Raw genomic sequence first — 112,884 nt, 5'->3', positions numbered from 1 at the left:
CTACGATTATGACCCGGCCAAAGCGCGTGCTCTTCTGGAAGAGGCGGGCGCCACGGGTCTCAATGTGACACTGGACATCCTGAACCAGACCGAACGTCTGACTGCGGCGCAAGTCATCCAGGCGAACCTGGCTGAAGTGGGTATCAATTGTGAGATCAAGCAGAACGACTCAGGTACGTTCTGGACGCTTGGCTCGAAGGACGGTGACTACTTCATGGACCTGCAACTGGTTCTGAGCCGCTTCTCGATGCAGCCTGACCCGAGTTGGGCGACAGTCTGGTTCACGCCCGAACAGGTTGGTGTCTGGAACTGGGAGCGTTTCGATAACGCCGAGTACAAGGCGCTGCATGACGAAGGCCTGGCCGAAAGCGATGAAGCCAAGCGCGACGAGATCTACAAGAAGATGCAGGGTCTCATGGATGAAAGCGGTTGCTACGTGTTCCTCACTCACGAAGTGGTGGGTGCCATCCACCGCGACACGATCCAGCCGGGTTTGAAGCCGAATGGAGAGTCTCTCTACTCTGAATTCAAGCCTGCGTAAATGAGAGGAGTGGTCCCGGGGTTTTCCCGGGACCGCCTGATATCTGATGTTGAATTACACCCTGAAACGTCTGGGATTGGCTGTGGTCATCGTGTCGGTGGCCATGTTGATGCTGTTCTCGATGATCTACCTCATTCCCGGAGATCCGGCTGCTGTTGCCCTCGGTCCCCGCGCTACGGAAGCCATGCGCGAGGCCTTGCGGGTCAAGATGGGATTGGACCAACCCGTGTGGGTGCAGTTCTGGAATTTCTTCAGCGGAGCCTGGACCGGCGACCTGGGCCGCGAGGTTCTGTCTGACCGGCCCGTCGCGCAGGTTGTGATGGAGCAGCTGCCCTATACGCTCGTCCTGATTGCTGGCGGTATCAGCTGGTCGGTGGCACTGGGTATCCCGCTTGGGGCCTGGGCGGCCGTCAAACGTGGCAGTATGGCCGACCGCATCGTCGGCATCCTGTCTGTTGCCGTGATCGCCGTGCCGTCCTTCGTGATCGCGATCTACGCGCTTTTGATCTTTGCTGTAAGCCTGCGCTGGCTGCCTGCTATCGGGGCAGGGGAGCCGGGTGATTTCAGCGATCAACTGGCGCACCTGATCCTGCCGTCATTGGCCGTTGGATTGGGGTGGGTTGGCTATATCGCACGCATGGTCCGTGCCTCGATGCTCGAGGTACTTGAGGCACAACACATCCGCACAGCGCGCGCCTTTGGGCTGCCCGAACGCATGATCACCTATCGCTATGCCCTGACCATCGCGATTCTGCCTACGGTGACCCTCCTCGGGGTTGGTATCGGACAGATGCTGTCCTCTGCCGTATTCGCCGAGATTGTCTTTGCCCGTCCCGGAGTGGGCAAGCTGGTCTATGACGCCATCCTGACCCGCAACTATCCGCTTGTTACCGGCGCGGTTCTTGTGACGACGGTTCTGTTTGTCCTTTTGAACCTGATCGCCGATCTGATTGTAGGAGCTTTGGATCCCCGTGTTCGCAGTCGCTTCTGATAAACCCAAGCCCGAGTGGCTTTTGGCAGTGCGCCGCATCCTGCGCGAGCCGCTGGGGGTGCTTGGTATCGTGCTTGTCATACTCATGGTGGGCGGTGCGATCTTTGCCGATCTCCTTGCCGCACATGAACCTAACAAGATCTCACCGCGTGATCGCTTTCTTGGGCCTTCGTGGGACCACCTTCTTGGCACAGACCAATTGGGCCGCGACCTGTTTGCGAGGGTGCTTCATGGCGGGCGCATTGCGCTTTCTGTCGCCCTGTTTTCGACAGCGGCGTCGCTGGTCATCGGTATCGTGCTGGGTCTGATTGCGGGGTATGGTCCGCGTTGGCTCGATAACTTGATGCTGTTGCTTTTCGACTCGATCAAGAGCTTTCCGACGGTCATGCTGGCCCTGGCGCTTGTGACACTGTTCGGCCCTTCTCTGACGGCTGTGGTCGTTGTGGTTGTTCTCGTCAACGTGCCGGGGTATGCGCGGATCATTCGTACGCAGACACTGGCACTGAAAGAGTCTGAATTCGTGACCGCCGCCCAAAGTATGGGGGCCAGCACGGCGCGGATTCTGCGGGTGCATGTCATGCCGAATGTCATCGGTCCGCTCTTGATCCTGGCATCAATGGACATTCCTGTGGTGATCGCCATCGAAGCGGGGATGAGTTTCCTAGGGCTGGGTGTACGCCCTCCGACACCAAGCTGGGGCGCTATCCTCAACGATGGCTTTACCGCGATCCGAGATACGCCGTGGATCGCCATTGCAGGTGGCTTGCCCATTATTGTCACCACGCTCGGCTTCACCTTCCTCGGCGAAACCCTGCGCGACGTGTTTGACCCAAGATTGAAGGGGCGGGGATGACTGTATTGTCGATCAATGACCTGAACGTCATGTTTTCAACTGAAAGCGGAGACCTGCACGCCCTGCGCGACGTCAGCTTTGACGTACCCGAGCGGCGTATCGTTGGCATTGTGGGCGAGTCTGGCTGTGGGAAATCCACTCTGATCAACTCGATCCTTGGCCTCTTGGCCGACAACGGACGGATTGAAAAGGGGCGCATCGACTTTGAAGGCCACGACCTGACCAACCTTGATGCCAAAACCATGCGCGATTTGCGCGGCCCGCGTATCTCAACCGTGTTTCAGGACCCGATGGGGGCATTGAACCCGGTGATTTCTGTTGGCCAGCAGATGCGCAACATCCAGTACCGGCTTGGGATCAGTGCCAAGGACAAGGACCAACGCTCTGTCGAGATGCTGAAAATGGTGCGTATCCCCGATGCGGAGCACGCCTTGGATCGTTTCCCGCATGAGTTCTCAGGCGGGATGAAACAGCGGATCGCCATCGCCATGGCACTGATGATGGAGCCTGCACTGTTGATAGCGGACGAGCCGACAACAGCACTGGACGCCACGCTCGAAGTCACCACCATCGAACTTTTGAAAGACCTGCAAGAGGAGATCGGCTGTTCTGTCCTGTTCATCTCGCACCACCTCGGCGTGATCGCCGAACTCTGCGACGACGTGGTGGTGATGTATGCGGGCGAAGTGGTGGAACGCGGCAGTGTCCGTCAGGTGTTCAACAACCCGAGCCACCCCTACACTGCGCGGCTTTTGGAGTGCGATCCTGCGCGCCAGTCGGAACGCACGCGGCTTCTGCCCACGATCCCGGGCGAAATTCCCGACCTGCGACGACGCCCGGCGGGATGCATCTTTGCGAACCGCTGCGACCGCGGTGTTGAGGCTTGCGGTAGCACGCCTCCCGAACGCGAGGTTGCAGAAGGTCATATCGCACGTTGCGTATTGGCGGAGGCAAGCTGATGTCCATTCTCGAAGTCAAAGACCTGGAGGTTTCATTCGCCGTTGGCTCAATGTTGAACCGTGGCGCGCTCCTGGGGGTGGCCGGTGTCAGTTTTGATGTCAAAGCTGGTGAGACCTTTGCCTTGGTTGGCGAAAGTGGCAGCGGTAAGACCACACTGGCCCGCGCGGTCAATGGCCTGCAGCAGATTTCGGCCGGGTCCGTCACCTTCGATGGTCAACGTATCGACGGGCTGGGCGTGCGGGAAATGAAACCTCTGCGCCGCACCATGTCGATGATGTTCCAAGACCCGATCGGCTCATTATCGCCACGCATGAAAGTCGGTGACCTCGTGACCGAGGCGTATCGTATTCATGGCGTCAAGGCAGACATGAAGGCCGAGACCGAGCGTCTGTTGTCCCTCGTTGGGCTGAACATGGATTTCGCTGACCGCTTCCCGCACCAACTTTCGGGCGGTCAGGCCCGCCGCGTCGGAGTGGCACGGGCGATCGCGCTGGATCCGAAGTTGGTGATTGCTGATGAACCGACAGCCGGTCTGGACGTGTCAGTGCAGGGTGAAGTGCTGAACCTTCTGAATGACCTGCGCGAACGGCTTGGGCTGGCGATGATCATCATCACTCACAATCTGCATGTGGTGCACCACGTGGCCGATCGGATGGCGGTCATGTATCTAGGCCGCTTTATCGAAAGTGGCCCGACCGAGGAAGTGTTTGCCGCTCCGGCGCACCCCTACTCCGCGGCCCTGCTTTCGGCCAACCCCGAACCCGATCCGGACAAGGCCAAGAACCGGATCGCGCTGCCTGCCGAGGTGCCTTCGCTTCTGTCTCGCCCCTCGGGATGCGAATTCCATACCCGTTGTCCCTGGGCGCAAGAGATGTGCAGCCGCAAAGCCCCCGAGGCCGTCAATGTGGGTGACCGCCGCGTCGCCTGCCACTTTCCACTGGAGCAAGGGGCAAGCCCCCCCGTCAAAGCGGAGGTTTCATGACCGAGGTGATCGAGACCGTCTGGATCCCCATGCCGGACGGAACGCAATTGGCAGCCCGGGTCTGGCTGCCGGACGTTGCGAGAAACACGCCTGTACCGTGCATCCTCGAATACATTCCCTATCGCCGCCGCGACCGCACTCGCATGCGCGACGAGGCCGCGCATCCCTTCTTTGCCAAGGCAGGCTATGCCGCGATCCGGGTTGACCAGCGAGGATCGGGTGACAGCGAAGGGGTCATGCTGGACGAATATACCGACATCGAAACGCAAGATGGGGTCGATGTGATCGCGTGGATCGCGGCTCAGGATTGGTGTGACGGAAATGTCGGCATGTTCGGCAAGTCCTGGGGGGCCTACAACTCGTTTCAAATCGCGGCCAAGCGTCCCCCAGCGCTCAAGGCCATCGCGCCGGTGATGGGCACCGATGACCGTTGGCTGGAAGATATTCATTTCTATGGCGGTGTCCTTGCCAGCGACAATTTCTGGTGGGGCTCGATAATGCAGCTCTATAATGCCATGCCACCCGACCCGGAAATCGTGGGCGAAGAGCGCTGGCGTGAGATGTGGAAAGAGCGGCTTGAAGCCATGTCCTTTTGGCCCGCGCAGTGGCTCGAACACCAGACCCACGATAAGATGTGGTGCCGTGGCTCGATCTCGGAAAACTACGATGATGTGGAGATCCCGGTCTACTTCTTCGGCGGATGGGCCGATCTGTTTCGCGATACGCCCTTCCGCATCGCCGAGAAATTGAAGGGGCCGCTCAAGGTGTTGATGGGGCCTTGGGCGCATCTCTACCCGCATGAAGGCATCCCCGGACCTAGGGTGGATTTCCTTGATGAACTGATCCGCTTTTGGGATCACACGCTTAAGGGTGTGGACACAGGCCTAATGGACGAACCTTCCCTGCGTTTTTACCTACAAGACTCCATCGCGCCTGCCGGTTTTCATGCATCGCGCCCGGGGCGTTGGGTGGAAGAGGTAGAATGGCCAAGCCCTAATGTGAAACCGAAAAAGCTGTGGCTCAACGCCGGTACTCTTTCCGAGAAACCCGCAGATGGTGAAGCGATGTCTATCTGCTCTCCGCAGACCTTTGGCTCGGCTGGTGGCGACATGTGTTCCTTTGCGATCCCCGGGGACATGCCGATGGATTGCCGCATAGATGCGGCAGGCGCACTGCTTTTCCGCACCGAACCGGTGACCGACGCGCTCGACATTCTTGGGCAACCGGCGCTGACTCTGAAAATTAGCGCAGATCAATCACAGGCCTTTGTTGCGACGTTGTTGATCGACGAAGCCCCAGACGGTGCCCAGACGCTGATTTCCCGCGGCTATGCCAACCTGATGCACCGCGAGTCCGATGTGGCGCCAACCCGAGTGACACCCGGAGAGGTGATGGACATCACCGTACCGTTACATGGCATCGGTTACAGCCTCGCCCCCGGACACCGGCTCATGGTGCAAATCGCCTCGGCCTATTGGCCAGTCCTCTGGCCGTCTCCGAAACCGGTCACGCTGACCCTTCGACCAGGCACATCCGCGCTGGAATTGCCCGTGCGCAATTCTGTAGACGATCAGTCCCGTGAAATGCCCGAGCCTGAACGGCGTGTCGGAAAACGCCGGGTGACCAAATTGCGCGAGGGTTCGATGGAGCGCTCGCTGCATACCGACCTGATGACGGGTGAGGTCTCGGCAAGGTTTTTCCTTGATGGCGGTGTGTTCGGGCCTGTTGGCAGAATGAGACTGGACGACATCGGCACGGAGCTTGGCGATATTTCCGATCGCATCTATCGCATCCATCCAGACGACCCTTTGTCCTGTCTTGCGAGCATGGATCAAGAAAGCTTGTTCGAACGTGGTGATTGGAGCGTAACCATCAAGACCACTGCCGAGATGACGGCGACTGAAACGGAATTTCACCTGAAGGCCACTGTGACTTGCTGGGACGGGGACGAGGAATTCCACCACGTAGACTGGGTCCATGCGATCCCTCGAAACGGTATGTGACCTCATGAACGACATAAATATCAAAACCGAGTTTCCCCGCATTGTGCGCGAGATTGAAAACACTTGGATTCCGATGCCGGATGGAACCAAGCTGGCGGCCCGCATTTGGTTACCAGAAGATGCCGAGGATGATCCGGTGCCGGCGATCCTTGAATATCTGCCTTATCGCAAGAGAGATGGAACCGTGGAACGGGATGCGCTTACGCATCCTTACTTTGCCGGACATGGGTACGCAGGGGTGCGGGTCGATATGCGCGGCACTGGCGATAGCGAAGGCGTCTGCCTTGGAGAATACCTGCTGCAAGAGCAGGATGATGCCTTGGCCATTATCGAGTGGCTGGCTAGCCAACCCTGGTGTTCCGGCAAGGTCGGCATGATCGGCATCAGCTGGGGCGGCTTCAATGGTTTGCAAGTTGCAGCCCGCCGTCCCGCCGCCCTTGGTGCGGTGATTTCCCTGTGTTCAACGGATGACCGCTACACGGACGACATCCATTTCATGGGTGGCGCGTTGCTGTGTGACAAGCTGAATTGGGGCGCCACGGCTTTTGCCATCGCCAATACACCTCCCGATCCGGAAATCGTTGGTGCAGATCGCTGGCGAGACATGTGGAAGGAGCGTCTCGAAAACAACGGGTTGTGGATGCTTGATTGGTTTCGCCACCAGCGTCGCGACGACCTCTATAGTCACGGCTCCGTGTGTGAGAACTACGGTGACATCGAAGTGCCGGTCTACATGGTAGGTGGCTGGGCTGACGGTTATACCAACGCGGTTTTCCGCACCCTCGAACACCTGCCAGGAGTCAAGAAAGGGCTGGTCGGCCCGTGGGCCCACAAGTATCCGCATTTTGCCAAACCGGGTCCGCGTATCGGTTTCTTGCAAGAATGTCTGCGCTGGTGGGATCAGCACCTGAAAGGTGCCGACACAGGCATCATGGACGAACCCGAGTTGCGCGCCTGGATACAGGAACCCGCTAATCCTGCGCCCCATTTCGAGGAACGCCCGGGCCGTTGGGTCGCCGAACCGGGCTGGGAGGGCGCAGGTCTCAGGACGCATTCGCTATATCCCGGCGGGCGGCTCCTTTCCGATACGCCAACCGGAACAACACTGACCCTCAACTCGCCTCAGACAGCCGGAGCCACGTCCGGCACTTGGTGCCTTTACGGCGTGGATCCGGATGGCCCGCTTGACCAGAATGGCGAGGCCGGGCTGATGACAAGTTTCGAAACGGCCCCATTCGAAGAGGATATTGACCTTCTCGGGTTCCCGATGTTCCATGCGGATTTCTCCAGCGACGCGCCCCAGGCAAACATCGCTGTTACCTTGTCCGCGGTTAACGAAAACGGTAGCGCCACGCTGATCAGTTTCGGCGTGCTGAACCTGACCCACCGCAATAGTCATGCGCATCCGGAACCGATGCCACGGGGGCAATCCGTTCCGGCCACTGTGCAACTCAATGTATGCGGTCAACGTATTGCCAAGGGGCAGCGCCTGCGGCTTTCGCTTGCAACGGCCTATTGGCCGGTTATCTGGCCTTCGCAGACAGACGGCACACTGACTCTCAACAACGCCCGCATTGATCTACCGATCCGTGATGCCCGAGAGATCGATGCGTCGCTCACCCCTTTCCTGCCGCCGGAAAGTGCGGCTCCCATGCAGACAGAGGTGATTTCCAAAGGCGAGTATCAACGGCTCCGGACGATTGATTGTATCACCGGTGTCGAAACATTCGAGCGTATCGCGAACACTGGCGCCGAGACCCATGTTCATACAGGCATCACGGTGCATTACACCAATCGTGAGACCTACCAAATCCATCCACGTGATCCCAACTCTGCTGCGGGCATCCAGAAATGGACCAAATCCTACGCCCGAGGTGATTGGCAGGCGGAGGTTCAGACACAAGTCGCGGTGCAGGCCCTGGCCGATGTCTGGCGTGTCGAAGCTAGCCTGAAAGCTTTCGACAAGGATGGAATTGTAGCGGAACGCAAATGGCGCGAGGATGTCCCGCGCGATCTCGTGTAACTGGAGAAAATCATGAGTGCATTTCCCGAATTCGGCCCCGGAGCTGAAACCCATACGCTGACCGTTGACGGTGTCACGATGCGTGTTGTGACCGAAGGTGAAGGCCCGGATATCGTCTTTATCCCCGGCGGAGATCAAACTGCCGAAGGGTATTCTCAACAGTTCGCCCGGTTGACCGAACGGTTCCGCTGTATCTCCTATGATCCGCGCGGCGCAGGCGAGACGACCTCGCCTTCGGCACCCTGGACCATGGCGGATTTCGCCCGAGATTGTGCCGCAGTTATTGATGCCTTTTGCGGCGGGAAAGCAGTTGTCTGTGGCCTGTCACTTGGAGGTCTGGTCACCCAGCAGGTCGCGATTGATTTTCCGGACAAAGTTCAACTTGCCATTCCCATGGGCACGGCCGCCTATATCGACGGTTTCACTCGTGACTGGATGCAGGCTGAGATCGATCTGCGCCGCGATGGCATTGTGCTGCCAGACTACTTTCTGGCCTCGCACTATGCGGCTTTTGCCTTTCCCGCTAAGGCGCTGCATGATCCAAAACTCTGGGCAGAGGTTAAGCCTGCCTATACCACGCGTTTTGCCAACCGTGATCCGAAGGACCTGATTGACCAATGGCAGGCCTGCCTGGACTTCGATTGTCGGGAAGGGCTCAGGACCTGTCCGGTTCCGATGCATGTCATCAGCTTTTCCGAAGACGTCCAAACTGCGCCTTCAATGTGCAAGGTTGTCTCAGATATCGCCCCCAATGGTGTGTTCCATGAGATCCCTGGTCTCGGCCACGTTTCCATGGCCCGACATCAACCCGGTGTGGTCGCGGACAAATTGCGAGAAATCCTGGAAGACGTTCTGGGAAAATGACGAGACGCCGGATTGCTTTTGCTGGGTTTCAACATGAAACCAACACCTTTGCACCGTCTCATGCCGGTCTTGCAGAGTTTGAAGTGGCCGACAGCTGGCCCGGCCTTTTGCAGGGGCAAAAAGTGGTGGACGGTTCGCGCGGTATGAACCTGCCTATTGCGGGTGCGGTTCGTGCGGCGGAAGAGGCAGGCAACGTCGAGGTCATTCCAATCCTGTGGTGTGCCGCAGAGCCCAGTGGCCCGGTGACGGATGAAGCCTTCGACCAGATCTCGGGAACGATCCTGGCCGGACTCAAGGCGGCCGGTCCATTGGACGCTGTCTATCTGGATTTGCACGGCGCGATGGTGACGGATAGCTACGACGATGGTGAGGCCGAGTTGTTGTCTCGGATCCGCAAGATGACGGGTCCGGATATGGTCATTGGTGTCAGTCTCGACTTTCATGCAAACCTGTCTCACCAACTTGTCGACCTCGCCACGGTGATTACGATCAACCGCACCAATCCCCATCTGGATATGGGCGAAACCGGTGCCCGATGTCTTGTCGAGGTCTTGCGCACGTTGGATGGTTGCTCGCGCACGGTCGCGTTTCAACAAGCGCCGTTCCTGGTACCCCTTCATGCGTTAAACACTGGGGCCGAACCCTGTAAGTCGCTCTATCAAGCGGTTGCAGACATACCCGCATCCAGCACCGAGTACATTGAACTCGCCATGGGTTTTACCGCCGCGGATGTCCCCGATTGTGGCCCCTCTGTCGTCGCCTATGCAGAGACCCGCAACCGTGCCGAGGAAATGCTTCAAGCGCTTTTTCAGCAGCTCATTGAAAGCGAAGCCGCCTTTGATACCTCGCTATTGTCTGCAGACGAAGCAGTGCGCAGTGCGATGTCGATGACTGGCTCAGGACCGGTGGTTCTTGCAGATGTACAAGACAACCCCGGGGCAGGGGCGAGTTCTGATACAACAGGACTTTTGCGTGCCTTGGCAGGTGCAGGCGCTCACAAGGCCATTCTCGGGATAATGTGTGATGCCGAGATTTGTGCCAAGGCCCATGAGTTTGGTGTCGGAGGGGATTTTCATGGTGGTTTGGGAGGGCGCTCGGGGATTGTAGGGGACCAGCCCTTCAAAGGCCATTTCAAAGTCCGTGCGCTCAGCGATGGGCGTATTCCTTATACCGGCGAAATGTACGCTGGCAGTATTGCGGAAATCGGACCGAGTTGTCTTTTGGCAATTGAAAATGAAGGCCGCGAAATTCTTGTAGTGGTTAGCTCGGAACGCACCCAATGCCTCGATCGCGCCCTTTTCACCCATTTTGGAGTGGACCCCTATGAATGTGAAATTGTCTGTGTAAAGAGCATCATTCATTTCCGAGCTGATTTTGAACCAGGAAGCCTAGCAGTATTGAATGTTTCCGCGCCTGGGCTGTTTCCTTGCGAACTGAAGGGTCAGAACTACCAAAAACTGCGACGGGGTTTGCGGATCTTGCCGATATCGTGAGTCTCAATGACACTGCAAAAGGGACTTTAGATGAGGTGGGCCGTGGATCACGAAGTGGAAGTGCTTGAAGGTTTCGTTACAAAGTCGAGGGATAAGAAAACGGCGCTGAAGTTCCCAAAGAAAGCGATGCGCAGGCATGTCCGGCCCGGAGTGACCGTGACCGATAGGCTTCGTTCCTATGGTGCTGCGATGCAGGAGATTAGCCATGCTGATAAACAGGATACGGGTCGTTGGCAGAACAATCGCGCTGAGAACTCAAATTTGCCCTTTCGATGAAGAAAGTGGGCCATTCGACGCTTTAGGTACATGCGAAACTTGTAGAAATTTGCCCCGCTTTTTCCTTGGTCTAAAACCTCTTTATTTCGGAACTACATTATATCTCGAGACCAAATTTCAAATAGAACCGGGCCGTAGCACTCTCCGAGAGGCGCGGTGGTTGCGCCCACTAAGGATATTGCGCCGCCCTAGCTGAGACGAGTTTGAAGTGGTCTTGCAACACCACCTCGCTAAACGTTCAAGCCTGCTTCGGCGACGACCCAGTCGCGGAAGGCCTTTAGTTGTGCTTGTTTTAGTGCTTCCGGGGGGTAGACGAGGTGATACGATCGCGAGGGGTGGAAGGCTTGATCGAAGGGGCGGACGAGCTGGCCGGATTGCAACTCACTTCGGATAAGGGGGAGCAGGCCAAGCGAAACGCCCTGACCAGACAATACTGCCCTCAGGAGAACACTGGAATCGTCGATCACCACACCCGGCAGGCGGTCGCCTGTATCGACACCCATGGCGGCAAACCATTCCATCCAGTCGAACTGGTCCTTCCAATGCAGGAGCGGCAAAGCCAGCAGATCCTTGGGGTGGAGGGGAGGTGCGTTGGTGTCACCGGGCAGCATGGAAGGGGCGATGACAGGCGAAGTCTCGAATTGCAGAAGGGGCTCGGACACCAATCCCGGCCAGCGCCCGTCGCCCCAGGCCAGCATCATGTCCGTCTGCCCGTCCGAAAACTCAACGCCGCCCGGTGAATATTGCAGGTGAAGGCCGGTTTCGGGAAAACGCTGCCAGAAGCTGAACAGCCTCTTGGAGAGCCATTGCGATCCGATCAGTGCGCCTACGCCGACGGTGATCGAGGTTCGGGTTGCGGTCTGGCGCGTGTCCTGAACCGCCTTGTCGAGGTGGGCAAAGATGTCATCGCAGGCCTTGGCGAACTGGCGTCCGGCCTCGGTCAGGCTGACCGACTGCGCCTTGCGATCAAAGAGGGCACAACCCAGAAACAGTTCCAGCGTTTTGATCTGGGAACTGATGGCGGTCGGGGTCACGCCCAATTCGTTCGCAGCGCGTTTGAAATTCTGGAACCGGGCCGCCGTCACAAAGGTTCGCACGGCCCCCAAAGGTATCTGATCGGTGCGATCCGGCATGATTAGGGTAATTTCAAGTTATCCTAGGATTAGTGACTTTTAATCTATGCAAAGCAGTATCCGCAAGGCAGGTTTTCGATTTAAAGGATCATGCAATGCGCCGAGGCTCGACCGACCCGGCGGAAGCGGAGGTAGGATGTCGCGAAACACCCCATTGGCAGCGCGTTACTATACACAGCCCGACTTCTTCGAAGTCGATAAGACAAAGGTATTTTTTCGCACGTGGCAGTGCGTTTGTCATGTGTCGGAAATCGCAGAACCCGGAGACTTTAAGACATTCACGATTGTGGACGAGGACATCTTTGTCATTCGCACGCCAGAAGACGAAATCAAGGCTTATTACAACATCTGCCGCCACCGTGGTCATCCGTTGGTCGAGGGCGCTGGCAAGGGTAAGCGAGTGTTGGTCTGTCCATATCATGCCTGGACTTACGAAGTGAACGGAAGATTGCGCCGTGCGCCAGGGTCCGTGGAAAGCGACGGCCTGACGTGTGATCAGATCAACTTGCGGACTATCAGGGTCGAGGAATTCTGCGGTTTCGTTTTCGTCAACCTTGACGAGGACGCTGCCCCTATGGGACCGGAATTGGTAGAATACCGTGACAACCTGCTCAGCTTTCACCCGGACCCGACCAAGCTGAAGTTCGTCTGCGAGACCGAGATTGAACATGACAGCAACTGGAAGCTCTCGGTCGAGAACTACAACGAATGCTATCACTGCCCCACCGTACACGCGAGTTCGCTGACACACGGGGTGCTAGCGATGGAAGGGTACACAACCATCCCAAAGGGCAAGACGATCTGGCACGATGGCAAGGCGCAGACGCAGAACGAAAAACAGTATGATTACGACGTGACGGCCAGCGCACGGGCAGGGGATTATGGGGCCTATTGGATTTTCCCGAATGTGTCGATGTGCTGCTATCCCGGCGGATATTTCACCATTCGCCAGTTCCTGCCGGTAGCCTGGAACAAAACGATCTATCGTTACCGTTGGTTCTCGTCTGGCGACATTGCCGATGAGGATGTGGTCGCGCTGGCAAAAAAACACAAGGAAACCACCGGTGCCGAGGACGAGGTGGTGGTGTCGAAAATCCAGAAAGGCATGCAAAGCCGCGCGTTTGAGCCCGGCCCCTATGTGATCGGTGACGGCTGTGGCGCGATGAGCGAGGTTGGCTTGCGCCATTTCCACAATCTCTACCGCGACGCTTTGGGGGAAAGCTGATGTCGGGTGCCATTCGCCGGGAACTGGCTGCGCTCTATCGGTTGGCGCATCACTATGGCTGGACCGATCTGACCTCTACTCACATTTCGGCACGACTACCTGATGATCCTGAGCATTACCTGCTCAATTCGCATGACCTGATGTTTGACGAGATCACAGCATCGAACCTGACTCGCATGTCGTTTGATGGGCATGCGGTGGATGATGAACCGGGCAGCGGGCGGATCGTCAACCTTGCGGGGCATATCATCCACTCGGGTATTTTGAGCGCGCGGCCCGAGGTGAACTTCGTGATCCACAGTCATACCCGGGCCGGGGTGGCGGTCTCGGCGATGCCCGGGGGGCTTTTGCCATTGTCTCAACATGCAGGTTTTGTTCTGGGGACGCTGTCGAGTCACCCTTATCAGGACTCGACCGCCGTTGCCGACGAAGGCGCGCTGCTGGCGCGGGATCTGGGCGACAATTATGCCATGCTGCTACAAAACCACGGATTGCTTGTGGTTGGTCGCACGGCAGCAGAGGCGTTTCAGTATCATTACTATCTTGAAATGGCCTGCAAGATACAGGTGGATATTCTGGCGGGGACCGATCGTCCGATTGAAATCACCCCCGATGCCATGGCGGCGCTGCATGACTGGGGGGCGCCTGCAAACGGCCCTCATGGCGGTGTACAATGGCCGTCGTTGATGCGCATGCTGGAGCGCACTGTGCCGGAGTATCGTGAATGACGAAGACCGATCTGATTCAGACCACTCGAGAGGGTGCGCTGCTGATCGTGACGATCAACCGTCCCGACAAGGCCAACTCGCTCACCACCGAGATGCTGGTTGTCCTGCGTGACGTCTTTCGGGGGGCCGCTGAAGATGCAAACCTTCGCGCAGTCCTTATCACAGGTACAGGGGGACGGGTGTTCTGCGCAGGGGCAGATCTGAACTCGCTTCATGACAAACAGGACGGCCCCGACCCTTGGGACGAGATGGCCCGCGCTTTGCATGCGGTTCCCATGCTGACCATCGCAGCAATCAACGGCCCCTGCATGGGCGGCGGGTTGACGCTTGCGCTCGGGTGCGACATCCGAGTCTGCGTGCCCGAGGCGCGTTTTTCCTATCCAGTGCTGAAGAACAACGTGTTGCCCGGGCGATATGACGTTGACCGCTTGCAGGCGCTGATTGGCGCAGGGCGCAGCGCGACGATCCTGCTGGGAGGCGACAGCGTGATGGCAGACGAGGCCATCGCCTGGGGCCTCGCAGACCGCATGGTTGATCGCGGGGCGCTTGAACAAACTTGCCGTGATCTAAGTGCGACGGCCTGCGCTGCTGACCGTACGCATCTGAAAACTCTGAAATCCATGCTGAGAGGTGCCGCATGAAAGGTATCCGCATAGTCGACATGACGTCGGTTCTGTCCGGCCCGTTTTGCACATGGCTGCTGGCCAGCCTTGGGGCCGATGTGATCAAGGTGGAAAACCCGAACGGTGATCTGGCGCGCACGACGCCGCCTTTCGAAGACAACGTCAGCCTCTATTTTGCTTCGCTGAATCGCAACAAACGTTCGGTGAAACTGGATCTGAAGACTGAGGAAGGCAAGGAGGCGCTGCACAAGCTTTTGGCGACCGCAGACGTCTTTGTTGAAAACATGCGACCCGGAGTGCGTGATCGGCTGGGCTGCGGAGACGCCGATCTGAAGCGCATCAACCCGCGCCTGATCTCTGCGTCGATAAGCGGCTTTGGCCAGACCGGTAGCCTTTCGCACCGTCCGGCCTATGACATCGTTGTGCAGGCGATGAGCGGTATGATGAGCATCAATGGCGAGTTGGGGGGGGACCCAACTCGCGTAGGGTTCTCCGTCGGCGACATTGCCGCCGCGCTGTTTACCACCATCGGTATCCTGCAACGTCTTTATGAACGCGACGCCAAGGGAGTAGGCGAAACAAGCCATCTTGATGTCTCAATGCTGGCCTGCCAATGGGTCTGTCTGGAGAATGCCTTTGCGCGCTATCTGAACGCGGGCATCGTGCCCGGACCGATTGGATCACGCCACCCCTCAATGGCTCCCTTCGAGCCTTATCCGACTGCGGATAGGGACATTGTCATCGGTCTGGGCAGCGATAAGGATTGGCCACGCTTCTGCGAAGCAATCGGGTATCTCGAGCTGCTAAAAGATCCCCGTTTCCAAGGTGATGAAGCGCGTTTGGCCAACAGGGATGATTTGGATGATGTGCTTGGCGCACATCTGAAACAGCATTCCTCGTCGCATTGGACGAAGATATTGATCGACAATGGTATTCCCTGTTCGGTCGTCGAGACGATCCAGACGATCGCCGACAGTCCTCTGTCAGAAGAATATGCGGCCTTTTCGACGGTGACTTCGAACGGACGCGACATGCGCTTTGCGCGAAATCCAGTTGCGGATCGGAACTTTGAGGAAAGTCCGGCACCTGAGTTGGGCCAGCACACGGCCGAAGTTCTTGCCGAACTGGGCTATGACACCGACGCCGTCGCGGCCCTGAGCCGCTGAGCGCCCTCAATCAGGATACCACTATGCCTGAATTTCAATCCGCTGACGGACTGACCCTGTATTACGAAGACACGGGGGCTGGCACGCCGATCCTTTTTGTTCACGAATTTGGCGGCGACTATCGCAGCTGGCATTTGCAGGTTCCGGTGCTGGCGCAAAAGTTTCGTTGCATCACCTTCAGTGCGCGTGGCTTCCACCCTTCAGCCATACCAGAGGATCGGGCCCGTTATGGTCAGACGTTTTCGACTGGCGATGTGCTGGCGTTGATGGATCATCTGGGAGTGGAACGTGCTCATGTCGTCGGCACATCAATGGGCAGTTTTACCAGCCTGGATTTCGCTTTGACCTACCCCGATCGCGTCCTTGGCGTGACCTTGGTCGGCAACAGTTCCGGCCCGCGTGATGAGGCTGAGCGTGTGCATTACCGCGAGACCTGGATCGGCCATGAGGTCGCCTTGCGTGAGACACGGGGCGGACAGGGCGCGGTCGAGGTGCTGGAAGACGATCCTGCCTATCAGAGTTTTCAGAAAAATCAGCCGGAGCATTGGGCCATCTACGCGAACAACCTGCGAGGTCAGTCTGCTTCAGGGGCGGTGCATGTGCTTTCGACCGTACATTGGAGCCGGCGTTCGCTGTTCGAGGATACCGAGCGTTTGAAAGCCTTCGATCGGCCGGTGCTGCTGGTAACCGGAGACGAGGACTATTACCTTGTCGGGGAGACCAATGCCTTCCTGCAAGATATTCTGCCCCATGCCACATGGCACCGCTTTCCCGGGACTGGTCATCTGGTTAACATCGAACGTGCCGAGGTGTTCAATCAGCTGCTCTCGGATTTTGCGGGGCAATGACGTGAGCTGAAGAACCACGCTTTCGCTTCGTTGGCTGCGGTCTTCCTTGTGGTTCCGCGCCTAAGGGGCGGGGCCGAGCGAGTCACGTATCGTGGTCGTGGCGTCCAGTTCCACGCTGGGGCCGGGATTCTCGCCTTTGCGCAGGGCGACCAGCAAGCGGGCCGCGCCCTTGCCCATGTTGCGGTGCGGGACATGGACCGTTGTCAGGGGCGGGGTCACGATTTCGGCAATTTCAATGTCGTCGAAGCCGGTGATGGAAACGTCTTCCGGCACCTTGATGCCCATTTTCCGGGCCTGAATCAGAGCGCCGGCGGCGAGCACGTCGTTGCCACACATAATCGCCGTGGGCCTGGGGGTCAGTTGCATGGCATCTTCGAAAGCCCGCGCGCCGTTGGCGATAGAGTAGGGGGTTTCGATGACGTGGAGGCTGTTTGGATCAACGTCGCGGGACAGCATCGCCTGTTTGACGCCTTCGCACCGCAGTCGCGCCCTGTCATTGCCGTTCAGGTCGGCGGTGACAAAGACCATCGTGCGATGTCCCATGTCCAAAACCTGTTCGGCCAGGTCTTGCATGGCTTTGCGGTTGTCAAACCCGATCGAAAGCTGCGCGTTCTCCTGATCGTAGACCCATGCGACCACGCTGGGGATTTGTTGTTTCTGAAGGAACTCGTAGACCTGTGGGGTTCTGTCAAAGCCGATAAGCAGCAGGGCATCGGCGCCGCGTGCAACAAGGCTGCGGATCTGTTCTTCTTCGAGTTCGGGATTGTAGGAAGAGCTTGCGACGAGCAGGGTTATGCCATGGCGCTGAAGTTCTTCCTGGAAGGCCTGAAGGCCGCGCGCGAAGATGGCGTTTTCCATCGTGGGGATGATGGCGCCGAATGTTCTTGTGCGTTTGGCCGCCAGGGCCTGCGCGCCAAAATTGGGCGTGTAACCAAGGGCTTTGACCGCATCGAGAACCTTTTTGCGGGTCTTTTCCGAGACGACCGACGGGTTGTTCAGGCATCGAGACACGGTTGCTGTTGAAACGCCGGCACTGCGTGCGACATCTTCCAGCGTCGGGGAGATCGCCGTCTGTTGGTCTTCAGAAACTGGAAACGGTGCCTTCTTCATCTACCTTTGCACATATGCAGCCTTGCAATACCCTTTGCGCCCTTCGTCTGGCGGGGTCAACCGGTGTATTGTTCAGGCTAAAATGTAAGCGCTTGCATTGCAATATGTAAGCGCTTACAGTTACCTCGAATCGAAGGGAGAGGGGGGTGAAATGCTTAAATTCGCATCCGGTGCGTTGTTTCTTGCATTCTTGATCAACGTGGTGGCTGGCGCTTTTGGGTACGGCCAATTCCTCGGGGACGTTGGAGAGATGCTGCTGCTGTTTGCGGCATCTCTTTCGTTCGTTGTCATCACCCTGAACAAAGAGGCGAAAGACAAGACAGATAATCAATAAATCAAGAACTTACATGACCCATAGGGAGGAAAAAATGGATCGTGAAAAGCAAGAACTGGCTTCGGCGTCACGTCGAAACTTCTTGAAGCTGGCAGGAAGCGGCAGCTTTACCGCGGCGCTTGTGGCCGGTGCGGCTGGCACGCTGTGGTCGACCGAAGCGGCGGCGCAGACTGCGAAGGAGGAACGTGAACGCGAGAGCGCAGCGGAGTACACGATGACGCTTGCAACTGCCTATGTTCTGGGTGCGACACGCAGCTATCCCATCATGCAGCTGGATCTGAAAGAGAACATCCAGAATGCAACCAACGGCAAAGTCTATGTAAAATTGGCGCCCGGTGGTCAGTTGGGGGCGGGTGGTGCCCTGGTTCAGGCGGTACAGGCCGGCACCATCCAGTGTGCGCAGCATTCGCTTTCGAACTTTGCGCCCTATGCCAGTGCCGCAGACCTGATCAACATGCCTTACTTCTGCGGGTCGAATCAACGTTTCACGAACCTCGTGACCTCGGATGCGTGGAAGTCGGAAGTGCATCCCAAGATCGAGGCGGCCGGGTTCAAGGCGCTTTTCTATATCAACATCGACCCGCGGGTCGTGGCCGTGCGCAAGGGCGGGAATGCGGTGATCACGCCGGGTGATATGTCGGGGATCAAGTTCCGCGTGCCCGGGTCGAAGATGCTGCAACAATACTACCGCATGGTCGGGGCCAACCCGACGCCGGTGGCCTGGGGCGAAACCCCGTCTGCGATCAAGCAGGGCGTGGCGGACGCACTGGACCCGTCGGTGGGCGCCCTGTTCGTGTTCGGCTTCAAGGATATCCTGAGCCACGTGACCTTTACCCAGGCGGTGCCGGACAGCCAGATCTATTCCATGAACCTGGAATGGTTCAATTCGCTGCCGTCGGATGTTCAGGACGGTATCGAGTTCGCGGGCGAACTGACGTCGCATCAGAACCTGTCCAAGGTTCCCTCGGCGCGCACCTATGCCATGGCAGAACTGCGCAAGGCGGGTGTGGAGTTCCATAGCCTCAGCGACGATCAGCTGGCGGAATGGCAGGCGGCTGGCGGATACCAGCGTTCGGAATGGGACGAGTTCAAGGTCGAGCTGGCCGGCTCCATGGATACCTTTGCCAAGCTTGAAGAAGCGGCGGGGACCAAGGGGCGCTACTATGTCCATGACGCCTGATACGGCCTGACGCGTTACTGGGGCGGCGGACTGTTTTGCGCCGCCCCGACCACCTGACGATACCTTGGAAATCCGGCTGCCAGCTGCCCTTCACGCGCTGGTTCACGGGAGGATTGCATGCAACGGATACTGCAAGAACTGAACCGGAATGCAGAGCGGTGGTTGCTGCTTGTGTTCTACACGATGCTGGTGGCGACGATGTTCATCGAAGTTCTCCGGCGCGAGCTGTTGTCCTACTCTTCGATCTGGGGTGAAGAGATTGTCCGGTACTCGTTCATCTATCTTGCCTGGATCGGTGCTGCGGCGGCGGTGCGCGAGCGCGGCCATATCCGTATCGATGTCATCATGCATTACGTCAGCCCGCGTCTGAAGGCGCTGCTTTACCTCTTCGGTGATCTGGTGATGGTCGCGGTGTCGGTGGTTGCGCTCTACTATTCGTTTGAAACGGTTCACGTTTCTGCAAAATTCGGTTCCGTTACGGACGGGCTTCGCATCAGCCGGGTCTGGTTCTTGATGGCGGTTCCGGTCGGTTTTGCCCTCGTTCTGCTTCGCCTCTTTCAATCCATTCTCCGCGATGTCGCGGACCTTCGTGCGGGTCGACCCGTCTACGAAGGCGACAAACTTTTCGATTGAGGAGATAGGTCATGCTTTGGAACCAACTTGAGCAAACCGTTGTCCTTGGTTGGGACTTTTACGGTCCGGTCCTTCTTTTTGTCGTGCTGGTTGCATTGGCCGTGCCTGTGTGGGCCGCCATCGGCTCTGCCGCGATCTTGATGCTGGTCTGGTCCGGGGCTCTGCCGCTCAGCCTTGTTGGCGAGAAACTGTTCTCCGGTATCGATTTCTTCGCTTTGACTGCGGTCCCTCTGTTTATCCTGACGGGTGACGTTCTTGTGCGCACCGGGTTGAGTAGGAAATTCCTTGATGTCGCCGAGGCGCTCACGCAATTCGCCAAAGGTGGCTTTGGTTCGGCCACAGTGTTGGTGTGCGGGATGTTCGCCGCGATTTCGGGCTCGGATGCCGCGGGGGCGGCTGCTGTTGGCCGCATGACCATCGACCGGCTGGTCGAGTCCGGCTATCCGCGGCCCTATGCCTGTGCGCTTGTGGCGGCCGGTGCCTGTACCGGTATCCTGATCCCGCCGTCGATTGCCTATATCATCATTGGTCTCGTGCTGGGTATTTCAGCCTCGACCCTGTTCCTTGCGGCCCTGATCCCGGGCATCGCGATCCTGCTGTCCATTCTTGCCACCAATATCATCATGAACCGGCTCAAGGGCTGGGAAGGTGGCGGCAACATCAGCATGTCCGAGTATTTCTCGCGTCTTGTTAAGGCCCTGAAATCTGGGTGGTATGCCTTTCTTGTGCCGGGCATCATCTTCTATGGCATCTTTTCGGGGCGTCTGACGCCGACCGAAGCGGGGGCCACGGCCGTTGTGGTGACGATCATCATGGGCTTTGTCCTGCGGACCCTGAGCCTGAGCGACTTTCCGGCGATGCTGGTCAGTTCGGCCAAGGTGAACGGGGTTATCCTTCCGATCATCGCCTTTTCGGCCCCCCTGGCGGAGGCGCTGGCCATCATTGGGGTTCCCCAGGGCTTCGTGGCTGCTGCGACTTCGGTAAGTGATGAGCCGCTGGTGTTGATCCTGATGATGGTGGGCATCCTGATCGCGGCGGGTTGCGTGATGGAAACCACGCCGAACATCGTGATCCTTGCGCCGATCCTCAAGCCATTGGCTGATGACATCGGCATGAACGAGATTCAGTTCTGCATCATGATGATCACGGCCCTTGGTGTGGGCTTCATCACACCGCCGTTGGGTCTGAACCTTTTCGTTGTCGCGGGGATTACCGGGGAGTCGATCCTGAAGATCGCCTACCGCGCCATCCCGTTCGTCCTGTTCATGCTGATTGTCACGCTGTTCATCGCCTACGTGCCAACGATCTCAACCGTTCTTCTGCCAGATATTTATAAATAGGAAGCAATCAATGCCGAGAGAATATCTCAAAAAAGCCACGCTGACCTCGAAGAGCGATGCCTCGGAAACCAAGAAGATTGTGCGCGAAATTCTTGATGAGATCGAGGCGGGCGGTGATGCGGCGGCCATGGAATATGCCAGCAAGTTTGACAACTATGATGGTGAAATCCTGTTGTCGCCCGAGGCCGTTGAGGCGGCTTCGGCGCTGGTGCCCGAGAAGCTCAAGCAGGACATCCAGTTCAGCCATGCCAACGTCAAGAAATTTGCCGAGGCGCAGCTGAACACGGTGAAGGACTTTGAAACCGAGGTCGTGCCGGGCTTTATCGCGGGGCAGAAGGCGATCCCGGTGGATGCGGCTGGCTGCTATGTTCCGGGGGGGCGGTACAGCCACATCGCCAGTGCGATCATGACCGTCACGACCGCAAAAGTGGCCGGGTGTAAGCATATCGTGGCCTGTTCCCCGCCGCGTCCGGGCGTGGGTATTGCCCCCGCCATCATCTATGCGGCGCACGTGTGCGGCGCGGATAAGATCATGGCCATGGGCGGTGTTCAGGGTGTTGCGGCCATGACCTTTGGTCTGTTCGGGCTGCCCAAGGCAAATATCCTGGTTGGCCCGGGCAACCAGTTCGTCGCCGAGGCCAAGCGGATGCTGTTTGGGCGGGTCGGTATCGACATGATCGCCGGGCCGACCGACAGTCTGATCCTTGCCGACAAGACAGCCGATCCGATGGTGGTTGCCGCCGATCTCGTTGGTCAGGCAGAGCATGGCTACAACTCGCCGGTATGGCTGGTCACGGATGATCGGGCCTTGGCCGAAGAGGTCATGCGCCTAGTGCCGACGCTGATCGACGATCTTCCCGAGGTGAACCGCGACAATGCCACCGCGGCCTGGCGCGACTATGCGGAGGTCATTCTATGCCCCGACCGGGAAGAAATGGCGGCGACGTCTGATGCCTATGCGCCCGAACACCTGACCGTTCAGGCCGAGGATCTGGATTGGTGGCTGGATCGTCTGAGCTGCTATGGATCGCTGTTCCTTGGTGAGGAAACAACGGTTGCCTTTGGCGACAAGGCGGCAGGTACGAACCACGTTCTGCCGACCTCTGGCGCGGCCAGCTATACCGGGGGCCTGAGTGTGCACAAGTACATGAAGATCGTGACCTGGCAGCGGGCGACACGCGAAGGTTCCAAGCCTGTCGCCGAGGCGACGGCACGGATTGCCCGGCTTGAGGGAATGGAAGGTCATGCGCGCACGGCCGATATTCGCCTGAAGAAGTATTTTCCGGATGAAGAATTCACCCTGACGGCGGAAGGCTGAACCGTTGCCCGCATCCAACCTGTTCAACATAGACGGTCGGGTGGCCGTCGTGACCGGTGCCAGTTCCGGCCTTGGGCAACGCGCCGCCACCATTCTGGCCAGGTCTGGGGCCAAGGTGGTTGGCGTCGCGCGGCGTGGCGATGCGTTGGAAGATTGGGCCAACGGGATCGGAGACAATGCCGCCGTTGTCGCCGGGGATGTCGCCAACCTTGATATGGTCGACGATCTCGCGCGGCAGCTCGCCGCTCCGTTCGGTGCGCCCGATATTATTGTTCATGCGGCCGGGCTCAATCCCCGGCTTCCGGCAGAAGACCTGACGCCCGATGTCTGGAGCGCCACCCTTGCCGTCAATCTGTCGGCGCCCTTTTTCCTGAGCCAGGCCTTCGTTCCGGCGATGAAAAAAAGCGGTTGGGGGCGGATCGTCAACTTTGCGTCCCTTCAATCGTTTCGTGCGTTTCCAAACGGCCTGCCCTATGGCGCGTCCAAAGGGGGCGTGGCCCAGATGACGCGGGCCATGGCCGAAGCGTGGTCGTCTTCCGGCATCATGGTGAATGCCATTGCGCCCGGCTTTTTCGAGACGGAACTGACCGCATCGGTTTTTGCCGATCCGGAGAGAGCCGCCCGCAATGCGGCGCAAACATGTATCGGGCGCAATGGCGAGGCCGAAGATCTGGACGGGCCACTGCTGTTCCTGTGCTCGGATGCCTCGCGATACGTGACCGGTCAGATCCTGATGCTGGATGGGGGGTTCACGGCGAAATGAAGGCTCTTGTCTACACGAATGTGCAATCGCTGTCGTACGAAGACACGCAGGATCCCACGCCGCAGTTCGGAGAGGCCCTTGTCCGGGTGGACAGCGTTGGGATTTGCGGCTCGGACATGCATGCCTTTCTTGGGCACGACAACCGCCGGCCGGCTCCGTTGATCCTTGGGCACGAGGCTGCCGGGACAATTGTTGGTGGGCCGCGTGATGGCGACCGCGTGACGATCAATCCGCTGGTCACCTGCGGTACCTGCGACGCCTGTACGTCCGGGCGGGAAAACCTGTGCGCCTCGCGGCAGATCATTTCGATGCCCCCACGTGAGGGGGCGTTTGCAGACCTTGTGCGCATACCCGAAGTCAACCTCGTGACGGTGCCGGATGATGTTTCCCTGGAAAAGGCGGCGCTTGCCGAACCTATCGCGGTTGGTTGGCACGCGGCGCGGCTTGGGGACGAGGCGCTTCATGGCGCGGAACCCCGTCGCGGGCTGGTCATTGGGGGAGGGGCCATAGGCGTGGCCTCTGCCTTGTCGCTGTCCGCGATGGGCTTTGAAGACGTGGTCATCATCGAAAGAAACGAGAGCCGGCGCGACTACCTCGCGCGGACCTGCGGATTGCAGGTTGCCACGGAGATAGAGGGCGAATTCCCGCTCGTTGTTGATGCTGTCGGCTTTGCCGCGACACGGGCGGCGGCCTCGGCTGCGGTCAAGCCCGGCGGGGTGATGCTGCATATCGGTCTGGGCGAGGATACTGGTGGGCTGGATGTGCGCCGCATGACGCTTCAGGAAATCACCTTTATCGGCACCTACACCTACAGCGCACAAGACTTTCGCGATACGGCCCAAGCCATGTTCGACGGGCGCTTGGGGCCGCTTGACTGGGTGGAGAGCCGCCCCCTGTCAGATGGCGCACATGCCTTTCAGGACATTCTGAACGGCCGGGTCGCCGCACCGAAAATCATTCTAAAACCTGACGCCTGAGGAGACTACAAATGGCTGAAATTCCACACCTTCTCGTCCACGAACATGCCGATAACGTTGGCGTGGTCGTGGTCGAGGGCCTGACGGCCGGCACCGACATGTTGGTTTGCGTGACGCATGACAATTCGACGTTCCGTCTGACGTCAGGTGCCGATGTCCCGATTGGCCACAAGATTGCCCTGAAGGACTTCAAGAATGGCGACACCGCGATCAAGTACGGCGAGGACATCGGCAAGATCATCGCCGACATCCCCAAGGGCGCCCACGTTCATACCCACAACTGCAAAACGAAGCGCTGGTAAGGAGCTCATTTCATGGCACTCGATTTCAAAAACATGTCCGTGCATGCCTACCGTCGTGAAAATGGCCGCGTTGGCGTTCGTAACCACGTGATAATCTTGCCGGTGGACGACATTTCCAACGCCGCCTGCGAGGCCGTGGCAAATAATGTCAAAGGCACGCTTGCCCTTCCGCATGCCTATGGTCGCCTGCAATTCGGTGCCGATCTGGAGCTGCATTTCCGGACCATGATCGGCACAGGCGCGAACCCCAATGTGGCGGCCGTGGTGGTGATCGGTATTGAGCCCGGATGGACCAAGCGTATCGCCGACGGCATTCGCGAAACCGGCAAACCGGTCGCCGAGTTCTCGATCGAGCAGAAGGGGGATTTTGAAACCATCCGCCAGGCCAGTTGGGCAGCGAAGGAGTTCGTGCATCTGACGTCGGAATACCAACGTGAAGAGTGTGGGCTGAACGAGTTGTGGATATCGACGAAATGCGGTGAGTCCGACACGACCACCGGTCTTGGGTCATGTCCGACCGTTGGCAACATGTACGACAAGCTTTTGCCCGAAGGCATCACGGGGTTCTTTGGCGAGACGTCGGAAATCACCGGCGCGGAGCATATTTGCCAGAAGCGTGCGATCAACGAGGAGGTTGGTGAGCGCTGGTACAAGATGTGGAAAGCCTATCAGGATGACGTGATCTTTGCGCATCAGACCGACGACTTGTCGGACTCGCAGCCGACGAAAGGCAATATCGAAGGCGGCCTGACCACGATTGAAGAGAAGGCCCTTGGCAATCTCGAAAAAATCGGCCGGACGTCGCGCTACATCGACATTCTGGACGCGGCCGAGGCTCCGGGATCGGGTGCGGGGCTTTACTTCATGGACAGTTCATCGGCTGCTGCCGAGTGTGTGACCCTGATGGCGGCAGGTGGGGCCGTGATCCACACCTTCCCGACCGGTCAGGGCAACGTGGTGGGCAACCCGATTGTCCCCGTGATCAAGATCACGGCGAACCCGCGGACCGTGCGCACCATGGGGGAGCACGTGGACATTGATGTGTCCGGCATCCTTCGTCGTGAGCAGACCATCGACGAAGCCGGCGATGCGCTGATCGAGATGATCCGCCGCACGGCCAATGGCCGGAACACCGCTGCGGAAGCGCTTGGTCACCGCGAATTCTCGATGACCAAACTGTATCGCAGCGCTTGATCCAAACGGGGCGGCGTAATGGTGCCGCCCCGTTTTCAAAAACGGCAATAGGCGACGATTTGAGTGCAGTTGCAGACTTGTCGTAAAAAATCATGCTCCCGGGACGAGGCCAACAGCTGCCACCTGAAACAAGAGAGGACGTGACCATGCACAAACACATTCTGATCCCGGTAGCGCTTGACCATGAAGGCGTTGTCGTCAACAAAATCGCGGCCGCGCGCCGGCTTTTGGACGAAGGTGGAAAGATCACGCTTCTCACGGTGCTGGAGGATATACCCGGGTTTGTTGCCGAGCTCGTTCCGTCGAAGCCCGAGAACCACCTCACGGCGCGTATCAAGGCGCATCTGGACAAAATTGCAGGCGGGGCAGAGGACATCGGCACCGAGGTCGTAACCGGTAAACCGGGGCTGAAGGTCTCAGAATATGCCCGCCAGCACGAGGTTGATATGATTATTGTCGGCTCGCATAAACCGGGTGTTCAGGATTACTTCCTTGGTTCGACGGCTTCACGGATTTCCCGTCGCGCCCCTTGTTCGGTGATGATCATTCGTTGACGAAGAGGATGGTTCAGAAACCAAAGGGGCCGGGGAGCAAACAGGCGGATCAGCACAAGGCGACACGTCTGTTGATCGGTCAGGGTGACGGTGCAAGCCTGACTGACCAGCCGTATGACCGCCGCCGCTTGTCTTACGCATCTACGTTCCGAAACCCGGTTCAGCGGTGGATGATCCAGGCCATCGAACTGGCGACAAGCAAGTACCACTTGTTGCGGCGCATACGTCGGTTCGAAGCCATGGGGGTGCCTGTCGGGCAGGCATTCTGGGCGCAGGCGCTGGGGGTGATGGGGATTGAGCTACTGACCCCGATGGAGGAAATTCGCCGGATACCTGCCGAGGGGCCCGTGGTCATCGTCGCCAACCACCCGCATGGCCTGGTGGATGGGATGATACTTGCCGAGCTGATTGGAAAGGTTCGCACCGACTATAAAATTCTCACGCGCTCGCTGCTGACAGGGGTGGTGGAAATCGATCAGTTCATGATCCCGGTCCCCTTCGATCATGAGCCGGATGCGCTGAAGCTGAGCCTTGAAATGCGACGCAGGGCGATGGAACACCTGTCCCGGGATGGTGTGATTGCGCTGTTTCCATCCGGCGTTGTCGCCTCGTCGGATGGCTGGTGGGGAGAGGCAGTAGAACGCGACTGGAACCCCTTTACGGCCAAGATTATCCAGCGCTCCGGTGCCACCGTTGTGCCGATCCGCTTTCCGGGAAGCAACAGCCGCGCCTACCAGATCGCGAGCAACGTTTCGGCCACACTGCGCCAGGGATTGCTTCTTTACGAAGTGCGTCATGCCCTGGACAAACCCCAGCGTCCCTTCGTGGGAGAGCCGATTGCGAAAGATGAACTGGCGAAATGGGCGGGCAATCCAAGAGGGTTGCTCGATTTTCTCAGGCAACGCACGATTTCCTTGGGCACGCGTGAATGATTTGCGCCAAACGGCAGTGCAGCGCGGCAAGAAAGAGCCGAACCCTTGTACAAAATCATCGGGCGGGACCTCCGGATCACAAAGAGCGTCCTGTATTAGGAGCTCTTGGTCTTGAGGTGTGCTGGTTCAGGCCTTCTTGAGAGAAGAAAATGCGTGATCCAAGCCGCCATGAACCCGGTCAACATCTTCTAGTGACAGGCACATTGGCGGCACCATTCGCAAGCAGGATTGGTAGGCACCGGATTTTGACAGGATAATCCCACTGCTACGTGTGGCTTCGAATACTGCAGCGGTCGTCTGCGGATCGGGTTCCTTGGTCTTGTGATCCTTGACCATCTCGATCGCCAGCATCAAACCGCGGCCTCGGACATCGCCTATAGCATCATGCTTTTCTTTTAGTCTGTGCAGACGTTCGAGCAATGCCGCCCCTACCGTACGGGCGTTTTCCTGAACCTTGTCTTCGCGGATCACTTCCAACACCGCGCGGCCTGCTGCACAGCTTGTCGGGTTCGCTCCGTAGGTGTGAAACATGAACTTGTCGGCCATCGGCGCAGCAATGTGTTTGCGGGCGACGACGGCGCCCAGCGGGAAGCCATTGCCGATACCTTTGGCCATGACGACGATGTCGGGAATGACGCCATCGGCCTCGAAACCCCACATGTGATCGCCAGTCCGGCCAAAGCCTGCCTGAACTTCGTCGGCAATAAGCAACCCGCCCGCCGCACGAACACGTTCTGCGGCACCGGTCATGTAGCCCTTGGGCATTTCAACGATGCCGCCGTAGCCCTGAACGCTTTCGATAAAGATGCCCGCGACCTTGCCGGATGTGGCTGCGTGTATCGTGCGTTCGATCTCGTCCAGATACGGCTGAGCTCCCGCATTTTGGCCAAAGATACCGCGATATTGGTTCGGCTCAGGGACAAAGGCCACGTTTCCGGGCATGCCGGGATGACGCCAGCCGGAGATACCGGTGATGGACTGGGCTGCGGCGGTTGGCCCGTGGTAGGCCGACCTCAGAGCCAGGAGGTCAAGGTTGCCCGTAAAACTGCGGGCCATGGTCATGGCGAGGTCAATGGCTTCGGAGCCAGAGTTGGTGAAATGTACGACCCACTCTATGTCGCCAGTCGGGTTGGGCATCGTTGCCGCCAGTTCTTCTGCGAAATGCGCGGGCACGGGATGGTAGAACATCGTCGTGCAGTGAGTGAGTTCTCGCGCTTGTTCCATTGCGGCAGCAACGACCTTGGGGTGGCTGTGCCCCACAGAAATGCACACGTTCATGCCAAGGAGGTCGGTGTATTTCTTGCCTTCGGCATCCCAAAGGTACTGCATAGATCCCTTTTTGAAGACCAGTGGATCCTTGAACGGAACGAACTTGCGTTGTGAGGCGGCATAAAAATTATCGCGGCGCGCGGCCGTTTCTTTGAGCGTCCAGTCGGTGTGAGGGGTCATGGTCTTTCTCCTGTGATCTCCTGGCTCCGGCGCTCAACGAACGCGTCCAAAGCTTCGCGTACTTCAATGTCCATTTCGGGTGGTTCGTAGTTTTCGATCAGGTCTTTCACGCGCGCGGTTGCGCGTTCATGTGTCCAAGACGCGCCTTCGGCCTGCCACTGCTCGAAAGTGCCGTTGTCTGACATTTCGCCCATCCAAAAGGCGGTTTCGAAATTGTCTTGTGTGTGTTGTGCCCCCAGGAAATGCCCGCCGGGGTTGACCTCTGCAAAGGCGTCCATGGCCTGCGCGGTTTCCGAAAAATCAACGCCCTGAGTGAACCTTTGCAAGGCCGAGCACCGGTCGGCATCCATCACGATCTTTTCGTAGCCTGTGGTGAGAAGCCCTTCGAGGCAGCCGGTGGCATGTATGATAAAGTTCACGCCAGCCAGTGTCGCGCCCATTAATTGCGCCTGGCTTTCATACCCCGCCTGAGCATCCGGGACTTTCGCGGCAGTCAGACCTCCGACAGAGTGGAACGGCAGGCCAAGGCGGTCAGCAAGTGTTTTGGCGCACATCTGGAACAAGGTGCCTTCGGGCGTGCCGAAGGTAGGTGCGCCGGTTTTTAGTGAGATCGGCGAAAAAAATGTGCCGAAGGCTGCCGGTGCGCCGGGGCGGATGAGCTGGATCAGGGCGACCGAGGCCATGACTTCGGCCAGAACCTGGGCCAGTGTCGCTGCGACGGAAACGGGCGACATTGCCCCTCCCAGAACAAATGGGGACACCACGGTGCACTGCCCTGCCTGAGCGTATTCCTTGAGCGCCCAGAGCATGGTTTCATCCATCACCAGAGGGGCGTTCGTGTTGACCACGGAATAGAGCACACAGTTTTCCTCAACGAACCGAGATCCCATTGCGATCTTGCACATCTCGATCGTGTCGCGTGCGCGTTCGGGGGCGGTTACGGCGCCCATGAAGGGCTTGTCGTTCATGGTCAGATGCGTGTGGGCCATGTGCAGGTGTCGCAGTTCCACGGGCACATCGACGGGCTCGACGACAACCCCGCCTGAGTGATTGATGGCTCCAAGCTGGTGGTGAAGCTTCGTGATGTTTCGGAAGTCTTCCAACGTGGCATACCGCCGACCGTGTTCCATGTCGTGGACGAAGGGTGGCCCGAAACTCGGCGCATAGACCTGTGCGTTCCCGCCGATTTGGATGGCCTTGCTGCTGTTGCGGGCGTGCTGGGTGAAGATTGATGGTGCCGTCTTGATCTTGTCTCGACACCAACCGGGATCAAAGCGAACGCGCTCTCCATCCACGCGGGCACCATGTGCTTTGAACAGCTCTATGGTGTCGGGATCACCTCTGAATTCCATTCCGATTTCGTCAAGAATCCGGTCGGCGTTGCGCTCGACAATGGCAATCGATTCGTCGTCAATGACGCTAACACTTGCGATTTTTCGTAGGGTGAACGGCGCTGCAAGATTGGCCTTTGCAGTTCTTGCCGCCATACGCTCCTTGCGTCCTGCTCGTCTGGTTGTTCTTGCCACGCTGAAACCTCCTGACCAGTCGCTTCAAGAAAGACATGGCAAGGAAAAGGGCGCGGTGACAGGAAAAACAGGCGCCATAAGAAGTACTAATAAAGTCGATTAGGAGTGATAAATAACGTCTGCAGCCAGATTAGGAAGTAGTTTTTCGAAGCTCTGGCGCAGCAGTTCCTGGCTTTTTTCCGCAATCATGCGGGGAATGTCCTCAAGATTTCCGGGACGGTAGATCGCCACGATCGAGCGTTTGAAGCCTGTGATTGGCAGCGGTTCAACACGCAAGTCCATGCCCTCGGCAATGGCGTCGATAAGAAGACTGGGCGTCAGGATGGCAAAGCACTTTCCGGTGGTGACGCCTGCCACGACCATGGATGCACGGTCGGCGTCCATGGTTCTGGGAAGATCGATTCGGCAGCGTTGCAGGTGCTGATCTGTACGGCGTCCGACTGGTGCGTCTGCGCTGAACCTGACGAAAGAAAGGTGTTGAGAGATGGCTTGAATGTCATTGGTAGGTCCGTTGTAAGAGCCTGGAAGAACTAGGTAAAAAGCTTCTTCCAACACGGGTATGACTTCGTAGTCCGTCAAGTCGAATTGCGGGTCCGATGTAATGGCAATATCTGTGCTCTTGGTGTTGAGGGCGGTCTGGTGATCCGTTGCAAGGCCAGCGGCAAGGCTCAGTTCGGGGATATGCAGCTCTTCGCGAGACATATCCAGCAATCCCGTGGTGAGGGTGGTGGCAATCGATGCCAGCATTGCAATCCGCAGGATTGGTAGCGAGTTCGACTGGACATGCCGCATGTCTGATCGCAGATCTTCGACCTCGTTGAGAATGCGAAATGCCCGTCGTTTAAGGATTTCTCCCGCGTGGGTCAGTTCGAGTGGTCGCCTTGTCCTATCGAACAATGTGGCGTCCAGCGACCATTCCAGCTTCTTGATTTGCTGGGACACGGCAGATTGCGTCATTCCGAGAGCAACCGCAGCTCCGGTCACATGCCGAGAGTCCGACACGGCCATGAAAACTTCCAGTGCTCGCAACAGGTTAACATCGTGTTCAGATTGGCTTCTTTTCATTTCGTTCTACTAATCATTAGTCTTTCTTATGCTCTGACTCCCAACTTGCTTCGTCCAAGGCGGAGTGACAAGCCATAGAAGGGGGCGGGACCAATTGCGCGGCCGCCCGTAAAACCTCGTTAGCACAAGGGCTCGAGATGACATGAAGCGTATTCTGATCATTGGTGGAGGGGCAATTGGCCTGAGTCTGGCCTATCATCTGGCAGGGCGAGCGCATGTAACTTTGCTTGATCGCAACAAACTGACGAGTGGCACAAGTTGGCATGCAGCCGGGATCGTAGGACCTTTGCGTGCAACGTCCAATATGACCAAGCTTGCAATGTATGCGGGAGAGCTGTTTCCGCGGCTCGAAGATGAGACAGGATTGGGCACCGGCTATCGCAAGACCGGCGGATACTGGCTGGCGCGGGAAGATGCGAGGATGGACGAGTTGTACCGGATTGCCGCTCTGGGGCGACACTTTGGGCTGACACCTTCTATTGTCACAGCCAATCAGATTGATGTTCCCGGATTGGACCTGACCGGGGTTGTTGGTGCGCTCAGGGTCGAAGAAGACGCGAACGTGAACCCGGTCGATCTTTGCATGGCATATGCGCGAGCCGCGTGTGCGAAGGGGGCAGAGATCCGGGAGAATACCAGCGTCAGCTCTTTGCTTGTCGAAAGCAGTGTTTGCAAAGGTGTGTGTCTGGCAGACGGGACTGAAATCCTTGCGGATCAAGTCGCTTTATGTGCGGGGGCGTGGTCCAAGAAGCTGGCCGATGAAGCTGGTGTCGCCTTACCGCTTCAAGCCGTCGAGCATATGTATGTGGTCACCGAACCCATGGCGGGCCTGCCAAATCCCTATCCCATTTTGCGCGATCTGGATCGTGGCATCTACGTCAAAGGGGATGCCGGGAAGCTGGTTTTTGGAGGTTTCGAGCCTAACGCCAAATGCTGGGATGCCTTTGGGCCCGAAGGGGATCGTCCCTTTCTAGAGATGCCGGAAGATTGGGACCAATTCATGCCGTTCATGGAGGCGGCTCTTGCGTTGGTTCCCGAGTTGGAAACCGCCGGTATCCAATATTTCATGAACGGCCCGGAGAGCTTTACGGCGGATACCAAGCCCCTGATCGGGCAAACACCCGAGGTGGACAACCTTTACGTTGCCGCCGGCATGAACTCGGTCGGCGTGATGTCTTCGGCGGGAATTGGACGTGTCCTGGCAGATTGGATGGTGGATGGGCAACCGCCGATGGATTTGTGGGAAGTGGACATCGCGCGTGTCGATCCAAGAACCGCGTGCAAGGAGCACATGGAGACCCGCATGGAAGAAGCGGTCAGCGATGCGTTCTCGCTACATTGGCCGTTCAAACAGCCAAAGTCCGGTCGTGGCCTTCGCAAGTCGGCATTGCATGAACGCTGGAAAAGAGCAGGGGCGCAGTTCGGCCTGACTGCGGGGTGGGAGCGGGGGCTGTGGTACGCGAAAGATGGTAGCGAAACCAACCTGCCTTACTCCGTTGGTGATCAGCCTTGGTATCCGATTGCCGTGCGCGAAGCAGACATCATGCGATTCGGGGCCGCACTTGTTGATCTGTCGCCCTTTGGCAAATTTGACGTGCAGGGGCCGGATGCGCTGGACATGCTGCAATATCTGGCGACCGCAAATTTGGATGTGGCCGTAGGCCGTTCCGTATATACGCCCTTGACCAATGCAAAGGGCGGTATTGAAGCTGATGTGACCATTGCACGCGTGGCTGAGGACGCTTTTCGCGTAACGAGCGGTGCGGCCACCCGCACGAAGGACCGGGCGTGGCTTCGGCGCCATGCGAGCGGGCGGCGAGTGGCAATAGTCGACGTCACCGAGAGTGAAGTGGTGTTGGGCGTAATGGGGCAGGGGGCGCGCGACTTGCTCAAGTCCCTGTCCCCGGATGATTGGGATGACTTCCCGTTTTCGTCTTTCAAACCCGTTACCGTTGCCGATCAAAGGCTGGTCGCAACGCGCGTTAGCTTTGTAGGTGAGTTGGGATGGGAGTTATCTATTGATGCGGACAGGGCAGGGCCTGTTTTTGATGCTCTTTACAAAGGCGGCGCGAGACCTCTCGGTCATTTTGCCCTGGACGGTTGCCGCATCGAAAAAGGCTTCAAGCACTGGGGGCATGATCTTGGCCCCGAGATGACGCCACTTGAGGCAGGACTAGGTTTCGCCGTCGACTGGTCGAAGAGCTTTCTTGGCAAAGAGGCGCTGGAACAGCAAAGAGTCGAGGGCGTGTCCATCAAACAGGCGATGTTCGACCTGCCAGAACATCCGCTTGTGCTGCACGACGAGCCCATCTGGGAAGATGGACGCGTTGTCGGCATGACAACCAGCGGCGCGCGTGGGGTGCGCACGGGCATGACGCTTGCCCTTGGGATGATCCGGGTTTCACCGGGGGAAAAGCTGGCCGTGACGCAGAAACGAAAATTCGAAATAGAAATTGCGGGCGTTCGGTACGCAGCACATGTCCTGGTGCGCCCCCCGTTTGATCCAACAGGCGAAAGGATGCGCGGATGAGCACGACGAACGCTCAGGTTCTGATCATAGGCGGCGGCGCCATGGGTGTGTCTCTGATGTACCACCTGGCGAAGGTGGGGTGGTCTGATGTTGTCCTGACGGAAAAGAACGACCTGACACATGGTTCGACGTGGCACGCGGCGGGTCTGTGTACGCACTTTGCCCACAATCCCACCATCCAGGAACTTCGCGCGACTTCGGTCCGGCTTTACCGCGACATTCTTCCCGAAGAGACAGGTGACACCTGTGGTTTTCATCGTTCGGGCGCCATGCGCATCACGTCCAACCCGGATCGCATGGACGAGTTTGCTCATGTTGCGGGGCTTTCACGGTTCACGGGCTATAATCTCGAGCTGTTGACGCCCTACGATATTGAGCGTCTGCATCCCCTTGCGCGTACCGAAGGGTTGTTGGGGGGAATTTACGAGCCTGACGATGGCCACGTTGATCCCTCGTTGGCGACCAACGCAATGGCCAAGGTCGCGCGAGCGAGAGGGGCGACCGTTCTTCGATACAATCCGGTGACCAGCATCCGTCGTGAGGGAGGGCTGTGGGTCGTGGAAACGCAAAAGACCAGGATCCACGCAAAGCATATTGTAAATGCCGCTGGCACCTGGGGATGGGAAATCGGCCACATGATGGGGTTGAACATTCCGTCTGTGCCGGTGTTGCACCAGTATCTTGTTACCGACACGGTTCAGGCGGTCTCTGATCGAATTGCAAAGGGATTGCCCGAACTGCCAATGATCCGTGATCCCGAGGAAAGCTGGTATGTGCGTCAAGAGCGCGACGGCCTGATCCTCGGGCCATACGAAAAGGATGCGCAGCCCTGGTCAATTGACGGGTGCCCTCCGGACTTCGGGGCTAACCTGATGCCACCGGATCTCGACAGGGTCGAGGACATCATCATGATGGCGATGGCGCGCATTCCGGCATTGGAAACAAGTGGGATCAAATCCGTTGTCAATGGCCCCATCACATTCACACCTGATGCCAACCCACTGATCGGGCCGGCGCATGGGCTGCCAAACGCCTGGTTGCTGACCGGGTCCTCCATGGGCGTGATGGAAGGCGGCGGCGCAGGCTGGTTCCTGGCGCATTGGATGACCAACGGAGCTCCGCCTATGGACGCCTTGGCCATCGACAGCCGGCGCTTCGGGGCATGGGCGGACCGGGACTATCGTGTTGAGAAGGCAATTGAGTGTTTCGGTCTTCAGTTCGGCGTGCACTATCCGCATGAAGAGCGCCCAGCGGCGCGTGGCAAACGACTGTCGCCGATCCACGATCTTCTGCTTGAGCGCGGGGCGGTCATGGGGGCGGCTCATGGCTGGGAGCGTCCCAATTGGTTCAGCGACAAAAACGGCGACGAAGCGGTGCCGACTTTCCGCCGCTCCAACTGGTTCGAGCCGGTCGCGAGAGAATGCGGGGCGGTGACCAACGGCGTTGGTCTTGCAGACATGTCAGTGTTTTCGAAATTCGAGGTGACAGGCTCGGACGCCCGCGCCTTTGTTGACTATGTTGGTACCAACTTTGCGCCGAAACCTGGCCGCATATGCTTGACATACGCGCTGACGCCAGATGGTGGTACGCAATCAGAATTTACCGTGACGGCGCTGGCGGAGAACCATTTCTACCTGACCAGCGCGGCGGCTGCAGAGGAAATGGATGGGGACCTGCTGGCTGAACGGTCGACCGGGTTTGACGTGAAGATTTCGAATGTGACCGAGAGCTTTGGCGTCCTGAGCTTGATGGGGCCGCGGTCGCGGGCTGTTCTGGGGCAACTCACCACAGGCGAACTAGGAGCCGATTTCTCCAGGCTCTCGGTTCGTGAGATCGACATCGCTGGTTGTCCTGTGCGGGCTTTGCGTGTGTCATATGTTGGCGAGTTGGGATGGGAGTTACACGTGCCAGCCAATCACCTTGAGGAAGTTTTTCTTGCACTGGAAACGGCCGGAAAGCCGCACGGATTGGCCCTCTTCGGGGCCTATGCCATGAATGCGATGCGGCTGGAAAAAGGGTATCGCGCCTGGGGCAGTGACTTCACAACCGAACGGACGCCCGCGGAAACCGGTGCCGGGTTCCTGATCAAGATGGATCACGAGTTTGTCGGCAAAGCCGCATTAGCAGATCGTATGTTGGCAGAGGACAGGTGGGATATGGTCTTGTTGGAGATCGAAGGTGGCGATGTCGATCCCTATTACGCGCACTGTGTCGTGCAGGGGGATGCTGTCGTTGGTATCGTTACCTCCGCGGCCTTTGGACATCGTACCGGCAAGACGCTTGCACTGGCCTATCTTCGTGATCGCAGCGCTCGCGAAGGGCTTTCGGTTGAGATCCTTGGGCGCACGCGCCCAGCGAAAATCCTCGATGAGCCGCCATTTGACCCTTCAAACACGCGCATGAAGGCGTGATCGGGAACCCGGTCTGACAAGCGGCGCTCAGCTCCTGTTGAGGTTCAAACTTGCCACCCTGGGGTCCATCACGCGGCGCCACATGCGGGGCCAGAGGGCAAGGGCGCCCATCAGGGGCAGGGAGCGGGGCAGGATCGGCATGGTGGCGTGGTCGAGGGCGAGGGACGGGTAGGTGCGCAGCGGGTGCATGTGGTGGTCCGAGTGGCGCGGGGCATTCAGCATCAGGGCCGAGGAATAGAACTGGGGCGCGTTCCAGCTGTGCTGGGGGCCGACGGGTTCGAGACGGCCGTCCGCGCCACGGGTCCGGCGCAATCCGTAGTGTTGCACGTAGTCCGAGACCAGAAGCTGCATTGTCGCGTACGTACAGAGGCAGAGGTAGGCGACAAGGCCTGTTAGGCCGAAGAGCGTTGTCATCAGCCAGAGCATCATCAGGCCGCCACCGACATAGGCGACGTAGGGGTGGTCTGACAGAGGCTTGGGGCGACGGCGACGCAGGGCGTTTTCGGCGGCAAGGCCTTTGAGGAAGGAGCCGATCCAGGCACGCGGCCAGAAATGGTAGAAGCTCTCACGGGGGCGCGGGCTGTTGGGGTCCATGTCGCTGGCGACCCAGACGTGGTGAACGCGGGGGTGAGCCGAGGCGTGGTGGCCGAACAGCAGCGAGATGTAGACCAGTTTGCCAAGACGGCGGGGCCAGCGGGCCTGTTTGTGAATCAACTCGTGCGCATTGGCGTTGCTGACCTGTCCGAAGAAGAGCCCGAAGGCGATGAAACAGGCGATCCGTTCGCCCGCGCCCAGGCCGCTGTTGCCGCCGATGGCGAAGATTGCGATGAATATCAGGCAGATATGGGCAAGGCCGAGAGTGATCGCGAGGGGTTCGCCTACCGGAAACTCGCCATCGGCACCGCGTCGGGCAACCGCGCCCTGAACGATGCGGTCCATCAGGTAGGTAAAGGCGGTGAGGTACAGGAGGGCCAAAAGGCACCAGAGGCCGCCTGCAAGGCCCGCGAGGGCAAGGAGGGCAACGGGCAGAAGTGTTGCCACGGTAAACCAGATCATCGCGACGCTTTCCTTGAATTCGGCGGGTTTCACATATTAGCGCATAGTCCGGTAAGGGATACAATCCGGAGCCGTAACGAGAGGCTTTGGGATATACGAACGCATACAGTCGCCTGCATGTCGTTTTTGACCACGCCTGTGGGACGCGGAAAACGCTAGTGTGCCGCCAATACCAAGCTCAAGGGGGCCGCAATGGCATTGGACGAGTCCAAGAAAGGCATCTGGAAGTCAGGCAAAGGCAAGGGGCGCAAAACCCCGAAAGGACGTCAGCTTGATGATACCGCACATGCAGAGGTGCTGGCGCTGCTGGGTGATCGCCCGCGCACCCGCGATCTGCTGATCGAGTTCCTGCACCTGATTCAGGATGAATATGGCCATTTGTCGGCTGCGCATATGCGCGCTGTGGCGGAAGAGCTGCGCATCGGTCAGGCAGAAGTTTACGAAGTTGCTTCGTTCTATGCCCATTTCGACGTGGTGAAAGAGGGGGAAACCCCGCCGCCGTCGCTGACCATCCGGGTCTGCGATTCGCTGTCGTGCGAGCTGGCGGGTGCCGAACAGTTGCAGAAGGCGCTGGAAGACGGGCTGGACCCGTCGGAGGTGCGCGTTGTGCGTGCGCCCTGCATGGGCCGTTGCGATACCGCGCCGGTGCTGGAAATCGGTCACAACCACATCGACCATGCCACCCCCGAGAAGGTGCAGGCGGCGATTGCGGCGGATGACACCCACGCGCATATCCCCGACTACGAGGATTTCGCGGCCTATGAGGCCGAGGGTGGTTATGCGATTCTGAAGGACCTGCGCGCCAACGGCGACTGGGAAGCGGTTCAGGCAAAGTTGAAAGAGGCCGGTCTGCGCGGTCTGGGTGGTGCGGGTTTCCCGTCGGGCACCAAGTGGGGTTTCGTGCGTGCCAATGAAGGCCCGCGTTATCTTGCCGTGAATGGCGACGAGGGCGAACCGGGGACCTTCAAGGACCGTTACTATCTCGAGCGCACGCCGCATATCTTCCTTGAGGGTATGCTGATGGCGGCCTGGGCGGTGGAGGCCGAAAAGGCGTTCATCTACATGCGTGACGAATATCCGGCTGTTCTGGAAATCCTGCGCCGTGAAATTGCTGCGCTGGAAGCGGCAGGAATCGTCGAGGCCGGTTACATCGATCTGCGCCGTGGTGCGGGGGCCTATATCTGCGGCGAAGAAAGCGCGATGATCGAGTCGATCGAAGGCAAGCGTGGCGAGCCGCGTCACCGTCCGCCCTTCGTGGCGCAGGTGGGTATCTTTGGTCGCCCGACCCTCGTGCACAACGTCGAGACCCTGTATTGGGTCTGCAAGATCAACCGCGAGGGGCCGGAGTGTCTGAACTCGGTTGAAAAGAACGGCCGCACCGGTCTGCGCAGCTATTCGGTCTCGGGTCGCGTCAAGAACCCCGGCGTGCATCTTCTGCCGGCCGGTTCGACCATCACCGATATCATCGAGGCCTGCGGTGGCATGCTTGATGGCCACGCCTTCAAGGCCTATCAGCCGGGTGGTCCGTCGTCGGGCCTGCTGCCCGCCTCGATGAATGACATCCCTCTGGACTTTGACACCCTGCAACCGCACGGCACCTTTATCGGGTCTGCCGCCGTGGTGGTTCTGTCGGACAAGGACAGCGCGAAACAGGCGGCGCTGAACATGCTGCGTTTCTTCGAGGACGAAAGCTGTGGCCAGTGTACGCCTTGCCGCGTGGGGTGTGAAAAGGCCGTGAAGCTGATGAGCCAGGACAAGTGGGACATCGGTCTTCTGGAAGAGCTGAGCACGGCCATGGTGGATGCCTCGATCTGTGGTCTGGGGCAGGCGGCGCCGAACCCGATCCGTCTGACCATGAAGCACTTTGCCGACGAGATCTGAGGCCGGTCAAAACCAGATTGAAAAGCGCCCCGCTGATCGTGCGGGGCGTTTTGTTATTGCAGGGACCCTTTGAAGCGCAGGGCGCGGATCGAGCGACCGAGGAAGCTGCCGGAAGCAAAGGCGATCACGAGGGTGAAGGGGGCGAGGAATTCGGGGCTGCCATAGGCTGCCGGTGCCACGGCGCGCAGGGTGCCCGCCGCGAAATTGGCCCAGAACATCACCATCAGGACAGCAAAGGTGAACCATTCGCCGGACACCCTGAGGCGGGTGCCGTTGCGCCCGAGCAGCCAGCGGGATTGTAGGCCATGGGCGATATAGGCCCCGGCGAGGAAGCCGAACATGAAGCAGGGCCAGACGAAGCCGGGGTTGGGCAGGCGGGCCATACTGTTGAGGGTGATCAACCCGAGAAAGGGCAGGCCGTAGAACATCGCGCGGGACACGTTGCGCGTGCGGGTGGATTGCAGGCCCAGTAGCACGAGGCCGATGAACAGCGGCCATACCCAGAGCGGGGCACCGGATGCGATGCCTTGAAGAAGGTCCATGATTTCAATTCCTTGGAAGGGGTAGGCCTTAGCGGCGCATACGCTTTTCGATCTGGCGTTTTTCCCAGTCGCGGCCGAAGAGGTCGACAACTTCGAAAACGCTGAGGCCGTGGGCGGCGACACCAATACCCCAGCCCAGCATCGGCCAGATCGCCCAGAAATACCCGGGGCTTGTGGCAAGGTTGATGATCAGCAGAAGAACCATGACGGCGCCGTAGGTGGCCGCGTGCATGTAGAAGGATTTGATGTCGCGTACGTATTCCATGGCCTCGCGCTCTTCGGTTGCGAGGTCGGGAAGAATGGGGGCGCTTTGTTCAATAGGCATGTCCTGTTCCTTTCGGAGGTCTGAAAAATCGGTTTCCAGAACAGCGGCGATGCACTTGAGGGTCTCCGGGCTTGCGTTTGCTCCGCGTTCGATGCGCTGGAGCGTGCGGGTGCTGATCCCGGACATTTCGGCAAGTTGTTCCTGCGAGAGGCCCTTGTCCAAGCGAAGCTTTCGTACAATCACGTGCAATATTCCTTCTGTTCTAAACCGCTTATCGCAAATCCGTGTGTCGCCACGCCACGACAGGCCCCCGACATTTACCCGACAGGGAGGTGACACCCCAAGGAAAACTTGGGTGTGGAGCGTCGAATCTCGTGGCTGGCGGGGGTTCCGCCATGTAACGGGAGACATTGACGGGCGCGCTTGTCTAAGGTCAGCGCAAGGAGGACTGCCTATGACCCTGATGGAAGAGATTGCACTGCGTCAGTCGACGCGTTTTGGTTTGTTGGTGCTGGGCTGTCTTGCGGCCCTGATCTATGCAGCGGTCTTTTGCTATCGCGGGCCGTCGGTGGCCAAGACCGTGGTCAAATCGGTGCCGCTCTTGTCCTTTGCCGGGGCAGGGTTGGTGAGCTTTGCCAATCCCTTTGTCGTGGGGGCTTTGTTCATGTCTGCCGTTGGCGATATTGCCCTGTCGCGGGATGGCGAGAGGCCGTTTCTCGTGGGGCTGGTGGCCTTTGCCCTGGCCCATGTTCTCTATATCCTGCATTTCTGGGGGCTGGCCGGGGGGATTACCGGCGCTTTCGAGGTGCCGATGCTTCCGGTGCTGGTGATCCTGTTTGCCCTCTCGACAGAGTGGTGGCTTGCGCCGCACACCGACGATATGCGCTGGCCGGTGCGGGTTTACGTGGTGCTGATTGCGGTCATGGGCCTGCTGGCGCTGGGGCTGCCGGGGATGCTTCTTGCGACGCTGGGGGCCTTTGCCTTTCTCGCCTCGGATACGATCCTGTCGATCCAGCTGTTCCGCATGGATGAACAGTCGCGCTGGCAGGTGCCGGCGGCGGTGGCGCTCTGGCTGCTGTATGCGGGCGGGCAGTTTATCATCCTTGTCGGGGCAGGTTGGCAAACGCCGCTGTTCTGATGGCGGTTTATTCCACGTCGCGCTGATAGAGTGAGTTGATGCGGGTGCGGCCAACGCATTTATAGCCCAGCCGTTCAAACGCGGCAGTACAGGCCGGGTAGTCGTCGGGGCCGACGCGTTCGATCACGATGCGGTCGGGGATCATGTCACCCTCGGCGGTTTCCAGGAAGGGGGCGAGCGCGAGATCCTCGTGGCCTTCCACATCGATCTTGAGCGAGTCCACGCGAGTGATGCCCTGTTCCGCCAGAATACGGTCGAGGCGACGGATCGGCACGTCGCCTTCTGCGTCTTCCACCACATTCACGATGGCCACGTCATCGGCATGGATGCGCAGGCTGGCCATGCCGTCGGTATCGCCCACTGCTGCGTGGATCACATCAATGGTCTTGAGGCCGGTGGCATTGGCGTTGAAGTTCAGCGTGTCGACCATTGCCTTGTTGGCGTCGATTGAAATGGTGCGCGCACCGGTTAGGGCCATTGGCTGGCTGTAAAGGCCGATGTTGGAGCCGATGTCGATGGCTACTTTACCGTCTCCCAAGTTGGCGGTGAGAAAGTCGATCTCGGTTTTATTGTAGGTCGGCTGCATCAGCAGGCCGTAGTCGATCAGGTTGGAATGCAGGCCGATGCGGAAACAGGCGCCAAAGCGGCGAATGTCGAGGGGTTTGCCGAAGCGGTAGGTCAAGAGGCTCATGCGGTAACGCAGCTTGCCGCGGCTTAGGATGGTGTTGCGGGTCAGGCCGATCAGGAAGCGCTGGATGGCGCTGGGGGCGTGAGATCCGAAGGGCGCGGACAGTCCGGATTGATCGGTAGTGTGTTCGTCGCGGCTCAGTGCCCGTGTTTCACGATCAATCACTTTGTCCTCCTAACTTGCGCTCCGCAATATGACGGGGTGCGCGGTTGCCCCCCTTTTCACTGCATTTCCGATTAGCTAAAGGTAGCTTGTCATTCAAGCGAGCTCTCATGTCCTTTTTCAACAAACTGAAAACCCGTCTCTTCAAATCCTCTTCGAAACTGGAAGAGGGGCTGGATGCTATCATCGAAGAAGGTGGCGAGGAAGTTGCGGCCGATGAGGCCGTGGAAGAGGGTATTGTTGAGACCGCGCCGGAGCCGGCTGTCGAGGACGAACCTGTCGCCGACCCTGAGCCCGCATCGGAAGGTGTGTCCGAGGTAACTCCCGAGCCGGACGTTATGCCGGAGCCTGTTGCAGCTTCGGAGCCTGCCGCGCCGAAGCCGGGTATTCTGGCGCGTCTGACCGGACGGGGCGGTTCCGCGCCGGTGGTCAAGCGGGTGCTGGACGATGACATGCTGGAGCAGTTGGAAGAACTGTTGATCGCCTCGGACATGGGTGTGGATACAGCGCTTCGGGTGACGGCGAACATTGCGGAGGGTCGCTTTGGCAAACGCCTGTCGACCGAAGAGATCAAGCGGCTTCTGGCGCAGGAAGTGTCGCGCATCATGGAGCCGGTGGCGCGTCCGATGCCGCTTTATCCCACTACGCCGCAGGTGGTGCTGGTGGTGGGCGTGAACGGGGCGGGCAAGACTACGACTATTGGCAAGCTGGCCAGCCAGTTCCGCGCGGCGGGGAAATCGGTTGTGATCGCGGCAGGCGATACCTTTCGTGCGGCGGCGGTTGAACAGCTGCAGGTCTGGGGCGAACGTGCCGGTGTGCCGGTTCTGACCGCGCCAGAAGGATCGGATCCCGCGAGCCTTGCCTTTGATGCGATGACCAAGGCGCAGGAAGACGGGGCGGATCTGTTGATGATCGACACGGCGGGCCGGTTGCAGAACCGTCAGGACCTGATGGAAGAGCTTGCCAAGATCGTGCGGGTGATCCGCAAGAAAGACGAGAACGCGCCGCATAACACGCTGTTGGTGCTGGATGCCACGACGGGGCAGAACGCGGTGAGCCAGGTCGAAACCTTCCAGAAGCTCGCGGATGTGTCGGGGCTTGTGATGACCAAGCTGGACGGCACCGCCAAGGGCGGTATCCTCGTGTCGCTGGCCGACAAGTTCGGACTGCCGATCCATGCCATTGGTGTTGGCGAACAGATCGACGATCTCGCGCCGTTCGATCCCGAGGAGTTCGCGGCGGCGCTGATCGGTCTCAAGAGTCAATAGGCGGGCGGTCATGGCCGCCCCGAGCATGAGTTTTTCCCTATGAGTGAATGGCTGGTCTCTCTCGAAGGTACCCCGACGGGAGAGCAGATGGCGCTTTTCCTGGCGCTGTTGGCAGCTTTTTTGCACGCGGTGTTCGGCGCGCTACAGAAGGGGCGGCATGACCCGTGGCTGTCGCGCGGGGCGATTGATATCTGGCTGTTCGTACTGTCGCTGCCGATTGCCCTGTTTCTCGTACCCTGGCCCGAAGGCAACGTGTGGTGGCTCTTGCTGGGCGCGCTGGGCATTCACTTTGTCTACAAGCTGGGCATGGCGCTGGCCTATTCGCGCGGGGCGTTCACGGTGGTCTATCCGGTGGTGCGCGGCACGGGGCCATTGTTCACGGTGATCGGGGCCTGGGTGATCTTTGGCGAGAGCTTCTCGCTGGGGCAGTGGCTTGGGGTGCTGGTGCTGCTTGCGGGGATCTTCGGCCTGGCGGTCTATAACCTGATCCACATCGAAACCGGGCGCGAGACCCTGATGCCGGCGCTCTGGCTGGCGGTGGGGACCGGGGCGCTGGTGGCGATCTATACGACATATGATGCCTATGGCATTCGCGCGACACCCGATCCCTTTACCTTTCTGGCGTGGTTCTTCCTTGTGACAGCGGTGGATTTTCCAGTGATTGCGGCGCTGCGCTGGCGCAACATGCAGCATCGCCCCGAGATCGGGCCGCTGATGTGGAAGGGGTTGGCCGGGGCGCTGGTGGCTTATGGCAGTTTCGGCTCGGTCATGCTGGCGACGCGGCTTGGCAAAGTGGGCGAGGCGGCGGTTCTGCGCGAGACATCGCCGGTCTTTGCCGCCCTGATCGGCTGGTTGGTGCTGCGCGAGACGGTGGGGCCGCGCCGCATTGCGCTGATGAGCTTGATCGCAGCGGGGGCTGTGATAGTTGAGGTGGCAGGATAGGAGCAGAAATGACTGACCAGAATACGCCCAAACCCGTGAACCCGATCCTCAAGCAGGTGCTTGAGCTGGGGCCGACGATTGCCTTTTTCCTGATCTACCTGAAAATCAAGGACGAGAGTTTTGTCATCGGCGGGACCGAGTATTCCGGGTTCATCATTTCTGCGCTGGTTTTCGTGCCGATCCTGCTGGTGGCAATGGCGGTGTTGTGGCGGCTGACCGGACACCTGAGCCGGATGCAGGTCTTTACCGCCTTCATGGTGATTTTCTTTGGCGGGCTGACCGCCTGGTTCAATGACGAGCGGTTCTTCAAGATGAAAACCAGCATCGTCTATGGTTTCATGGCGGGTCTTCTGGGGATTGGCCTGGTGCAGGGGAAATCCTACCTGTCCTACGTGATTGGTGAGCTGATCCCGATGACGCTGGAGGGCTGGATGATCCTGACCCGGCGGTTGTTCGTGCTGTTCATCTTGCTGGCCATCGGCAACGAATTGGTCTGGCGCAATATGTCCGAGGAGGCCTGGGTCAAGATCGAGACCTTCGGGTTTCCAGCGATCCTGTTTGTCTTCCTGATGTCGCAGGCGGGCCTGTTCCAGCGCTATGCGCTGGAGGAAGACGAAGGCTAGGGGCGCTGCCCCTCTTGCCCCTGCCGGGGCAATTCACCCCGAGGTACTGGGGCCAAGAAGAAGGGGCAGTCTCGCCCCTTTATTTTTGCCGGAACAGGAGATCGTGCGAGGCCTTGTCCTTGCGCAGGTCGCCGCGTTTGTCGGCGTGCAGGGCGCGGCCCCTTTGCACGGCGGGGCGGGCGGCCATCTGGTCGAGCCAGCGGGCGAAGTGGGGTTTGTCTTCAAGTGTCTGTTGCTGGCCTTCCCAGAGCGAGGCCCAGCCCCAGATCGACATGTCGGCGATGGAGTAGAAATCGCCCGCGACGAATTCGTTTTGCGCCAGTTGCCTGTCGAGCACGCCGTAGAGGCGGGCGACTTCGGTGCGGTAGCGGTTTTTGGCATAAGGAAGGTCGTTGGGCGGGTCCATCGCCGGGGCGTATTTCAGGAAGTGGTGGGCCTGTCCGGCCATCGGGCCGAGGCCGCCCATCTGCCACATCAGCCATTGGTCGACCGCGACGCGCTCGCGTTCGGTGGTGCCGCCGAACTGTCCGGTCTTGCGGGCGAGGTATTGCAGGATGGCGCCGGATTCGAAGACCGAGATCGGCTTGCCGTCGGGTCCGTCGAGATCGGTGATCGCGGGCATCTTGTTGTTGGGAGAGATCGCGAGGAAGTCTTCGGTGAACTGGTCGCCGGTGGCGATGTTGATGAGGTGGGTTTCGTAATCGAGGCCCATTTCCTCGAGCGCGACGGAGATTTTCCATCCGTTGGGCGTGGGCCAGAAGTAGAGATCGATCATGCAGGGCTCCCCGGTCAGGTTGCCGTCATGATGCCTGTTTCATCGCGAGGGACAAGGTGGGGAATTTCCAGCTGCGCTCACTTTCCTGCGATGGCGGGGTGGGGGCGGGGGCGGAGAGCAGGTGTTCGAGGTGCCGGAGCGGTGTGCGTTCCGGGGTGCGCAGCAGGCCCTGGTAGAGGGGAAAGACACCCGGGCGCAGGTAGGTGGACCAGTGGCAGTGCCAGTGCGCGCGGGCGGCGACCGGAAACCCGAGGGCGGCAAGGCGGGCAAGAGTTGCGGGGGCGTCCAGGCGCAGGGTCAGGGCGTTCGGGGCGCTGAAACCGCGCCCCAGCGCGCGGTCGTGGCGAATGTCGGGGCGCAGAACGCATTCGAACAGCCTGTCGTAGAGGGCATTCTCGTGGCTGACCACGTTGAAGAGTTCGCAGGTCTGGCCTGCCGCGCTATCGAGGGCGGCGTTGGCGTGGCCCTGGTAGGCGGCGCCGTTCAGCAGGATGACGCGGCCAAGATCGCCGGCCTGCATGCGCCGGATTGCTGTGAGCGAGAGATGTGCGCCTAGGGAATGGGCGATGATGTTGATCCGGCGCTGGGGCGCGATGCGGCGCAGGCGGCCAACCAGATCGGCAAGCGCGATGGCGGCGCGTTCGGCACTGTCGCGGGCCTGCCAGAGGCTACCGCGTGCCTGCCAGCCGAAGGCAATGGCGAGGCCCTCGTTGCGGTTGCCACGTCCGAAACCGAGGTGGCGGGGCCAGCTTAGGGCCTTGGGGCAGGTGTTGGTGTCGCCCAGCGAAAAGATATGGGTGTGCGGGCAGTGGACCGGATCGCGCGGGCGGAACTTGTAGCCGTGTACCATGACCACGATCGGACCGGGGTGCGCCAGCGCCCGTTCGAGCATCGGCCCGAGCGGGTGGGGTGCCCCGTGCAGGGCGGGTGTCGCGCCGTCCGCGTTGATCCGTATGACGGGCATCTCAGGGCCTCCACTAGATCTTGTGTGCGGTAAACAGAATGTTTGCGTATCTATGATGAAAGTCCGGTTACAGCTGCGTGACGGTGTTGACCAAACTGCCGCATCGCTCTAAGACCCTGCCTCGTGGCGATTTGTTACCGGATTGCGGGCCACGTTAAACATGCCGCTAAAGAGGTCAGGACGAAGGAAACCCCTGTTCGCTTGGCCGACGGGGGTTTTTTGTTTGGGCGTTGGGAGCCCAAGGAGACGACAATGAGCGATTGGAAAACACGCACGAACCTGGTGCATGGCGGAACCCGCCGGAGCCAGTACAACGAAGTCAGCGAAGCGATCTTTCTGACCCAAGGATTTGTCTATGACACGGCCGAGCAGGCCGAGGCGCGGTTCATCAAGACCGGCGAAGACGAATTCATCTATGCCCGTTACGGCAACCCCACGGTTGCGATGTTCGAAGAGCGGATTGCGCTTTTGGAAGGGGCGGAAGATGCCTTTGCCACGGCCTCGGGCATGGCGGCGGTGAACGGGGCGCTGATGTCCCTGCTGAAGGCGGGTGATCACGTGGTTGCGGCGCGGGCGCTGTTTGGCTCCTGTCTCTATATTCTCGAAGACATCCTGCGCCGATTTGGTGTCGAAGTAACGCTGGTGGATGGCACCGATCTGGATGCATGGCGCGCTGCGGTGCGCGAGGACACCAAGGTCGTGTTTTTCGAATCCATGTCGAACCCCACTCTGGAAGTGATCGACGTGGCCGCAGTGGCCGAGATTGCCCATTCGGTAGGGGCGGTGGTCGTGGTGGACAACGTCTTTTCGACTCCGGTCTTTTCGAAGGCGATCGAGCAGGGGGCGGATGTGGTGATCTATTCCGCGACCAAGCACATTGACGGGCAGGGACGCGCCCTTGGTGGCGTGATCCTCGGGACGCAGGAGTTCATTCGTGGCACGGTCGAGCCTTACATGAAACATACGGGTGGCAGCATGTCGCCGTTCAATGCCTGGGTGATGCTGAAGGGGCTTGAGACCATCGATCTGCGGGTGCGGGCACAGGCCGAGAGCGCGCTGAAGGTTGCCGAGGCGCTGGACGGGCATGAAAAGCTCGAGCGGATGATTTATCCGGGGCTGAAGGGGCACGCGCAGAACGCATTGGTGCAGACGCAGCTGGGTGGCAAGGGCGGTACGGTTGTGTCGCTTGACATCAAGGGCGGTCAGGCGGCGGCGTTCCGGTTCCTGAACGCGCTGAACGTGGCGGTGATTTCGAACAACCTTGGCGATGCCAAGTCGATTGCGACCCATCCCGCGACCACGACGCACCAACGCCTGCCCGATGAGCAGAAGGTCGAGCTTGGCATTACGCCGGGTCTTGTGCGGTTCTCGATCGGCCTTGAAGATGCTGACGATCTGGTGGCCGACATCAAGCAGGCGTTGGATCAGGCCTGAGTGGCGGCGCGGCCGTAGAAGCCGCGCTGTTCCTCTTCGGTGAACATCACGTCGGGGCGGTCGAAGAAAGAGAACACGGCGATGATCCGGGCCCTGGGGCCGGAGACCGGGGCAACCCGGTGTGGCGTGTTCTTGCCTCGGAAGACGTTCAGGGTGCCGGGCGACAGGGTCAGGCTCTGGACGTCGGGATCGCCCCCGCGCAGCATGTTTGCGACACCTTCGTAGTTCGGATCGTCTTCGCTGCGCAGGTCGGTGCGGTAGATGAATTCGCCGCCCTGATCAGGGGCCTGAATCAGCATCGTTGTTGTGAATTCCGAGCGGTCGAAGTGCCAGTTGAGCGCCTGACCCGCGTCGTAAGACATGACGTTCACACGGGCGAGGGGATCCGCCATTGTGTGCAGTTCGGGCTTGTCCATTGTTGCCGCGAGGAACCGGGCGAAGGGTGGCCATTCATAAAGGCGCATCAGGGCGTTCTGGCCCAGTTGGTCGGCGCAGAGTGTGAGGTTCGAGGTCTTGAAGCGGGTCAGCGCGGGGTGATCTTCGGGCAGTTCGGGGATGGATTTGCGGAAGTAGATGTTGTGTTCGCGCTCGTGAAGAAAGGACTCGGTCTCGAAACGGGGGGCAAGGGTGGTGGCCGTGGTCTGCGCGACCTCCTGAAACATCAGGCCGGGAAGGTTGAACATGCCGTCACGGGCGAGATCGGCTTTGCAGCGTGCCACCAGCGCCTGCCACTCGGGGCTTTCGGGTCGGTCAAGCGGGTAGGTTTCGAGATCGATAATGTCGTGCATTGGTCCTCCTGTTGGGGGCAGGGTGCCGAGGGAACGTCAGGGCAATCAAGCCTGTTTGCGGCAAACTGTCGGGAATCGAAGCAAAAAAGACGTCGCTAACGGTGCATGGGCTTTCGAAATTGGAAATTCAGTGGGCAATCCGTTAAGTTAGACTGATCGCAGGACGCGAAAGGCAAGGCAAATGAACATTCAGGTTCCGGAAAACACGGGTGAAACCGAACGCCGCGAGGCCGCAGAGGCTTTGGCGCAGTTGCGCGCATGGGCGGCCAAGGCGACACCGACCGAGATTGCCGAGCTGGACCCGGCGATTGCACGTCTGTTGCCGGATCAGCCGCTGTCGAACTATCCGGACCTGAGCCGCGACTATCCGGCGGATTTCGTGGTCGACGAGGCCTATCGCAAGACCTTGCCGGATTTGCAGAATGGTCCTTCGAGCCTGATCCGTGGTGAAAAGCAGTTGATCCAGCACGTGGGGATTTCGAATTTCCGCCTGCCGATCCGGTTCCATACCCGTGACAGCGAGACCGATATCACCCTTGAGACCAGCGTGACCGGGACGGTGAGCCTTGATGCCAACAAGAAGGGCATCAACATGTCGCGCATCATGCGGTCTTTCTACAAGCACGCGGAAAAGACCTTCAGTTTCGATGTGCTGGAAGCGGCGTTGGCGGATTATGTGACGGACCTCGAAAGTCTGGATGCGCGCATTCAGATGCGGTTTTCCTATCCGATGCGCATTGAATCGCTGCGGTCGGGGCTGTCGGGCTACCAGTATTACGACATCGCGCTCGAGAAGGTGATGGTGAATGGCCAGCGCCACAAGATCATGCACCTGGACTATGTCTATTCCTCGACCTGCCCCTGTTCGCTTGAGTTGAGTGAACATGCGCGGATGGCGCGCGGGCAGTTGGCGACACCGCACTCGCAACGTTCGGTGGCGCGGATTTCGGTGCAAAGCGTGCCGGGCGACCGCCTTTGGTTCGAGGACATGATTGACATGGCGCGTGATGCCGTTCCGACGGAAACGCAGGTGATGGTGAAACGCGAAGATGAACAGGCCTTTGCCGAGTTGAACGCGGCGAACCCGATCTTCGTGGAAGATGCGGCACGCCTGTTCTGCGAAAAGCTTAAGGCCGATCCGCGGGTTGGGGACTTCCGGGTGATCGCGAGCCATCAGGAGAGCTTGCACAGCCACGATGCGGTGTCGGTGCTGACCGAAGGCCCGCTGTTTGCCATGACCAGCATTGATCCCAAGCTGTTCAACACGCTGTTCCACGTCGGTTAGGCCTGTTTCCTAGGCAATCTTCGGTGTTTCAGTCGTGCGGCGGTGCTGCACGACCGCAACAGGGCGTGTCTTGTCGCGGAATTGTTAACCGCCCGGAGGGTGTTTTGCGCTAGAATAGGCCTGTGGGAGGAAACCAGAGCGTCCAGGACGGAGGTTTCCAATGAACGAAGACGAACCAGACATCGAATTTCGCGCCGGCCGCCTGTTGCAGCGGATCGACATGTTCCTTGCAAGCCAGGGCATGGGGTTCAATGCGGGCACGGAACGGCGTAGACGCCTGCATGAGGCCTATGCCCTTGATGCGCTGAGCGATTGTGAACTGGCCTATATGGGTATGAACCGCGCGGATATTCCCGCCTTTGTCTTTGCCGACCTGCTTGGCGGGGGGGCGCGCTGAAATTTTCCGGTTCACGTCAGTTTCGTATGCCATTCGGCAGCGGCAATTGTGGCATTGCGGGGAGGGGCGTTTCCTTGCGGGATTTTCGGCCGGAAATGAATGCCATAAGGCGTGCGGGGTGTTTGCCCCGACCCGTCGGGCATCGGGGGCGTGGTCTGGGTGCTTGACACAGGGCGGAACAACGGCCAACGCTCGGCCTCATGTTGGACTTGCGACCTGTCGGATATGTGATCGGCCTTCTTGTGGCCATCCTCGGCCTTGCCATGTTTCTGCCGATGCTGGTGGACATGGTCGAGGGCAACGGCCATTGGCCGGCCTTTCTTCAGAGTGCCATCCTGACTGTTCTGACCGGCGGCCTTGTGGCGCTGTCGTGCCAGTCGGGCAAGGGCAGCGGGCTTACCATCCAGCAGACCTTTCTTCTGACCACCGGTGTGTGGCTTGCCCTGCCGATGTTCGGGGCGCTGCCCTTTCTGTTTGGCGTCACCGAGGCGCGCCTGGTGGATGCGTTCTTTGAAGCGATGTCAGGGCTGACGACCACGGGGTCGACGGTGTTCTCGGGGTTGGACGAGATGCCCAAAGGGATGCTGTTGTGGCGCGGGTTGCTGCAATGGCTGGGCGGGATCGGGATCATTGTTGTCGCGATGGTTTTCCTGCCGGAACTGCGGGTTGGCGGGATGCAGATCTTCCGCTCGGAAGGGTTTGATACCTTTGGGAAAATCCTGCCGAGGGCGACCGAGATTTCTTCGCGTATCTCGGTGATCTACCTTGCCCTGACCGCATTGTGCGCGCTGGCCTATGTGATCACGGGGATGAACCCCTTTGATGCCATCGTGCATTCCATGACCACCATCGCGACCGGTGGATTTGCCAACTATGACGCCTCGTTCGGAGCGTTTTCCGCCGGAAGCGAATATGTCTCGGTGGTGTTCATGATGTTGGCGGCGTTGCCCTTTGTGCGCTTCGTGCAACTGACGGCGGGCTCTGCCAAGCCGCTGTTCATGGATAGCCAGATCAGGGCGTTTTTCATGACGGCTACGGTGATTGTCGCGATGATCCTGGCCTGGCAGATCCTGGCGCGGGACGTGCAGACCGAGGAAGGGTTCCGCAAGGTTCTGTTCAACTCGGTCTCTATCCTGACCGGCACCGGCTATGCGAGTGCCGACTACATGATGTGGGGCGGGTTTCCGGTGGCGGTTCTGTTCTTTACCGGCCTGATTGGCGGCTGTGCGGGATCGACGGCCTGTTCCATCAAGGTGTTCCGCTATCAGCTTCTGTTTTCGTCTATCAAGGTTCAGGTGCTTGCGATCCAGCAGCCGCGAGGCGTGTTCACGCCGCGCTATGACGGACGGCGCGTGGACGAGGACGTGTTGAACTCGGTCATGAGTTTCTTTGTCTTCTTTACAGTGACGCTGGGTGTTCTGGCGGTTCTTCTGGGCATGACCGGCCTTGATTTCACCACGGCGCTTTCCGGGGCGGCTGCGGCGCTGGCCAATATTGGTCCGGGCCTTGGCGACACCATCGGGCCCTCTGGCAATTTCGCGAGCCTCAACGATACGGCCAAGTGGCTGCTCGCGGCGGGGATGCTGATCGGGCGTCTCGAACTTCTGGCGGTCTACGCCATTCTCACCACTCAATTCTGGAGAGCCTGACATGGCAGCGAACACGGACGTAATGCGCCCCCTTGGTGCGCAGATTTCCCACATGCTGAAAGCGCGGGGTGTCGATACGATTTTTGGTATTCCGGGGGTGCATAACGTAGAGATGTACCGCGGGATCGAGGAAGCGGGCATTCGTCACGTGCTTGCGCGCCATGAGCAGGGGGCCGCTTTCATGGCGGACGGCTATGCGCGTGCGACCGGCAAGCCGGGAGTGTGCTATGTGATCACCGGGCCGGGATTGTGCAACGCGATGACGGCGCTGGGGCAGGCCTATTCCGATAGTGTGTCCGTTTTGGCGATTTCCTCATGTCTGGACGAGACCGCGGCGCGTCGGGGGCAGTTGCACCAGATGCTGGATCAGCGGGCCGCGGCGGGTACGGTCTGTGACTGGTCGGAAGAGGCACGCACGGCGCAGGCGGCCTATGGGTTGATTGACCGGGCGCTGACCGAGTTCCGCACCGAGCGCAAACGTCCCAAGCACATGCAGGTGCCGATCGCGCTGTTGGGGGCCGTTGCAGAAGGGGCCCCGGAGGCGCCCGGTGTCGATGCGGCAGCAGGGCTGCGCCAGCCTGGAGATGTCAGCGGTCTGGCGGCGGATGTGCTGGCGGCCAAGAAACCGATGTTCATCTTTGGCGGCGGCATGGTGCGCGACGGGGCCGAGGCCGACGCAGCGGCGCTTCTGGCGCGGACCGGTGCGGCGGGCTTTACGACCTATGCCGGTGGCGGGCTTCTGGCGGCGGACAACCCGCTGAGCTTTGGCTGCTATCTTGGGCGCCCCGATAGCGTGAGTCAGATCCGGCAGGCGGACCTTGTGATTGCGATTGGCACAGAGCTTTCGGAATGTGATCTGTGGCGCAACGAGTTGGGGCATGAAGGAACGCTTGTGCGGGTGGACATTGATCCGAAGGTGCTGGGCGATGAGCACCGGGCGGAGCAGGTGATCCATGCGGACGCGGGGACTTTTGTGTCGGCATTGCTTGCGGCGCTTGGAGACGAGATCGCACCAAAGTGGGACGTCCGCGAAATTGCGGCGGCAAAGGCGCGGTTCCGTGCCGAGACGGATTCGGAACGCCCCGGTATCGCCGATATCTGTGATGCGCTTCGGGCCGTGATGCCCGAGGATGCGATGGTCTATTCCGACATGACCCAGTTTGCCTATGTCGCCAAGGAGGTCTGGGACATGCCGCGTGCAGGGCACTGGCACCACCCCACGGGGTTCGGTACGCTTGGATATGCTTTGCCGGCGGCAATCGGTGGGGCTGTGGCCCGCCCTGGGTTGCCGACGGTCTGTGTGGCCGGAGACTATGGTTTCCAATACACGATTCAGGAGTTGGGGGCGGCCGTTGAGTTGGGCCTGCCGATGCCGATCCTGTTGTGGGATAACGGCAAGCTTAAAGAGATCGAGGACAGCATGGTGGCAAGCCAGATCGCGCCCAATGCCGTGGTTGCGATGAACCCTGACTTCTGCAAGCTGGCCGAGGCCTATGGTGCCCTGAGCACGGCGCCGCAGACGGTTGAAGAGTTGCAGGCAGCCCTTGGCGCGGCATTTGCGGCGGATCGTCCGACGCTGATCCACATGACACCCGTTCTGAGCGCGGGCTAGGGTCCCGGCGTCCGACGGGGGCGGGCGCGCTGGCAGAAACGAAAAAGGCCGGGGAGATGTCCCCGGCCTTTTGCATTTTGTCGATGGTCGATCAGTTCCAGCAACTGACAAGCACGGTCAGGCCGGCGGCCATGCGGGTGATGTCTTCGGGGGCCATTGCAACGCCGGAGGTGCGGGACTGGGCGTTGATGCCTGCTTCGGACAGAACCTGGCGGATCGCGTCAGAGCCGGCGGCAAAGCTGACGTCACCGGGCAGTTGGCGCGCGCCGCCCTGCGGTTTGGGCAGCAACATGCCCATCACCGAGCCGTCGGTGTCGAAGATCGGGCCGCCTGCGTCACCCGGCAGGGCCGTGAGGGCGAGACGTTTGATTTCCGGTTCGCCATAGAGGCCCTTGATGTCGGCCAGACGTCCGAACGTGAGGCTTGGTGCTCCAAGGACGCCTTCGTAGGAATAGCCGGCGACGGCGACTTCGCTTTGCAGACGCGCATCCCCCTGCAGCAGCGCGGCGACGGTCTGCGGAACCAGGGCTTCCTTGGGGCGCAGCACGGCGAGACCGAGGGTGTCGTTCACGCCCAGAAGTTCCGCGGCATAGTCACGTTCGATGGTGAGGCGCGAGCAGCCCTGAACGGCTTCGGCGGTGGTGATCACCACGCCTGCCTTGTTCACGAAGAAGCCAGAGCGCGACACCTTGGGCTTGCGGATATCGAGACCTGAAAGGAGGTCGATGTCTTGAGCGGCGTTGCTGCCAGCCGAGGGATCAAGCACGCCGGGGATGCGTTTGAACGAGGCTTTCATCTCGTCCAGTACGCGGGTGCGGCGCTCTTCGTCGCCCTGCGGCCAGACAAGGGTAAAGCCCTTGATCCGGCCGTTTTTCAGGGAGGCCTCGGTATAGGAGATGATCTTGTCGTTCTGGCCGATCAGCGTGAAGCTGTCTTTCTTGCGTTCGCGGGCACCTGTCAGGGGCACAATTTCCAGCGTCTGCATGATGTCATAAAGGCCGAACAGGGTGTTCTGGTCGCCTTCCTGCGAGATCAGCAGCGCCTTGGCCGGTACGTCGCCCTTGGCATCGAAATGCACGAAGGGATAGTCGGGGCCAGAGCGTTTCAGGAACGCCATCGGCAGCAGCATTTCAATACCGGCACGATTGTTCGAGATGGTTTTCAGCCCGACTTCCTTGATCGGGGCGAAATACTGTTCGCGCAGCAGGGCCCGCTGACGGGTGGTCATGACACCGGTCTGGTCAAAGTTGTTTGCACCCTGCCATGCCGCCATGGAGGCACGGGTGCCGCGACCAAAGGCGCCGTCGATGGCGGAGTTGTAGAAACCGGCCCACTTGAGCCAGCTTTGCAGCTCCTTGCGTTCGTCACGGGTCAGTTTGGCCTCGCTGGCGCGGGCCTCGCGCGGGGTTTCGTCGGGTTCGACCACGGGCTGGGGTTCAACCACGGGTTCCACAACAGGCGTTGGTTCCGGGGCGACCTGAAGCTGAACCTGTACCGCGGGCGCGGCGTTCAGGAGGTTCGCGCCAACCGGCCAGAACTGGCTGCGGAAGCCGTCGCTTGGCACGATATAGGAATCACGGGGGATCAGACGGTCACGACGCAGGCCACGCAGGGCGATCTCGGCGTTGTCCCGCTCGAACGGGCCAAGGGCGACAGCATACCAGCCATTGCCAAGCGAGAAACCGTTCACGTCCTGGATGGACTGGCCATAAAGCTGAGCGCGCTGGGTGGCGATTGCGAGGCTTGGGTGGGCTTCGATCTGGAGCCAGACCGTTTCATCGTTTCGGGACTGCGCGACAGCCGAGTGAACCGTTACCAGAAATAGCATACAGAAGGAGAGAAGAACGCGGATCATGTGCTTGAAAGTCCCTGAAGGTCTTGAATCGTGTGTCTATCGGACATGTTTATCAAATGTTGCGCTTGTTGCACCCCCATTTTGGCGAATGGCGCAATTGACCCCACCGTCGTGTCGGCATAGGTACAAATCGCATTTTCCAGAGGGCAGGGCCATGGCGACGACCGACAGCAAACCGCGCAGCTTTCAAGAGATCATTCTGAGGCTTCAGAACTACTGGGCCGAGAAGGGCTGTGCTGTGCTGCAGCCCTATGACATGGAAGTGGGGGCAGGGACGTTCCACCCGGCGACAACGCTGCGGGCGCTGGGCACCAATGCTTGGGCTGCGGCCTATGTCCAGCCGTCGCGCCGTCCGACTGATGGCCGTTATGGTGAGAACCCGAACCGTTTGCAGCACTACTACCAGTACCAGGTGCTGATCAAACCTTCGCCGCCGAACCTTCAGGCCCTCTACCTTGGGTCGCTTGAGGCGATTGGCATCGACATGGACCTGCACGACATCCGTTTCGTCGAGGATGACTGGGAATCCCCGACCCTTGGCGCATGGGGTCTTGGTTGGGAAGTCTGGTGTGACGGTATGGAAGTCAGCCAGTTCACCTATTTCCAGCAGGTTGGCGGCCATGACTGTCAGCCGGTGTCGGGTGAGCTGACCTATGGTCTCGAGCGTCTGGCGATGTACGTGCTGGGTGTGGATCACGTGATGGACATGCCTTTCAACGATCCGGACGCGCCGATCGCGCTCAAATACGGTGACGTGTTCAAGCAGACCGAACAGGAATACTCGCGCTGGAACTTTGACATCGCCAACACTGAAGTGCTTCTCAAGCAGTTCGAAGAGGCGGAAGCCGAGTGTGAGAAGATCCTTGCACAAGAGCATGTCGACCCGAAAACCGGCAAGCGTATCATCATGGCGCACCCGGCCTATGACCAGTGCATCAAGGCCAGCCATCTGTTCAACCTTCTGGATGCCCGCGGCGTGATCTCGGTGACCGAGCGTCAGGCCTATATCGGTCGTGTCCGTGCGCTGGCCAAGCAATGTGCTGATGCCTTTGTGCAGACCGAAGCCGGGGGATATGCGGCGTGACCGGGAAAATTCTGGCGGGGTTGATTGTGGCAACTGCTTTGATCGCCGGCGTGGCGATGTATTACCTTCAGGTCTATGCCTTCTATGACACGGTAAGCGCGTCGGGGCAGGACGATGTTGAAATGACGCTTCTGGCGACAGGAGAGCCGGAGGCCATTCTTTACGAGGATTTCGAGGCCATCGATTCCACGTCGAGTCCGATCCGCTATCGCGCCTGTTTCACCACGAGCCAGTCGCTGCCGATGATGACCGAGACCTACGAGGCCTATGACCATGCGGTGCCACTTGTGGCGCCGGGCTGGTTTGGCTGTTTCGACGCCAAGGAAGTTGGCAAGGCGCTCGAGACCGGCGAGGCGCTGGCCTTTCTAGGCACCAAGAATATCGAATATGGTATCGACCGCGTCGTTGCCGTGATGTCGGACGGGCGCGGGTTTGTCTGGCACCAGATCAACAAGTGCGGCGAGGTTGTCTTTGACGGCAAACCTGCGCCGGAAAACTGCCCGCCAAAACCGGAAGGCCTATGATATGCCCGATCTTCTGATTGAACTGTTTTCCGAGGAAATCCCGGCACGTATGCAGGCGCGTGCGGCCGAGGACCTGAAAAAACGTGTGACCGATGGTCTGGTCGAAGCGGGGCTGACCTATGCAGGTGCGCATGCCTTCTCGACGCCACGCCGCCTGACGCTTGCGCTTGAGGGGCTGCTGGCCGAAAGTCCGACCGTCAAGGAAGAGCGCAAAGGCCCGAAAGTGGGGGCACCGGACAAGGCGATCGAGGGCTTTCTGCGCGGTGCTGGCGTGACACGTGACGACCTTGAAGAGCGCGATACGCCAAAGGGCGCTGTCTATTTTGCGACGATCACCAAGCCGGGCCGTCCGGCGGGCGAGATCGTGGCCGAGGTTCTGGAAGATACCATCCGCAATTTCCCCTGGCCCAAGTCGATGCGCTGGGGCTCCGGTGCGCTGCGCTGGGTGCGTCCGCTGCATTCGATCCTTTGCATCCTGTCGGACGAGGCGGGCGCAAGCGTGGTGCCGATGGATGTGGATGGCATCGTGTCGGGCGACACCACTGAGGGGCACCGTTTCATGGGGTCGGGCCGTTTTGCCGTGACTGGTTTTGAAGATTACGAAGCCAAGCTGAAGCGTGATCACGTGATCCTGAACGCATCCGAGCGCGCCGAGCATATCTGGAACGATGCCACCAACATGGCCTTTGCCCAGGGTCTTGAAGTGGTCGAGGACAAGGGGCTTCTGGCCGAGGTTGCGGGCCTTGTGGAATGGCCGGTTGTCCTGATGGGGGACATCGCCGAAGATTTCCTTGGTCTGCCGCCAGAGGTGCTTCAGACCTCGATGAAGGAACACCAGAAGTTCTTTTCGGTGAAGAACCCCAAGACGGGCCGGATCGAGAAGTTCATCACTGTCGCCAACCGCGAGACCGCCGACAATGGTGCGACCATTCTTGCGGGCAACCAGAAGGTTCTGTTCGCGCGTCTTTCCGATGCCAAGTTCTTCTGGGAGAACGACCTGCGCGTAGCCGAGGCCGGGGCGCAGGAGTGGCTCGACAAGCTGGAAAACGTGACCTTCCACAACAAGCTGGGCAGCCAGGGTGACCGGATTGGCCGGATTGCCGCGCTGGCGCAGACGCTGGCGGGAACCGTTGGGGCGGATGCCGATGTGATCGGCAAAGCCGCGATGTTCGCCAAGGCGGACCTGTCGTCCGAGATGGTTTATGAGTTTCCGGAACTGCAGGGCCTGATGGGGCGCTATTATGCCGAGGCAGCGGGTCATGGCGCCGAAGTCGCGGCCACCGCAGAAGAGCATTACTCGCCGCTTGGTCCGTCGGACGACGTGCCGACCGCACCGGTGTCGGTGGCTGTCGCACTGGGTGACAAGCTGGATACGCTGACCGGGTTCTGGGCGATTGATGAAAAACCCACTGGATCGAAAGACCCGTTCGCGCTGCGCCGTGCGGCGCTGGGGGTGATCCGTCTGGTGCTGGAGAATGATCTTCGACTGAACCTTGATACCTATTTCGATTTGCAGTTGTTGCGCCACGAAATCGCGCAGAATGGCGAGGACGAGGTGTCTGCCGGGTTGATGTCTGACATGATGGGCGAGATTGCCGAACATGGTGTCTTTGGGGCCGCCGTGCGCACGGTTCTGGATGCCTTTGACGGTGACCTGCCGGTGCATATGGAAGAGTTGAAAAGCCGCCTTCCGGATACCTCGCGCGATCTGCTGACGTTCTTCCATGATCGTCTCAAGGTTTACCTTCGCGACCAAGGGGTGCGTCATGACGTGATCGATGCCTGCGTTGCGATGCCGGGCAATGATGACCTTACGCTGCTGGTCAAGCGTGCGCGGGCACTTGGTGATTTCCTCGGCACCGAGGATGGCGAGAACCTGTTGCAGGGCTTCAAGCGGGCCAACAACATCCTGAGCCAGGCCGAGGAAAAGGACGGGGTGGAATACTCCTATGGTGCGGATGTGAAGTTCGCCGAAGACGAGACCGAGAAGGCGCTGTTTGCCGCCCTCGATGCGCAGGAAGAGGCGATCTCTTCGGCCATCGAGGCCGAAGATTTCGCGGCCGCCATGGGCGGCATGGCCGCGCTGCGGGCTCCGATCGACGCCTTTTTTGAAGCGGTGCAGGTGAACAGCGACAACCAGATCGTGCGCCGCAACCGCCTCAACCTCCTGTCGCGCATCCGCAAGACCTGTCTCGGGGTTGCGGACCTGACCCTCATCGAGGGCTAATCTGGTGACGGCCTGCCGCTGACGCGCGGTAGGCCGTCGCAGCTTTTCCTTGCCACGCAAGGGATTGCGACTATGCTGCTGTGGCAAAGGAGAGCGCCGCAGTGCAGCAAGAAAACCCCCATATCACCTTCATTACCCCCGGAGCGCCGGTGGCCACGGCCACGCACGGCGGACGGGCGAAATGTCTTCAGCGCCTTGTTCGGCTGGACCTGCCGGTGCCGCCGACTGTTGCGCTGTCGTTTGATGAGGTGCATCGGATTGCCTCTGGGCAGATGCCGGATATGGCGGACCTGCTGGCGCCTCTCGACGTCGCGCATCTCTTGTGTGTGCGGCCCTCGTCGGAAGACCCGGATTGGGGCGGGCCGGGCGCCGTTTTGAATATCGGGATGAACGACCAACGCTATGCTGAGCTTTGCGAGCGGATTGGTGAGACGGCCGCGCGGTCGATCTATGCGCGCTTCATCCAATCCTATTCGATCAATGTGGCGCGGCTTGATCCGGACATGTTCGATGATCTGGACATGGATGACCCCGAAATCTGTCAGCAGGCGCTTGAGGCGTATGAAGACGAAGCGGAAGAGGCATTTCCGCAGGACCCGGCGGTACAGTTGTCGGGTGTATTGCGCTCTATGGCGCGGGCCTGGGAAGGAACTTCTGCACGCCTGTTGCGGCAGGCCAAGGGTGCCCCTGCCGACGCGGGACTTGGCCTTGTTGTGCAAGAGATGGCGCTGGGTCTTGGGCATGGAGAATGTGGATCGGGCGTGTTGCAGTTGGTAAACTCGACCACCGGCATGCCGCAGATCACGGGACGGTACCTGAGCCAGTCGCAGGGTCGGGATGCGTTGCGCAGTGGTGCCGAAGCGCTATTCCTTGAGAAAGATCCGAGGGGATCGTCGCTTGAGGAAAAGGCACCGGAGGCGTTTGAAGACCTCAAGGTGCACGCCGCCCTGATGCGCGAGAAGTTGCGCGAAGAGATGCAGATCGAGTTCACCATCGAGAATGGTGCGGTGCATATTCTGGATGGTGTTCGGGTCCAGCGGTCTTCGCGGGCGGCAGTACGGATCGCGGTGCAGCTTGCCAAGGATGGCATCATCCCGAAACAGGAAGCGGTGATGCGGGTCGAGCCGCGGGCGTTGAATGAACTCTTGCACCGGCAGGTCGACCCCGAGGCCGAGCGCGATGTGATTGGCACCGGTGTGGCGGCAAGCCCCGGTGCGGCAACGGGCCGGATCGTGTTTTCCGCCGCCGAGGCACAGGCCAGCGCGGCGCGAAGTGAAGCCTGTGTTCTGGTGCGCCGGGAAACCACGCCAGAGGATATTCGCGGAATGCATGCGGCGAGTGCCGTGCTGACCGAACGCGGCGGGATCACCAGCCACGCGGCAGTGATCGGACGGGGCCTTGGTTTGCCTTGCGTTGTCGGGGCGTCCTCGATCCGGTTCCAGATGCGCAAGAAGATGTTGATTGCTCCGGATGGGCGGCAATTCAGGGAGGGCGACGTAATCACCATCGACGGCAGCGAGGGGGAAATCCTTGCCGGTGCGCCGGACATGGTCGAGGCGGCGCTGGATGATGCGTTTCAGACCCTGATGGCCTGGGCCGACGATGAGCGGGATATTGGCGTGCGGGCCAATGCGGATACGCCGGCCGATGCCAAGACCGCGCGCAACTTCATGGCGCAGGGGATCGGGCTGTGCCGAACCGAGCACATGTTCTTTGAGCCGGGCCGCCTGACGGTGATGCGCGAGATGATCTTTGCCGATGCGCCCGAAGATCGCCGCAGTGCCTTGGAACAGCTTTTGCCGATGCAGCGTGCGGACTTTATCGAGTTGTTCCGCATCATGCAGGGACAACCGGTCTGCATTCGTCTGTTTGACCCGCCGTTGCATGAGTTCCTGCCGACGGACCGGTCCGGCCTGCGCGATCTTGCCGAGGCCCTGAACCTGCCCTTGTCAGATGTGACCCGTCGGGTTGAGGCGCTTGGGGAATACAACCCGATGCTTGGCATGCGCGGGGTTCGACTTGGGATCACCGTGCCCGAGATATATGACATGCAGGCGCGCGCGATTTTCGAAGCCACGATCGAAGCGAGCCGCGATGGCGATGCGGTTGTTCCCGAGATCATGATCCCGCTGGTCAGTGCCAAGCGGGAAGTGGAGCTGGTCAAGACCCGCGTGGACGCGGTGGCGGCTGCGGTGCGTACGGAGCAGGGCGAGGATTTCGACTACCGGCTTGGTGTTATGGTTGAAACGCCGCGTGCGGCGCTTCGGGCCGAGGATATTGCGCCGCATTGTCATTTCTTCAGCTTCGGAACCAATGACCTGACACAGATGACCTATGGTCTGTCGCGCGATGACGCGGGGCGGTTCATGTCCGCCTATGTGCATCAGGGTGTCTATCCGGAAGACCCGTTCCACACGCTGGATGCAGATGGCGTGGGGGAACTGCTGCTTCTTGGGGCCGAACGGGGGCGGGATGCTCAGCCCGATCTGACCCTTTCGGTGTGCGGCGAACATGGCGGCAGCCCCGAATCAATCGCGTTTTGCCGAAAAGCAGGCATGGATTACGTGTCCTGTTCGCCATTCCGGGTCCCGGTGGCGCGTCTTGCAGCAGCACAATTGTCGATTCAGGATAAAGTCGGGTAATTTCCGAAAAAATCTCTCTTTCGGCTTGACACTTTTGTTGTTCTGTATCCCCGAAATCAATTTGGGGTGGACCTTGTATGCTCGATTCTGTATACGGCCGGGATTGTTCGGCTGGGAGGACCGATCACGACGCGTATGAGGCTCAGGATGAGACTACTTGTTACTGCTGTTTTGACCCTGTTTTTTGCAGCCGGACTCTCGTTTGCAGAGGTTCCGCCTCGGGTCAGCACCAAGAATACGACGACGCAGGCCGAGGAAAAGAAACCTTCCTTCGGGAACCGCTTTCTTTTGATGTTTGCACCGCGGACCAAGAAGACCCCGACCGAGATCACATATAGCCGCGCCTGGGTGGATGCCCAGCCGAAGGTGTCCAAAACCGACGAGCAATGGCAATGCCTTGCCGAGGCGCTTTATTTCGAAGCGCGTGGCGAGAGCGTGAAAGGCCAGTTTGCCGTGGCCGAGGTTATCCTGAACCGTGTGGATCACGATTACTATCCCGATACGCTGTGCGGGGTGATCAAGCAGGGGACAGGCCGCAAGTACCAGTGCCAGTTTACCTATACCTGTGACGGTATCGCCGAGAAAATTCACGAGCCCGCCGCTTTTGATCGCGTAGGCAAGGTGGCCCGCCTGATGATTGATGGCGCGCCGCGCAGCCTGACGGCCGGGGCAACCCACTATCACACCAAGGCGGTCAATCCGGCTTGGGCTCGGAAATTCCCGCGCACCACCACCATCGGCGTGCATCACTTTTATCGTCAGCCCACACGCTTGACCCAAAACTAACGACCCGTGGTCCTGCCGGCGATTTGAGGGCAGGGGCACAACACTACTCACGGACAGGCCTGCCATTGTGGCAGGCCTTTTCCGTTTGGTGTGGCGCGAATGGGTGCTGGCGCGGCGTTTGGCGGCCTGCTAAAGGCGGGCATCGCGCCTATGTTCGTGATCCGAGACTGCGGAGACTGAGATGACTGACGAGACGAAACTGGCCTTTGGCCATCCCGAGGAGCGGGCGGCCACAACGGAAGGGGCGGATTTCCTGGATCGCATTTCCCTGCGCAACCACGTTGTCGAGGTGGAAATCGGCGCGTTCCAGGCCGAACGTGGTGTGACGCAGCGCCTGAGTTTCGATGTTGTCGTCGAGGTCTATCCGCTTGAGGAAGATGCCGGGGACGATGTGGATCGTATCCTGTCCTATGACCGTGTGACCGAGGCGATTGCGCATGAACTCGCGGCCGAGCGCCTGAACTTGCTGGAGACCCTTTCGGTACGGATTGCAGATCGTATCCTGTTGGAGCCGCAGGCGGCGCGGGTCTTCGTGCGCATCCAGAAGCTGGACCGCGGTTCGGGGGAACTGGGGGTCGAGATTGTACGGGCGCGTGGCGATGCTTCGACAGCGGTTGCGGAAGGGGAAAAACCGCATCCGCGCGTGGTGTTCCTGACGCAGGAGGCCATGGTGTCGGAATACCTTGGTGGCTGGATCGAGGAGATGGGGGCGGATGCGCCGCTGATTTTCTGTGTCGGCCTGCCGGAGGTGGCAGCGCCGCAGACCGGACATCCGCTGACCCAGCGCCGTGTTGATCTTCTGGCGATTGAACAGAACGCCTGGATGCTGGCCGCGCGGGACCGGCGTTGTTTCGTGGTGGGCACCTGGACCGAGCTGGATTGGGCGATGAAGAACGGCCAGACCTGTGTCTGGGCGCCGTCGAAGATGGTACTGGATGCCGTGGACGGCCCCAAGGGCAGCGATGCAATGGCGCTGGCGCAGTGGCTGGCCGGGGAAATGGACGCCTGCGAACTGGTTTTCATTGGTGCGGATGTTTCAAGCGTTTCAACAGAAGGCGGCAAAGTGCCGATGCGGAGCCTGCCCGTTGCGTAATCGCTGACCTTGGTGCTTGCCAAGCGCGGCGCAAAGGCCCATTCAACAGATATGAAGATTTATTATCGTGCGATCCCACAAACCGATGCCGCGCGGCCCGATGAGGCGTTGACGCTGGCCGGTGGCTGGACCTGGTTCACCCATGTTGAAATCCTGAGCCGCGATGCGGCCCCACGCATCGTTGCGGCCGCGCAGGTGCCTGAAGAGGCGCTGGCGGCGATCACCGCGCCGCGGGCTGCGATCGGGTCCATGGACCTGACGCAACCGCAGATCATGGGCATCCTGAACGTGACGCCGGACAGCTTTTCCGACGGCGGGCTGCACAATGATCCCGAACAGGCGGTGGCGCGAGCACGCGAGATGGTGGCCGAGGGGGCAACGCTGATTGATATCGGTGGTGAAAGCACGCGCCCCGGTGCCGTTGAAATCCCGATGCTTGAGGAAATCCAGCGCACCACGCCTGTGATCTCGGCCCTGTCCGCCGTGATGGATGTGCCGATCAGTATCGATACCCGCAAGGCATCGGTGGCAAAGTCGGCGCTGGCGGCAGGGGCCTTGATGGTGAATGACGTGGCTGGCTTTACCTTTGATGCCGCGCTTGCCCCGTTGTGTGCCCAACTGGGGGCGCCGGTCTGCGTGATGCACGCGCAGGGCGATCCGCAGACGATGCAGGACAACCCGACCTATGATGACGTGCTTCTGGACATCTACGACTTCCTTGAGGGGCAGATCGAGATGCTTGAAGGGCTTGGCATGAGTCGGGATCAGATCGTTGTCGACCCAGGCATCGGGTTTGGCAAAACGTTGGCGCACAACCTTGCGCTGCTGGCCCGTTTGAGCCTGTTCCATTCGCTGGGATGCGCGGTTCTTCTGGGTGCAAGCCGCAAGGGGTTCATCAAGGTGATCGGCAATGCGCCGGACCCGGAGAAACGCCTGGGCGGGTCACTGGCGGTGGCGCTGGAAGGGTACGCCCAGGGCGCGCAGATCGTGCGGGTGCATGATGTGGAAGAGACACGGCAGGCCCTGCAGCTTTGGCAGGCTGCGACGACAGGAGTGTACGATGGGGCGTAAGTTCTTTGGCACCGACGGGGTGCGCGGCACCGCCAATATCTATCCGATGACCGCCGAGATGGCGCTGCGCATCGGCGCGGCGGTGGGGCGGTATTTCCGCAACGATGGCCAGAACAACCACCGTGTGGTGATCGGCAAGGACACGCGCCTGTCGGGCTATATGTTCGAAAACGCGCTGACGGCGGGTCTGACCTCGACGGGGATGAACGTGCTGTTGCTTGGACCGGTGCCGACACCGGCGGTCGGGTTGCTGACCTCTTCGATGCGGGCCGATCTTGGGGTGATGATCTCGGCCAGCCATAACCCGGCAGAAGACAACGGGATCAAGTTTTTCGGCCCGGATGGGTTCAAGCTGTCCGACGAGGCCGAAGCCGAGATTGAGGCGCTGATCGAGAGCGGGGTCGAGCCGGTGCAGGCCAAGAATATTGGCGGCGCCAAGCGGATCGACGATGGCCGGTTCCGCTATATCGAGCGGGTCAAATCCTCTTTGACGCGGGCGGTGCCGCTGAAGGGCATGAAAGTGGTGATCGACTGTGCCAATGGCGCGGCCTATCGCGCGGCCCCCGAGGCGCTTTGGGAACTGGGGGCCGAGGTGATCCCCGTGGGGACTTCGCCGGATGGTCTCAATATCAACCGCGGCTGCGGATCGACCCACCCGGCCACCGCAGCCGAGGCGGTTGTGGCGCATGGGGCGGATGTCGGGATATCTCTGGATGGTGACGCCGATCGGGTGATGATCATCGATGAGAATGGGCAGGTGGCCGACGGCGACCAGATCATGGCCCTTTTGGCGGATCGCTGGGCGCAAGACGGCCGGTTGAAAGGCGGGGCCTTGGTGGCGACGGTGATGTCGAACCTCGGGCTGGAACGGTTCCTTGAAGGCAAGGGGCTGCGGCTTGAGCGGACTGCTGTGGGCGACCGGTATGTGGTGGAGGCCATGCGCAAGGGCGGCTTCAACCTTGGGGGTGAACAGTCGGGTCATATCGTGATGACCGACTATGCCACCACCGGTGATGGGTTGATGGCGGGTTTGCAGTTTCTGGCGGCGATGGCGGAAACCGGGCAACCGGCGTCGAGCCTGACCCGCAGTTTTGAAACCGTTCCCCAGATGCTCAAGAACGTGCGCTATGGCGTAGGTCAGACGCCGCTGGAGACCGATGACGTGAAGGCGGCTATTGCGGCTGCGGAACATGCGCTGAACGGGCAGGGCCGTCTGTTGATCCGGAAATCCGGAACCGAACCCTTGGTGCGGGTGATGGCGGAATGCGAAGATGCTGTTTTGCTTGAGAAAACAGTGGATTCCGTGGTGGATGCCGTCGAAGCCGCACTTTGAGGTGAACGCGGGGGCGCTGCCCCCGCACCCCCGGGGTATTTTTCCAAGAAGAAGCGCTCAGCCCCGGAACAGGCGGGTCAGCGCACCGTATTGGCTGAGGCCGACGCCGCCGAGGATGAGGGCAAGCGCCATGAGCAGGCTGGCGGGTAAAGGTTCGCCAAGGATCAGCGCGCCAAGGACCACGGACCAGATTGGCACCTGGTAGTTGGTGAGGCTCATGAAGGTCGGGCCTGCGCTGCGGATCACGAGGACGCGCAGGAGATTGGCACCGGCGGTCGGGATCAGGCCCAGCACGGCGAGAATGGCAAGCGTTTCCCGCGAGGGCATTGGGGGAGGGCCTTCGACCAGCCAGGCCGCGGGGATCACGATGGCGGAGCCCAGCACCAAGAGCATCGTGGCAAGGCCGATGGGGTCTACCGGTGGCAGGCGGCGGACCAGCACGGAGCTGAGCGCATAGCAGCTTGCCGCGGCGACGCAGGCGAGGCGACCGAAGGTTTCCAGGGCGGCGCCGGTGCTTTCGAAAGCATTGCCGCCGATCAGGACGACAACACCGACAAAGCCCATCACGAAGCCCAGCCCCTTGCGCAGGGTGAGGTGTTCGCCGGGGACGAGGAAATGCGCCAGCGGCAGGACCAGAAGGGCGACCGCGGCCATCGAGACGCCGGCAAAGCCGGAGGTGACGTATTGCTGGCCCCAACTGAGCAGCATGAAGGGGATGGCGGAGCTGAGGGCACCGACCACCACGACGGTGGGCCAGGCGCGGGGTGCGGGGGTGGCAAAGAGTTTCCATCCGCGCAGGCCCCAGACCGCGACCATCAGAAGCGTGGCAAACCCGATGCGGCCTGCCGCGAGCCAGAAGGGGGTGATGCCTTCGAGGGCCATTTCGATCACGAGGAATGTCGAGCCCCAGACGAGGCCCAGCGTGGCCACCATGAGCCAGCTTGCGCGGGTGATGTTCGGTTGTTCTGTCATGTCCCTCTCTCGCGGCTGACAAGACCCCGACGCGCGGTCGGGGTCAAGGGGGGACAAAGATCAGCCACGCAGGCGGTGATGCAAGAGGATCGGCACCACGAGATCTTCTTCGTCCGTCAGGTGACGGGTGAGGAAGCGGTCGATGCCGCCGGTGTGCGTTTCCAGCGCCGACAGTTCGCGCTCTGCGTCCGTCGGGGAGAGGTGCAACAGCTTGAGATAGCGGTTGGCTGTTCCCGTCAGGTTTTCAAGCAGACCGTCCATCTCATGGTGGTCTGTCTCGAGCATTTCCAACCCGCGCGTAAACCTGGGATCAGCCTCTTCCAGTTCGGGAAAGAAGCTGTGGTCTTCCCAGTGGTGATGCCCATGCAGGTTGTGGACCAGAAGATTTCCAAAGCGTGACAGGCGTTTGGCGTGGTCTTCCTGTGCGAGGGTCTTGTCGATCACCTGCTGTGTGTCACTTTGCAGGATGGCCGCCAGTTGGCGGAAGGAGGAATGCGCCCCCAGCCAGTTGCGGGTGGACGCGGCGAGATTCGGGTGATCCGGCCAGTCATCGCGCGGATACTCCCGAAGCAGGGTCTGCATTTCGGTGGGCAGACCCTGTCTGACGTTGATGTCATATTGGGTCATGGCGCTGATGTGTGGTGGCGGCGGGGGATTTGCAATGTGCAGGAGCTGCGCCCGGCCTGTGCGCCCGTGCAGAGCGGCAAACGCGAAGGGGCGCCCCGAAGGACGCCCCTGATAACCGTTGTCCGGTAGAGACTTAGTTCTTTTCTTTGTCGACCATTTTGCCGGCCGAGATCCACGGCATCATGCCGCGCAGCTTGGCGCCGGTTTCTTCGATCAGGTGCTCGTCGTTGGCGCGACGCGATGCCTTGAGGGTCGGCTGGCCAACCTGGTTTTCCAGCATGAAGTCGCGGACGAATTTACCCTGCTGGATGTCTTCCAGAACCGCTTTCATGCGGGCTTTGGTTTCGTCGTACTTCAGGATGCGCGGGCCGGTGACGTACTGGCCGTATTCTGCAGTGTTCGAGATCGAGTAGTCCATGTTGGCGATGCCGCCTTCATAGATCAGGTCAACGATCAGCTTCACCTCGTGCAGACATTCGAAGTAGGCCATCTCGGGCGCGTAGCCGGCTTCGACCAGGGTTTCGAAACCGCAGCGGATCAGTTCAACCAGACCACCGCAGAGAACGGCTTGTTCGCCGAACAGGTCGGTTTCGCACTCTTCGCGGAAGTTGGTTTCGATGATGCCCGAGCGGCCGCCACCGATGGCCGAGCAGTAAGACAGGCCGATTTCCAGCGCCTTGCCGGTTGCGTCGGTGTGAACGGCTACGAGGCAGGGAACGCCGCCGCCTTTGGTGTATTCCCCGCGTACGGTGTGACCGGGGCCTTTGGGGGCCATCATGATCACGTCAACGCCTTCTTTCGGCTCGATCAGGCCGAAGTGCACGTTCAGGCCGTGGGCGAATGCGATGGCTGCGCCCGGCTTGATGTTGTCGTGGACGTATTTCTTGTAGGTTTCTGCCTGAAGTTCGTCGGGCATGGTGAACATGATGACGTCGCACCATGCGGCCGCTTCGGCGATACCCATGACCTGGAGGCCTTCGCCTTCTGCTTTCTTGGCCGAGGGCGAGCCTTCGCGCAGAGCAACGACAAGGTTCTTGGCGCCCGAGTCACGCAGGTTCAGCGCGTGTGCGTGGCCTTGCGAACCGTAGCCCAGGATGGCCACTTTCTTGTCTTTGATCAGGTTAATGTCGCAATCGCGATCGTAGTAAACGCGCATGTCGGCGCTCCCTTTGTTGTATGTCTGGCGGGCACTATACCCGTACCAACAGGGAAGGCGAGATGCGCTTTGAATGAAAATTCATCCAGTATTGTGATAGTCATTCGTGAAAAATTCGTTTAGTGAAAGATTCATGCTTGATGATCTCGATAGACGCATACTACGCCAGATGCAGGCCGATCCCGACATGTCGCTGCCGGATCTGGCGGATCGGCTGGGGATGACCTCGTCGCGATTGGGGCGACGGATAGATAAACTGCAAGAGATGAAGGTTTTGCGGGGGCAGCGTGCGGTGATCAACTGGCGGGCGCTTGGCTATGCGGTGGAGGTGAGCCTTCGGGTGACTCTCGACAAGACCAATCCGCGGGCGTTTGACGAATTTCTGGCCGCTGCGCGCGAGATTGGTGAGGTGATCGAAATCCAGACCTTTCTGGGCCGTGTGGACGTGCGGCTTTCGGTGATCGCGCGGGACATGTCACACTATCAGGACATCTATCGCCGCCACATCCTGACCCTGCCGCATATCGCGGATATCGAGGCGCTGATGCAGGTGGCCGCGATCAAGGCCGAGGAGACCCTGCCGATATGATGGAACTGGACGAGGTGGATCGCGGGCTTTTGAAGGCGCTGGCCGAGGATGCGACCCAGTCGGCGGGGGCGCTGGGGCGGCGGTTCGGGCTGAGCCAGCCGGCCACGTGGCGGCGGATCAAGCGGCTCAAGGATGCCGGGGTGATCGCGGGGCGCAAGCTGGATCTGGATGCCGAGAAGCTGGGCTTTGGGGTTACCGTGTTTCTGGGCGTCAAACTGGCCACCAAGGGGCGGGTGTCGCTTGAGGATTTCGAACGGGCGGTGACGGCAATCCCGGAGGTGCAGACGGTCGAGCACGTGCTGGGCATGTATGACTATCGCCTGCGGGTGACAGCGCGGGATATTGCGGATTTTGAACGGGTTCTGCGGCGGCGGGTGATGACATTGCCCGGGGTGGGCGACGTTGAGGCGAATGTGCTGCTGAGCGAAGAACGCAGGCCGGGGCCATTGTGATGTGGCAGAATGGCGGAAACGGGGGCAGTTTTTGTCGCCATTGTTCGTAAATCGCCTTTGAAAACCTGCCTAATCTCAGGTTGTGGTGAACTGCCTGCACGTCTTGAACAGTATGCAAAAGTAGACTTTGCCAAAACGGATTGAACCGGCTAGCGATACTGGCCGACAGAAGAAAAGGGAGGCCGTCATGGCGCTTTTGAAGGATATCGACCCGACGGGTCTCGAGGAGTTTTCGGTTGTTTTCACCGACCGTTCGCTGAACCACATGAGCCAGGCGTTCCAGCAGGTGATGCGGGATATCTCGGGGATGCTGAAAGAGGTGTACAATGCCGATGCGGTGGCGCTGATCCCCGGCGGTGGCACCTATGGCATGGAAGCCGTGGCGCGTCAGTTTGCACGCGATGCCAAGACGCTGGTGGTGCGCAACGGTTGGTTCTCGTACCGCTGGAGCCAGATTTTCGAGGCGGGCGCCTTTGCGGCGGAAAGCACGGTGATGAAGGCGCGCCAGACGGGCAATGACGTGACCGCGCCTTTTACACCTGCGCCAATCGAGGAAGTTGTTGCGAAAATTCAGGACGTTAAGCCGGATGTGGTCTTTGCTCCGCACGTTGAGACTTCGGCCGGTGTGATCCTGCCGGACGACTACATCAAGGCGATGGCCGAGGCCGCGCATGAGGTTGGCGCGTTGATGGTGCTGGATTGTATCGCCAGCGGATGTGTCTGGGTCGACATGAAGGCGCTGGGGGTGGATGTGCTGTGTTCGGCGCCGCAGAAGGGCTGGTCGGCGTCGCCGTCGGCGGGGCTTGTGATGATGTCGGAGGCGGCGCTGGCGAAGATGGAAGAGACCACTTCGGACAGCTTTGCCATTGACCTCAAGAAGTGGCACTCGATCATGATGGCCTATGAGAACGGCGGCCATGCCTATCATGCGACCATGCCGACAGATGCGCTGCGGGCGTTCCGTGACACGATGGCGGAAACCAAGGAATACGGGTTCGACAAGTTGCGGGATGCGCAATGGGCGCTGGGCAATGGTGTGCGGGCGATGCTTGCCGAGAAAGGCATCAAAAGCGTTGCAGCAGAAGGGTTTGGCGCTCCTGGTGTCGTGGTGAGCTATACCAGCGATCCGGGTGTGCAGAACGGCTCGAAGTTCGTGGCCGAGGGCATGCAGATTGCCGCCGGTGTGCCGCTGGCCTGCGACGAGCCGGAAGGGTTCATGACCTTCCGCCTTGGTCTCTTTGGTCTCGACAAATTGTATGATGTCGACGCGACGCTTGGGCGTTTGCAGGCGGTTTTGGACAAGGTTCTGTAAAACCTGCAACCGAATCAATGTGTTAAAGCGACCGGCGGCTTGGAAACGGGCCGTCGGTTTTACGTCGGTATTTTATCGGTATCGCGACGGTGCGGGATTGCGAATTTGCCGGATTAAGGCGGCGTGCGGCTTTTCGGAAGGTTAACCCCTGCGCAGGCGGATCTGCACGTTGCTGTTCGCCCCGAGGCCATAGCGCAGGCTTGTGAAAATGGCCGCGAGGCTGATGGCGAGCCACAGGAGGCCCCAGAAGGTGGTGGTGCCGCCGATCTCTTCGGCCAGCATCCGGGCATCGGAGCGCAGGTGGGCGCGGGCGATGGTGTCGGAGAAGATATCGTAGGGCACGTAGATCATGCTGGTGAGGCCGATGATGCGCAGCACGAGGTCGTTGATGTCGTGCGGCAGGTAGCGGGCGGTCAGGAGCATCAGGGTGCCGGTGGGTGCGCAGAAGCCGATGGCAAAGGGTTCGCGGATATAGAGCAGGGTGACAAGCAGCATGGCCGCGCCAAGCGTGGCAAGAGCGGTGCGATCGAGGCGCGTGCGTACGGCGGTCAGGAGCAGTGTGATGCCGATCAGGAGAGAGCCGACATAGCCGGCGCTGAGGGTGATGAAGCGATTGCCGCCTCGCGACATGACATGGCCGCCTTCGTGGGCGTTGACCGAGAAATCGACCACGCTGCCGCCGGTGAGGATGGTGGCGATGGCGTGGGAGAGTTCGTGCAGGAAGACGATGAGCAGGCGCAGCGGATAGACGAGGTCGGAGGGCCAGAGGACGAAGACAAGGGCGCAGAGCAGGGTCAGCTGCCAGTGGCCCTTGAAGAACGTTGTCAGGCGGCGCATCCGGTCAGCGCGCTCCGAGACCCATCTGCATCAGCGTCTTGCGCACCGGTGCCAGCGAGTAGAGCGCGTTGAGACCCATCGCGCGGGCGTCGCGCAGGGCGGGGGTTTCGACCATTGAGGCGCGGTTCAGCATGTCGATGCCCTTGACCCGCAGTTTGACCTCGGTGAAGCGTTTGCGGTGGTAGGTTTCGAGCATCTGGCGGCTGCCGAGCTCGGCGGGGCTGGCCTTGGCGAGGTCCAGAAGGATGCGCATGTCGCCGAGGGACATGTTGAGACCCTGCGCGCCGATGGGCGGCACCACGTGGGCGGCTTCGGCCACCAGTGCGAGGCGTTCGCCGTAGAGGCTTTCGGCGGATTGCGAGATGATCGGCCAGATGGTGCGGCGCGAGGCCAGTGTGAGCGGGCCGAACAGGGAGCAGCTGCGCTCGGTCATTTCGCGTTCGAAATCGGCCACGTCCATGTTGAACAGCTCTTCGGCGCGGGGACCGCGTTCCATCCAGACCAGCGCCGAGGAGGGTTTGCCCTGGTAGTCGGGCAGGGGCACGAGGGTGAAGGGGCCGCCCGAGCGGTGGATCTCGGTCGAGACGTTCTCGTGCGGGATCGGGTGGGTGACGGCGAAAGCCAGCGCCTTTTGACCATAGCGGGTGGTGTGGACCTTGATGCCTGCGGCCTCGCGCATGGGCGAATTGCGGCCATCGGCGGCAATCACGAGACGGGCCGTGGTGCGGCTGCCGTCGGTGAGGGTGACGCGGGCTTCGTCGGTGCGGGTGAAGAGCGTGGTGGTCGCGGTGCCAAGCCGCAGGTCGACATTGTCCATCTCTTGGAGGCGGGCCAGCATTTCACGGCGCAGGAGCCAGTTTGGCAGGTTCCAGCCGAACGGCAGGTCGGAGATGTCGGTGGCGTTGAAATCCTTGACGGTGCGCGGTTCGGGAACTTCGCCGCCTGCATCGACGATGCGCATGATCTGAAGCGGGGCCGCGTGGGGCGCGAGGCGTTCCCAGAGGCCTGCTTCGTCAAGCAGGGCGCGGGCGGGTTGCAGGAAGGCGGTGGTGCGCAGGTCGGAGCCTGCGGCGTCGCGTTCGGTGATCGGCGGGGCCGGATCGACGCATTGCACGGAAAATCCGGCGCTTGCAAAGGCGGCGGCTGCGGTCAGACCGGCGATGCCGCCACCAGAGATCAGGATATCGGTTTGGGATGTAGCCGTCATGGGCGCCTCATTGGTTCTCCGGGCCTTGGGCGCAATCTAGCGCTGGTGGCCCGGGGTTCCAAGGGGCGGAATGACGCCTTGCCCTGCGTCGGTGATTAACCGCGCGAGATGATCAGCAGGATGACCCAGATGACCGGAACAAGGGCCACGGCAGGCATGTAGAGGCCGGGAATGCCGAAGGCATAGACAGCCGAGCCCCAAGCGGCAACGACGGCGGCCAGAACGGCGTAGATCATGGCCAGGCCGGACTTGGAGATGACTTCGTCGTGGTGGGTGTCTTCGGTGGTTTCGATGACGGGGTTGGTGTCGGTAAGGCTCATGCGCGTTTCTCCTGTCGAGTGTGGTTCCCTGTCTCGGCAGATAGCGATGGGCGCTGCGAATCCAAGGGGGTGTGACCCCGTGTCATGCTGCACTGCGGCGGGAAAATCAATACATATTCGCATAAATGAATTAATATATGCGCAGATTAGAAAGTGTGCATGGGTTGACCCTGATTCAGGTCAGTTTCGACAGGAAGTCGGGCAGGTCGTCAGTGTGGTGGTGAATGTGGTCTGCGTCATGCGGATCGGGGGCCACGTGCACGGTTTTCATGCCCATCTCGTGCGGCGCCTTGAGGTTGCGCGGATCGTCTTCGAACATGGCGGCGGTTTCGGTGGTGACACCGTCGAGTTTGAACACCGCTTCAAAGGCGGCGCGTTCCGGTTTGGGCAGGTAGCCTGCGTGTTCAACGCCATAAACCGCATCGAACAACCCGTCGAGACCACGTGCGTTCAGCACCTGTTCGGCATAGGGCGCGGTGCCGTTGGTATAGACGATGCGCCGTCCCGGCAGGGCCTTGATTTGCGCGGCGAGGTGGGGGTCTTTTTCCAGTTCGGCAAAGGAGATGTCGTGAACGTCCACAAGATAGGGGGCGGGGTCGACATCATGTTCGCGCATCAGACCGGCAAGGGTGGTGCCGTATTCCGCCCAGTAGTGTTTGCGCAGGTGGTTGGCCTTGGGCCGGTCGACGCCGAGAGCGTTCATCACGTAGTCGGTCATCCGCACCTCGATCTGGTCGAACAGTCGTGCGTGGGGCGGGTAGAGCGTGTTGTCGAGGTCAAAGACCCAGGTGGTCACGTGCGAGAAGGCTTGTTTCGGCATGGGGGCAAAATAGGTCCGAGAGGGGCTGCGTGCAATGGCGGGGTTGATTATCGGCACGCGCGTGGCATAGGCTCGTGTGTCAGCGCCTGCAAGAGCGCATACGGGGAGAAATCATGTCGCAAGGAAAATCGCCGAACAAGGATGCGTATTCGCTGATCCTGGGAGCTATTGACGTGGGCGTGTTCAAGCCCGGCGACCGTTTGGTCGAAAGCGATCTGGCAGAGCGGTTCGGGGTGTCGCGGACACCGATCCGCGAGGCGTTGCAACGGCTTGAGACGCAATCCCTTCTGGCGCGGGACGGGCGGAGCCTGATCGTGTCGTCGCTGGATCACAACCAGATGGCCGAGCTTTACGTCGTGCGTACCGAGCTTGAAGGACTGGCGGCGCGGCTGGCGGCGAAACACGCGACGCCGGAAGAGGTGCGGGTGTTGCGCGACATGGTGGAAGAGGACAAGGCGCTGGTGAATGACCCGTCGGCCCTGTCGCGGGCGAACCGCCGCTTTCACAAGCAGATCCACCTGGCTTCGCACAACCGCTATCTCGTGCAGCAGCTTGACCTCGTGCACCGGTCGATGGCGCTGATGGCGACCACGTCGATTGCCGCCGAAGGACGCAGCGAGGACACGCTGGTCGAACATGCGGCCATCGTGAACGCGATCGAGGCCAAGGATGAGGATGGGGCGTACAAGGCGCTCAAGGATCACATCTCGAAGGCCTTCGTGACCCGCCTCAAGCAGGAAAACACGGACGGGTAAGGACGGCCTTCGAGCGGTCTTTTAAAGTGTCAGGATTGCAGTGCCACGGCGCGGCATTTGAAGGCCCGTCGCAGGGCCATCGTGGCTTCCAGAAAGGCAAGGGCGGTCAGCAGGACAAGCAGGGCCGATGCACCCATTTCCACGATCATCCAGCCCGCGACCAGCGGAAAGCCGAAGATGCCGATGAAATAGGTGAAAGCAAAGAGCTGCAAGGTCTGCGGGACCAGCGTCTTGTCGGCGTCGTTGGCGGCCATCGCTGCAAGGATCGGATAGCTGACGCCATAGCCGATGCCGAAGAGGAAGGCCGTCAGCAGGTAGAGCGGCAGGGTTTCGACAAATAGGAACAGGGCGACGGCGGCGCACATCAAGTATTGCAGGGCGGCAATCGTAAGGTAGGGCGTGTCGCCGCCCTTGAAGCGGGCCAGCACCAGACGGAACACAACGACGGTGGCGGTATAGGCCAGGAAATAGTCGGCATAGTCCAGGCCGCGTTCGTCGGCAAAGACGGTCTGGAAGTTGTTCATCCCTGCAAAAACACTGGCGCCGATGCAAACCATGATGACGGGCAGGCGGGCCGGGGATTTCAGGATGCTGGCCACGGCCCCGGGAGATAGGCGGGCCGTGGCCTGTTGCACCTCGCCCAGAGTATGGGCGCGGATGGCGGGTGTGAGCGCGAAGAACATCAGGCCGGCAAGGGCGCAGAGCAGGGCGGTGACGTGGAAGGCGTCGGAGAGGCTGAGGCCTGCGGTTTCGAACAGGGCTGCGAGAACGGGGGAGAGGCCAAAGCCTGCCATGACCGCAACGGACAGGAGGGCGAAAAAGCGGACACGGTCGTGATCAGGCACCACGCGGGTCAGAGCCACGGGCGAGAGCGCGTAGGTCAGGCCCCAGCCCGCACCGAGGCACATGCTTGCCAGCACGACAAGCAGGCCGACATGGGTTGCGGTGGCGTAGAGCACGAGGGCGACCGCGATCACGAGGCAGGCAAGGCCGAGGGTGCGCATATGGCCGAGGCGGTCGGAGAGGTGCCCTGCGTAGTAGACGGCAAGCAGCGTGGCGACGGCGGTGAGGGCCAGCATTGTGCCCACCACCTTTTCGTTGGCTCCGAAGGTTTCGAACAGACGGGGCAGCATGAAGGTCAGGCCATAAGCTCCTGCCTGCAGGAAGGTGGCGAGATAGAAGAGGGTGAACATCGGTCGGCGGGTCATGGCGGTCTCCTTTGGGGTCGAGACCGGAATGACATGAGGAATGGTTTGTGAGAAATGTCCAGAATTTAGAAATTTCTACATACCAATTTAGTTGGAAGTCAGGGGGCTGTGGCGCTGGTGCCTTCGTGGGTTTTTCCGTGGGCCGTCTTGTCCCAATAGAAGGGAATGAACAGCAGTTCGAACAGGGCCTTGTAGGCGGCGAGCGTGGCCATCGGGAAATAGGCCACCATTGCAAAGACCCAGGGGATGAGCGCGTTTCGGCCCTGGCCTGAAATCGACCGCAAAGAGATCAGCGCGTTGACCATGCCAAAGCCGAGAAACAGGGCGGCGGTGCCGGGGGGCAGGGCGCTTTCGAACGGTGGCGAGACACCGATCAGGCCCAGCCAGAACAACCAGATCAGCGGGGCGAGCAGGAACTGGGACAGGGTGCAGGCAAAGACCAGTTGCATACCAAGGAACTGGCGCGGGCCGACGTCGCGCAGGAGACGCAAGGGCGCGCGCATGTGCACGAGCCATGTCACCATGTAGCCCTTGAGCCAGCGTGATCTTTGGCGGACCCAGGCCAGCGGTTGGCAGTTGGCTTCTTCCTGTGTAACCGTGGGGATGAGTTCCGTGCGCCAGCCGAAGCGGGCAATGCGCATGCCAAGGTCGGCGTCTTCGGTGACGTTGTGGGCGTCCCAGCCGCCAAGGGCTTCGATTGCGCGGCGACGCAGGAACAGGGTGGTGCCGCCCAGTGGCACCGCAAATCCGAGGCGGGCGAGGCCGGGCAGGACGGTTCGGAACCACGTGGCGTATTCGATGGTGAAGCAGCGGGCGATCCAGTTGGTGTAGGGATTGTAGTAGTCGAGGATGCCTTGCAGGCAGACCACCTCTGGCGGGGCGGCGGCGAAGTGGTTGGCGACGGTTTCGAGCTGGTCCGGGGCGGGGGCGTCTTCGGCGTCCCAGATGCCGATGATGTCGCCCTTGCAGAAATCCAGAGCATAGTTCAGCGCGCGCGGTTTGGTGGTGAGGCCCGATCCTGCCGGAACGGTAACGACCCGAATCCAACGCGGCAGAGTGGTATGTTTGAGTGCGGCTTGCGTGGTGTCGTCATGGGCTTCGAGCACCAGCAGCACGTCAAGCAGGGCCTCGGGGTAGGTCAGGCGGCTCAGGCGGTTCACGAGAACCTGCGCCACTTCTTTTTCGCGAAACAGTGGCACCATCACAGAGATGCGCGGCAAGGGGCCTTGGAGCGGGGGCGCGGGGTGCGGTGGGGCACAGGCCATGAAGGCGGCGATCTTCATGACCGAAACGGCAACGAGGGAGAGCGCCGCAAAGACCGTGAGGGCCGAGAAAACCGCGGAGGGGGCGAGCAGGATCAGGCAGGTGAAGAGGACCAGTGTCGCCCAGATGATGCGGCTGCGTTGGCGGCTGTGGTGCCAGTTGCGGCAGCTGTAGGCCGGGGCGGTGCGGGTTTCGGCCTGTTGGGCGAGTGTCGGGCGGTGGGTATCAAGGGTCGCGGTTTCGACCTGACCCGGGGTGGCGACGGCGATCAGCGCGCCCTTGAGCGGGGCGGATTGCGCTTCTGGCAGGAGGGCCAGCGCGGCGGCCAGACGTTCGGGGGCGCCGGTGGCGAGGATCAGGAGGCCGCCCAGGCTCTGCCATGGGATCACGTTGTGGCGCAGGCAGAAGGTGGCGGGCAGGAGATGGGCGAGATTGGGGTCGGGCGGCGTTTCGGAGAGATCGACGGCCTGCATGTCGAGCTGGCGGGACAGCAGGTCGCGTCTTGCCTCGGGCGAAAGCCAGCCGCGGGCGGCGAGGATTTCCATCAGGGTGGCATCCCAGAGCGGCAGACGCTCGCGGGCATGGAAGAGTTGCCAGGGGGCCAGAAGGCCGGATTTGAGCAGACGCAGACCAAGGGACATTGTCCCCGCCGGAGCGGCAGGACGCGCATCTGTCAGGCGCAATAACGGTTCACTCACGGCCTGTCCCCCATAGGTCGATCCGCGGGGGATTTTGGCGGGCCTTGGTTAACAGGGTCTTAAGTTGGCCGTGGGTGTTGCCCGTGGGGCGCTGAGGCCTGTGTCATCCATTCAATCACCGCGGCAACGGCGGGTCTTTTGCGGGTGTCACGGCGGACGAGGAGATAGAAATCGGAGTCGCCTGTCATGACCTCGGGAACGACCTGTACGAGATTGCCTGCTTCGATCTCTTTGCGCAGGAGAAACCGGCTTGCCAGTGCGACGCCCTGACCCGAGATCGCGGCGTCGATGGCAAGGGCTGTCTGGCTGAGCTGGAGGCCGTGAAGCGCATCGTGTTTGGAGGGGGCGTTGCCGAGAAACTTTGGCCAGAGACTGTGGGCGTCGTGAATCCTTGGCAGGCTGGCGAGCGCGTCCATGTCCGGCGAGATCTTGTTGACGAGTTCCGGCGCGGCGACGGCGATGATCTCCTGTTTGAACAGGAGGTGGGCATCGAGGCTTGCGCCGAACGGGGGATTGCCCTGCCGGACGGCGAGGTCGATCCCGTCCGCATGGAAGCTCGAGACCTTTTCGGTTGCGACGATCCTGAGGTCGATGTCGGGGTGTCGTTCGCTGAAGTCGGGCAGGTTGGGGATCAGCCATTTCGACGCGAATGTCGGTGTCACGCTGATCAGGACCTTGTCGGCCTCGGGCAGCAGGGTTTCCGTGGCCTCGCGCAGCGTGGCGAAGGCGGCTTGCACCTGCGCGTGGTAGCCGCGTCCGGCAGCGGTGAAAGTCAGGCCTTTTGAGTGGCGGTCAAACAGCTGGACCCCAAGCTGTGCTTCCAGCGCGCGCACCTGCTGGGCCACCGCGCCCTGTGTGACGTCGAGTTCCTGGGCGGCGGCCTGAAAGGTGAGATGACGGCCGGCTGCTTCAAAGGCCCGAAGCCCGTTCAGGGGTGGAAGGTTTTTCATAAGACAGTAGTAAATCTACAGTTAGGTTTCGTCAAATCTGACTACAGAAGTGAGCCATGCGTTTCTATGTTGCATTCAGAATGGTGATGGAGGCAGTAATGACTGTAGAAAAAGTAGCGCTTGTGACGGCGGGTGGCTCTGGAATGGGGGCGGATGCAGCGCGTCGATTGGCGGCGGATGGCTTCCGGGTTGGCGTTTTGTCTTCGTCGGGCAAGGGCGAGGCTCTTGGCACGGAACTTGGAGGGTTCGGCGTTACCGGCTCGAACCTTTCGGGGGCGGATCTTGGTGCGCTGGTCGAGGGGGCAATGGAACGTTGGGGGCGTGTCGATGTTCTGGTGAACTCGGCCGGGCATGGCCCCAAGGGCGGTGTTTTGGAGATGTCGGATGAGGACTGGCATCAGGGGATGGAGGTCTACCTGATGAACGTGATCCGGCCGACGCGCCTCGTGACGCCGATCATGCAGGCGCAGGGGGGCGGCGCGGTTATCAACATATCGACCTTTGCCGCTTTTGAGCCCGATCCGCTGTTCCCGACGTCGGGTGTGTTTCGTGCCGGACTTGCGGCCTTTGCCAAGCTGTTTGCCGACAAATACGCGGCTGACAACATCCGGATGAACAACGTGCTGCCCGGCTTTATCGACAGCCTGCCCGAAAGCGAAGACCGCCGCAGCCGCATTCCGATGGGGCGGTATGGAAAGGCGGGGGAGGTGTCTTCGCTGATCTCATGGCTCGCGTCCGAGGGCGGTGGATACATGACCGGGCAGAACCTGCGTATCGACGGGGGGCTGACGCGTGCCGTCTGAGGTTTTGTTGCCCGGTAGGGGCAAGGATCAGCTGGCGTTCTGGGTAAAGTGGGGGGCGTCTGTCATCCAGATCATCGGCTATACCGCGACAGGGTTCGGCTGGACCCCGTGGAACCTCTACCTGTTCCTTGTGGGGGTGCTGGGGTGGTTTGTTGTCGGCGTGCTTTGGAACGACCGCGCGATCATGCTGATCCACCTGGTTGCACTTGCCGCGATGATCGCGGGGATGAGCAGCGAGTAGGGGGCCGTCTCGGATCGACGGCACGAGTGACGTGCAAACGAAGAAGGCCCCGCGCAATGCGGGGCCTTTTCGTGTTTCGATTTTGCCGGGGCTCAGGCGCTGCGGGCGTCCATGGCGGCGGCGAATTTTTCGAAGAGGTAGAAGCTGTCCTGCGGGCCGGGCGAGGCCTCGGGGTGGTGCTGGACCGAGAAGACCGGGCGGTCGGCGATGCGGATGCCGCAGTTGGAGCCGTCAAACAACGAGACGTGGGTTTCCACGACACCTTCGGGCAGGGATTGCGCATCGACGGCAAACCCGTGGTTCATCGAGGTGATCTCGACCTTGCCGGTTTCGTGATCCTTGACCGGGTGGTTCGCACCGTGGTGGCCGTGGTTCATCTTGACGGTCTTGGCACCCAGCGCCAGGGCCAGCATCTGGTGGCCGAGGCAGATGCCGAAGACGGGCAGGTCGGTTTTCAGAATGTCCTGGATCATCGGCACGGCGTATTCGCCGGTGGCCGCCGGATCGCCGGGGCCGTTCGACAGGAAGACGCCATCGGGGCTGTGGGCCAGGATCTCGTCTGCGGTGGCGGTGGCGGGCAGGACGGTGACGTCACAGCCGGCTGAGGCGAGGCAGCGCAGGATGTTGCGCTTGGCGCCGAAGTCGAGGGCGACAACCTTGTGCTTGGGCGCTTCCTGACGCGGGTAGCCGTCGGGCCATGCCCAGCGCATTTCGTCCCAGCGGTAGGATTGGGCGCAGGTGACGTCCTTGGCGAGGTCGAGACCTTCGAGACCCGAGAAGGCGCGGGCCTTGGCGATCAGCGCCTCGGTGTCGAAGTTGCCTTCGGGATCGTGTGCCAGTGCGACGTGCGGCGCACCTTGCTGGCGGATGGCGCGGGTCAGGCGGCGGGTGTCGACACCGCCGATGGCGATGCGGCCGCGGGCTGCCAGCCAATTGTTCAGCGTGTCAACCGAGCGCCAGTTGGAGGGTTGGGTCGGGTCCCATTTGACAACCATGCCCGCGGCAACCGGATCGCCGGTCTCGTCATCCTCGGGGGTGACGCCGGTGTTGCCGATGTGGGGGAAGGTGAATGTCACGATCTGGCCCGCGTAGGACGGGTCGGTCATGATCTCCTGGTAGCCGGTCATGGCGGTGTTGAAGCAGAGCTCTGCAACGGTGTCACCGGTGGCCCCGAAACCGCGTCCGTAGAAGACGGTGCCATCTGCAAGGGCAAGGCAGGCTGTGGGTTTGGCGTTGGGATCCTGGACCATGGGGCGACTCTCCGGCTGACAAATTGTCGGGAAACTATGTCGAGGCGGGCGCAGCGTCAAGGGAGAGAAAAAAATGGTTTTCTTTTAAAAACAATAACTTGGCAAAATCGCGCGGTGCTTGCTTCGAAACCGCGCTTTATATATGTTCCCGGCTTCATGATTATCAGCAAACGGGCGATGCCATGACATTGCGAGACGACATCAATACCGCACTTAAACAGGCGATGCGGGATCGGGCGGCTGACAGGCTGTCGACCCTGCGTCTTGTGACTGCCGCGATCAAGGATCGTGACATTGCGGCACGGGGCAATGGTGACGAGGGCAGCGTCGGAGACGACGAGGTTCTGGGGATCCTGTCGAAGATGGTCAAGCAGCGCCAGGAGAGCGCGCGGACATATGAAGAGGGCGGGCGTCTGGACCTTGCGGAGCGGGAATTGAACGAGATCACCGTGATCGAGGAATTCCTGCCCAAGAAGCTTGATGATGGCGAGATCATTGCTGCCATCGACGCCGCGATTGCCGAGATCGGCGCAAGTTCGATCCGCGATATGGGCAAGATCATGGGCGTACTGAAAAGCAAGTACACCGGCCAGATGGATTTCGGCCAGGTGGGCCCGATGGTCAAGGATCAGCTTAACAAGGGCTGATCGTTCCAACGGCACATAGAAAAAGGGCCGCCCGGATTGGGCGGCCCTTTTGCGTTGTTTGATCCGGATTAGATAAAATCGTACTGGATCAGTTCGAAATCAGCGAGTGTCAGGCCTTCGAGCAGGAACTTGATCGTGCCATCGAGGGTCATTTCCAGGCCATCTGCTGTTTGGACACCAACGAAGAGCGTCGGCTCGTGTACGCGGATGACGTCTTCTTCCACGTTGAAGTCTTTCACAGTGTCGTGGCCGTTGTTGATGGTGTCGAAGAAGACGAAGCTGTCTCCTCCCGCGCCGCCCATCAGGGTGTCATCGCCAACGCCGCCACGGATGGTGTCGTTGCCGTCACCACCGTTCAGGATGTCCGCGCCGCTGGCACCGGTCAGGTAGTCATCGCCCTTGCGGCCATAAGCGACATCATCGCCGTCACCACCGTGGATGGTGTCATTACCGCGTTCGCCGCGCAGGGTGTCGTTGCCGTCATCGCCCTTGATCAGGTCGTCACCGTCGCCACCCGAGGCAAAGTCGTCACCGCGTCCACCGTAAAGCTGGTCGTGGCCCGCGCCGCCGAAGAGGTCGTCGTTTTCGTCGTTGCCCGACATCTTGTCGTTGCCGGCGCCACCAACCATGGTGTCGTTGTCACGGCCGCCGCGCATCACATCATCGCCGGCTTCGCCGAACATCTCGTCATTGCCGGTGCCGCCAAGCAGGCGGTCACGTCCGTCGCCGCCGAGCAGCAGGTCATCGCCGCCGCCGCCCTTGAGGGTGTCTTTGCCGTCTTCGCCAAAGAGGCAATCGGCCCCGGCGCCACCATCCATGTTGTCGTCGCCCGCGCCGCCGGCCATGGCGTCGTCTCCGTTGCCACCTTTCATGGTGTCATTGCCGCCGCCGCCAAGCATCATGTCGTTGTCGTCACCGCCATGAAGATCGTCGTTGCCTTCGCCACCGTCGATGAAATCGTTGCCAGCGCCGCCGAGGATTTCATCGTGGCCGTCATCGCCGCGCAGGTCGTCATCGTCACCGCCGCCGTCGATCACATCGTTGTCGGCACCGCCATAAAGCGTGTCCATGCCGAGGCCGCCATAGAGGCTATCGTTGCCAGCGCCGCCAAGGGCACCATCGTTGCCGCCATTGCCGTTGAGAACATCATTGCCGCCAAGGGCGTCAAAGGCGCTGTTCACGGAGGACAGCATGTTGAGGGTGTCATCACCTTCCGAGCCGACAACGGAGGCGGCCCAGGCCGAGTTATGGTCATAGGTGCCAGAGATGATGAAGTCGTGGGTCCAGCCGAGCGCCGCGACCAGATCAGTCCAGGTCTGGCGGGTTGGGGCGACAATGCTGTCCGCGGTTTTCGAAGGGGTTGGTTCGGAACGTGCCATGGCAGTGGCCTTTCGCGCTTAGAGAATGTGGAAATTGGGTGGTACAATTAGGGCAATAATGGGGCAGTTGGGGCCGCTTCGTCAACGATCTGCGGGTTTGGAAACAGTTTGTTAACGAATTGGCGCTAATGGGATTCGTGTGATTTTTCATAAAAAGAAGGCGCTTCGGGGGGGCGAAGCGCCTTTATTTTTTGTTTTTTCCCCTTGAACGCGGGGTTTTGCCTCAGCGGCCCCAGATCACCGGGAACCAGTCTTCGCGCAGGCGCTGGCCCTCTTGCATGTCGTGGTCGGGGAAGGGAGGCGAGGTGCGGCCCGGGCGTTCGACATAGCGGGCATCATCCCCCACCAGACGCAGGGAAAACGCGCGGCGGCGGGTTTGCGAGGTATTGCCGCGTGCGCCGTGCAGGATGTCGTAGTTGAAGGCCACGGCATCGCCGGGTTCCATCTGCCATTCCAGAATGGTCATGCCCTCGGCCTCCGGGTCGGGGACGGGCATGTAATCGTCGACATTCGGGAAGTAGCTTTCCTCGCTGACCCAGCGCATCGGCAGCACGGGTTTTTCCCAGTTGTGCGAGCCTGCGACCATGCGCAGGGCGGCGTCCTTGACCGGGTCGAGGGGGGACCAGAAGCTGACGGTCTGTTTGCCGTCGACAAAGTAGTAGGGGCCGTCGGTGTGCCACGGCGTTGCCATCGAGGTGCCGGGCTCCTTGACCAGCACGTGATCGTGGAAGACCTGAACCTCTTGCGACTGCATCAGGTCGGCGGCGACTTCTGCGGCGGGAGAGGTGCGGATCACCTCTTCGAACTCGGGAATGCGCTGCCAGTTGCAGTAGTCGTCGAAGAAGCGGCCGGATTCGCCGTCTTTCTTGTTTTCCGAAGCATAGGGGCCGGGGGTTTCCATGTTGCGGGCAACGCCCTTGCGCAAGGTGTCAACATGGTCGGCAAAGAGGCCGCGGATCAGCACCACGCCGTCGCGCTGGTAGGTGGCGATGTCTTCGGGGGTGATCAGTGGGCTTGGCATGGCGATGCTCCTTGCATGGTCTTGTATTCGGCAAGTCGTGGAGCGGATTGGGGACGTCGTCAAGGCGGGAAAATCGGATTTGGATTTCGTTAAATCTGTCTAGGGGCAAGTAGCTGGATTTTCGTGCGAAATTGGTGTTTGTCTAGGGGTGCAAAATTATGGGGCCAGACATGGCATTTGACGAGACGTTTCTGGACATTGAGGCCTTGGGCAAGACGTTTGACGGGTTTGCCGCGCTAAGCGAGGTCTCGCTGTCGGTCCGCGAGGGGGAGTTTGTCTGTTTCGTGGGGCCGTCCGGATGTGGCAAGACCACCCTTTTGCGGGCGATTGCGGGGCTGGATCGCCAGAGCAGCGGCCGCATTCTGCGCAAGGGGCAGGACATTTCTGATGTGCCACCTGCGGCGCGTGATTGCGGGATCGTGTTCCAGTCTTATGCGCTGTTTCCCAATCTCACGGTTTCGCAGAATATTGCCTATGGCCTGCCGACCGGGCGGAAGCACCGCGCGGTCAATGCGGCGCGGGTGGAGGAGATGCTGGCGCTGATCGGGATGCAGGCGCATTCAGGCAAGTATCCTGCACAGCTGTCTGGGGGGCAACAGCAGCGGGTGGCGCTGGCGCGGGCGATGGCACGCGGGCCGGGGCTGTTGCTCTTGGACGAGCCGTTGTCGGCGCTGGATGCCAAGGTACGGGTGCAGTTGCGCGACGAGATCAAGGGATTGCAGCGACGGCTGGGCGTGACGACGATCATGGTGACGCATGATCAGGAAGAGGCGCTGGCGATGGCCGACCGGATAGTCGTGATGAACGCGGGGCAGGTCGAACAGGTGGGCACGCCTGCCGAGGTTTATGGCGCACCGAAGAGCCTTTTCGTGGCGGAGTTCATTGGCGAAATGAACCGTTGGGAGGGGGTTGCCAGCGGCGGGACCCTCGAAATCGGGCAGGAGCACGTGGCCTGCGCGGGCGAGGGGGAGGTTGTCGCGGCGATCCGGCCCGAGGATGTGGTGATTGGCCAGGGCCAGATCCGGGCGAAGGTGTCCGAGATGGAGTTCCTCGGCGCCTTTTGGCGCTGCCGGTTCGCGGCGCGTGGCATGGAGATCGTGGCCGATGTTCCGGCGCAGGGGATTAGCGGGATTGCCGTGGGCGACGCGGTGCAGGTTGATCTGCCGGAACACCGCCTGCACCTGTTCGGGGGCGCATCCGCGTGACACGGCTCAGGGACGAAACCGTGCTGCGATTGGGGCTGCTGGTGGTGGCGCTTTACCTGCTGGTGGCGCTGGTGCTGCCGCTGGGGGCGATCCTTGGCAAATCGATGACCACCTACCGGTTCGACCTGTCAAAGTTCGAGATCATGGTGAGCGACGAGGCGGGTGTTTTTGGCGGTGCGGTCCTGAACGCAGCCGAAGTAAATGCAGCGCTTGGCGTCTATAGTGAGGGTGACATTGTGACGGGGCGCGATGGGCGTCTGTCGCCGGTGGCGCTGTTTCCGGATTTCAGCTTTCGCAGCCCAGTGAAGTACCGTGTGCGCGGGATCAACGGGGGACAGTTCCTTGTCGGGTCGGCCCCGCATGGCGCGGATTGGGTCGAGGTGGATTCGAATGCCTTCCGGCGGGTGCAGTTCCGGCCCGATGCGGCGCGGGGTTTCGGCAATTTCGCGCGGTACTTCAGCAGCCCTGCGCTGGCTGGGTCGATCGTCAATTCGCTGGTTGTCGCGACGATCAGCACCGTGGTGACGGTGGCGCTTGCATTCTGGTTTGCCTATGCGGTGCAGCGCAGCCGGATGTGGGGGCGGGGCCTGTTCCGGATGGTGGCGATGGCGCCGCTTCTGGTGCCGAGCCTGTTGCCGGGGATCGCGCTGATTTACCTGTTCGGCAATCAGGGGATGCTGAAGGGCCTGTTGATGGGTGAAAGCATCTATGGGCCAATCGGGATCGTGATTGGCTCGGTGTTCTTTACCTTTCCGCATGCCTTTCTGATCCTGTCGACGGCCCTGTCGCTGTCGGATGCGCGGCTTTACGAGGCGGCAGAGGCGCTTGGGGCGTCAAAAGGGCGGATGCTGCGCACGGTGACGCTGCCGGGGGCACGGTATGGCCTGATCTCGGCTGGCTTCGTGGTGTTCAACCTGGTGATCACGGACTTTGGCCTTCCGAAGGTGATTGGCGGGCAGTTCAACGTGTTGGCGGTGGATATCTACAAGCAGGTGATCGGCCAGCAGAATTTCGAAATGGGGGCGGTTGTGTCGGTGATCCTGTTGATCCCGGCGGGGCTGGCTTTCGTGGTGGACCGGATCGTGCAGCGGCGGCAGGTGGCGGCGCTGAGCGAGCGGGCGGTGCCTTATGTGGCAGCACCCTCGCGCGGGCGGGACCGTGTGCTGCTGTTGCACTGCGGGATAGTGAGCCTGTTCATCCTCGGGGTGCTGGGGGTGTGCCAGTATGCGGCGCTGGTCAGGTTCTGGCCCTATGATCTCAGCCTGACATGGCAGCATTTCCGGTTTGATTTGGTGGATGGTGGCGGCTGGGCGTCTTATTGGAATTCGCTGCGGCTGGCCGTGCTGGTGGCGGGGCTGGGCACGATGTTGATCTTTGTCGGGGCCTATCTGGTCGAGAAGGCACCGGGCATGGGCCGTGCGCGGGGGACGGTGCAGGCGATGGCGCTGATGCCGATGGCGGTGCCGGGCATGGTGCTGGGGCTGGCCTATATCTTTTTCTTCAACGCGCCGGGCAACCCGCTGGGCGGGATTTATGGCACGATGGCGATCCTCGTGATCTGTACCGTGGCGCATTTCTACACGGTGGCGCATCTGACGGCAGTGACCGCTTTGAAACAGATGGACGGGGCGTTCGAGGCGGCCTCGGCGAGCCTTGGCCAGCCGGTGGTGCGGCTGTTCTGGCGGGTGACGGTGCCGGTGTCGCTGCCGGCGGCGCTGGAGATCGGGATCTACCTCTTCGTGAACGCGATGACGACGGTGTCGGCGGTGGTGTTCCTGTATAGTCCCAAGACCACGCTGGCCTCGGTTGCGGTGCTGAACATGGATGACGCGGGCGACGTGGCGCCGGCGGCGGCGATGGGGATGCTGATTTTCTATACCAACCTTGCCGCACGGGGCCTTTATGCGGGGATTGCCCGCGGGCTCTTGGCGCGTACGCAGGGCTGGCGGTAGGGGCGCTGCCCCTCTGTCCCCGGAGCAGGTCCGGGGCCATTCACCCCGGAGTATTTCGCGGTGCATTGAAGCGCGGGATGGGTGCTTGCCTTGGGTCGGGGAGTGTCCGAGAGTGGCGGCAACCTATCGGGAGAAAAGTGGCATGGCGCGTGATGATCTGAGTCTGCGGGGGCTGGAGTTGTTCCAACTGGCAGCGGCGGCGGGATCGTTGCAGGCGGTGGCGCGCGAGACCGGATTGTCGGTGAGCACGGTGTCGCATCACCTCAAGACGCTGGAGGCGCAGTTGGGGGTGTCATTGCTGGATCATGGGCGACGTCCGATGGTGCTGACGCCGGCGGGGGGCGTGTTTCTGAAACACGTGGATGAGGCGCTGCGGCTGATCCGGCGGGCGCGGGCCGAGGCCTCGGCCGGCAATATCACCGAGGCGACCCACCTCAGGCTCGGGATGATCGAGGATTTCGACAGTGACATCGGGCCGGAGCTGGCGGTGTTCCTGTCGGAGGCGATGCCGAAGTGTGACTTTCTGCACCGTACCGATCACAGCCACATGCTTTTGGAGATGCTGCGCAACCGGGCGCTGGATATCGGGGTGGCGATGCGCCCGGCGGATGCGGTGCTGGAGGCGCAGGAATACCCGTTGTTGCGCGATCCCTTTGTGGTTGCCCTGCCAGCGCAGAGCGAGGTTACGCCGGAAGACTGTCTGGCGGGGCGGGCGGGGATGCCGTTTCTGCGCTATACGCAGAACCAGATCATGGGGCGGCAGATCGAGGCGCAGTTGCGGCGCATGAAGCGGGTGTTGCCGACGCGGTTCGAGATCGAGAACAACCAGACGATCATGGCGATGGTGGCGGCGGGGGCCGGGTGGTGTGTGACCACGCCGATGCTTTATGCGCGCGCCAAGCGGTTTCACGGGCGGGTGCGGTTGCACGAGTTTCCGGGCAAGAGCTTTGCGCGCAATATCTCGGTCTTTGCCACGCAGGATTGTTCGGAGAGCGTGGTGCGGATGGTGGATGTGAAGCTGCGTGCCTTGCTGGCGCTGCACGCGATCCAGCCGGTGCACGAGGCGATGCCCTGGCTGGCGGATGCGTTCCGGCTTTTGGAAGGCGAATAAAGCCCCGGCTAGAGGATGTTGAAGCGGTCGCGGATGGCGGCGTCTTGTGTGGGCGAGAGGTATTGCGGCTGGTGGTCGGCCAGGATGCGGCGGGCGGTGTCGCGGGCGCGGTCCCAGGCCGATTGCGCACCGGATTGCGCCCATGTGCGCGGCTCTTCCCGGTCGGCGAGATCGGGGTAGTAGTAGTCGCGTTCCATCGCGGCATGGGTCTGGGCGTGGCCGAGGAAATGGCCCTCGCCGAGAACCGCGTCGCGAATGGCATCGAGGCCGAGGGTATCATCGCTGACTTCGACACCGCGCAGGACGCGGTAGGTGTGGGCGTGCATTTCGTTGTCGAGGATGAAGCCTTCGAAGCTCGCGCCGAGAAGGGCGGCTGTCATGCCGGAGCTTTCGTAGATCAGGTTGCCACCCGCCAGTGCGGCGGCCAGCGAGGTGAGGCCTTTTTCCATGCCATATTGGGCGTCGATGGCCTTGGCGTCGGTCATGGAGGCCGCGACACCCGAGGGCAGGCCGAGCCAGTTGGAGAGCTGGGCCGAGGCGGCGTTGAGGAGGGCGGTTTCGCCCCCGCCGCCCGAGAAGGCGCCGCTGCGCAGGTCAATCACGAAAGGCCAGTTGGAGAAGACCATCGGGTAGCCGGGCTGGATGGCGTGGACCATGACCAGCGAGGCGAGGGTTTCGGCAAGGGAATGGGCGAGGAACCCGGCCAGCGTGGCGGGAGCGGTGGCCCCGGCCTGGGCGGCGGTGATGCAGGACATCGGGATATTGTGGCGGATACATTCATAGACCACGTCGACCGCGTCTTCGCCGTAGCGCAGGGGCGAGATGACGGGGCTGATGTGGGCCTTGACGAAGGGGCGTTTGGAAAAGGCGCCTTCGCCGCCGGCGGCGATGTCGAACAACTGCACGATCGGGGCGACATGTTCGGCGATGGTAAAGGCGGTGGCCACCGGCTTGGTGGTGTTCTTCATCAGCGCATAGGCGGTGTTCACATCCAGATCGAGAAGGTCGGGCAGATCGGTGGCGATGCAGCAGCGGGTGAACCAGCTGACGTTTGGCAGGGTGTCTTGCAGGCGGGTGAAGTCGTGCAGGTCGGCCAGGGTCGAGGGGCGGTACAGACCGGTGTCGATGTCCAGCGTCTGGACCGCCGCGCCGCCGGTGCCGAAGTGGACGGATGTGCCGCCGACCTCGATGCTGCGGTCGGGATCGCGGCCATGCAGGACAAACTGTTTCGGGGCGCGGGCGATGGCATCTTCGACAAGGGCGCGGGGGAATTCGATGCGCGCGCCGTTTTCGCGTGCGCCTGCGGCCAGAAGATCGCTGCGCAGGCGGGCGGGCACCTCGCCCATGCCGAGAGTGTCGAGCAGGGTGAGGGCAGCGTCATAGATGCGCTTGAGATCGGCGTCTGACAGGGGGCGGTAGAGGCCACCCGGCTGACCGGGCGGGCAGGGATCGACTTCGGGTTTTGCTGCGCGCTGGGCGATGCGGGCCTTGCGTCCGCCGCGTTTTCGCATTGCCGTCATGGGGGCCTCGTTCGTGTTGGTTGCGGGCAGGATAGAGGCGGGATGGTCGGGCGGGACAGGTGAGAAATGCAGTTTCGTATTTCGGAGAAAATAATTTCGAAAATTTCGGAAATAGCGATGCGGCGTTGATCTTTGGGGCGGCTTGGCCACTGGTCATTTGTAAGACTTGTTTTCCGGGAGAGACTTATGAAATCGCGCACGAAGGTCGTGGTCATTGGTGGCGGGATCGCCGGCTGTTCGACGTTGTATCACCTGACGCAGGAAGGGTGGAGTGATGTGGTGCTGGTGGAGCGTGACGAGCTGACCAGCGGCACGACCTGGCATTCGGCGGCGCAGGTCACCAATTTCGGCATGAACCAGACGATGGTGGGGCTGAAGACGCATTCGATCAATCTTTACAAGGAATTGTCCGAGGACCCGGAGTATCCGATCAATTACCACCATGCAGACGGTGGCATCCGGCTGGCCAATACCGAAGAGCAGATGATGGGCTATCGGCATTTTGCCTCGATGGCGCGGGGGATGGATGTGCATTTCGAGGTGATCGACGCCGAGGAATGCGCGCGGCGGCATCCGCTGATTTCGACGGAGAACCTTGTGGGCGGGCTTTGGGATCCGCTGGACGGGGATATTGATCCGGCGCAGCTGTGTCAGGCGCTGGCGCGGCGGGCGCGCAATGCGGGGGCCGAGGTTTATCGCAATACGCCGGTGACCGGCCTGACCCAGCACAAGGACGATACCTGGACCGTGCATACGGTGAAGGGGGATATCGACTGTGATATCGTGGTGAACGCCTGTGGTTATCGCGTGAACGAGGTGGGCGCGATGATGGGGGTGCATCATCCGGTGATGTCGATGGAGCACCAGTATTTCCTGACCGAGGAGATTCCCGCCATCAAGGAGGCCGGGCACCGGATGCCGTTGTTGCGCTGTCCGATCAGCGATTATTACTCGCGGCAGGAAAAGAACGGGTTGCTTGTCGGCTTCTATGAGCAGGGCTGCAAGACCTGGGGCATGGACGGGATTGATCCGAAGTTCGTGAATGCCCTGTGTCCGGATGATCTTGATCGGGTGACGGATGTTCTTGAGGGGGCTTTCGCGCGGATGCCGGCCTTGATGGAGGTCGGCATTCACACGGTCGTCAACGGGCCGATTACCTATACGATTGATGGTGCGCCCCTGGTGGGGCCGATCCCGGGCAAGCGCAATGCCTTCTGCATCATTGGTCTTAGGGCAGGGCTTGGTGAAGGGGGAGGGCATGGCTGGCTTCTGGCGCAGCAGATCGTGCATGGCGAGGCCTGCTATGACACGTGGTGCCTTGATCCGCGCCGGTTCACCGGACATGCCAACGTCGAACTGACCGCGCTGAAGGCGATCGAGGATTATCAGAACGAGTTCAGGTTCCATTTCCCGAACGAGCATCGACCCGCAGGGCGGATGGCCAAGACCACGCCGCTGACGCCCGTGCTGGCGGCGGAAGGGGCCGAGTTCACGGTGGTGAACGGCTGGGAGCGGGCGGAGTATTTCAAGCCCGCGAAGGAGTTCCATCCGACGCATACCTTTGGCTTTGACGAGGCCGAGCCGGTTGTGGCGGCCGAGGTGAAGGCAGTTCAGGAGGGTGTGGGCCTGTGCGAAGTGAACGGGTTCAACCGCTTCGAGCTCACCGGCGCGGATGCGCATGGGTTCCTTGATCGGATGTTCTGCGGGCTGGTGACGCGGCGCGAAGGGCGTGTGGGGCTTGGCTACTTGTTGAACCATCACGGGATGATCAAGGGAGAGGCGACGATTGCCAATATTCCGGCCTCGGATCGCGGTGGGGCGCGTATCTGGTACGGGTCGGCAGCGGCGTCGGAATTTCACGACATGGACTGGCTGACCTCGCATCTGCGCGCGGATGAGGACGTGCAGATCAGGAGCCTGACCAACGAGCAGACCATTCTTGTGCTGGCGGGGCCGAAGGCGCGAGATGTTCTGTCGGCGGTGTCGCGCGGGGATTGGTCGAAGGGGGCGTTTCCGTGGCTGAGCGTGCGCGAGTGTTTCGTGGGGATTGCGCCGGCCACTGTGATGGCGGTGAGTTTCTCGGGCGAGCTGGCCTATGAAATCCATGTGCCGAATGCTTCGCTTTATGCGGCCTATCTCGCGCTGCGCGAGGCCGGGGAGGCGCATGGGATGCGTCTGTTCGGCGCGCGGGCGGTCGAGTCGATGCGGCTTGAGAAAGGGTTCCACCATTGGAAGGCGGACCTGATCACCGAGTATGATCCTTTCGAGACCGGGCTGAACCGGTTTGTGCGGATGGACAAGGAATTTGTTGGCAAATCCGCTCTGGTGGAACGGATGGCGGCGGGGCAGAAGCGCAAGCTTGTCTGCCTGCATGTGGACTATGCCGATGCGCGGGCGCATCCCGGCGCGTCTGTCATGGTGGGTGACAAGGTTGTTGGCACGGTGACGTCGGGGGCCTGGGGGCACCGGGTGGCGATGAACCTGGCCTATGCTTTTGTTGACCGCGACGTTGCAGGGACCGGCGCCCAGCTGAGTATCGACATCTGCGGGGACATGGCCGAGGCCGAGGTGATCGCCTTTGGCCCCTATGATCCGGCTTTCGAGAAGGTGAGGGCATAAGCGGAATGGCGATATCCTATCTCAAGCGGGCCGAGCCGCGGCCGCCGTCGGAGAACCTTGATCTGCGCGACAGCGTGGCGATCATGCTGCACAATATCCGCGATGGCGGCGAGGAGGCCGTGCGCCGCTATGCCGAGAAGCTGGATGGTTGGCGCGGGGAGATCGTGCTGAGTGATGCAGAGCGGGCGGCGGCCTGTGCGCGGGTGCCGGAGCAGACCAAGGACGACATCCGCTTTGCCCATGCCAATATCCGCCGCTTTGCCGAGGCGCAGATGGCGACGATCCAGGACTGCGAGATCGAGGTGATGCCTGGGCTTTGGGCGGGGCAAAAGCAGATCCCGATGAACAGCGCGGGCTGCTATGCGCCGGGTGGTCGGTATTGCCATGTGGCCAGCGTGTTGATGACAGTGACCACGGCCAAGGTGGCCGGGGTGAAGCAGATCACCGCGGCGTCACCGCCACGCGGGGCCGAGGGGCTGCGCGACGAAATGGTCTATGCGATGGACCTTGCCGGGGCCGACCGCATCCTGACCCTTGGCGGGGTGCAGGGGATCGCGGCGATGGCGGATGGTCTGTTTGGCGGCGTGCCGGCAGATATCCTTGTTGGGCCGGGCAATGCCTATGTTGCCGAGGCCAAGCGGATGCTGTTTGGCGGTGTGGGCATCGACATGTTTGCCGGGCCGACCGACAGCCTTGTGATTGCCGATGAAACAGCCGACCCGACCACCGTGGCCTGGGATCTGGTCGGACAGGCGGAGCACGGCGCCGACAGCCCGGTGTGGCTGGTGACAACCTCGGAAAAGCTGGCGCGAGAGGTGATTGGGCTGGTGCCGCATCTGATTGGCGAATTGCCCGCGCCGAACGGGCCGGTGGCGCAGGTTGCATGGGATGAGCGGGCCGAGGTGGTGTTGTGTGATACACGCGAAGAGGTGGCCGAGGTTGCCGATCGCTATGCGCCTGAACACCTGCACGTGCAGGCGGCGGATCTCGACTGGTGGCTGGGGCGGCTCAGTGCTTATGGATCGTTGTTTCTTGGCGAGGAGACCACGGTGCCCTTTGGTGATAAATGCGCCGGGCCGAACCACGTGCTGCCGACAAGCGAGGCTGCGCGCTATACCGGCGGGCTTTCGGTGCATAAGTTCACCAAGACCGTGACCTGGCAACGCTGCGACACGGCGGCTTCGCGGGTTCTGGCTGAACGCACGGCGCGGATCAGCCGTCTTGAAGGCATGGAGGGCCACGCGAGGTCAGCCGAGATGCGGCAACGCTGATTTACGGGTCGGCAATCTCTTTGCGCTAGGGCTGGGCAACCGGAACCAGCGCAGAGAGGACCGCATGACACAGGAAAACGAACAGGTCGGCACCGAAGTGGATTGGGGCTGGACCGAGTTGATCTATTCGCGCACCGATGCGCGGGGCGTGATCCGCTTTGCCAACCCGACCTTCTGTCGGGTGGTTGGCATGGAGATGGACGCGTTGCGCGGGGCGCCGCATCGGATCGTCCGGCACGCGGATATGCCCAAGGGGGTTTTCTGGATTTTCTGGGATCGCCTGAAGCAGGGTCTGCCGGTTGCGGCCTTTGTGAAGAACCGCACCATGAGCGGCGATTACTACTGGGTCTTTGCCTTCGCCAAGGCCTGTGAAGGCGGGTATCTCTCGGTGCGGTTCCGGCCGCGTGGCCCGCTGTTCGAGACGATCCGCAAGGAATACGAGGCCTTGCGCCGGGCCGAGCGCGAAGAGGGGCTTTCGCCGGAGGCTTCTGGCAAGCGGTTGCTGAAGCGTCTGGAAGAGCTGGGCATGGAGGACTTCGAGGCCTTCATGTCGGCGGCGCTGGCCGAGCAGAGCGCGATGCGGCACAAGGCGCTGGGCCGGGTCGAGCAGGTGCGGGACCGCACGGTGCGCGAATTGATTGGCCGCGTCGACAAGGCACAGGGCATCATCGACGACATGGCCGTCGGGTTCGACAGGATCCGCGGTGAGCCGATCAACATGCGCATCCTGTCGGGGCGCATGGATGATGGCGGCATGGCGATCAGCACGATCTCGCAGAACTATGACACGATGGCCTCGGAAATGTGGGAGGACCTGGCGGCGCTTGGCGCGATCGAGGGCAGTGATCTTCAGGCTATGCGCCATGCCTTTCACCAGGGCCACTTTGCCCTGATGATCGAGGAAATCCTCGGCGATGCCGCGGATGCGCTGGAACAGGAGGCAGGGGCGTTTGACGGTGATCTGGCGATTGCCGCTGATGTGGCGTTGTTGCGCGACATGGTGGAGGAGGCCGAAAGTTTCGCGCGCCGCAAGGTGTTGCGGATCATCCAGCGCTGCCGCCTCTTGCCAGAAACCTGTCGCCGGTTGCGGCGCAAAATCAACGGTCTGGACGTGGTGAAGCTATTGTGCCGGGTGGAAAGCGGCCGCATGGGCGAACGCGACACCGGGCTGGAGGGTATTATCGGGCGGCTGGATGATTTCCACAGCGATGTGGACCGGCAGCTCGATGGTTTGTCGGACTGCGCGCGCCAGATCACCAGCGACGGGCAGGCGCTGCTGCTTAGTTCAAATTCTCCACATAATCCCGCGCCCCGTGCGTGACTCCTGTGCTGGCTTTAACCCCTCCTTCGGGGTTGGCCGTCAAGGTGAGGCAAAGGCGATGGGAAGGATGAACATGACGGGGTTTCGAACAGGGCCGGCATTTTGTTGCGGGCATCAGGTAGCAGGCGTTTGGAGGGAGACGGTATGACGCGGAAAGAGTCTTTGGCAAGACGGCCGATCTCGGCGTGGCGGGGGCTGAGCCTGAGGGTGCGTCTGGCGCTCATCATGATGCTTGGTTTTGCCTTCAGCATGGGGCTGATCCTTGTGGTGGAACATGTCGGCCACAAGCGCCAGATGGAGACCTTGGCGCATCGCAATGCCGAGATTGTCACCGGCCTGCTTGCGGACCGGGTCGGGCAGCTGGGCATTGGTGAGCCCGAAGAGAGGCTGGCCGAAACCTATGCGGCGGTGGTCGAAGGTTATGCCCAGCAGATATGGGCGCTTGAGGTGGTGGATGCGCAGGGGGCCATCCTCGCCCATTGGGAGGCTGGACAGGGCCGCGATGCCGCCCTGCATGAGTTGGCGCGCAAGGCCGCTGCCGAAGGCGAGGTGCTGCGTCAGGACGTGTTGCATGGACGTGCGCTGGCGCGCCCGATCCTTGGATCGGAGGGGCAGGTGATCGGGGCCGTGGCAGCGACCTGGAGCATGGATGCGCTGGGCGCGATGATCAGGGATGCCTCGGTTTGGATTTCCCTGCTTGCCCTTGTGGCGGGGCTGGCCGGGCTGGCGGCCCTGATGCTGGCGGTCTCGGTGATGGTCACGCGCCCGCTGAACCGGTTGGCGGGGCGCATGAAGGACGTCTCGGAACGCCGCTTTGAGGGCGAGATTTCCGATACGCAGCGCAAAGATGAAATCGGCGTGCTGGCCGCGGGGCTGTTGGTGCTGCGCGAGGCACTTGCCGAGGAAGAACGCGACCGCATGCGCCGCGAGGAGCAGGAAGCCCGCAAACAGGCCCTGTTCGATGATCTGAGCCGCTGTATCGGTACCGTGGCTGAGGGGGATCTGTCGCCGCGCCTTCCCGAAGGTCTCGCCGCGGATCTCGAGGCGCGCTACCAAGAGGTGTTGCGGGATTTCAACCACCTGATCGACAGTTTCGAGCAAGTGATTTCCTCGGTTACGACAAGCGCCGAAACCGTGCGCACCAATGCGGTTGAAATCAGCCAGGTGGCCAGTGAACAATCGCGCCGCTCAGAGGCACAGGCGGCCACGCTCGAAGAATCCTCGGCTGCGCTAGATGACCTGTCGGGCAATGTTCGCAAGACTGCCAAAGCGGCGCAGGACGCCGACGCTGTGATCGTGCAGAACCGCAAGCAGGCCGAAAGCAGCGGCGAAGTTGTCAAACGCACCGTCGAGGCGATGCAACGGATCGAGACCTCGTCGAGCCAGATCAACGAGATCATCGGCGTGATCGACGATATCGCCTTTCAGACCAACCTCCTGGCGTTGAATGCCGGGGTCGAAGCCGCCCGCGCAGGCGAGGCGGGACGCGGGTTTTCGGTCGTGGCTTCCGAGGTGCGGGCACTGGCACAGAGATCCTCGCAATCGGCAAGTGAAATCAAGGAGCTGATCTCCAAGAGCGGCCAGCAGGTCATGGAAGGCAGCGTGCTTGTCGCCGAGACCGGAAGCGCTCTGGAGCGGATCATTACCCAGGTTCAGCAGGTGTCGGACCTGGTGACCGCGATCGCAACCTCGGCACAGGAACAATCCAGCAGCCTTGAGGAAATCAGTTCCGGTGTGGGGCAGCTGGACAAGGTGACCCAGCAGAACGTTGCGGTGATCCAGGAGACCACGGCCTCGAGCGAAACCCTGCGCCATGAGTCGGAAAAGCTGGTGCGGGTCCTGAGCGGGTTCGGCCGCGATGGCACCGAAGAGGCCAAGGTGGAGACTGAAATAGTCAGGCAGGCCCTCCCTGCACCGAGGCAGCAGTTTGTCAACGGTGGCATCAGCGATGAATGGCAGGATTTCTGAGATGGCAGGATCACGTGACCCCCAGGAATGGCCCTTGGAACGCGAGCGCCGGGCCCCGCAACCCGATCCGGTGCTGCCACCGGTGGTGGATGCCAACGGAACCAAGACCCTTTCGGTGTTGCAGGGGCAGTTCCGGGTTTCGGACGACCCCGATGCGGTGATGACGACGATCCTCGGCTCTTGTGTCGCCACCTGTGTCTGGGATCCTGACACAGGGGTTGGCGGCATGAACCACTTTCTCTTGCCGGGAACCGAGAAAAACCGCTCGGGCAACCTGCGCTATGGCGTGAACTCGATGGAGTTGCTGATCAATGCGCTTCTGCAGCAGGGGGCAAGACGCGAAAACCTGCATCTCAAGCTGTTTGGCGGGGCGCGTATGTTCGGTACCGAGGACGGGATTGGCCGGAAAAATGCAGAGTTCGCAGTGTGGTACGTCGAGACCGAAGGGCTGCGTCTGGTCAAGAAATGCCTTGGCGGCACCCGTGGCCGCAAGGTGCGGTTCTGGCCGGGAAGTGGCCATGCGCAGCTGAAATTCCTGCAGAACGACTGGCACGAGACCTTGTCGCCGGAGACCACCACGCCGCGCAGGCGGGCGGATGATTCCGGCGTGGTGACGCTGTTCTGAGATGTCGGGCAACAGGCAAAGACGGGGAGGACCTGTGAGATGAAAGCAAGAGGAATTGCCGGGAAACTGTTTTTCATGGCGGCCTCCATCCTGGGGATGATGATGGCGACGCTGTTCCTTGTGAGCATGCTGAACCGCGGGCTGGCCGAGAGCATTCATATCGTCGAAGCGGATGTGCGGCGTGATAACCTTGTTGGGGACATCAAAGAGCAGTTCGACAAGGCACGTATCGGCCTTGCCGCCTTCCAGAGCAGCGGCAGCGAGGACGACGCGACGCGGGTCTTGCTGGCGCTGGAGCGCATCCCTCCGCTGGCCGATACGCTTCTGGCGCTGGAAATGCCGGAGGAGATGCGTGCCGAACTGGATGTCGCGGTGGCCGACATGCAGATCTATGCGGCGACTTTTGCACGGATCAAATCTGCCAACAGCATCGTGCGGATCAATGCCTTTCGCAGCGACCTCGACCCGATGGGCGCGCGGATCGAGGGAGAGCTGGATCACTTGCAGGAGGTCAATCGCGAAGATGCGCGGCGGCAATTTGCAGAGCAGGTGGCAATGGCCGAGGCCGCGCCGCGCTGGATGCTGGCCCTGTCGGCGCTGGCGCTGGCAGTAGGCGCGCTCTTGGCGATGATCATGGGCCGGTCGCTCAGCAAGCCGGTCGAAGAGATCGCCAGTGCCATCGGCCGTGTCCGTGACGGTGACTTTGGCGGCGACCTGCCTGCGCTGAAACGCCGGGACGAGATCGGTGAAATCTCCCGCGCGCTGAACGATCTGCGCGACCGCCTGCGCGAGGATCACGAGCGCCGGGTGGCGGATGATCGCCGGGTGGCCCGTCAGCATGCGTTGTTCAGTGAGGTCAGCCAGCACATGGAAGCGATGGCGGCGGGCGATTTCGAAGGGCGGATTGACGAGGCGGCCTTTGCCGATCTTGAGGCTGAGCACAAGCAGCTGAGCCGGGATCTGAACGGGCTGGCCGACGGGTTGCAGACGGTTTTGCAGGCGGTCAACGCCAGCTCGGGAGAGGTGAGCGGCGGGGCGTCACGCATCTCGCGCGTGGCGCTCGACATGTCACGGCGGGCCGAGAAACAGGCCGCTACGCTCGAAGAATCTGCGGCTGCGCTGGAAATGCAGACCGAAAGCCTGCGCGGGTCTGCGGAAAACGCGGCCCAGGCGCGCAATTTCGTCGATCAGAACCTCAAGGACGTGGAAGACAGCGGCGACGGCATCAAGAAAGCGATGCAGGCGATGGCGCTGATCGAGGACTCCTCGGGGCGGATCAACCAGATCGTCAACGTGATCGATGACATTGCCTTTCAGACCAACCTTCTGGCGATGAATGCCGGGGTCGAGGCGGCGCGGGCAGGCGAAGAGGGGCGTGGCTTTGCCGTGGTGGCCTCAGAGGTGCGGGCGCTGGCGCGGCGGGCATCGAAATCGACCCATGACATCAAGGAGTTGATTGCCGAAAGCAATGCCCGCATTGGCGAAGGCAGCAAGCGGGTTGAGGGCACCGGCACTGCGCTGGTGCAGATCGTCGAAAGTGTTGGTCGCATCTCCGACCTCGTCGCGGAAATCTCCTCGGCGACCGAGGAACAGGCCGCCGGGTTGAACGAGATCAACTCAAAGATCGGCGCGCTGGACCAGTTTACCCAGCAGACCGCCGCGCTGGCCGAAGAAACCCATGCCTCAAGCGAGGTGCTCGATGCAGAGGCCGAAAAGCTGGCCGGGGTGCTGGCGCAGTTCAGGGCCCGTGACGGCGCAGATAATGACATTGCCCACTTCGTGCGCAGCGCCGAGCCGACGGTGAATGCGGAGGCATGGCCCGAAAACACACGGCATATCGCCTAGGGCTTGGAGGGAGAGTGACCATGACAAAGGACACGAGCGACCGGAGTGTCGCCGATATATCCGAACCCAAGGCAATGGTTCTGGCGGAGCGACTCGACAGCAAGGCCGCGGACGATCTGCTGGCGGCGCTGCTGGCGCACATGGGCGGCCCGATAAGCCTCGACGCCAGCCGAGTGCAAAGCCTGGGCGCACTTTGCGCCGGAATTCTCTTGTCGGCGGCCAAGACCTGGAAGGACGCAGGCCTGCCCTTTGCCCTTGCAAACCTGTCCGAGCGTTGCCGCGCTGACCTTGCCCTGATGGGGCTGACCGAAACCCGTTTCGAGGAATTTTAAGATGACTGCCAAACAAATTCTCGCCGTTGATGACTCGCGCACCATGCGCAACATGCTGAAACAGACCTTGGGAGAGGCCGGATACGAGGTGTCGCTGGCCGAAGACGGGGTCGATGGGGTGGAACGCCTGCGCGATCTGACGCCAGACCTGGTGATCACCGATATCAACATGCCCCGCATGGACGGGTTTCGCTTTATCGAAGAGGTGCGCGGACTGGGACGGCTGCGTGGTGTGCCGATCCTTGTGCTGACGACGGAAAGTGATCAGGCCCTGCGAAATCGGGCGCGGGCCGCAGGGGCCACGGGCTGGATCGTCAAACCGTTTGACGATGGCAACCTGATCTCGGCCATTCGCAAGGTCACGGTGGGGTAGGATCATGAGTGCCCTGCTGGACGGTTTTTTCGAGGAATGTGGCGAACTGCTGGAAAGCGTGTTCGAAGGCCTATCTGCATTGGAGGCAGATGGCGGTGACCAGGAGGCTGTGAACGCGGTGTTCCGCGCGGTGCATTCGATCAAGGGAGGCGCTGGCGCTTTCGGGCTGGAGGCGCTGGTCGCGTTTTCCCACGTTCTGGAAAATGCGCTGGATGCCTTCCGTTCTGGTGCCGCACAGATCGGCAGCAAGGAAGTTCAGCTGTTGTATGAGGCCGGCGACCACCTGTCCGACCTGGTCGAACGGGCGGCGCGCGGACAGGTTTCGGGGGGTGAGATGCCGGACCTGCACCGGGCGCTAGAGGGGATCTGCGGGGCGGTCGACCAAGAGGAAGACGCTGGTCTAGACTTTCAGCCGCTAACGCTCGACATCCTGCCCTTGGAACCCGAGCCCGCCGCGGGGTTCGATATCGTCTTTCGGCCCCACGCGACGCTTTTTGAGAACGGTCACGAGCCGGCCTTGATGCTCAGGGAGCTGGGCGAGTTGGGGGCCATTGATGTCGTAGCTGACCTGTCTGCCTTGCCCACTCTAGACGCAGGGCTCGCCAAGACCCCTGTGTTGGGTTGGCAGATCGGATTGGAGAGCGATTGCCACCGGGCCCAGATCGCAGAGGTTTTCGAGTTTGCCGAAGGTCTATGTGATCTCGAAATCATCGCTCGTGACGCTGAGGGGCTGAAGGTCGAAGACCCGGTGACGCAGAGCGATATCGACAGGCCGGAGGTGGTTGAGAGGGCCCCGGCGCGAGAAACCATCCGGGTTGATCTCGCGCGGGTTGACCGGCTGATCAATATCGTTGGTGAACTTGTCATCAGTGAGGCCATGCTGCGCCAGGCTATGACGGAAATTCCGGTTGCGAAATACGGACCAATCGAAGCGGCGATGGGGCAGTTTCGCCAGCTTTCCGGGCAGTTGCAGGAAAGTGTCCTCGCAATCCGCGCGCAGCCCGTCAAAGGGCTGTTCCAGCGCATGTCGCGCATCGTCCGGGAGGCCGCACGGGAAGCCGGCAAGGAGGCGCGGCTGGTGACCCACGGCAGCGCCACGGAAGTGGATCGCACGGTGGTGGAACGGCTGGTCGATCCGCTGACGCACATGATCCGGAATGCCGTGGATCATGGTCTCGAAGACAGTGACCGGCGGCAGGCTTCCGGCAAGGCATCTACCGGAACCGTGACCCTGAGCGCCGTGCACAGATCGGGCCGGGTGGTGATTGAACTGCAAGACGACGGCGGGGGGATCGATCGCGAAAGAGTGCGCCAGATTGCCATCGACAAGGGGCTGGTTGGCGAAAGTGATGAGCTGAGCGATGCGGAAATCGACAACCTGTTGTTCCGCCCCGGGTTTTCCACCCGCAGCGAAGTGTCGAACCTGTCGGGGCGTGGCGTGGGCATGGACGTTGTCAAAAGCGAGATCCAGGCGCTGGGCGGGCGGGTGTCGATCCATTCCGAATTTGGCGTGGGCACGACAGTGACCATCAGCTTGCCACTGACGCTAGCGGTGATGGAAGGCATGGTGGTGGAAACCGCGGGCGAAATCCTCGTTGTGCCGACCACCGCCCTTCGCGAGACGTTCAAGGCCTCGAATGCCCCGCTCCACGCGCTGGGGGCGGGAGGACATGTCCTGAACCGTCGCGATGGGCTGGTGCCGGTCTTTGACCTTGGGTCGGCGCTCGGGTTTCGAACGGCGCCCGGAGAATACGGCGACCATTCACTGCTGCTGGTCGAGACAGAGGCGGGCCGGCGCGTGGCGTTTGCCGTCGATCGCATCCGCGACCAGCGCGAAGTGGTGATCAAGGGGCTTCAGCAGAACTATCAGGAAATCCCCGGAGTGGCGGCCGCCACGATCCTGGGCGATGGCCGGATCGCGTTGATCGTAGATGCCGATCAACTTGCCGAACCGGCCGTGCGCGGGGGGGCGGAACTTTATGGAGGAGCGGGATATGTCCAGTAACGCGGTTGCCAAGGGCGAGCATCAGCTTGAAATCGTGTCATTTTCGATCGGGTCACAGGCCTTTTGCCTTGAGATCAGCCATGTTCTTGAAATCCGGGGGTGGACGCCAACCACGGTGCTGCCCCACGCACCAGACTATGTGAAGGGGCTGATGAACCTGCGTGGCACGGTGCTGCCGGTTGTCGACCTGTCGCTGCGGCTTGGGCTCGGCGTGACCGAGCCATCGGCGCGTCATGTCGTGATCATCGTCTTCACCAATGGCCAGACGGTTGGTCTTTTGGTCGAAGCGGTGTCCGATATCCTGACCGTTTCACCCGAAGAGATGATGGCGGCACCGGATGTGTCGGGGGGCGAACTGGCTGGCTGTATCCGCGGGGTCTTTGCCCGCGACGACGAATTGATGCGGGCCATCGATCTCAAGACCACGCTGCCGTTTCTGGCAACGGGAGAGGCGGGGTGACCATGAACGGGGTGGCGGCGCAGACGGTTGATTTCGGCATCTCTGACAGGGATTTCGCCGAGGTGGCCCGGATTTTGCACAAGGAAACCGGTATCGTTGTAACCGAGGCCAAGCGCGCCATGGTGGTTTCGCGCCTGTCACGAAGGGCGCGCAGCCTGCGGCTGCCGTCGATCGCGGCCTATTGCGGTTTGATTTCCAGTGACCGGGGTAGGGACGAAATGCAGCACTTGATCTCGGCGCTCACAACCAACGTCACGCGGTTCCTGCGTGAAGAGGGGCACTTTGAGGATTTTGAAACCCGCCTGATGCCGGCGCTGGCGAAACGGGCGCGCGACGGGGGGCGGGTACGGCTGTGGTCGGCCGGATGTTCGACAGGGCAGGAGGCCTATACGCTGGCCTTCAGCCTCTTGTCGGGGCTGCCCGAGGCGGCGACGCTTGATGTAAAACTCCTTGCCACCGACATTGACGCCGCGGTGATCGAACAGGCGGTTACCGGTCGGTATCGCGAGGATCAGGTCGCGGCACTCCCCGAGCGTCTTCGCCAAGCGTTTTTGCGCCGGGAGGACGGGGAGACTTGGGTGGTTGGCCCGAAGGCGCGCGAGTTCCTGACGTTTCGTCCGCTGAACCTGTTGCACGACTGGCCGTTTCACGGCGCCTTTGATGTCATCATGTGCCGCAATGTCACGATTTATTTCGATGCGGCCACGCAGGACAGGCTGTGGTGCCGGTTTGCCGCGCAAATGCCCGAGGGGGCGACGCTCTATTCTGGGCATTCCGAGAATGTGACCGGCGCGGCGCGACAGTTCTTTTCGCATCTGGGGGCCAGTGTCTACAAACGAAACGCGCAGACCGTGACACCGGAATTTTTGAATGATGTCAGGAGGATGTCATGAGTTTGAAGGACCAGTTGAAAATCATGGTGGTGGATGACATGACCACCAGTCGCGGCCTGATCGAGCAGGCGATGAACGAGATCGGGATCTGGAACGTGGTGAGCGAAGCGGACGGGCAGTCGGCCTTTCGTACCCTGATGGCCAAGCCGGTGCACCTCGTGATCTCGGATTACAACATGCCGAACATGGACGGGTTGCAGTTGTTGGAGCAGTTGCGGCTTAGCAAGGCCACGGCGCGGATCGGGTTCATCCTCGTGACGGGGCGGGCGGACAACGCGGTTTTGCAAAAGGGGCGGCAGTTGGGGATGAACAACTGCCTGCTGAAGCCCTTTTCGGTGCCGCAGATGAAGGCCTGTATTGAAAAGGTGGTGGGACGGCTGTGACAGAAAAGGTGAGTTTTTCCGAAGCGCTTGCGCGGCTGGGGGCGGAATTGCGCGGGCTATCTGCGGTTGCGGCGCGTCTCGATGCCCATATCGGCGACCTGGCGGACCAGTGCAACCTGCATGAAGATCTGCAACAGATCGATCTGATGTGTCAGACCCTTGAGGACCTTGTTGGCGTGTTCGACAGTTTGCAGCGGTCCGAGCCGGGGCGGCCTCTGGACCTCGCCATGCTGGTCGAGGGGGTGATCCTCAAGGATGTGCGCCGCCGCCTGTCAGGGCAGGTGACGCAAGATGCGCCCATGTTGAACGGGGCGCACTTAGAGCTGTTCTGAGGCTTTAGCCAAAGGCGATGTCGACGGAACCAAAGGTACCGAAATCGGCGTGGATACGGGTTTCAGGCGGGCATTCGATGGGGCGGATGAAACTGCCCGAGAGGATGACCTGTCCGGGTTCGATTTGTTGGCCGTATTGCGCCATGCGACGGGCCAGCCAGACCACGCTTTCGACCGGATCGTTCAGGACGCCCGCGCCAAGGCCGGTTTCCTCGATCTCGTCGTTGCGGAAGGTGAGGGCACCGACCCAGCGCAGATCAAAGGCATCGACGGCGTGGCGTTCGGCCCCAAGCACGATGCCGGCGTTGGCGGCATTGTCGCTGATGGTGTCATGCACGCTGCGGGTGCGGCCGGTTTCGGGATCGGCGCGCAGGATGCGGGTGTCGAGGATCTCGATGGAGGGCGCGACGTAGTCCGTGGCGGCGATGACCTCGTCACGGGTGATGTCGCTGCCGCCAATGGCGGATTTCATGACAAAGGCGATCTCGGCTTCAATGCGGGGCTGGATGAAGCGGCCCTTGGGCACCGTGCTGCCGTTGTCAAAAAGCATGTCATCAAACAGGATGCCGCTGTCGGGAATGTCGATGTTCAGCGCGTATTGCATGGCCTTGGAGGTGAGGCCGATCTTCCAGCCGATGACCTTGCGGCCCTGCGCCAGTTTCTGTTCGTAGATGGCGTTCTGGATCGCATAGGCATCGTCCATGCCCATGTCGGGATGGCGCAGGGACAGAAGGCCGATCTGTTGCCCCGTGGCTTCGGCCTGAAGCAGGTCGGCGGCGGCGCGGGCGTGATCCTGCGGGGTCATACCACTTCGTCCTCGATGGTGTTGCGCAGGGTGCCGATGCCCTCGACGGTGATTTCAACCACGTCACCGGGGACAAGATAGCGGGGCGGATCGAACCGTGCCCCGGCACCAGTGGGCGTGCCGGTGACGATGATGTCGCCGGGCTGTAACGTCATGAAGGTCGAGATATAGGCGATCTCCTCGCGGATCGGGAACATCATGCGGTTCAGCGTGTCGTCCTGGCGGACCTCGCCGTTGACGGTTGTCACGATGCGCGCGTCATCCAGCTGGCTGGCATCGGTGAAGGGCACAAGCCAAGGGCCGATGGCACCGGAGCGATCCCAGTTCTTGCCTTGGGTGACGTTGAACTTGGCGTGGCGCACCCAGTCGCGGATGGTGCCCTCGTTGCACAGGGTCAGAGCGGCGATGTGGTCATAGGCGTCTCCGGGTTTGATCCGGCGGCCGGTCTTGCCGATCACGATGGCGACCTCGCCTTCGTAGTCGAGGGTGTGGTTCTCGGGCGGGCGGATCAGGGGGCGGTTGTGCCCGGTAAAGCCGCTGGCAAAGCGCGGGAAAAGCGACATGTATTTCGGCTGGGCGCTGCCGTCTTTGTATTCGGCATTGCGGTCGGGAAAGTTGACACCGACACAGAGGATACGGCGGGCATCGGGCATCACCATCTCGAAGTCGAATTCGGTGTGGGTGACGTCAGCCCCTGTCGCGGCCTTGGTCAGGGCGGAGAGCCCGCCTGCCACGATGGCTTCGAACAGGGTTGGCCATTCGGGGAAGCGGTGGTTCAGCGCGACGGCGCCGGCCTCGGTGATGGCACCGTAGTGGGTTTGGCCGTCGGCGGAAAAGGTGGCAAGGCGCATGGGGCTCTCCGTTGTTCGGTGTCAGGTGGTGAAGGTCAGACCGGGAAAATCACGTTGGTCTGGCCTGTGCCGGAGGAAGGGAAATACTCGGTCACGACTTCGCATTTGCCCTCGTAGCTGTCCCAGCCGAGGGCACCGTAGAGCATGGCGGTGTCGTGCATGGAGCCTTCGCCGCAGCAGAAGTTGGCATAGTCGCCCAGCATCTTGAGGAAGGTGGCGTGGTCGCCGTTTTTCCACATTTCCAGCACGTGCAGGTCCATCTGGCGGTTGAATTCGGAACTGATGGTAAAGGTGCCGTTGTTGGCGGCATAGTCCTTGTTGGCCCAGATCTTGTGGGAGAGCGAGCCGGAGGCAACCAGCAGCACCTTTTCATCGCTGGCTTCCACGGCTTCGCGGATGGCTTCGCCGATGATGCGGCTTTCGTCGTGGCCATGCACGGTGGCCCATGCGGCGACGGAGACAACCTTCATGTCGTGTTCGCGGGACATGAAACGCATGGGAACAAGGGTGCCGTATTCCAGTTCGAGGCTGTCGAGATGGTGACACAGAGTGTAGGCGCCTTTGTCAGAGGCAATTTTGGCAATTGCGTCACCCATCTCGGGATTGCCTTCGTAGGAATAGGGCAGGTCCTGGATGAACTGCGGGAACTCGTTCGAGGTGAACAGACCTTCGAACCGGGCGTTGGCGTTGATGTGAAAGCCCGCGTTGATAACCCAGTGGGTATCGCAGATGATGACGGTGGTAACGCCCAGTTCCTTGGCGCGGCGCGCGATTTCGCGGTGGCCGTCTATGGCGGGTTGGCGCTTGCCCTTGATCGGGCCTTCCTGCTCGGACATGAGCAGGGTCGGCACGTGGGTCATCTTGGCGGCGAGTACGATTTCTCCCATGGTATCCTCCCGAAGATTGATGGGTCAGGCGCCGAGACGCATGATCTTGTGGTGGCCGGTGGCAAAGCCGACGTGTTTCTGTTCCATGTAAAATTCAAACGACCAGTCGCCGCCGTCGCGGCCGATGCCGGAGGCCTTGACCCCGCCGAAGGGGGTGGGCAGGTGGCGGACATTTTCCGAATTCACCCAGATCATCCCGGCCTCGAGACGGTCGGTGAAGCGCAGGGCGCGGGTGAGATCGTTGGTCCAGAGATAGCCGGTGAGGCCGTAGTCGACGTCGTTGGCCATCGCCAGCGCCTCTTCCTCGGTCGAGAAGGGGATCGAGGTGAGGACGGGGCCGAAGATTTCCTCTTGGGCGATGCGCATCTGGTTGTTGGCGTTGGTAAACAGGGTGGGGCGCACGAAATAGCCCGCGTCGCCAACCTTTTCGCCGCCAGCGGCAACGGTGGCACCGTCCTGTTTGGCGATGTCGAAATAGGAGGTCACCTTGTTGTAGTGTTCCTCGGTCACCAGCGGGCCGATTTCGGTTTCCGGATCAAGGGGGTGGCCGACCTTGATTTTGTTGACGCGTTCGATCAGGCGGGCTTCGAACTCTTCCTTGATCGTGTCCTGCACTAGAAGGCGCGAGGAAGACGTGCAGCGTTCGCCGTTGATCGAGTAGATCATGAAGATCACCGCATCGAGCGCGCGGTCGAGATCGGCGTCATCAAACACGATCACGGGGTTCTTGCCGCCGAGTTCGAGGTGGTTGCGCTTGAGGGTATCTGCGCCCTGTTTGACGATCAGGCTGCCGGTGCTGCTTTCACCGACGAAGGCGATTGCCTTGATGGCGGGGTGTTCGCAAAGTGCCTTGCCCGCGTCTTCGCCAAAGCCGTTCACGGTGTTGAGGACACCGGGCGGCAGGCCGGCTTCTTCGGCGATTTCAACCAGCAGACGGGCGGTCAGTGGCGAGGCCTCGGCGGGTTTGTGAACCACGGTGCAGCCTGCGGCCAGCGCCGGCGCGATCTTCCACGTCGACAACATGAAGGGGGTGTTCCACGGGGTGATGACGCCAACCGGACCGATGGGGGTGCGGGTGGTGATGTTCATCAGGGTGGGAGATTTCAGGTGCTGGCCATCGCGGGCCTGAACGACCTGGTCGGCAAAGTAGCGGAAGTTCTCGGCGCCGCGCAGGGCGGCCTTGGACATGAAGCGCAGGGTCTGGCCGGTGTCCCAGCATTCGCAGAGCGCGATTTCCTCGGCGCGGGCCTCAATGGCTTCGGCGACGTTGATGAGGATTTTGCGACGCTCTGCGGCCGGCATGTCGCGCCATGCGGGGAAGGCATCGGCCGCGGATTTGGCAGCGGCGTCGATGTCGGATGCGGTGCCGTGGGCGACGTCGCAGATCACCGATTTGTCGACCGGAGAGGTGTTCTTGAACACGCCGGCCGCGCCCTCGTGATCTTCTCCGTTGATGCGGTTCTTGATGCCACCCTCGGCAAAGCGGGAGAGATAGCCGCTCAGCTTGGCAATGTTCTGATCGAGTTGGGACATGGGGCATCCTCCGCTTGAAATGCTGTTAGTTGTCATGTTAAGTAAATTGCAGTGAACATGTCAACAAAGTTTTTTCGGCTTGGTTCCTGTGCGGGGGAAACGGGTTTGACATGGGCGAAAATCGCGAAATGATTGAAGAAACTCTGGGACGGTAAACATGCCTCATTTCATCATCGAATATTCCGGCAACCTTGAAGGCGAGATCGACATGGGGGCGCTTTGCGAGGTGATCCGCGCGACTGCCGCCGGGATTGAAACCTTTCCGATGGCCGGGATTCGGGTGCGGGCGATCCGGGTGGATCACTATGCGATTGCCGACGGAAATCCGCAGCACGGGTTCATCGACATATCGATCCGCCTGCGGGAAGGGCGGCCGCAGGAGGTGAAAGAGGCTGCGGCTGCTGAGGTGTTCGAGGCGGCGCGGGTTTTCGTGGCAGATGTGATGGCGCGCCGGCCTTTGGCCCTGTCGCTCGAGATGCGGGATATTGATGCCAACCTGTCGCCAAAGACAGGGTCGATCCGCGACTTCCTCTAGGGGTGGATCAAGAAAGGTTCATCTTTCAGGTATCTTTCTGATTCAGATCAATGCGGACCTTTGCATGTGAGGCCAGTGTCGCCCGTGGAAACGCCACAAGATAAGGCAACGCACATGTTTCGGCTCTCTCTGATTCTGCATCTCTTCATCGGTTCGACCATCGCCGGCAGCGCAATGATCGTGGCGCTCGTGTCGGGGTATGACACGCTTTACCCGGTGGCCCTTTCGGCCCTTGTCGGCTTTTTCATTTCTTTCCCGGTGTCTTACCTGGTGGCGAAAAAGCTCTACGAGTTGGAAGCCTGAGCGCTGGTTGCGTTCAACCACGCCTGAACGGATTGCACGAATTCGCGGGGTTTCTCGGCATGGAGCCAGTGCCCCGCGCCCGTGATCTTGGCAAAGCGGGCCTTGGGGAAAAGTTCCCGGATGCGGGGGCGATGCTCTGGCGTTACATAGTCAGACTCGGCGCCGGACAGGAAGAGGGTGCGCCCTTCAAAGCTGCCGCTGATCTCGGGGAAGCCGATGACCTTTGGCATTTCCGCCTCGAGCACGTCGAGATTGAGCCGCCACTTGCGGCCCGTCAGGTCGAGTGACTGGGTGAAAAAGCTGCGCAGGGTCGGATCGTCGACGTTCTGCGCCAGTTGATCTATCGCGTCCGAACGTTTTTCCACTCGCGACAAATCCACAGCGCGCATGGCGGCAATGAACTGGTTCTGGTCGTGGGTGTATTGCACCGGCGCGATGTCGGCGACGATCAGGCGATTGACAAGGTCGGGGCGGGTGAGCGCGAGGATCATCGAGGCCTTGCCGCCCATTGAATGGCCCATCACGTCCATCGGTGCGCCCTGTGCCTCGATCACCTCGGCCAGATCGCGGGCCATGTCGTGATAGGAATGGCTGTCGAACCACGGGCTGTGGCCATGGTTGCGCTGGTCGACCGAGACGATGCGACGGTCCGGAGCGAGTCGTTTGGCCACTGCGCCCCAGTTGCGGCCAGAGCCATAGAGGCCGTGGACGATCAGCAGGTCGGGTTCATCGGTGCGGGAGCCATATTCGAGCGTGTTCAACATACCCGCTTGATAGCCCCAGAGGGAAAGCGATGCCAGCCCTGTTGAGCGATGGGCACGGCGGGGCTAGGCTGGCGGCAAGATGATTGATTTGAAGCATATCCAGAAGACCAACGCGGGTCTGGCCCGACTTGCCGGTCAGAAGTTCTCGTTCGAGGCGGACGGTTTGCAGAAGGCAATGCGCAAGGTCGGGCGGCGTGTGCCCAAGGCGTTGCATCGCCAGGCGGCGGTTCTGATCGAGGCGGAACAGCTGGCGGGGCATCCGAAAATCCGGCTTGGACTGGATGCCGAGAAGGTGGCGGCCGCCGAGGCGGGCTTGCGTGCGGGGCTGGAAGCGGTGGACCCTGCGGACCGGCGCAAGGGGTTTGTGCTGGGGCTACTCGGCGGGCTTTCTTTCAACCTGATAGCGGCTTTCGTGCTGCTGGTCGTCTTTCTGAAATGGCGCGGATTCCTTTGACAGGGGCGCAGCATGCAGCGCGTCACGCAGCACCAGCGTGACAGTGACGAAACTCACGTAAAGCAGAAGGTACCACGAGCCGATCTTGGCAAGGCTGACCATCTGGTCGCTGGTCTGGCCGTGGTAGAGCCATGTGCGGGTCATGGTGCCGATGTTTTCCGCCACCCAAAGCGCGATGGCCGACAGGAAGGCCGCCAGCGGCAGGGGCATCCAGTAGGGCGTGTCGCTGACCTGAAACCAGATGCGGGTGCGCAGGAAGACGATCAGCGTGGCAAAGAATAGCGCAACACGGATGTCGGGCAGGAAGTGGTGGCTGAAGAAATTGACATAGATTGCCAGCGCCAGAAGGGCCGTCATCCAGAACGGCGGGTAGGGGGCAAAGCGCATGTCGAAAAGGCGAATGACGCGCGCCATGTAGGAGCCGACCGAGGCATACATGAAGCCCGAAAACAGCGGCACGTTCATGAGTTTCAGAACCCCGGCTTCGGGGTAGGACCAGCTGCCGTGGTTGACCTTGAAGACCTCCATCAGGGTGGCGGTGAGGTGGAACAGCAGGATCACCCGCGCCTCGGCCCAGGTTTCCAGTTTCAGGGCAAGGAACAGGATTTGCAGGCCGACCGCATAGAGCACGAGGAAGTCGTAGCGGGCCAGTGGCCAGTCGTTCTGCCAGAGTTGGGAGGACAGGATGATGCCGACAAGCAGCAAGAGGGCAAAAAGCGCGGCCCAGGCCTGTTTGAGGAGGAAGACCACCAGTTCCGCCACCGCAAACGGCAGGTGGGCGCGGGTCCAGTCGCCAACGGCGCGTTCGATAGGTAGGGGGCTTCGGCTCATGCGCCGTTTGTTGCCAAGGTGGGGGCGTTTGTCCAGAAGATTGACTGCCGTGGAAGGCAAGCGGCGGCAAAAGGCCGGAAACCCGAAGATCTCCGGCCCTGGTTGCCGTGAGTTTCCCGACCGAGGCCGGGCAGGCTTTGTAAGTTGGCTGCGCTGATGAAAGGCCCGGCCGATCAGGGACACATTCCCGGCCACCCCCAAAAGCAACAACCGCCGCCAGTGTGCCTGACAGCGGTTGCCGATTGATTAAGCTAAAACCCGAAACTTACAGGTTGTCGTACAGAGGGAAGCGGTCGCAGAGGGTTTTGACCTTTGCGCGAACGTTTGCTTCGACGTCTGCGTTGCCGTCTTCACCGTTGGCGGCGAGGCCGTCGACGACTTCGACGATCAGGTCGGCGATCTCGCGGAATTCCGCTTCGCCGAAGCCGCGGGTGGTGCCTGCCGGTGTGCCGAGGCGGATGCCCGAGGTCACGGTCGGTTTTTCCGGGTCAAACGGGATGCCGTTCTTGTTGGTGGTGATATGGGCGCGGCCCAGGGCCTTGTCGACGATGTTGCCGGTCACGCCCTTGGGACGCAGGTCAACCAGCATCACGTGGGTGTCGGTGCCGCCGGTGACGATGTCCAGACCGCCCTTGATCAGCTGGTCGGCCAGGGCCACAGCGTTGGCGCGCACCTGCTTCTGGTAGGCTTTGAACTCGGGACGCAGCGCCTCGCCGAAGGCCACGGCCTTGGCCGCGATCACGTGCATCAGCGGGCCGCCCTGGATGCCGGGGAAGATCGCCGAATTC

Annotated in this window: 105 protein-coding genes, 2 pseudogenes and 1 riboswitch (1 of these 108 only partly in view); of the genes and pseudogenes, 73 read left to right on the top strand and 34 right to left on the bottom strand. The window is 60.9% G+C overall.

The window, feature by feature from the left end; genetic code table 11:
• The 10 genes in view from NNA36_RS15190 to NNA36_RS15145 are tightly spaced (at most 46 nt apart) and all read left to right on the top strand, a layout consistent with a single transcriptional unit that may run on beyond the window.
• Positions 1–541, top strand: the 3' portion of a protein-coding gene (locus NNA36_RS15190) for an ABC transporter substrate-binding protein (protein ID WP_255108549.1). Its footprint begins 1,016 nt before the window's first position; 541 of the gene's 1,557 nt are visible here — the last part of the coding sequence; its start codon lies beyond the left edge, outside the window; it ends in the stop codon at positions 539–541.
• A gap of 46 nt (positions 542–587) precedes the next feature.
• Positions 588–1,532, top strand: a complete 945-nt coding sequence (locus tag NNA36_RS15185) for an ABC transporter permease (RefSeq protein ID WP_255108547.1) — start codon at positions 588–590, stop codon at positions 1,530–1,532.
• Positions 1,513–2,385, top strand: coding sequence for an ABC transporter permease (locus NNA36_RS15180; protein WP_255108545.1), 873 nt, complete (start codon positions 1,513–1,515; stop codon positions 2,383–2,385). Before NNA36_RS15185 ends, NNA36_RS15180 begins: the two co-directional genes overlap by 20 nt.
• Positions 2,382–3,344, top strand: a complete 963-nt coding sequence (locus NNA36_RS15175) for an ABC transporter ATP-binding protein (RefSeq protein ID WP_255108543.1) — start codon at positions 2,382–2,384, stop codon at positions 3,342–3,344. The genes NNA36_RS15180 and NNA36_RS15175 overlap by 4 nt, the downstream gene beginning before the upstream one ends.
• On the top strand, positions 3,344–4,327 hold the full coding sequence (locus NNA36_RS15170) for an ABC transporter ATP-binding protein (protein ID WP_255108541.1): 984 nt from the start codon (positions 3,344–3,346) through the stop codon (positions 4,325–4,327). Before NNA36_RS15175 ends, NNA36_RS15170 begins: the two co-directional genes overlap by 1 nt.
• Positions 4,324–6,330 carry a CocE/NonD family hydrolase gene (locus NNA36_RS15165; protein ID WP_255108539.1) on the top strand — a complete coding sequence of 669 codons (2,007 nt, stop codon included), beginning with the start codon at positions 4,324–4,326 and terminating at the stop codon, positions 6,328–6,330. The genes NNA36_RS15170 and NNA36_RS15165 overlap by 4 nt, the downstream gene beginning before the upstream one ends.
• Positions 6,331–6,334: 4 nt before the next feature.
• Positions 6,335–8,353: a CocE/NonD family hydrolase gene (locus NNA36_RS15160; RefSeq protein ID WP_255108538.1), complete on the top strand. Its 2,019-nt coding sequence runs from the start codon at positions 6,335–6,337 to the stop codon at positions 8,351–8,353.
• Between the two features lie 12 nt (positions 8,354–8,365).
• Positions 8,366–9,217: an alpha/beta fold hydrolase gene (locus NNA36_RS15155; protein ID WP_255108536.1), complete on the top strand. Its 852-nt coding sequence runs from the start codon at positions 8,366–8,368 to the stop codon at positions 9,215–9,217.
• Positions 9,214–10,710, top strand: a complete 1,497-nt coding sequence (locus NNA36_RS15150) for a M81 family metallopeptidase (protein ID WP_255108534.1) — start codon at positions 9,214–9,216, stop codon at positions 10,708–10,710. Before NNA36_RS15155 ends, NNA36_RS15150 begins: the two co-directional genes overlap by 4 nt.
• Positions 10,711–10,752: 42 nt before the next feature.
• Positions 10,753–10,986, top strand: a complete 234-nt coding sequence (locus NNA36_RS15145) for a transposase (RefSeq protein ID WP_255108532.1) — start codon at positions 10,753–10,755, stop codon at positions 10,984–10,986.
• 230 nt (positions 10,987–11,216) lie between these two features.
• On the opposite strand, the gene NNA36_RS15140 is transcribed toward NNA36_RS15145, so the two are convergent.
• The gene (locus tag NNA36_RS15140) at positions 11,217–12,119 is read right to left on the bottom strand and encodes a LysR substrate-binding domain-containing protein (RefSeq protein ID WP_255108530.1); all 903 of its coding nucleotides are present in this window, start codon (positions 12,117–12,119) and stop codon (positions 11,217–11,219) included.
• Positions 12,120–12,165: 46 nt separating this feature from the next.
• Between NNA36_RS15140 and NNA36_RS19995 the strand changes: the two are divergent.
• The 6 genes and pseudogenes from NNA36_RS19995 to NNA36_RS15115 all read left to right on the top strand — a co-directional run.
• Positions 12,166–12,579, top strand: a pseudogene (locus NNA36_RS19995) (aromatic ring-hydroxylating dioxygenase subunit alpha); the annotation flags it as partial.
• A gap of 114 nt (positions 12,580–12,693) precedes the next feature.
• Complete coding sequence (locus tag NNA36_RS15135) at positions 12,694–13,344, top strand: RHO alpha subunit C-terminal catalytic domain-containing protein (RefSeq protein WP_255108528.1); 651 nt, start codon at positions 12,694–12,696, stop codon at positions 13,342–13,344.
• A complete protein-coding gene (locus NNA36_RS15130; RefSeq protein ID WP_255108526.1) occupies positions 13,344–14,072 on the top strand; it encodes a class II aldolase/adducin family protein in 729 nt (242 codons plus the stop codon). Before NNA36_RS15135 ends, NNA36_RS15130 begins: the two co-directional genes overlap by 1 nt.
• On the top strand, positions 14,069–14,713 hold the full coding sequence (locus NNA36_RS15125; RefSeq protein ID WP_255108524.1) for an enoyl-CoA hydratase/isomerase family protein: 645 nt from the start codon (positions 14,069–14,071) through the stop codon (positions 14,711–14,713). The genes NNA36_RS15130 and NNA36_RS15125 overlap by 4 nt, the downstream gene beginning before the upstream one ends.
• On the top strand, positions 14,710–15,861 hold the full coding sequence (locus NNA36_RS15120; protein WP_255108522.1) for a CaiB/BaiF CoA-transferase family protein: 1,152 nt from the start codon (positions 14,710–14,712) through the stop codon (positions 15,859–15,861). The genes NNA36_RS15125 and NNA36_RS15120 overlap by 4 nt, the downstream gene beginning before the upstream one ends.
• Before the next feature lie 23 nt (positions 15,862–15,884).
• Positions 15,885–16,709 carry an alpha/beta fold hydrolase gene (locus NNA36_RS15115; RefSeq protein ID WP_255108520.1) on the top strand — a complete coding sequence of 275 codons (825 nt, stop codon included), beginning with the start codon at positions 15,885–15,887 and terminating at the stop codon, positions 16,707–16,709.
• A gap of 60 nt (positions 16,710–16,769) precedes the next feature.
• Here the strand turns inward: NNA36_RS15115 and NNA36_RS15110 are convergent, their stop codons facing one another.
• Positions 16,770–17,819: a LacI family DNA-binding transcriptional regulator gene (locus NNA36_RS15110; RefSeq protein WP_255108518.1), complete on the bottom strand. Its 1,050-nt coding sequence runs from the start codon at positions 17,817–17,819 to the stop codon at positions 16,770–16,772.
• 151 nt (positions 17,820–17,970) lie between these two features.
• Between NNA36_RS15110 and NNA36_RS15105 the strand changes: the two genes are divergently transcribed.
• From NNA36_RS15105 to NNA36_RS15055, 11 genes are all read left to right on the top strand, one after another.
• Positions 17,971–18,153, top strand: a complete 183-nt coding sequence (locus NNA36_RS15105) for a hypothetical protein (RefSeq protein WP_255108516.1) — start codon at positions 17,971–17,973, stop codon at positions 18,151–18,153.
• Positions 18,154–18,187: 34 nt separating this feature from the next.
• Positions 18,188–19,333, top strand: coding sequence for a TRAP transporter substrate-binding protein (locus NNA36_RS15100; RefSeq protein WP_255108514.1), 1,146 nt, complete (start codon positions 18,188–18,190; stop codon positions 19,331–19,333).
• Positions 19,334–19,450: 117 nt separating this feature from the next.
• Positions 19,451–19,966: a TRAP transporter small permease gene (locus NNA36_RS15095; RefSeq protein ID WP_255108512.1), complete on the top strand. Its 516-nt coding sequence runs from the start codon at positions 19,451–19,453 to the stop codon at positions 19,964–19,966.
• Positions 19,967–19,977: 11 nt separating this feature from the next.
• Positions 19,978–21,306 carry a TRAP transporter large permease gene (locus tag NNA36_RS15090; protein WP_255108510.1) on the top strand — a complete coding sequence of 443 codons (1,329 nt, stop codon included), beginning with the start codon at positions 19,978–19,980 and terminating at the stop codon, positions 21,304–21,306.
• 10 nt (positions 21,307–21,316) lie between these two features.
• Positions 21,317–22,624: a histidinol dehydrogenase gene (hisD, locus tag NNA36_RS15085; protein WP_255108508.1), complete on the top strand. Its 1,308-nt coding sequence runs from the start codon at positions 21,317–21,319 to the stop codon at positions 22,622–22,624.
• Positions 22,625–22,628: 4 nt separating this feature from the next.
• Complete coding sequence (locus NNA36_RS15080) at positions 22,629–23,387, top strand: SDR family NAD(P)-dependent oxidoreductase (protein WP_255108507.1); 759 nt, start codon at positions 22,629–22,631, stop codon at positions 23,385–23,387.
• Positions 23,384–24,364: a zinc-binding dehydrogenase gene (locus tag NNA36_RS15075; RefSeq protein WP_255108506.1), complete on the top strand. Its 981-nt coding sequence runs from the start codon at positions 23,384–23,386 to the stop codon at positions 24,362–24,364. The genes NNA36_RS15080 and NNA36_RS15075 overlap by 4 nt, the downstream gene beginning before the upstream one ends.
• Positions 24,365–24,375: 11 nt before the next feature.
• Entirely contained in the window at positions 24,376–24,666 is a 291-nt protein-coding gene (locus tag NNA36_RS15070) for a UxaA family hydrolase (RefSeq protein ID WP_255108504.1), read from the top strand.
• A 12-nt stretch (positions 24,667–24,678) separates the two neighbouring features.
• Positions 24,679–25,860 carry a UxaA family hydrolase gene (locus NNA36_RS15065; protein WP_255108502.1) on the top strand — a complete coding sequence of 394 codons (1,182 nt, stop codon included), beginning with the start codon at positions 24,679–24,681 and terminating at the stop codon, positions 25,858–25,860.
• A 146-nt stretch (positions 25,861–26,006) separates the two neighbouring features.
• Positions 26,007–26,414: a universal stress protein gene (locus NNA36_RS15060; RefSeq protein WP_255108500.1), complete on the top strand. Its 408-nt coding sequence runs from the start codon at positions 26,007–26,009 to the stop codon at positions 26,412–26,414.
• Between the two features lie 8 nt (positions 26,415–26,422).
• Positions 26,423–27,346 (top strand): lysophospholipid acyltransferase family protein, encoded by a 924-nt coding sequence (locus NNA36_RS15055; protein WP_255108498.1) that lies wholly within the window; start codon positions 26,423–26,425, stop codon positions 27,344–27,346.
• A gap of 126 nt (positions 27,347–27,472) precedes the next feature.
• Here the strand turns inward: NNA36_RS15055 and NNA36_RS15050 are convergent, their stop codons facing one another.
• The 3 genes from NNA36_RS15050 to NNA36_RS15040 form a co-directional block, all read right to left on the bottom strand.
• Entirely contained in the window at positions 27,473–28,795 is a 1,323-nt protein-coding gene (locus tag NNA36_RS15050) for an aspartate aminotransferase family protein (RefSeq protein WP_255108496.1), read from the bottom strand.
• Complete coding sequence (locus tag NNA36_RS15045) at positions 28,792–30,321, bottom strand: trimethylamine methyltransferase family protein (protein WP_255108494.1); 1,530 nt, start codon at positions 30,319–30,321, stop codon at positions 28,792–28,794. Before NNA36_RS15045 ends, NNA36_RS15050 begins: the two co-directional genes overlap by 4 nt.
• 99 nt (positions 30,322–30,420) lie before the next feature.
• Positions 30,421–31,386, bottom strand: coding sequence for a LysR family transcriptional regulator (locus tag NNA36_RS15040; protein ID WP_255108492.1), 966 nt, complete (start codon positions 31,384–31,386; stop codon positions 30,421–30,423).
• 142 nt (positions 31,387–31,528) lie between these two features.
• Between NNA36_RS15040 and NNA36_RS15035 the strand changes: the two genes are divergently transcribed.
• Together NNA36_RS15035 and NNA36_RS15030 are read left to right on the top strand one after the other, a co-directional pair.
• Positions 31,529–33,916 carry an FAD-dependent oxidoreductase gene (locus NNA36_RS15035; protein WP_255108490.1) on the top strand — a complete coding sequence of 796 codons (2,388 nt, stop codon included), beginning with the start codon at positions 31,529–31,531 and terminating at the stop codon, positions 33,914–33,916.
• Entirely contained in the window at positions 33,913–36,327 is a 2,415-nt protein-coding gene (locus NNA36_RS15030; RefSeq protein WP_255108488.1) for an FAD-dependent oxidoreductase, read from the top strand. Before NNA36_RS15035 ends, NNA36_RS15030 begins: the two co-directional genes overlap by 4 nt.
• A gap of 27 nt (positions 36,328–36,354) precedes the next feature.
• Here NNA36_RS15030 and NNA36_RS15025 read toward each other — a convergent pair whose 3' ends face one another.
• A complete protein-coding gene (locus tag NNA36_RS15025; protein ID WP_255108486.1) occupies positions 36,355–37,383 on the bottom strand; it encodes an alkane 1-monooxygenase in 1,029 nt (342 codons plus the stop codon).
• Positions 37,384–37,575: 192 nt separating this feature from the next.
• Here NNA36_RS15025 and NNA36_RS15020 point away from each other — a divergent pair, with 192 nt between their 5' ends.
• Complete coding sequence (locus NNA36_RS15020) at positions 37,576–39,264, top strand: NAD(P)H-dependent oxidoreductase subunit E (protein ID WP_255108484.1); 1,689 nt, start codon at positions 37,576–37,578, stop codon at positions 39,262–39,264.
• A 53-nt stretch (positions 39,265–39,317) separates the two neighbouring features.
• Here the strand turns inward: NNA36_RS15020 and NNA36_RS15015 are convergent, their stop codons facing one another.
• Together NNA36_RS15015 and NNA36_RS15010 are read right to left on the bottom strand one after the other, a co-directional pair.
• Positions 39,318–39,806, bottom strand: a complete 489-nt coding sequence (locus tag NNA36_RS15015; RefSeq protein WP_255108481.1) for a hypothetical protein — start codon at positions 39,804–39,806, stop codon at positions 39,318–39,320.
• Between the two features lie 28 nt (positions 39,807–39,834).
• Complete coding sequence (locus NNA36_RS15010) at positions 39,835–40,314, bottom strand: helix-turn-helix domain-containing protein (protein ID WP_255108479.1); 480 nt, start codon at positions 40,312–40,314, stop codon at positions 39,835–39,837.
• Positions 40,315–40,525: 211 nt separating this feature from the next.
• Between NNA36_RS15010 and NNA36_RS15005 the strand changes: the two genes are divergently transcribed.
• Positions 40,526–41,209, top strand: a complete 684-nt coding sequence (locus tag NNA36_RS15005) for a lysoplasmalogenase (protein ID WP_255108477.1) — start codon at positions 40,526–40,528, stop codon at positions 41,207–41,209.
• A gap of 7 nt (positions 41,210–41,216) precedes the next feature.
• On the opposite strand, the gene NNA36_RS15000 is transcribed toward NNA36_RS15005, so the two are convergent.
• Positions 41,217–42,062: an FkbM family methyltransferase gene (locus NNA36_RS15000; protein ID WP_255108475.1), complete on the bottom strand. Its 846-nt coding sequence runs from the start codon at positions 42,060–42,062 to the stop codon at positions 41,217–41,219.
• 107 nt (positions 42,063–42,169) lie between these two features.
• Between NNA36_RS15000 and ftsY the strand changes: the two genes are divergently transcribed.
• The 3 genes from ftsY to NNA36_RS14985 are packed head-to-tail and all read left to right on the top strand — an operon-like array spanning position 42,170 to position 44,892.
• Positions 42,170–43,327, top strand: coding sequence for a signal recognition particle-docking protein FtsY (gene ftsY, locus NNA36_RS14995; RefSeq protein ID WP_255108473.1), 1,158 nt, complete (start codon positions 42,170–42,172; stop codon positions 43,325–43,327).
• 39 nt (positions 43,328–43,366) lie between these two features.
• A complete protein-coding gene (locus NNA36_RS14990; RefSeq protein WP_255108471.1) occupies positions 43,367–44,269 on the top strand; it encodes an EamA family transporter in 903 nt (300 codons plus the stop codon).
• An 8-nt stretch (positions 44,270–44,277) separates the two neighbouring features.
• Entirely contained in the window at positions 44,278–44,892 is a 615-nt protein-coding gene (locus NNA36_RS14985; RefSeq protein ID WP_255108470.1) for an inner membrane-spanning protein YciB, read from the top strand.
• A gap of 79 nt (positions 44,893–44,971) precedes the next feature.
• Here NNA36_RS14985 and NNA36_RS14980 read toward each other — a convergent pair whose 3' ends face one another.
• Together NNA36_RS14980 and NNA36_RS14975 are read right to left on the bottom strand one after the other, a co-directional pair.
• Positions 44,972–45,667, bottom strand: a complete 696-nt coding sequence (locus NNA36_RS14980; protein WP_255108468.1) for a glutathione S-transferase N-terminal domain-containing protein — start codon at positions 45,665–45,667, stop codon at positions 44,972–44,974.
• A gap of 25 nt (positions 45,668–45,692) precedes the next feature.
• Positions 45,693–46,631 carry an alpha/beta hydrolase gene (locus NNA36_RS14975; RefSeq protein WP_255108466.1) on the bottom strand — a complete coding sequence of 313 codons (939 nt, stop codon included), beginning with the start codon at positions 46,629–46,631 and terminating at the stop codon, positions 45,693–45,695.
• Positions 46,632–46,744: 113 nt separating this feature from the next.
• Positions 46,745–46,822: riboswitch (SAM riboswitch) on the top strand.
• Between the two features lie 61 nt (positions 46,823–46,883).
• On the opposite strand from NNA36_RS14975, the gene metZ reads away from it, so the two are divergent.
• Positions 46,884–48,065: an O-succinylhomoserine sulfhydrylase gene (metZ, locus tag NNA36_RS14970; protein WP_255108464.1), complete on the top strand. Its 1,182-nt coding sequence runs from the start codon at positions 46,884–46,886 to the stop codon at positions 48,063–48,065.
• On the opposite strand, the gene NNA36_RS14965 is transcribed toward metZ, so the two are convergent.
• On the bottom strand, positions 48,056–48,853 hold the full coding sequence (locus tag NNA36_RS14965; protein WP_255108463.1) for a 2OG-Fe(II) oxygenase: 798 nt from the start codon (positions 48,851–48,853) through the stop codon (positions 48,056–48,058). The genes metZ and NNA36_RS14965 overlap by 10 nt on opposite strands.
• A 181-nt stretch (positions 48,854–49,034) precedes the next feature.
• Between NNA36_RS14965 and folE2 the strand changes: the two genes are divergently transcribed.
• From folE2 to NNA36_RS14945, 4 genes are all read left to right on the top strand, one after another.
• Positions 49,035–50,138: a GTP cyclohydrolase FolE2 gene (folE2, locus tag NNA36_RS14960; RefSeq protein WP_255108462.1), complete on the top strand. Its 1,104-nt coding sequence runs from the start codon at positions 49,035–49,037 to the stop codon at positions 50,136–50,138.
• Positions 50,139–50,298: 160 nt separating this feature from the next.
• Positions 50,299–50,535 (top strand): hypothetical protein, encoded by a 237-nt coding sequence (locus tag NNA36_RS14955; RefSeq protein ID WP_255108460.1) that lies wholly within the window; start codon positions 50,299–50,301, stop codon positions 50,533–50,535.
• Between the two features lie 200 nt (positions 50,536–50,735).
• Positions 50,736–52,184, top strand: a complete 1,449-nt coding sequence (locus NNA36_RS14950) for a TrkH family potassium uptake protein (RefSeq protein ID WP_255108458.1) — start codon at positions 50,736–50,738, stop codon at positions 52,182–52,184.
• A 1-nt stretch (position 52,185) separates the two neighbouring features.
• Positions 52,186–53,796 (top strand): thiamine pyrophosphate-binding protein, encoded by a 1,611-nt coding sequence (locus NNA36_RS14945; protein WP_255108456.1) that lies wholly within the window; start codon positions 52,186–52,188, stop codon positions 53,794–53,796.
• A gap of 91 nt (positions 53,797–53,887) precedes the next feature.
• Here NNA36_RS14945 and NNA36_RS14940 read toward each other — a convergent pair whose 3' ends face one another.
• The gene (locus tag NNA36_RS14940; protein WP_255108454.1) at positions 53,888–55,651 is read right to left on the bottom strand and encodes a serine protease; all 1,764 of its coding nucleotides are present in this window, start codon (positions 55,649–55,651) and stop codon (positions 53,888–53,890) included.
• A gap of 154 nt (positions 55,652–55,805) precedes the next feature.
• Between NNA36_RS14940 and NNA36_RS14935 the strand changes: the two genes are divergently transcribed.
• The 8 genes from NNA36_RS14935 to glmM all read left to right on the top strand — a co-directional run bounded on the left by NNA36_RS14935 (position 55,806) and on the right by glmM (position 66,411).
• On the top strand, positions 55,806–56,735 hold the full coding sequence (locus tag NNA36_RS14935; RefSeq protein WP_255108452.1) for a glycine--tRNA ligase subunit alpha: 930 nt from the start codon (positions 55,806–55,808) through the stop codon (positions 56,733–56,735).
• Positions 56,732–57,259: a DUF6446 family protein gene (locus tag NNA36_RS14930; protein ID WP_255108450.1), complete on the top strand. Its 528-nt coding sequence runs from the start codon at positions 56,732–56,734 to the stop codon at positions 57,257–57,259. Before NNA36_RS14935 ends, NNA36_RS14930 begins: the two co-directional genes overlap by 4 nt.
• A gap of 1 nt (position 57,260) precedes the next feature.
• Positions 57,261–59,486, top strand: a complete 2,226-nt coding sequence (gene glyS / locus NNA36_RS14925) for a glycine--tRNA ligase subunit beta (protein ID WP_255108447.1) — start codon at positions 57,261–57,263, stop codon at positions 59,484–59,486.
• Positions 59,487–59,587: 101 nt separating this feature from the next.
• Positions 59,588–62,128: a pyruvate, phosphate dikinase gene (gene ppdK / locus NNA36_RS14920; protein ID WP_255108445.1), complete on the top strand. Its 2,541-nt coding sequence runs from the start codon at positions 59,588–59,590 to the stop codon at positions 62,126–62,128.
• A 147-nt stretch (positions 62,129–62,275) separates the two neighbouring features.
• A complete protein-coding gene (locus NNA36_RS14915) occupies positions 62,276–62,914 on the top strand; it encodes a cell wall hydrolase (RefSeq protein ID WP_255108443.1) in 639 nt (212 codons plus the stop codon).
• Between the two features lie 181 nt (positions 62,915–63,095).
• Positions 63,096–64,007: a dihydroneopterin aldolase gene (locus NNA36_RS14910; RefSeq protein ID WP_255108441.1), complete on the top strand. Its 912-nt coding sequence runs from the start codon at positions 63,096–63,098 to the stop codon at positions 64,005–64,007.
• 51 nt (positions 64,008–64,058) lie between these two features.
• On the top strand, positions 64,059–65,078 hold the full coding sequence (folP, locus tag NNA36_RS14905; protein ID WP_255108439.1) for a dihydropteroate synthase: 1,020 nt from the start codon (positions 64,059–64,061) through the stop codon (positions 65,076–65,078).
• A complete protein-coding gene (glmM, locus tag NNA36_RS14900) occupies positions 65,068–66,411 on the top strand; it encodes a phosphoglucosamine mutase (RefSeq protein WP_255108436.1) in 1,344 nt (447 codons plus the stop codon). Before folP ends, glmM begins: the two co-directional genes overlap by 11 nt.
• A 57-nt stretch (positions 66,412–66,468) precedes the next feature.
• Here glmM and NNA36_RS14895 read toward each other — a convergent pair whose 3' ends face one another.
• From NNA36_RS14895 to ilvC, 3 genes are all read right to left on the bottom strand, one after another.
• Entirely contained in the window at positions 66,469–67,383 is a 915-nt protein-coding gene (locus NNA36_RS14895) for a DMT family transporter (protein ID WP_255108433.1), read from the bottom strand.
• Between the two features lie 60 nt (positions 67,384–67,443).
• Positions 67,444–68,010: a hemerythrin domain-containing protein gene (locus NNA36_RS14890; protein WP_255108431.1), complete on the bottom strand. Its 567-nt coding sequence runs from the start codon at positions 68,008–68,010 to the stop codon at positions 67,444–67,446.
• Positions 68,011–68,143: 133 nt separating this feature from the next.
• The gene (gene ilvC / locus NNA36_RS14885; protein ID WP_255108429.1) at positions 68,144–69,166 is read right to left on the bottom strand and encodes a ketol-acid reductoisomerase; all 1,023 of its coding nucleotides are present in this window, start codon (positions 69,164–69,166) and stop codon (positions 68,144–68,146) included.
• 133 nt (positions 69,167–69,299) lie between these two features.
• Here ilvC and NNA36_RS14880 point away from each other — a divergent pair, with 133 nt between their 5' ends.
• From NNA36_RS14880 to NNA36_RS14870, 3 genes are all read left to right on the top strand, one after another.
• Positions 69,300–69,755: an Lrp/AsnC family transcriptional regulator gene (locus NNA36_RS14880; protein ID WP_255108427.1), complete on the top strand. Its 456-nt coding sequence runs from the start codon at positions 69,300–69,302 to the stop codon at positions 69,753–69,755.
• Positions 69,752–70,207 carry an Lrp/AsnC family transcriptional regulator gene (locus NNA36_RS14875; protein ID WP_255108425.1) on the top strand — a complete coding sequence of 152 codons (456 nt, stop codon included), beginning with the start codon at positions 69,752–69,754 and terminating at the stop codon, positions 70,205–70,207. Before NNA36_RS14880 ends, NNA36_RS14875 begins: the two co-directional genes overlap by 4 nt.
• Positions 70,208–70,394: 187 nt before the next feature.
• A complete protein-coding gene (locus NNA36_RS14870; protein ID WP_255108424.1) occupies positions 70,395–71,519 on the top strand; it encodes an aminotransferase class V-fold PLP-dependent enzyme in 1,125 nt (374 codons plus the stop codon).
• A 141-nt stretch (positions 71,520–71,660) separates the two neighbouring features.
• On the opposite strand, the gene NNA36_RS14865 is transcribed toward NNA36_RS14870, so the two are convergent.
• From NNA36_RS14865 to NNA36_RS14850, 4 genes are all read right to left on the bottom strand, one after another.
• Positions 71,661–72,356 carry a M50 family metallopeptidase gene (locus NNA36_RS14865; RefSeq protein ID WP_255108422.1) on the bottom strand — a complete coding sequence of 232 codons (696 nt, stop codon included), beginning with the start codon at positions 72,354–72,356 and terminating at the stop codon, positions 71,661–71,663.
• Between the two features lie 4 nt (positions 72,357–72,360).
• Entirely contained in the window at positions 72,361–73,563 is a 1,203-nt protein-coding gene (locus tag NNA36_RS14860) for a UbiH/UbiF family hydroxylase (RefSeq protein ID WP_255108420.1), read from the bottom strand.
• Between the two features lie 95 nt (positions 73,564–73,658).
• Positions 73,659–73,883, bottom strand: coding sequence for a hypothetical protein (locus NNA36_RS14855; protein WP_255108418.1), 225 nt, complete (start codon positions 73,881–73,883; stop codon positions 73,659–73,661).
• Between the two features lie 175 nt (positions 73,884–74,058).
• Positions 74,059–74,703, bottom strand: coding sequence for a pyrimidine 5'-nucleotidase (locus NNA36_RS14850; RefSeq protein ID WP_255108416.1), 645 nt, complete (start codon positions 74,701–74,703; stop codon positions 74,059–74,061).
• Between the two features lie 113 nt (positions 74,704–74,816).
• Here NNA36_RS14850 and NNA36_RS14845 point away from each other — a divergent pair, with 113 nt between their 5' ends.
• A complete protein-coding gene (locus NNA36_RS14845; RefSeq protein WP_255108414.1) occupies positions 74,817–75,458 on the top strand; it encodes a GntR family transcriptional regulator in 642 nt (213 codons plus the stop codon).
• Between the two features lie 29 nt (positions 75,459–75,487).
• On the opposite strand, the gene NNA36_RS14840 is transcribed toward NNA36_RS14845, so the two are convergent.
• From NNA36_RS14840 to NNA36_RS14830, 3 genes are all read right to left on the bottom strand, one after another.
• Complete coding sequence (locus NNA36_RS14840; RefSeq protein WP_255108412.1) at positions 75,488–76,666, bottom strand: MFS transporter; 1,179 nt, start codon at positions 76,664–76,666, stop codon at positions 75,488–75,490.
• A 98-nt stretch (positions 76,667–76,764) separates the two neighbouring features.
• Entirely contained in the window at positions 76,765–78,627 is a 1,863-nt protein-coding gene (locus tag NNA36_RS14835) for a glycosyltransferase family 2 protein (RefSeq protein ID WP_255108409.1), read from the bottom strand.
• 59 nt (positions 78,628–78,686) lie between these two features.
• Positions 78,687–79,577 carry a LysR substrate-binding domain-containing protein gene (locus NNA36_RS14830; protein ID WP_255108407.1) on the bottom strand — a complete coding sequence of 297 codons (891 nt, stop codon included), beginning with the start codon at positions 79,575–79,577 and terminating at the stop codon, positions 78,687–78,689.
• 98 nt (positions 79,578–79,675) lie between these two features.
• On the opposite strand from NNA36_RS14830, the gene NNA36_RS14825 reads away from it, so the two are divergent.
• Both NNA36_RS14825 and NNA36_RS14820 read left to right on the top strand, forming a co-directional pair.
• Entirely contained in the window at positions 79,676–80,380 is a 705-nt protein-coding gene (locus NNA36_RS14825; RefSeq protein ID WP_255108405.1) for an SDR family oxidoreductase, read from the top strand.
• A complete protein-coding gene (locus tag NNA36_RS14820; RefSeq protein ID WP_255108403.1) occupies positions 80,370–80,621 on the top strand; it encodes a DUF6552 family protein in 252 nt (83 codons plus the stop codon). The genes NNA36_RS14825 and NNA36_RS14820 overlap by 11 nt, the downstream gene beginning before the upstream one ends.
• A gap of 92 nt (positions 80,622–80,713) precedes the next feature.
• Here the strand turns inward: NNA36_RS14820 and carA are convergent, their stop codons facing one another.
• Positions 80,714–81,871 carry a glutamine-hydrolyzing carbamoyl-phosphate synthase small subunit gene (carA, locus tag NNA36_RS14815; protein ID WP_255108401.1) on the bottom strand — a complete coding sequence of 386 codons (1,158 nt, stop codon included), beginning with the start codon at positions 81,869–81,871 and terminating at the stop codon, positions 80,714–80,716.
• A gap of 182 nt (positions 81,872–82,053) precedes the next feature.
• Between carA and NNA36_RS14810 the strand changes: the two genes are divergently transcribed.
• Complete coding sequence (locus NNA36_RS14810; protein ID WP_255108399.1) at positions 82,054–82,518, top strand: GatB/YqeY domain-containing protein; 465 nt, start codon at positions 82,054–82,056, stop codon at positions 82,516–82,518.
• A 68-nt stretch (positions 82,519–82,586) separates the two neighbouring features.
• On the opposite strand, the gene NNA36_RS14805 is transcribed toward NNA36_RS14810, so the two are convergent.
• Entirely contained in the window at positions 82,587–83,897 is a 1,311-nt protein-coding gene (locus NNA36_RS14805; RefSeq protein ID WP_255108397.1) for a calcium-binding protein, read from the bottom strand.
• A gap of 223 nt (positions 83,898–84,120) precedes the next feature.
• A complete protein-coding gene (locus NNA36_RS14800; protein ID WP_255108395.1) occupies positions 84,121–84,918 on the bottom strand; it encodes a phytanoyl-CoA dioxygenase family protein in 798 nt (265 codons plus the stop codon).
• A 170-nt stretch (positions 84,919–85,088) separates the two neighbouring features.
• Between NNA36_RS14800 and NNA36_RS14795 the strand changes: the two genes are divergently transcribed.
• The 3 genes from NNA36_RS14795 to NNA36_RS14785 all read left to right on the top strand — a co-directional run bounded on the left by NNA36_RS14795 (position 85,089) and on the right by NNA36_RS14785 (position 89,186).
• Positions 85,089–86,123, top strand: a complete 1,035-nt coding sequence (locus tag NNA36_RS14795; protein ID WP_255108393.1) for a putative 2-aminoethylphosphonate ABC transporter ATP-binding protein — start codon at positions 85,089–85,091, stop codon at positions 86,121–86,123.
• The gene (locus NNA36_RS14790) at positions 86,120–88,075 is read left to right on the top strand and encodes a putative 2-aminoethylphosphonate ABC transporter permease subunit (RefSeq protein WP_255108391.1); all 1,956 of its coding nucleotides are present in this window, start codon (positions 86,120–86,122) and stop codon (positions 88,073–88,075) included. Before NNA36_RS14795 ends, NNA36_RS14790 begins: the two co-directional genes overlap by 4 nt.
• A gap of 142 nt (positions 88,076–88,217) precedes the next feature.
• A complete protein-coding gene (locus NNA36_RS14785) occupies positions 88,218–89,186 on the top strand; it encodes a LysR family transcriptional regulator (RefSeq protein WP_255108389.1) in 969 nt (322 codons plus the stop codon).
• 8 nt (positions 89,187–89,194) lie between these two features.
• On the opposite strand, the gene NNA36_RS14780 is transcribed toward NNA36_RS14785, so the two are convergent.
• A complete protein-coding gene (locus tag NNA36_RS14780; RefSeq protein ID WP_255108387.1) occupies positions 89,195–90,706 on the bottom strand; it encodes a trimethylamine methyltransferase family protein in 1,512 nt (503 codons plus the stop codon).
• Between the two features lie 186 nt (positions 90,707–90,892).
• Here NNA36_RS14780 and NNA36_RS14775 point away from each other — a divergent pair, with 186 nt between their 5' ends.
• From NNA36_RS14775 to NNA36_RS14715, 13 genes are all read left to right on the top strand, one after another.
• Positions 90,893–93,325 (top strand): FAD-dependent oxidoreductase, encoded by a 2,433-nt coding sequence (locus NNA36_RS14775; RefSeq protein ID WP_255108385.1) that lies wholly within the window; start codon positions 90,893–90,895, stop codon positions 93,323–93,325.
• A 5-nt stretch (positions 93,326–93,330) separates the two neighbouring features.
• Positions 93,331–94,596 carry a histidinol dehydrogenase gene (gene hisD / locus NNA36_RS14770; RefSeq protein WP_255108383.1) on the top strand — a complete coding sequence of 422 codons (1,266 nt, stop codon included), beginning with the start codon at positions 93,331–93,333 and terminating at the stop codon, positions 94,594–94,596.
• 64 nt (positions 94,597–94,660) lie between these two features.
• Positions 94,661–95,917 (top strand): PAS domain-containing protein, encoded by a 1,257-nt coding sequence (locus tag NNA36_RS14765; RefSeq protein WP_255108381.1) that lies wholly within the window; start codon positions 94,661–94,663, stop codon positions 95,915–95,917.
• A gap of 144 nt (positions 95,918–96,061) precedes the next feature.
• Positions 96,062–97,885 (top strand): methyl-accepting chemotaxis protein, encoded by a 1,824-nt coding sequence (locus NNA36_RS14760; RefSeq protein ID WP_255108379.1) that lies wholly within the window; start codon positions 96,062–96,064, stop codon positions 97,883–97,885.
• A 1-nt stretch (position 97,886) separates the two neighbouring features.
• On the top strand, positions 97,887–98,510 hold the full coding sequence (locus NNA36_RS14755; protein WP_255108377.1) for a chemotaxis protein CheD: 624 nt from the start codon (positions 97,887–97,889) through the stop codon (positions 98,508–98,510).
• Positions 98,511–98,585: 75 nt separating this feature from the next.
• Entirely contained in the window at positions 98,586–100,355 is a 1,770-nt protein-coding gene (locus NNA36_RS14750) for a methyl-accepting chemotaxis protein (protein ID WP_255108375.1), read from the top strand.
• A gap of 20 nt (positions 100,356–100,375) precedes the next feature.
• Positions 100,376–100,687, top strand: a complete 312-nt coding sequence (locus NNA36_RS14745) for an STAS domain-containing protein (RefSeq protein WP_255108372.1) — start codon at positions 100,376–100,378, stop codon at positions 100,685–100,687.
• Position 100,688: 1 nt separating this feature from the next.
• Positions 100,689–101,060: a response regulator gene (locus NNA36_RS14740; RefSeq protein ID WP_255108370.1), complete on the top strand. Its 372-nt coding sequence runs from the start codon at positions 100,689–100,691 to the stop codon at positions 101,058–101,060.
• Between the two features lie 4 nt (positions 101,061–101,064).
• Positions 101,065–103,065 (top strand): chemotaxis protein CheA, encoded by a 2,001-nt coding sequence (locus tag NNA36_RS14735; RefSeq protein WP_255108367.1) that lies wholly within the window; start codon positions 101,065–101,067, stop codon positions 103,063–103,065.
• Complete coding sequence (locus tag NNA36_RS14730; protein ID WP_255108365.1) at positions 103,055–103,525, top strand: chemotaxis protein CheW; 471 nt, start codon at positions 103,055–103,057, stop codon at positions 103,523–103,525. The genes NNA36_RS14735 and NNA36_RS14730 overlap by 11 nt, the downstream gene beginning before the upstream one ends.
• Before the next feature lie 2 nt (positions 103,526–103,527).
• Positions 103,528–104,418, top strand: a complete 891-nt coding sequence (locus NNA36_RS14725; protein ID WP_255108644.1) for a protein-glutamate O-methyltransferase CheR — start codon at positions 103,528–103,530, stop codon at positions 104,416–104,418.
• Positions 104,415–104,801 (top strand): response regulator, encoded by a 387-nt coding sequence (locus NNA36_RS14720; RefSeq protein WP_255108362.1) that lies wholly within the window; start codon positions 104,415–104,417, stop codon positions 104,799–104,801. The genes NNA36_RS14725 and NNA36_RS14720 overlap by 4 nt, the downstream gene beginning before the upstream one ends.
• An 8-nt stretch (positions 104,802–104,809) precedes the next feature.
• Complete coding sequence (locus tag NNA36_RS14715; RefSeq protein WP_255108361.1) at positions 104,810–105,133, top strand: hypothetical protein; 324 nt, start codon at positions 104,810–104,812, stop codon at positions 105,131–105,133.
• Between the two features lie 4 nt (positions 105,134–105,137).
• Here NNA36_RS14715 and hpaH read toward each other — a convergent pair whose 3' ends face one another.
• From hpaH to hpaE, 4 genes are read right to left on the bottom strand one after another with little or no spacing between them, the layout of a single operon-like run.
• Entirely contained in the window at positions 105,138–105,938 is an 801-nt protein-coding gene (gene hpaH / locus NNA36_RS14710) for a 2-oxo-hept-4-ene-1,7-dioate hydratase (protein WP_255108360.1), read from the bottom strand.
• The gene (locus NNA36_RS14705; protein WP_255108358.1) at positions 105,935–106,789 is read right to left on the bottom strand and encodes a fumarylacetoacetate hydrolase family protein; all 855 of its coding nucleotides are present in this window, start codon (positions 106,787–106,789) and stop codon (positions 105,935–105,937) included. The genes hpaH and NNA36_RS14705 overlap by 4 nt, the downstream gene beginning before the upstream one ends.
• A 35-nt stretch (positions 106,790–106,824) precedes the next feature.
• Positions 106,825–107,676, bottom strand: coding sequence for a 3,4-dihydroxyphenylacetate 2,3-dioxygenase (gene hpaD / locus NNA36_RS14700; RefSeq protein ID WP_255108357.1), 852 nt, complete (start codon positions 107,674–107,676; stop codon positions 106,825–106,827).
• A 24-nt stretch (positions 107,677–107,700) separates the two neighbouring features.
• Positions 107,701–109,209, bottom strand: coding sequence for a 5-carboxymethyl-2-hydroxymuconate semialdehyde dehydrogenase (gene hpaE, locus NNA36_RS14695; protein WP_255108356.1), 1,509 nt, complete (start codon positions 109,207–109,209; stop codon positions 107,701–107,703).
• A gap of 157 nt (positions 109,210–109,366) precedes the next feature.
• On the opposite strand from hpaE, the gene NNA36_RS14690 reads away from it, so the two are divergent.
• Both NNA36_RS14690 and NNA36_RS14685 read left to right on the top strand, forming a co-directional pair.
• A complete protein-coding gene (locus tag NNA36_RS14690) occupies positions 109,367–109,744 on the top strand; it encodes a 5-carboxymethyl-2-hydroxymuconate Delta-isomerase (protein ID WP_255108354.1) in 378 nt (125 codons plus the stop codon).
• Positions 109,745–109,858: 114 nt separating this feature from the next.
• Positions 109,859–110,047, top strand: coding sequence for a CTP synthetase (locus NNA36_RS14685; RefSeq protein WP_255108351.1), 189 nt, complete (start codon positions 109,859–109,861; stop codon positions 110,045–110,047).
• On the opposite strand, the gene NNA36_RS14680 is transcribed toward NNA36_RS14685, so the two are convergent.
• Positions 110,029–110,811, bottom strand: a complete 783-nt coding sequence (locus tag NNA36_RS14680; RefSeq protein ID WP_255108349.1) for an alpha/beta fold hydrolase — start codon at positions 110,809–110,811, stop codon at positions 110,029–110,031. The two genes, NNA36_RS14685 and NNA36_RS14680, sit on opposite strands and share 19 nt — an antisense overlap.
• A gap of 79 nt (positions 110,812–110,890) precedes the next feature.
• On the opposite strand from NNA36_RS14680, the gene NNA36_RS14675 reads away from it, so the two are divergent.
• On the top strand, positions 110,891–111,265 hold the full coding sequence (locus tag NNA36_RS14675) for a hypothetical protein (protein ID WP_255108346.1): 375 nt from the start codon (positions 110,891–110,893) through the stop codon (positions 111,263–111,265).
• Here NNA36_RS14675 and NNA36_RS14670 read toward each other — a convergent pair.
• Positions 111,185–112,096 (bottom strand): DUF817 domain-containing protein, encoded by a 912-nt coding sequence (locus NNA36_RS14670; RefSeq protein ID WP_255108343.1) that lies wholly within the window; start codon positions 112,094–112,096, stop codon positions 111,185–111,187. The two genes, NNA36_RS14675 and NNA36_RS14670, sit on opposite strands and share 81 nt — an antisense overlap.
• Before the next feature lie 265 nt (positions 112,097–112,361).
• Positions 112,362–112,884: pseudogene (glyA, locus tag NNA36_RS14665) on the bottom strand (serine hydroxymethyltransferase); the annotation flags it as partial.

Origin of the sequence: Shimia sp. CNT1-13L.2 (assembly GCF_024331145.1) — a bacterium.
GTDB lineage: Bacteria > Pseudomonadota > Alphaproteobacteria > Rhodobacterales > Rhodobacteraceae > Shimia.
The sequence above is the reverse complement of the archived record's forward strand: the minus strand, read 5'-3'. Positions and strand labels throughout refer to the sequence as shown.

Coding starts and splice junctions, on each gene's coding strand:
- NNA36_RS15185 (WP_255108547.1), top strand. CDS start 588: ATGTTGAATTACACCCTGAAACGTCTGGGATTGGCTGTGGTCATCGTG.
- NNA36_RS14870 (WP_255108424.1), top strand. CDS start 70,395: ATGGCGCTTTTGAAGGATATCGACCCGACGGGTCTCGAGGAGTTTTCG.
- NNA36_RS15130 (WP_255108526.1), top strand. CDS start 13,344: ATGTCGGGTGCCATTCGCCGGGAACTGGCTGCGCTCTATCGGTTGGCG.
- NNA36_RS15030 (WP_255108488.1), top strand. CDS start 33,913: ATGAGCACGACGAACGCTCAGGTTCTGATCATAGGCGGCGGCGCCATG.
- NNA36_RS15110 (WP_255108518.1), bottom strand. CDS start 17,819: ATGAAGAAGGCACCGTTTCCAGTTTCTGAAGACCAACAGACGGCGATC.
- NNA36_RS14980 (WP_255108468.1), bottom strand. CDS start 45,667: ATGATCGATCTCTACTTCTGGCCCACGCCCAACGGATGGAAAATCTCC.
- NNA36_RS14985 (WP_255108470.1), top strand. CDS start 44,278: ATGACTGACCAGAATACGCCCAAACCCGTGAACCCGATCCTCAAGCAG.
- NNA36_RS14725 (WP_255108644.1), top strand. CDS start 103,528: ATGAACGGGGTGGCGGCGCAGACGGTTGATTTCGGCATCTCTGACAGG.
- NNA36_RS14760 (WP_255108379.1), top strand. CDS start 96,062: ATGACGCGGAAAGAGTCTTTGGCAAGACGGCCGATCTCGGCGTGGCGG.
- NNA36_RS14740 (WP_255108370.1), top strand. CDS start 100,689: ATGACTGCCAAACAAATTCTCGCCGTTGATGACTCGCGCACCATGCGC.
- NNA36_RS14890 (WP_255108431.1), bottom strand. CDS start 68,010: ATGACCCAATATGACATCAACGTCAGACAGGGTCTGCCCACCGAAATG.
- hpaD (WP_255108357.1), bottom strand. CDS start 107,676: ATGGGAGAAATCGTACTCGCCGCCAAGATGACCCACGTGCCGACCCTG.
- NNA36_RS14935 (WP_255108452.1), top strand. CDS start 55,806: ATGGCGACGACCGACAGCAAACCGCGCAGCTTTCAAGAGATCATTCTG.
- NNA36_RS15040 (WP_255108492.1), bottom strand. CDS start 31,386: ATGAAAAGAAGCCAATCTGAACACGATGTTAACCTGTTGCGAGCACTG.
- NNA36_RS15135 (WP_255108528.1), top strand. CDS start 12,694: ATGGGACCGGAATTGGTAGAATACCGTGACAACCTGCTCAGCTTTCAC.
- glyS (WP_255108447.1), top strand. CDS start 57,261: ATGCCCGATCTTCTGATTGAACTGTTTTCCGAGGAAATCCCGGCACGT.
- NNA36_RS14855 (WP_255108418.1), bottom strand. CDS start 73,883: ATGAGCCTTACCGACACCAACCCCGTCATCGAAACCACCGAAGACACC.
- NNA36_RS14845 (WP_255108414.1), top strand. CDS start 74,817: ATGTCGCAAGGAAAATCGCCGAACAAGGATGCGTATTCGCTGATCCTG.
- NNA36_RS14875 (WP_255108425.1), top strand. CDS start 69,752: ATGATGGAACTGGACGAGGTGGATCGCGGGCTTTTGAAGGCGCTGGCC.
- NNA36_RS15035 (WP_255108490.1), top strand. CDS start 31,529: ATGAAGCGTATTCTGATCATTGGTGGAGGGGCAATTGGCCTGAGTCTG.
- NNA36_RS14895 (WP_255108433.1), bottom strand. CDS start 67,383: ATGACAGAACAACCGAACATCACCCGCGCAAGCTGGCTCATGGTGGCC.
- NNA36_RS14690 (WP_255108354.1), top strand. CDS start 109,367: ATGCCTCATTTCATCATCGAATATTCCGGCAACCTTGAAGGCGAGATC.
- glmM (WP_255108436.1), top strand. CDS start 65,068: ATGGGGCGTAAGTTCTTTGGCACCGACGGGGTGCGCGGCACCGCCAAT.
- NNA36_RS14880 (WP_255108427.1), top strand. CDS start 69,300: ATGCTTGATGATCTCGATAGACGCATACTACGCCAGATGCAGGCCGAT.
- NNA36_RS14720 (WP_255108362.1), top strand. CDS start 104,415: ATGAGTTTGAAGGACCAGTTGAAAATCATGGTGGTGGATGACATGACC.
- NNA36_RS14850 (WP_255108416.1), bottom strand. CDS start 74,703: ATGCCGAAACAAGCCTTCTCGCACGTGACCACCTGGGTCTTTGACCTC.
- NNA36_RS14945 (WP_255108456.1), top strand. CDS start 52,186: ATGGCAGCGAACACGGACGTAATGCGCCCCCTTGGTGCGCAGATTTCC.
- NNA36_RS14825 (WP_255108405.1), top strand. CDS start 79,676: ATGACTGTAGAAAAAGTAGCGCTTGTGACGGCGGGTGGCTCTGGAATG.
- NNA36_RS15115 (WP_255108520.1), top strand. CDS start 15,885: ATGCCTGAATTTCAATCCGCTGACGGACTGACCCTGTATTACGAAGAC.
- NNA36_RS14975 (WP_255108466.1), bottom strand. CDS start 46,631: ATGCCCGTCATACGGATCAACGCGGACGGCGCGACACCCGCCCTGCAC.
- hisD (WP_255108508.1), top strand. CDS start 21,317: ATGCCGAGAGAATATCTCAAAAAAGCCACGCTGACCTCGAAGAGCGAT.
- NNA36_RS14745 (WP_255108372.1), top strand. CDS start 100,376: ATGACAAAGGACACGAGCGACCGGAGTGTCGCCGATATATCCGAACCC.
- NNA36_RS15125 (WP_255108524.1), top strand. CDS start 14,069: ATGACGAAGACCGATCTGATTCAGACCACTCGAGAGGGTGCGCTGCTG.
- NNA36_RS14755 (WP_255108377.1), top strand. CDS start 97,887: ATGGCAGGATCACGTGACCCCCAGGAATGGCCCTTGGAACGCGAGCGC.
- NNA36_RS14865 (WP_255108422.1), bottom strand. CDS start 72,356: ATGCGCCGCCTGACAACGTTCTTCAAGGGCCACTGGCAGCTGACCCTG.
- NNA36_RS14680 (WP_255108349.1), bottom strand. CDS start 110,811: ATGTTGAACACGCTCGAATATGGCTCCCGCACCGATGAACCCGACCTG.
- NNA36_RS14955 (WP_255108460.1), top strand. CDS start 50,299: ATGAACGAAGACGAACCAGACATCGAATTTCGCGCCGGCCGCCTGTTG.
- NNA36_RS14765 (WP_255108381.1), top strand. CDS start 94,661: ATGACACAGGAAAACGAACAGGTCGGCACCGAAGTGGATTGGGGCTGG.
- NNA36_RS15175 (WP_255108543.1), top strand. CDS start 2,382: ATGACTGTATTGTCGATCAATGACCTGAACGTCATGTTTTCAACTGAA.
- folP (WP_255108439.1), top strand. CDS start 64,059: ATGAAGATTTATTATCGTGCGATCCCACAAACCGATGCCGCGCGGCCC.
- NNA36_RS15065 (WP_255108502.1), top strand. CDS start 24,679: ATGGCACTCGATTTCAAAAACATGTCCGTGCATGCCTACCGTCGTGAA.
- NNA36_RS15160 (WP_255108538.1), top strand. CDS start 6,335: ATGAACGACATAAATATCAAAACCGAGTTTCCCCGCATTGTGCGCGAG.
- NNA36_RS14705 (WP_255108358.1), bottom strand. CDS start 106,789: ATGCGCCTTGCCACCTTTTCCGCCGACGGCCAAACCCACTACGGTGCC.
- NNA36_RS15020 (WP_255108484.1), top strand. CDS start 37,576: ATGGCATTGGACGAGTCCAAGAAAGGCATCTGGAAGTCAGGCAAAGGC.
- folE2 (WP_255108462.1), top strand. CDS start 49,035: ATGAACATTCAGGTTCCGGAAAACACGGGTGAAACCGAACGCCGCGAG.
- NNA36_RS15170 (WP_255108541.1), top strand. CDS start 3,344: ATGTCCATTCTCGAAGTCAAAGACCTGGAGGTTTCATTCGCCGTTGGC.
- NNA36_RS15025 (WP_255108486.1), bottom strand. CDS start 37,383: ATGATCTGGTTTACCGTGGCAACACTTCTGCCCGTTGCCCTCCTTGCC.
- ftsY (WP_255108473.1), top strand. CDS start 42,170: ATGTCCTTTTTCAACAAACTGAAAACCCGTCTCTTCAAATCCTCTTCG.
- hpaE (WP_255108356.1), bottom strand. CDS start 109,209: ATGTCCCAACTCGATCAGAACATTGCCAAGCTGAGCGGCTATCTCTCC.
- NNA36_RS14670 (WP_255108343.1), bottom strand. CDS start 112,096: ATGAGCCGAAGCCCCCTACCTATCGAACGCGCCGTTGGCGACTGGACC.
- NNA36_RS15060 (WP_255108500.1), top strand. CDS start 26,007: ATGCACAAACACATTCTGATCCCGGTAGCGCTTGACCATGAAGGCGTT.
- hpaH (WP_255108360.1), bottom strand. CDS start 105,938: ATGACCCCGCAGGATCACGCCCGCGCCGCCGCCGACCTGCTTCAGGCC.
- NNA36_RS15090 (WP_255108510.1), top strand. CDS start 19,978: ATGCTTTGGAACCAACTTGAGCAAACCGTTGTCCTTGGTTGGGACTTT.
- NNA36_RS15140 (WP_255108530.1), bottom strand. CDS start 12,119: ATGCCGGATCGCACCGATCAGATACCTTTGGGGGCCGTGCGAACCTTT.
- NNA36_RS14805 (WP_255108397.1), bottom strand. CDS start 83,897: ATGGCACGTTCCGAACCAACCCCTTCGAAAACCGCGGACAGCATTGTC.
- NNA36_RS14735 (WP_255108367.1), top strand. CDS start 101,065: ATGAGTGCCCTGCTGGACGGTTTTTTCGAGGAATGTGGCGAACTGCTG.
- NNA36_RS15105 (WP_255108516.1), top strand. CDS start 17,971: ATGCTTAAATTCGCATCCGGTGCGTTGTTTCTTGCATTCTTGATCAAC.
- NNA36_RS15155 (WP_255108536.1), top strand. CDS start 8,366: ATGAGTGCATTTCCCGAATTCGGCCCCGGAGCTGAAACCCATACGCTG.
- ilvC (WP_255108429.1), bottom strand. CDS start 69,166: ATGCGCGTTTACTACGATCGCGATTGCGACATTAACCTGATCAAAGAC.
- NNA36_RS15165 (WP_255108539.1), top strand. CDS start 4,324: ATGACCGAGGTGATCGAGACCGTCTGGATCCCCATGCCGGACGGAACG.
- NNA36_RS14800 (WP_255108395.1), bottom strand. CDS start 84,918: ATGCCAAGCCCACTGATCACCCCCGAAGACATCGCCACCTACCAGCGC.
- NNA36_RS15095 (WP_255108512.1), top strand. CDS start 19,451: ATGCAACGGATACTGCAAGAACTGAACCGGAATGCAGAGCGGTGGTTG.
- NNA36_RS14965 (WP_255108463.1), bottom strand. CDS start 48,853: ATGCACGACATTATCGATCTCGAAACCTACCCGCTTGACCGACCCGAA.
- NNA36_RS15150 (WP_255108534.1), top strand. CDS start 9,214: ATGACGAGACGCCGGATTGCTTTTGCTGGGTTTCAACATGAAACCAAC.
- NNA36_RS15070 (WP_255108504.1), top strand. CDS start 24,376: ATGGCTGAAATTCCACACCTTCTCGTCCACGAACATGCCGATAACGTT.
- NNA36_RS14675 (WP_255108346.1), top strand. CDS start 110,891: ATGATTGATTTGAAGCATATCCAGAAGACCAACGCGGGTCTGGCCCGA.
- NNA36_RS14840 (WP_255108412.1), bottom strand. CDS start 76,666: ATGACCCGCCGACCGATGTTCACCCTCTTCTATCTCGCCACCTTCCTG.
- NNA36_RS14775 (WP_255108385.1), top strand. CDS start 90,893: ATGAAATCGCGCACGAAGGTCGTGGTCATTGGTGGCGGGATCGCCGGC.
- NNA36_RS15005 (WP_255108477.1), top strand. CDS start 40,526: ATGACCCTGATGGAAGAGATTGCACTGCGTCAGTCGACGCGTTTTGGT.
- NNA36_RS15120 (WP_255108522.1), top strand. CDS start 14,710: ATGAAAGGTATCCGCATAGTCGACATGACGTCGGTTCTGTCCGGCCCG.
- NNA36_RS14910 (WP_255108441.1), top strand. CDS start 63,096: ATGACTGACGAGACGAAACTGGCCTTTGGCCATCCCGAGGAGCGGGCG.
- carA (WP_255108401.1), bottom strand. CDS start 81,871: ATGGTCCAGGATCCCAACGCCAAACCCACAGCCTGCCTTGCCCTTGCA.
- NNA36_RS14685 (WP_255108351.1), top strand. CDS start 109,859: ATGTTTCGGCTCTCTCTGATTCTGCATCTCTTCATCGGTTCGACCATC.
- NNA36_RS14795 (WP_255108393.1), top strand. CDS start 85,089: ATGGCATTTGACGAGACGTTTCTGGACATTGAGGCCTTGGGCAAGACG.
- metZ (WP_255108464.1), top strand. CDS start 46,884: ATGAGCGATTGGAAAACACGCACGAACCTGGTGCATGGCGGAACCCGC.
- NNA36_RS14915 (WP_255108443.1), top strand. CDS start 62,276: ATGAGACTACTTGTTACTGCTGTTTTGACCCTGTTTTTTGCAGCCGGA.
- NNA36_RS14810 (WP_255108399.1), top strand. CDS start 82,054: ATGACATTGCGAGACGACATCAATACCGCACTTAAACAGGCGATGCGG.
- NNA36_RS14860 (WP_255108420.1), bottom strand. CDS start 73,563: ATGACGGCTACATCCCAAACCGATATCCTGATCTCTGGTGGCGGCATC.
- NNA36_RS14830 (WP_255108407.1), bottom strand. CDS start 79,577: ATGAAAAACCTTCCACCCCTGAACGGGCTTCGGGCCTTTGAAGCAGCC.
- NNA36_RS15050 (WP_255108496.1), bottom strand. CDS start 28,795: ATGACCCCTCACACCGACTGGACGCTCAAAGAAACGGCCGCGCGCCGC.
- NNA36_RS14940 (WP_255108454.1), bottom strand. CDS start 55,651: ATGATCCGCGTTCTTCTCTCCTTCTGTATGCTATTTCTGGTAACGGTT.
- NNA36_RS14950 (WP_255108458.1), top strand. CDS start 50,736: ATGTTGGACTTGCGACCTGTCGGATATGTGATCGGCCTTCTTGTGGCC.
- NNA36_RS14785 (WP_255108389.1), top strand. CDS start 88,218: ATGGCGCGTGATGATCTGAGTCTGCGGGGGCTGGAGTTGTTCCAACTG.
- NNA36_RS15015 (WP_255108481.1), bottom strand. CDS start 39,806: ATGGACCTTCTTCAAGGCATCGCATCCGGTGCCCCGCTCTGGGTATGG.
- NNA36_RS14750 (WP_255108375.1), top strand. CDS start 98,586: ATGGCGGCCTCCATCCTGGGGATGATGATGGCGACGCTGTTCCTTGTG.
- NNA36_RS15100 (WP_255108514.1), top strand. CDS start 18,188: ATGGATCGTGAAAAGCAAGAACTGGCTTCGGCGTCACGTCGAAACTTC.
- NNA36_RS14730 (WP_255108365.1), top strand. CDS start 103,055: ATGTCCAGTAACGCGGTTGCCAAGGGCGAGCATCAGCTTGAAATCGTG.
- NNA36_RS15075 (WP_255108506.1), top strand. CDS start 23,384: ATGAAGGCTCTTGTCTACACGAATGTGCAATCGCTGTCGTACGAAGAC.
- hisD (WP_255108383.1), top strand. CDS start 93,331: ATGGCGATATCCTATCTCAAGCGGGCCGAGCCGCGGCCGCCGTCGGAG.
- NNA36_RS15055 (WP_255108498.1), top strand. CDS start 26,423: ATGGTTCAGAAACCAAAGGGGCCGGGGAGCAAACAGGCGGATCAGCAC.
- NNA36_RS14990 (WP_255108471.1), top strand. CDS start 43,367: ATGAGTGAATGGCTGGTCTCTCTCGAAGGTACCCCGACGGGAGAGCAG.
- NNA36_RS14780 (WP_255108387.1), bottom strand. CDS start 90,706: ATGACGGCAATGCGAAAACGCGGCGGACGCAAGGCCCGCATCGCCCAG.